This is a genomic window from Vibrio alfacsensis, assembly GCF_019670485.1.
Classification (GTDB): Bacteria; Pseudomonadota; Gammaproteobacteria; order Enterobacterales; family Vibrionaceae; genus Vibrio; species Vibrio alfacsensis.
Genome location: NZ_AP024165.1, coordinates 1,787,819 through 1,903,161, shown reverse-complemented (window position 1 = coordinate 1,903,161; position 115,343 = coordinate 1,787,819). Strand labels below are relative to the sequence as shown.

Genomic DNA, 115,343 nt, shown 5'->3' with positions numbered 1-115,343 from the left:
CATCCCTGACTCAGACTAACAATATGAAATTTCCTGGACAACGCAAATCGAAGCACTACTTTCCTGTTCATGCTCGTGACCCTTTGGTGAGCCAAGCACAAGAAAGCAAGAAGATGACGCGCACTCACATCATCGGTATTGATCAGACCTTGGTAGATATTGAAGCTAAAGTTACAACGGATGTGATTGAAAAGTACGGTTTGAGTAAAGGACACTCGTTGGTTATTGATGATGCGACTGCTGAAGCGCTTTATCAACAATTAAAAGAAGAAAACCTAATTACCAATGAGTATGCAGGCGGAACGATCGGTAATACGTTACACAACTACTCTGTGCTAGCGGATGACCGCTCGACACTTTTAGGTGTAATGAGTCAGGATATCAAAATTGGCAGCTACGGTTATCGTTACCTATGTAACACCTCTAGCCGTATGGATTTGAACTACCTACAGGGAGTAGAGGGTGCAATTGGTCGCTGCTTTGCGCTAATTACTGAAGATGGTGAGCGTACTTTTGCGATCAGCGAAGGTCAAATGAACCAACTTCACCCAGACAATATTCCTGAGAAAATCTTCAAAAGTGCCTCTGCACTTGTTTTGACGGCATACCTTGTTCGTTGTAAAGAAGGCGATCCAATGCCTGAAGCAACCATGCGTGCCATTGACTTCGCGAAAAAATATGATGTTCCAGTAGTATTAACGCTGGGCACCAAATTTGTCATTCAAGATGATCCTACATTCTGGCAAGAATTTATTCGTGACCATGTGTCTGTGGTTGCTATGAACGAAGATGAAGCAGAAGCACTAACAGGTGAGTCAGATCCACTAGCTGCATCTGATAAGACACTCGAGTGGGCAGATTTAGTTCTATGTACCGCGGGTCCTGTTGGTTTATTTATGGCGGGTTATACCGAAGATAGCGCGAAACGTGAAACATCATTACCGCTGCTTCCTGGTTCTGTTGCAGAGTTTAACCGTTACGAATTCAGCCGTCCTGCTAAGAAAGAAGCGTGTGAAAATGCAATTAAAGTTTATTCACATATCTCTCCATACATGGGTGGTCCTGAGAAAATCAAGAACACCAATGGTGCAGGCGATGCAGCACTGTCAGCAGTACTTCACGATATGGCTGCAAATAAATACCACAAAGAAAATGTGCCTAACTCAAGCAAGCACAGCAATGAGTATTTAACTTACTCTTCGTTCTCTCAAGTTTGTAAATACGCAAACCGCGCGAGTTACGAAGTGTTAGTGCAGCATTCTCCACGTTTATCTCGTGGCCTTCCTGAGCGTGAAGATAGCTTGGAAGAAGCGTACTGGGAGCGTTAATACTCTTAGAGTGTTTGACGACGTTTAACAGTAAAAAGTACTAAAGCTGAAAATGGCGCATTTTTTAATGCGCCATTTTTATTGTTTTATAAAACCCATCATGGATTCAGATAAATTGTTATTCAATCTCTTGGTAAGACAACTTCTTATAGAGGCTGAATGAAAATTTACACCAATGCATCTAGTTTCAATCTATATAATGAAACTATCAGTAGCATTAGCTCGTCACAGCGAGAATACTATTATTTGAATGGGTATAAAAAAGGCTTCCATCGAAAGCCTTTTAAATCTTTAATCACATTTAAAGTAAGAATTCATCTAGTGATTTACCAGCATCAAGTTGTTCTTGGATTGCTGATGGAGTGCGGCCTTGACCTGTCCAAGTTTTTTCGTCACCGTTGCTATCTACGTATTTGTATTTAGCTGGGCGTGGAGCACGTTTACCTTTTGCTTTAGTCTTAGTTTCACCAGCTAGTGCGCTGATTAGAGCTTCAACGTCGATGCCATCTTTTGCGATTTGTTCTGCAATTGCAGCCATTTTCGCTTCTTGCTCAGCTTGTGCTGCGCGATCAGCTTCTTCAGATTCTTGACGCTCTTGAACAACGATAGTCAGTTTATCTAGAGCTTCTTCCAATTGTTCTAGAGTCAGCTCACGAGAAAATGCACGAAGGCTACGGATATTTAGAAGTGTTTTAGTCAGCTCAGACATAACGATTCCTATTAATAGGTGAGATTGCCAAGCATTGGGAATCTTTATGATTCACAAATGCCGAACGATAAATAAAAACAGTCTTTATATTTAACGTTATCTTTAGAATATGTGCAAATACTAATTTGAGATTTAGATTGTTTTTTTAGCAATAAATCAATATTAAATTGGAATAGTAGAAAATCTTTACGGTTTATAGGCCTAAATGCACTATATAGATAGGGGCAGTTCTCATTTTGTATATCATGAGTGTAGTGGCTGAATTGTAAAATTAAGCTTAGTAATAAGAAAAAATCACGCTTAGTTACAAGAAATAGCGGCGAATTATCTTTGTACCTTCTACCCATTTAATTCAAGGTTAGAAACTAACGTGTGAAAGATAGTTACTTTGTTTCATAAAAAATAGTGTTGCGATCTCAAATTAGCAGGTCGAATAAGAAATACAACGAGCTTGAACTAAGAGGGCTAATTTTGGCTTCATAGAGTAGGTATTAATGGTGCGTATCAGCAATAGATAAGTAAATGCCAAAAGGTCAGATAAACCTTATGCGTGCTTTGCCATATAACCAATTCCAACAACCATATACTACTAACCATATCACTATATACCGATAGTTATATCACCATGTGTGTGTTTGGTCGGTACTGGTTATATCCGCCTCTTATATTTCATTGGTAAATCATAAGGGCGATTAACTATTCACTAAATTTAGATTGATGTGTTGCATTGTAGGTCTTCATGAGTACAATGGCTGTTACCTGATGCAATGTTGCAGACAAAGTGTTGTTAATTTGTATAATTAATAGTTAATTGTTTGTTGTTGCCGTAGAGGTGCAGTCTCGAAGAGTAGCTATTATTGGGGTGATGCCAATGAATAATAGTGGAAGGCGAAGATTGCCGAAGTAAGTGGTCTATCGAACCCACTTGCTGGGGTTGACTCCGAAAGGAACAACACTGCCATAGTATATTAACATTAAACTATGGAGCGCTACTGTAGGGTTGGGTGGAGTGTTCGCTTCCCTGTCGCTAAGTTCAACATGAGCACGTGCGTATGCCACGTGTCTTGTCTGCAGTAGATCTCTAGCCAAACTTTGGTTTTTGAAGATCATGAATTTATTAGATTTTGCACATTCTCCTGTTTCGTTATTGCCGCCTATTGTCGCATTGACATTGGCGATTTTAACTCGACGCGTATTAGTTTCTCTTGGTGTGGGTATCGTTCTCGGAGCGATCCTACTTAACGATTGGTCTATTGGTAACACGATAGGTTATGTGAGTTCACAAGTTTCTTCTGTCTTTATTGAAGATGGCGGTATTAATACTTGGAACATGAGTATCGTTGCTTTCCTAATCCTCTTAGGTATGACAACGGCACTGCTCACACTCTCTGGCGGCACACGCGCTTTCGCTGAGTGGGCACAAACTCGAGTAAAAAGTAAACGCGGATCTAAACTTCTTGCCGCCTTCTTAGGCGTATTCATTTTTGTCGACGATTACTTTAATAGCCTTGCTGTTGGTGCGATCTCTCGTCCGGTAACAGACCGCTTCTATGTATCTCGCGCTAAACTTGCCTACATTCTAGACTCAACGGCAGCGCCAATGTGTGTGATTATGCCTGCTTCTAGCTGGGGTGCTTACATCATCACGATTATCGGCGGTATTTTAGTGTCTCACGGCGTAACAGAATACTCGGCGCTAGGTGCTTACGTTCGTCTAATTCCAATGAACTTTTATGCTGTATTCGCACTATTAATGGTGTTTGCAGTTGCGTGGTTTGGTTTAGACATCGGTAAAATGCGCGATCACGAAATCGCAGCATCTCAAGGTCGTGGCTTCGACAAAGACAAAGAAAACGACACTCAAGAAGCACACGAGCTAAACGAAGAGTTGGATATCCGTGAAAGCGAGAAAGGTAAGGTTTCAGACTTAGTGCTGCCAATCATCACGCTGATCGTCGCAACTATTACCGCTATGCTTTACACAGGTGGTCAAGCATTAGCAGCGGATGGCAAAGAGTTTGTACTTTTAGGTGCATTTGAGAATACCGACGTGGGTACGTCCCTCGTCTACGGTAGTTTACTTGGGCTTGCTGTTGCATTATTTACCGTCTTTAAACAAGGCATTCCAATGGCAGAGATCGCTCGCACGCTTTGGATTGGTGCAAAGTCGATGTTTGGTGCTATTCTCATTCTTGTATTTGCTTGGACCATCGGTTCTGTTATCGGTGACATGAAGACGGGTTCGTACCTATCGACAATGGCGCAAGGCAACATCAACCCTCATTGGCTGCCTGTTATCCTATTCTTGTTGTCTGGCCTAATGGCGTTCTCAACGGGTACTTCATGGGGTACGTTTGGCATTATGCTTCCAATCGCGGGCGATATGGCGGGGGCAACAGACATTGCATTAATGCTACCTATGCTAAGTTCTGTGCTTGCTGGTGCCGTATTTGGTGATCACTGTTCGCCAATATCGGATACGACCATTCTTTCATCGACAGGTGCGCGTTGTAACCACATTGATCACGTATCGACTCAGTTGCCTTATGCATTATCTGTTGCGTTGGTTTCATGTGTTGGCTTCATTGTTCTAGGCATGACAGCATCTATCGCATTCTCTTTCATTGCTGCATCGATCACTTTTGCTATCGTTTGTGCAGTATTGTCATGGCTTTCTAAGTCTAAAATGACATCGTGTCAGAATGCGTAATTAATTGATTTAAAGATTAAAACAATAGGAGGCTTAGGCCTCCTCAGACTGCTGACAAAGGTCTAGCTTTCAAGCTAGACCTTTGATCTAATAGGGGTATCGAAATATGGATACTCCGACATGCTTCAAGAACCGACTCCGCAACAATACGAACTGGAAATGGTAACGATGGAACAGTTGGTTCCTAAAGACCATTTAGTGCGTAAAATCGATAATGCTATCGACTTTGAATTCATTCGTGATGAAGTCGCTCATCTTTATTGTAAAGATAATGGGCGTCCACCTGTTGACCCTGTTCGTCTCTTCAAAATCATCTTACTTGGCTACATCTTTGGCATAAAAAGTGAGCGTCAGCTCGTTAAAGAAATTGAAGTGAATGTCGCTTACCGTTGGTTCTTACGGATGTCATTAACAGAGAAAGTCATTCACGCATCTACTCTCAGCCAAAACCGCATTCGTCGCTTTAATGGCACGGATGTATTCGAACGTATTTTTATTAATATCGTAGAGCAAGCCATATCGAAAGGTTTGGTCGCGGGTCAAGAGCTCTTTACGGACAGTACTCATCTCAAAGCGAACGCCAACAAGAATAAACACACCAATAAAGTCACGGCGGTTCGCGCGAGTGCCTATCTTGATATGCTGGATGAAGACGTCACGTTAGACCGAGAAATAGCGGGCAAGAAGCCGCTTAAGGCTCGCGGATCAGAGTCAAAAACAAAGAATACTAAAACCAGTACTACTGACCCAGAGAGTGGCTTCATGACTCGTGATAATAAGCCACAAGGCTTCTTCTATCTCGACCATAGAACCGTTGATGGTCAACACGGAATTATCCTCGATACCTATACCACTGCAGGTAACATCAATGACTCACAACCTTACGTTCAACGCTTAGATTACACGCTTGCCACATTCCAATTGAACCCGATAGCTGTTGGACTGGATGCAGGCTACTTTACCGCCCCAGTGGCGGAGTCACTTGAACGTCGAGGTATTCTTGGCGTGTTCGGTTATCGACGCCCATCGAGAACGAAAAATACATTCAAAAAGAAACACTTTACTTACGACGCACAAAGAGACAGCTACCAATGCCCGAATGGTCAGGAGTTGCTTTATAAAACCACATCACGTGATGCCTACCGAGAATACCATTCAGACCCCAAAGAGTGTGCGTTCTGTCCAATGAGGAATGACTGCACTCAAAGCAAAAACATGAAGAAAGTGATTGCTCGGCATATCTATAGCGATGCAGTAGAGAGAGCAAATCAAATGCGGCTCTCTTCCTACGGAAAAAAGACTTATCGACGTCGAAGTGAAACCGTAGAACGGAGCTTCGCAGACGCCAAGCAACATCATGGTCATCGTTATGCTCGCTTTCGAGGTCTAGCCAATGTGCAAATGCAATGTTGGTTGGCAGCAGCAGCTCAAAACATCAAGAAGATAGCGTTGGTGATGAGTTATCTACGAAAAATGGGCTTAAACATGGCAGAAATAAGGCAAATACTTGCTTCTGTATGCCTATGTAATGAATGGAAACTTCTGCGCACGATATAACAAAAAATATCGCGATCGCGACCTACGGTCGCTTCCAAAAAAGAACCCCGCTTAAAAAGCGGGGTTCGTCATCAATCTGAGGAGGCTTAGGCCTCCTTTTTTATTTGTATTGTACAAATTAGAATTTTTTTAAATTAATGGTTGAAAAAAGTAATCAGCTTGGTTAGTGTGGTTACTAACAAAGCAATAGAGAAGAGCCTTGAAATAAGTATGCGTAATTTAGGAATGAACATTCATCACCATCATCACCCAGCCTAGTCTTTCGGGAGATGCACGCATACCCGGGAGATAGGAAACTCCCGGAGGTAAAATCAAAATAAACACAGATTTTAAACCCTCGGGAGACCAACTTCTCTCGAGGGTTTTTTAGTTTTATTGATTTATAAAATATTTCAAATATCGAATTTGCACAGGGATAAAGTAATGCAAACACAACGCTTAAGAATTGCCATTCAGAAAAAAGGTCGCCTTAGTAAAGAGAGCCAAGCTCTACTGAAAAAATGTGGCGTGAAATTCAATATCATGGGTGAGCGATTGGTCGTTCATTCAGAAAATATGCCAATTGATTTACTTTTAGTTCGTGATGATGATATTCCAGGCCTAATTATGGATGGTGTGGTCGACCTAGGCTTTATTGGTGAAAATGAACTTGAAGAAGTTCGTCTGGATCGCAAAGCATTAGGCGAGCCTAGCGAGTTTGTTCAACTTCGTCGTCTTGATTTTGGTGGTTGTCGTTTGTCTATTGCTATCGATAAAGACGAAGAATATAACGGGCCTCAAGATCTTGCTGGTAAACGTATTGCAACGACTTATCCGCAGCTATTAAAAGCATATATGGACAAATCAGGCGTCTCGTTTTCAACGTGTATGCTGACTGGTTCTGTGGAAGTGGCTCCCCGTGCGGGCCTTGCCGATGCGATCGCTGACTTAGTATCTACGGGGGCGACATTAGAAGCGAACGGGCTAAAAGAAGCAGAGGTTATCTTCAAATCAAAAGCGACGTTGATTCAACGAACTGGTGAATTTGATGCGGATAAAGTTGCTCTTATTGAAAAACTTCTGACACGCATGCAAGGCGTGCAGCAAGCAAAAGAGTCGAAGTACATCATGTTGCACGCGCCTGCGGATAAATTGGATCAAATTAAAGCCCTGTTACCTGGTGCAGAAGACCCAACGGTTTTGCCTTTGTCTGCAGATAAGCAAAAAGTTGCGGTTCACTTGGTGAGTACTGAAAACCTATTCTGGGAAACGATGGAACAGCTAAAAGAATTAGGTGCAAGCTCAATTCTAGTACTGCCAATTGAAAAAATGATGGAGTAATAGCGATGAGAACAGTTGTATGGCAATCGCTGAGTGAAACGCAACAAGATTCGATTCTAGAACGCCCTGCGATAACGGAAGGTGCGAGTATTACCGCTGCAGTTTCAGAAGTTATTGCGAAAGTTCGTAAAGAAGGTGACGCGGCATTAGTTGAGTTGACCGAGAAGTTTGACCGCGTGAAGCCGGAATCGATACGTGTATCGGCTCAAGAAATTGATGAAGCTTCAGCGCGTCTTTCTGACAAGATGAAAAACGCATTGGAGCAAGCTTACGCGAATATCTCAAAGTTTCACAAAGCGCAAAAACCACAACCAATAAAAGTAGAAACTCAACCGGGAGTGCTTTGTGAACAAGTGACACGCCCAATTCAAAAAGTGGGTTTGTACATCCCTGGTGGCAGCGCGCCATTACCATCAACGGTTTTGATGCTTGGTGTCCCTGCAAAAATTGCAGGTTGTCGCAAAGTAGTGCTTTGTTCTCCACCTCCTATCGCTGACGAAATCCTTTATGTAGCGAAACTGTGTGGCATCGATGAAGTGTATAACGTCGGTGGAGGTCAAGCTGTTGCGGCGATGGCATACGGTACTGAGACCGTATCGAAAGTCGATAAGATCTTTGGTCCAGGTAATGCGTACGTAACAGAAGCAAAACGTCAGGTAAGTAATGACTTTCGCGGCGCAGCGATTGATATGCCTGCGGGTCCATCAGAAGTCTTAGTGCTCGCAGACGAAACCGCAGATGCAGACTTCATTGCTGCGGACCTTTTAAGCCAAGCCGAGCATGGTCCAGATTCACAAGTGGTATTGGTGACACCATCACCAATTATTGCAGACCAAGTGACAGATGCCGTCCAACGCCAACTTAAAGAGTTATCTCGTGCTGATATTGCTGAAAAAGCATTAGCATCGAGTCTGATCATTATTGCTGAATCGCTTACTCAAGCGGTTTCAATCTCAAATTACTACGGCCCCGAACACTTAATTGTACAAACCAAGAACCCTCGTGAACTGTTGCCCCTATTAGATAATGCAGGTTCCATCTTCCTTGGTGATTGGTCGCCAGAATCCGCCGGGGATTACGCATCAGGCACTAACCACGTTCTTCCTACTTACGGCTACACACGTACTTACTCAAGTTTGGGCTTAGCGGATTTTTCTAAGCGTATGACAGTACAAGAGCTGTCGGCCGACGGCCTAAAGAACCTTGCGCCAACAGTCGTTACTATGGCAGAAGCGGAAGGCTTAGATGCACACAAACGTGCCGTGACGATTCGTACTGAAAAGTTAACCCGTACCGAAAATCAGACAGCTAAGTAAGAGGACAACGAGATGGAAAAGCTAGCGCGCAAACAAATCCAACAACTTACCCCTTACTTGTCGGCTCGCCGAATCGGCGGTACGGGGGATGTATGGCTGAATGCGAATGAATCACCATTCAACAACGAATACAAAACAGACTTTGCTCGTCTTAATCGTTACAGCGAATGTCAGCCGAAAGAATTGATTTCCGCTTATGCTGCGTATGCAGGCGTGAAACCTGAGCAGACGCTCACTTCTCGTGGGGCAGATGAAGGGATTGAGCTATTAATTCGCGCTTTCTGTGAATCGGGCGAAGATGCAATTTTATTTTGCCCACCGACTTACGGTATGTACGCGATCAGTGCGGAAACTTTTGGTGTGGAGCGCAAAACCGTTCCGTTAACATCAGATTGGCAATTGGATCTTACTGGTATTGAAGCCAATTTGGACGACGTTAAATTGGTTTTCGTCTGTTCGCCAAACAACCCCACGGGGAACTTGGTTAAGCGTGAAGATATTGTCTCTCTGCTTGAGATGACAAAAGACCGTGCCATTGTGGTGATGGATGAAGCGTATATTGATTTTTGCCCAGAAGCATCAACGGTGGATTTACTTCCGCAATACCCAAATTTAGCCATTTTGCGTACTCTGTCGAAAGGTTTTGCGTTGGCAGGTTTGCGCTGTGGATTTACGCTTGCGAACGAAGAGTTGATTAATGTACTTCTTAAAGTGATCGCTCCATACCCAGTACCTGTTCCTGTCGCGGAAATTGCCATCCAGGCGCTGTCTGAAGCGGGGTTAGCCCGAGCGAAATATCAAGTGCTCGATTTGAATGCAAACCGTGCTTACCTGCAAGTTGGTCTGTCGATGATTCCGGGTTTGGAGATTTTTGAGGGGTGGGGTAACTACCTGTTAGTGAAATTCCCGGATGGCAATGCTCTTTTCAAAGCCGCTTGGGATACTGGCATTATTTTGCGCAATTCGCCAATTGAGAATTGCGTACGTATTAGCGTAGGTAACCGTGACGAGTGTGAAAAAACACTCGGCTTTATTAGAAATTACTACGCATAGTTCAAGAAAGAATGAATCGCTCTCGCTCAATAGCGGGAGCGCCAAAAAGAATAGCAATAAGGAAGTTCGAGTGAGCAAACAACAAAAAATCCTTTTTATCGACCGTGATGGCACCTTAATTGTTGAGCCGCCAGTTGATTTTCAAGTAGACCGTTTAGATAAGCTAAAACTAGAGCCATTTGTTATCCCAAGCCTGTTGTCGTTGCAGGATGCAGGATACCGCCTAGTGATGGTAACTAACCAAGATGGTTTGGGTACCGACAGCTACCCACAAGCAGACTTTGATGCTCCACACAACATGATGATGGAGATCTTTGAATCTCAAGGTGTAAACTTTGATGACGTGCTGATTTGTCCTCACTTCGATGAAGATAACTGCTCTTGCCGTAAGCCTAAATTAGGCTTGGTAAAAGAGTATCTTCAAGGTGGCAAAGTTGATTTCCAAAACTCTGTTGTGATTGGCGATCGTCAAACCGATCTTCAACTTGCAGAAAACATGGCAATTCGTGGCATTCAATACAACCCAGAAACCATGGATTGGAAACAGATCTTGAAAGATCTAACGGTGAAGGCACGCGTTGCTGAAGTGATTCGTACTACGAAAGAAACAGACATCAAAGTTGCGGTGAACCTTGATGAACAAGGCGGCAATGACATCTCTACAGGTCTTGGCTTCTTCGACCACATGCTGGATCAAATCGCGACGCACGGCGGATTCCAGATGGTGTGCAAAGTAGAAGGTGACCTGCACATTGATGATCACCACACGGTAGAAGATACCGCTCTTGCTTTGGGTCAGGCATTGAAAGAAGCACTGGGTGACAAACGTGGTATTGGTCGCTTTGGTTTCAGCCTGCCAATGGATGAGTGCTTGGCACAATGTGCACTGGACCTATCTGGTCGTCCTTACCTTAAGTTCGACGCGCAGTTTAGCCGTGAGCAAGTGGGTGACCTTTCAACAGAGATGGTGGTTCACTTCTTCCGTTCTCTGACTGACACCCTAGCGTGTACGCTGCACCTTTCTTCTGCGGGTAACAATGATCACCACATCATTGAGAGCCTATTTAAAGCGTTTGGTCGCACTCTGCGCCAAGCAATCAAAGTAGAAGGCACCGAGCTACCGAGTAGTAAAGGCGTACTTTAAGGCTAACGTTAGCAAGGAGAAAAACAGTGACAGAACAGAAAGTTGTCATTATCGATACTGGCTGTGCCAACGTCTCTTCGGTGAAGTTTGCTATTGAACGCCTAGGTTATGACGTAACGATTTCAAAAGATCCACAAGTTGTATTGGCGGCTGACAAGCTATTCCTACCGGGCGTGGGAACCGCCAGTGAAGCGATGAAAAACCTAGAAGAGCGTGACCTAATCAGCTTGGTAAAACAGGTAGCGAAGCCGCTACTAGGTATCTGTTTAGGCATGCAACTATTGGGCAAAGTGTCTCAAGAAAAAGGCCAGAAAGCAGACGAGTTAGTTGAGTGTCTTGGACTTTGTGATGGTGAAGTGAAGTTGCTACAGACTGGCGACTTACCGCTGCCGCATATGGGCTGGAACACGGTGTCTGCAAAAGCAGGTAATCCACTGTTCAAAGGTATTGAAGAAGGAGAGTACTTCTACTTCGTGCACAGCTTTGCAATGCCAGTTGGGGACTACACAATTGCTGAATGTGAATACGGCAACCCGTTCACAGCCGCAGTACAAAGTGGCAACTACTACGGTGTGCAGTTCCACCCTGAGCGTTCTTCAAAAGCGGGCGCGAAGCTTATTCAAAACTTCTTAGAATTATAAAAGGGATTTAGTGTGATTATTCCAGCTCTTGATTTAATTGAAGGACAGGTGGTTCGCCTTTATCAAGGTGATTACGGCCAAGTAACCGAGTACAAAGTCGACCCAGCAGAGCAGTTCAACTTGTACCACCAAGCTGGTGCAAACTGGCTACACTTAGTGGATTTGACTGGCGCGAAAGACACAACAGCGCGTCAGCTTGATTTGATTGCAAAGCTACTAGCAAGCACGCCAGCGAACATCCAAATCGGTGGTGGTGTGCGTACAGAGCAAGACGTGATTGATCTGTTAGAAGCCGGTGCGCAGCGTGTTGTAGTCGGTTCTACAGCAGTAAAACAACCAGAGCTTGTGAAAGGTTGGATGGAAAAATACGGCGCAGAGAAAATCGTTCTCGCGCTGGACATCAACATCGACCAAGACGGCACGCGTAAAGTGGCGATTTCTGGTTGGCAAGAAGATTCAGGCGTGACTATCGAAGCTCTAATCAACGATTACCTGACGGTAGGTCTACAACACGTGCTTTGCACGGACATTTCTCGTGACGGTACGTTAGCAGGTTCAAACGTAGAGCTTTATGTCGACCTATGTAAACAGTACCCACAAGTGCAGTTTCAATCTTCAGGCGGCATTGGCTCATTAGCAGATATCGAAGCGCTAAAAGGTAGCGGTGTGGCTGGCGTTATTGTTGGTCGTGCGCTGTTAGATGGTAAGTTCACTGCAGAGGAGGCATTTGCATGTTGGCAAAGCGAATAATTCCATGTCTTGATGTTCGTGATGGACAAGTGGTAAAGGGCGTTCAGTTCCGTAACCATGAAATCATTGGCGACATCGTTCCTCTGGCACAGCGTTATGCGGAAGAGGGCGCAGACGAGCTTGTGTTCTACGATATTACTGCTTCAAGTGATGGTCGTGTCGTCGATAAAAGTTGGGTCGCTCGCGTTGCTGAAGTGATTGATATTCCTTTCTGTGTGGCTGGTGGTATTAAATCAGCGGAAGATGCAGCACGCATTCTGGAGTTTGGTGCAGACAAAGTGTCTATCAACTCACCTGCATTGGCGAACCCGCAATTGATTACTGACCTAGCTGATAAATTTGGCGTTCAATGTATCGTTGTTGGCATCGATTCATATTACGACAAAGAGACGGGCAAGTATCAGGTTTACCAGTTTACTGGTGATGAAGAACGCACCAAAGCAACTCAATGGGAAACGCGTGATTGGGTACAAGAAGTACAAAAACGCGGCGCGGGTGAAATCGTACTGAACATGATGAACCAAGACGGCGTGCGTAACGGTTACGATATTGAACAACTTAATATGGTGCGTGAAGTGTGTAACGTGCCATTGATTGCATCGGGTGGTGCAGGTGCCATGGAGCACTTCGCAGAAGCCTACCAAAAAGCAAATGTGGATGGCGCGCTTGCCGCATCGGTATTCCACAAGCAAGTCATCAATATTGGTGAACTAAAGCAGTATTTGAAACAACAAGGCATTGAGGTACGACTATGAGTGTGAAAGCCGCCGAAGTAAGTTCGCTAGCTGAGCGAATCAACTGGGAAAAAGTGGATGGTCTGGTACCTGCCATCGTACAAGATTTCCAATCAAGCCAAGTGCTGATGATGGGTTACATGAACCAAGATGCGTTGGCAAAAACGGGCGAAACAGGTCAAGTGACGTTTTTCTCTCGTACCAAGCAACGTCTTTGGACGAAAGGTGAGACCTCTGGCAACGTATTGCAATTGGTGAACATTCAGCTCGATTGCGACAACGATACGCTACTGGTGAAAGTGAATCCCATTGGTCCTACGTGTCACTTGGGTAACACAACTTGCTGGGATGTGGACCCTCAAGAGGAGTCACAAATGGTGTGGCTTCATCAACTTGAGCAGCTATTGGCTGCCCGCAAGAGTGCCGACCCAGATTCCTCTTATACTGCCAGTCTTTATGCCCGTGGCACCAAGCGTATTTCGCAAAAAGTGGGCGAAGAAGGCGTTGAAGTCGCGCTTGCGGCGACGTCGGGCGATAAGGCGGAATTAGTGTGTGAATCAGCAGACTTGATTTACCACTTGCTGGTATTGCTTCAAGACCAAGGCTTATCGATGAATGACGTAGTGAACAAACTGAAAGAGCGTCATAAGTAAGGGAAGTTACAGGTCCTAGGTTATAGGACCTAGATCCTATATGGAGTGCGCGGGGAGCCTTGTGCACTTCATTTATTTTAGAAAGTGTTATGGAATACAGAGCGCTTCGCTTACAGAATACGGAAATGGTTGACATACCCACTAAGTGTACGAAAAATAATCCGTAATCCGTAATCCGTAATCCGTAATCCGTAATCCGTAATCCGTAATCCGTAATCCGTAATCCGTAATCCGTAATCCGTAATCCGTAATCCGTAATCCGTAATCCGTAATCCGTAATCCGTAATCCGTAATCCGTAATCCGTAATCCGTAATCCGAGATTTTAGGCCCTAAACCCTAGGATCCTAGGACCTTTGTTTTACCTAGAACCTTTCTATTACCCACAACACTTCTTAAATTTCTTACCACTTCCGCAGATACACGGATCGTTGCGACCAACCTTTAGGCTGCTCACTGGCTGGCTAAGACGCGGGTCTTGTTCTGGCTCTTCTTCAGGAAATGTGCCGTCAATGTAATACCAAAGCCCGTCTTCTTTCACAAAGCGAGAGCGTTCAGTCATGCAGTAGCGTTTGCCGTCTTCATCAAAATAAGCGCTAAACTCGACAAAGCCTTCCGTTTCGTTAGCGCCAGCTTCTGTTTTTATTACTTCAAGTTTGGACCAACCACTATCGATAGATTGAGCAATGTCTTCACGTTGGTCTTCTGCGTTACAGCTTGGGTGGTACGTGTTCACCACGTAATCCACCAAACCAAGAACGTGAGCACTATAGCGGGAGCGCATCAACTGTTCTGGCGTGGTGACATCTGCATGATTTTTATGTGCAATTTCACAACATTGCGGGTAGGGGCGGTTAGAACCACAAGGGCAAGAAGTAGCCATAAACGAAATCTCGTTAATTTAAGAAATAAAGACAGCCCGCATTATAACGAGTTAGGCAGTTTGAGACAGCAGTTCTTGAGTCCAAGCTGCGGATTGACCAAAGGCCTTTGCTAGTTGTGCCTCTGTCAGTTTCAGTTTACGGCAATAGGTTTCTGTGGTTTCCCAGTCGGCTTTCTCGTAAGCGATGATCATTGAAAGCAAACAACCTAAAACACCTTGTCGCTTAATTAGTGCGAGCTTTATATCTTCTTTGACAGGAATATCATCAATGACATTCACAAGGGGCTGATCAAGCAATGAATCTAACAGAGAAAACATACCCGTTAAGAATGCTTGCCCAGGATCGCTATTGATATTTATTTCACTGTAGAGTAACTCACACATACGTGCGCGTTGTACGGCCAATGAATAGAGTGAGTCCGGTTTATCCTCATGGACTGAGGCGATGGCGACTAAAGAAATGAAGCGTCGAAGTCGCTCTTCTCCAAGATAGATAAGAGCCTGTCTAAAAGAGGTGATTTTAGTTGTCAGTGTATATCCAGAATTGACGAAAGTGAGCAACTTGTATGACAGGGTAACGTCAGTCGAGAATAAACGTTCAATTTCATTAAAATCAATGGGCTTATCTGCGATTTCTTTACACAACTGAACTAGAGTAAGAAAACCTGGGTTAAGTCGTTTTTTTTGAATCATTTCAGGTTTACTAAAGAAATAACCTTGAAATAGGTCAAAGCCCGCATCCATAGCTTTCTCAAATTCCTCATAGGTCTCGACTTTTTCGGCTAAGAAACGAATATCAAAGTGGGACAGTGACTGAATGTAAATCGCGGCTTTTTCAATTGGAACAGAACGGATATCGAATTTGATAATTGAAACGTAAGGGAGGAAGCGTTTCCATGCTTTAGTAGGAATAAAATCGTCAAGGGCGATGGTGTAGCCCGACTCACTAAGATGCTGTATCGCATCGAGGAGTTCGTCAGTTGGCACACAATCTTCCAATACTTCAACCACTAATGAGTCTTTTGGAAAGAGCGTAGGAACCAAATTGACTAAGCTCGTGTACGGGAAGTTTACAAACCCCAATTTGTCACCCAACGTGCTGTAATGCATAGATAAGAAGTGATCGGACAGCAACCGGCTTGTTGCCAGTTCTGGTTCAACTTCTGGAAACGTGTTTTTTGGACCGTCTCTAAAGAGAAGCTCGTAACCAATGGTTCGTTTCTCTTTATCCAATATTGGTTGACGAGCGACGTATGAATACTTCAATGGGGGATACTGGTTCTGTTTAACTTAGTAACATGATAATAACGATTTCTGTCAAAAGATCTATGGGATATACAGTATTCTGTTAATTGTAAAAGTTGCTCTAGTGCAAACTTTTTCCAAAAGGTCGGATTTGTAAATCAAATCCACTAGGATTGACCGTTAAAACGGAGCCTTGAGTGTACCAGTCACCGAGTACGATACGCGTTTTCTGTTCCCCATCGATAACAAAGTTATGGATGTCAGGACGATGCGTATGGCCGTGAATCATTAGGTTGACATTGTTTGTAGATAAAACGTATTCAACTTCTTTTTGGTTTACGTCCATGATATCGAGTGACTTCATTTGCTTGTCATCTCGGATGTCCGACTGAACTTTGGAAACAATTCTTTTCTTAATAAACCAAGGAATGCGATTAAATAACCACTGAAGCCAAGGTTTATGAACCGTTTTACGAAACTCTTGATATTTTACATCGTCAATACACAACGTATCACCATGTAAGATAACGGCATTTTGACCATAAAGTTCGATTTTACATACATCATCGAGCAGTGTGACGCCTGTCTCTTTGCAAAAACGCTTACCAAGTAGAAAATCTCGATTGCCTTGAATGAAAAATACGGAAACACCTGTATCCGTTAAGGCTTTGAATTCAGAGCGGATTTGGTCGGCAAATGGCGTTTTATCATCGTCGCCAACCCAGAATTCGAACAAATCACCGAGTACATAAAGCGCTTCAGCTTTAATAGCTTCTGTTCGCATAAACGTGACGAAACACTCTGTGATATCAGAGCGAGTAGGGGTGAGGTGAAGATCAGATATAAATAATGTTGTCATAGAAATAAGGGGAGGCGAAGCCTCCCCACAAACTTATCTATTGTATAGCAACTCTAACGAATTACTCTTCGATTGTCGTACCAGTGATTACTACGTCTTCTAGCGGTACGTCTTGGTGCATGCCGTAAGAACCAGTGCTAACGCCTTTGATCTTGTTTACGATGTCCATGCCTTCTACTACTTCACCAAATACACAGTAACCCCAACCATCTAGGCTTTCACTGCGGAAGTCTAGGAAAGTGTTGTTGTTTACGTTGATGAAGAACTGAGAGCTTGCTGAGTGCGGTTCCATTGTACGTGCCATAGCAAGTGTACCCACTTTGTTGCTTAGGCCGTTGTTTGCTTCGTTCTTGATTGGTGCACGTGATGTTTTTTCACGTAGACCAGACTCCATACCACCACCTTGGATCATGAAGCCATCAATAACACGGTGGAAAAGAGTGTTGTCGTAGAAACCATCGCGGCAGTACTGAAGGAAGTTTGCGCTTGTCTCTGGCGCTTTCTCTTCGTTTAGTTGAATTTTGATGTCACCAAAATTAGTGTGAAGGGTGATCATGCTATTTTCCTTTACTGTGTTGTATTGAAGTTGGGATTCTAGCCTAAGTTATAACGCATGCAAAACTCAGGATCATGAAAATAAACGTTTTATGCTTGAAGTTTAGCCGATTATCGTTTTATCCGTTAATTGCTATTACGTAATATGGCTGGAGTTGATATACTCGGCTTACTTGTTATTCATTCACAATCATAGATAGAGATCATGTTAAAGATATATAACACACTCACAAGACAGAAAGAGGAATTCAAACCAATTACAGCCGGTAAAGTTGGCATGTATGTCTGTGGAGTTACCATCTACGATCTCTGTCATATCGGTCACGGTCGTACATTTGTTTCTTTCGATGTCGTTTCTCGCTACTTACGTTACCTTGGTTACGATCTAACATTCGTACGTAATATCACGGATATCGATGACAAAATCATCAAACGTGCAGCAGAAAACGGTGAATCATGTGATTCTCTGACTGAACGTTTGATTGGCGAAATGCATGCAGACTTTGATTCACTGAATATGAAACGCCCAGATGTTGAACCTCGTGCGACGCAGTTTATTGCGGAAATCATCGAATTAGTTGAAAAACTAATTGAACGTGGTTTTGCTTACGTTGCAGACAACGGCGACGTTATGTTTGAAGTGGGTAAATTTGATGAGTACGGCAAGCTTTCTAAGCAAGACCTTGATCAGCTTCAAGCGGGTGCACGTGTTGATATCGAAACAGCAAAACGCAGCCCTCTAGATTTCGTACTTTGGAAGATGTCTAAGCCAGGTGAGCCAACGTGGGAATCACCATGGGGTGCTGGTCGTCCAGGTTGGCACATTGAGTGTTCTGCGATGAACTCTTCAATTCTAGGTAACCACTTTGATATTCACGGCGGCGGCTCTGATCTTCAGTTCCCACATCACGAGAATGAAATCGCGCAATCATGCTGTGCACACGACACACAATACGTGAACACATGGATGCACAGCGGCATGGTGATGGTAGACCGTGAGAAAATGTCTAAATCTCTAGGCAACTTCTTTACTATCCGTGATGTTCTTGGTCACTACGATGCTGAGACGGTTCGCTACTTCCTAATGTCTGGTCACTACCGTAGCCAGTTAAACTACAGTGAAGATAACCTAAACCAAGCTCGTGCGTCTCTTGAGCGTTTGTATACGTCTCTACGTGGTCTAGATCTAAACGCAGCACCTGCTGGTGGTGAAGAATACGTAACTCGCTTTGCTGCAGCGATGAACGATGACTTCAACACTCCAGAAGCATACTCTGTGCTTTTTGATATGGCGCGTGAAGTAAACCGTCTGAAAACAGAAAACGTAGAAAAAGCGAGTGAACTAGGCGCACTAATGCGTGAGTTAGCGGACGTGATTGGTATTTTACATCAAGATCCAGAAGCGTTTCTAAAAGGTGATGCAGGTAACGATGATGAAGTTGCTGAGATCGAAGCGCTCATTAAACTGCGTAACGACTCTCGCGCATCAAAAGACTGGGCAAACGCAGACATGGCACGTGATAAGCTGACTGAAATGGGGATCGTCCTTGAAGATGGTCCTGAAGGCACAACGTGGCGTCGTAAGTAATCGAATCTTTTAAAAGGGCTGATGATTCAGCCCTTTTCTTTACAGGCTTGTATAAATTCTAAACTTTAACGAAGGTAGTGCTCTGTGGCTCAGATGTATTTCTATTACTCGGCAATGAACGCGGGTAAATCGACAACTCTTCTTCAATCTTCATTTAACTATCAAGAACGCGGTATGACGCCAGTGATTTTTACTGCTGCGCTAGACGATCGCTACGGTATAGGAAAAGTGAGCTCTCGTATCGGTTTGCAATCAGACGCACAGCTGTTCCGTCAAGATACTAACCTGTATCAAGAAATTGCAGCACTGAATGAAATAGAAAAGCGCCACTGTATTTTGGTTGATGAGTGCCAGTTCTTATCAAAAGAGCAAGTGTATCAGTTGACAGAAGTGGTCGATAAACTCCATATTCCTGTACTTTGCTATGGCCTTCGTACTGATTTTCTAGGCGAACTTTTTGAGGGCAGCAAGTACTTGCTATCTTGGGCAGATAAATTGGTTGAGCTGAAAACTATTTGTCACTGTGGTCGTAAGGCAAACATGGTTATTCGTACTGACGAACACGGTGTGGCAATCCGAGAGGGTGACCAAGTTGCAATCGGTGGCAACGATCGTTATGTATCCGTTTGTCGCCAGCATTACAAAGAAGCACTTGGCAAATAAACGGATTTAGAAACGAAAGAGCCACCGAATTAGGTGGCTTTTTATTGCGTGATAGTTGAGTACTATGCGTGGAATTCTAACAAGCTAGAACGACCAGGTATTTACTACGATTACAGTTATTTACTACGACTACAGTTATTTACTACGATTAAAGCTAATTACGAAGATTGGCATGACACTTGACCAAATCCAAATTTTTCTTGCAGCGCTTGGTAAGAGGATTCAACATGAGCAGGAATTTCTTGTTCGGTTTGAAAACCTTTTTCTGGGTAGATTTTTACACGAGAAAAATCTTCCATCAAAGCTTCTAGCGCCATCATCAGTGGCATTTCTTCATTGATGTACTCAAAGAAAGGGTGGGCTGTGGATGTGACCTGAAGTTGTGAATAAGGGGATTGCCATTGTTTTTCAAACGTTGCAATGGCACGTCGCTCCATAAATGGCTTCTGAACTAAAATCAGAGATTCACAATGAATGTTTTTCTCTTTCAACAATTGTTCGGTAAAACGAACGTTTTCGCCACTGTTGCTCGACCGTGTTTCGACCAAAATTGCTTCATTTGGTACCCCCGCGATCCTTGCTATTTCTGCAAACGTTTCAGCTTCGCTTTTCTCTAATAACCCGTCTGTAAAGCGGCCCTCTCCACCGGAGAATACAATCAATTTCGCCAGATTTTGGTGGTAAAGTTTAGCGGCATACTCGGCAACGCGTAGGTCATTGCTGCACATGACAAATAAGCATTCGGCGGGTTTTAAAACATGCTTGAGTTGCATGTAGTCCCACAACGTTTCGATATGTTGATAAAGCTTCATAGTGCATCCAATGTTGATTTAAACTGAAATTGGTAACCAAGCTCGATGAGCTTGTCTGCGAGAATGCGCTTATCTGGCGTGTCTGTGATTGGCGGTAGGGAAATATCTAAATCATTTTTTGAAATTGCCGCTTGGTAAAATTCGGCTTTGCTGACGGTAGTGGGTGTCGTGGCATTCACCACGTCATTATCGATGTTATTGAGAGCGAAAGCCGTCGCTGCCACTGCGTCGTCTTGATGCAACATATTCGCTGGCGCATTGCTGCTGACTTGTTTAAGGCGCATGGCAAAGCGAGATGGATGGCGGTCAGAGCCGATAAGACCACTGCATCGTACGATGACATAGTTTATGCCAGAATCAATTACGTGTTGTTCTGCTAGAAGCATGATGCGGGCATTCTCAGAAAAATTGGCATCATTCTGTGCTAATTCCAATGTTGCATCTGCTTCTATCATTTCGACCGCCCGATTTGGGTAAACGGTCGTTGAACTTACCATCAAGAGTTTTTGGATGTCAGTTTGTTTTGCCGCTTCAACTAATTGATGCCATTGTTGCGCATATTCCTGACCATTACCTTTACGAAAGCCCGGAGGGAAGGCGCCCACAACACGTTCGATATGGTGTTGTTTGATCAGTTCTGCCAATTGTTGAACGGAATCAGCTGCACCAAGATCAAGTAGCGCAGTGTTGACCGATGCAAGAGGACATTCATCCAATCGCGCTTGTGAGCGGCGTGTAATCGTGACTTGGTGACCTTGCTTAACGAGAGCTTGCGCTAGTGGCATTCCAAGCCAACCTGCGCCTACGATCAATGTATTTGCCATCTGTTTTCCTACCGTAAGTTTCTACGTGTTATTTAAATAGAGTTTGTAATTCTACTCTGACTTGTTGGTGCAAAGGATCGGTATGCCATTTTTGGTGTTGTATCAAATCTATATTGACCTGCCATGCTAGTTTTGTAAATTCGTCGTTAATTTTCACAAGTGTGTTAGGTGCATGCGAGACCAAGTGTTCGGGAAGAAACGTCCACCCAAACCCATTATTCGCTAGTTCTGATAAAATATAGTAGTTGTCAGCGTACCAGATGTCGGGGCTCACGGCCTGATTTAAGCCGCTGACGTACTTGTTTTTTGAACGAATAACAAGCTGACGATGTTGTTTTAGTTCATCAATATGACTGACTTTTTGGTTAGCAAGTGGATGATCTACAGAGACATAGACATCAAACCCAATATGACCCAAATTTGAAAAATCAATGTTCCTTGGTGTTTGTAAGTCGCTGAGAATGATACCTGTCGTCGCGCGTTCTGTGTTGACTAAGTCAATGATGTCTGGGCTTGAGGCTGTGAGGCACTCCACTTGAAGGTCAGGGAATTTAAGTTCTAAATTTTTAAGAACTTGAGGCAAACCTGTTAAGGGGATCCCCTCGTCAACTGCGAGGACAAGTTTAGTCTCTGATGGTGAAAATAGCTGAGCGGCTTTGTTGTTTAACCGATCAAGTTGACTGAGTGTTGCGAGCGCATAGGGAACGAGCTCTTGGCCTTGTGTCGTTAATTTTGGATAGCGGCCAGATCGGTCAAATAGATCAACGCCGCAATCGAGTTCCATATTCATGATGTGCTGGCTAATCACCGATTGTGCTTTTCTCAATTGTCGAGCCGCAGCTGAAAATGAACCCGCCTCGGACGTTGCCACAAACGCTTGTAATTGTTCAATCGTAAACATATCGCTTAAACCGATGGTATCTAACTTTTACTTATCTTAATGATAGATAAAATGGGAGCCATTGAGTAGAGCTATTTAGGTAAAAATCATGACTCGTAACGAACGTATCTTTCACGCAATCTTATTTGAACTGATCGCTTTGGCAATCATCATACCTGTGACATCTCTAATTACAGGGAAAGGTTCGAGTGATTTAGCTGTCGTTGGTATTGGGTTGAGCTTGTACACTGTCGTGTGGAATTACATCTACAACTTGTACTTTGATAGATGGTTTGGGTCTAATCGTGAAGAACGAAGCTTAGGAATGCGAATTGGACATACCATTGGCTTTGAAGGTGGCTTAATCTTCATTACGATTCCAGTGATTGCATGGTTCCTGCAAATCACGTTGTTGCAAGCACTTGCACTGGAGGCTGGGTTCTTAGTCTTTTTCTTGTTCTATGCTACAGGGTTTAACTGGGCATATGACAAACTGCAACCATTTGGGAAAATGAGAAACTTAATGGCTTAATATAAGTGATTGATATTGGCATATTGACCTAGTGGATTTTAAAAAGCCCCCAAAGAAAAATTTCTTTGGGGGCTTTATCATTACGATCACGATGCAGTATTCCGACAGTGATTGTTATGCTGGGATACTATCAAGCAGAAAGAACACGAAGAATCTTGTCGGCATGTTCTGCGATCTCAATGCCTTCATCGGTTAAATATCCGCCATCGGGTTGTGTGCATAGACTTTTTGCATAAAGGCGAGTGACCGCTGCTTGCATCTCTTGTGATGCGTCTGTATGAACCTTAATACCAGTAGCTGCACTGCTTAAATCAAATTGAAGAAGTAGGTTCAGTTCTGCGATATGGTCAGCTGAAAATTTCATAGATAATTCCTTTGCACTTTTTTATCCAAGCTAGTCGGAAAACAGAGGTAGGGCAATACAAAATCGCGAGAAGTGTTAACTACCGCGCTATCACAGTGCTGTTCCGCAGAAACTTTGTTCGATAGTAAACGTTTGAAACGCAATAATAGGGGCGGAGAACCAATGCTAAAAAAAGGCATAATAGGCTTAGCGCACGACTGGGTTGTCAACATGAGGCAGGATGAGTGCGAATTGTCTACTGAACGGTTCAGATCGAAATTTACTAAATAGCACTATTTGGTGATGAGAGGAGGGCGAAATTATAGTTATTTTTTATTGATTGAGTTCTCACCACCAACATTTTTTGTAAACATTAAAATTAGCCCTTGAAAAAGTCAGGAAATGGAGCGATTATCCGCGCCTCCTTAATTGTTTCCAATTGTTACACTTTTATGAACTTCAATCAGTTTGATTCACTCTTACCACCTCAGGCTGCTGAACGTGCGGCTGAAGTTGGTGTTGGCAAGGCGACTAAAGCGCCAATGAAGTCTTTCTTGCTGGCTATCTCAGCAGGTATTCATATTGGTATCGCTTTCATCTTTTATACCACGGTGACAACAGGCGCCGGTGACATCCCTTGGGGTATTACTCGTTTGATTGGTGGCTTGGCATTTAGCTTGGGTCTCATTCTTGTTGTGGTTACTGGCGGTGAGCTGTTTACAAGCTCGGTCTTGACGCTTGTTGCGAGAGCAAGTGGTAAGATTTCATGGAAAGCGTTAGTTAAAAACTGGTTTGTTGTTTACTTTGGTAACCTAGTTGGTGCAGTTCTACTAGTAGGGTGTATGTTGGTGACCAAACAATATATGTTTGATGGCGGCCAGGTGGGCTTAAATGCCATGGCGATTTCACAACATAAATTGCATCACGGTTTCTTCCAAGCGGTCGCACTTGGCATTATGTGTAACGTACTCGTGTGTATTGCGGTCTGGATGACATTTAGCGGCCGCACGTTAACAGACAAAATCGCAGTAATGATTCTTCCTGTTGCGATGTTTGTATCTGCAGGTTTTGAGCACTGTATTGCGAACATGTTCCAAGTGCCTATGGCTATCGGTATTAAATACTTCGCACCGGAATCATTTTGGCAAATGACTGGGGCTAATATTGCAGATTATGCAGACCTGAATATGATTGGCTTTATTGTGAATAACCTAATCCCTGTAACTATTGGCAACATCATCGGTGGCGGTGTGTTTGTTGGTATGTGGTATTGGATGATTTACCTTCGTGACGAAGACAAGCATTTGAAATAATGCGGTAGAGGCAAGCTTAAAGGCTTGCCTTTTTTATATCTAAAAATCAGTGAACGCATTGTTCGTGTGAATCAGGTAGTCACGTCAGACTCATTCACATTGCTCCTCTTCACATACTTTGAATGATACTTGATAGGTTAGAGTAACTCTTCATTCGTCTTTAACGCGCTTGGCTGCCAAAGTGACGTCACTTCTTTAGGCTCTTCCATTAACCAATTTAACGGGTTTTCAACGACAACGTCGTCACATTTCTCTTGCATAGCTAACATATCCATACCAATCACAATTAATTCTTGGAAACACTCTAGGGCAAGGTTGTGTCAAAAGGATGAATAAGATTTGACCATTTTAAGTGTGGTTGAATCTTAAGGTGATGAGATTATGGTGCTTGTTGCTTATCACTTTGGGAGGTTATCCACATTTTCTGTGGATAACCTAGCTCAAAGATCGTGAGTATCTTTTAGGGCAAAAAAAATTACACAAAATTAAGTGCTTACGAGTTCTTTTGTTGGGTGTTTTTTGAACGTTTTTCCGGGGTGAATTTGACGGTAATACGCCCTTCTTTTGTTTGTACACAGCGTAAAGTCAATTCTAAAGTCAACGCAACAGACACACTAAGCATAACAAAAATCGCCAGCATAATGACGAGCTGATATTTGATTGCGATCATTGGACTCGCGCCACCGAGAATTTGCCCTGTCATCATGCCGGGTAAGGTGACTAATCCGGTTGTAGCCATGGATGCAAGGATAGGAGCTAAGGATTTACGCAGTGCTTCTTGAATAAACGGGAATGAGGCGTATTTAGGAGAAGCGCCAAGAGAGATCGCAGCTTCGTATTCGGATTTTCTTTGTTCGAATGCGGTAAACAGGTTTTGTAGTGCGACGATATTACTGCTCAGACTATTACCTAGTAACATGCCAGCCAATGGGATCATGTACTGCGAATTATAAAATGGTTGCGGCTTGACTAGACCAAATGAAATAGCAGCAAGTAGTGGAAATAGGCTGCATGTGAGCCCTGCGATAAGGGGGAGTATGAGCGCATTTTGGGGTAAGTTCGCTTTGTTGATGATAGCGCTCGCACCAACAACAACCATGATGACAAGCCACGCTAAGTTGATCGCCAGACTGTTTAGTTGGAACAGATATTCAAGATAGAGACCGACCAAAAACAGTTGGATTGTCATCCGAATAACACTGATAACAGAGTCTCTGGCAAGTCCAAGTTTATAATGCATGTTGATGAATAATGGTATGCAGAGAATCAAGCTAAATGTCGCCAAATCTAACCAATTAATATCTACAACTTGATTCATGTATTTACTCCCGAAATTGTCAGGATGATTCTAACGAATTGCGTTTGTTTTATGAACGATAGAGTCTAACTTTCCTCCAACCTTAAGTCGGGTAAAGAGCTGACATTTTTGTGTGTTTGTTTAACAATTAATTCACAAGATGCTGTCTTTAGTCGAAAAATAAACAATTTAGTGGCACGAAAAAATCTGACAAGATGTGAAATGTGTTGTTGATTTGTTGTATGATTTACAACTTCGCAAAAGACTTATTTTTATACATCTATTAATATTTTTTAATAAAACTCAGCAATCAAACACAACTTTGGATGAGCTCAAAAAAGTGTGGAATAACAACGTCTGAAGCGGCGGAATTAATTGAACCTTACCGTTAGTATGGTCTAACATTTTCTAATAGAGATTGTAAAAACTTAAGCTTGGTAATACAGGCTATTCAATAACACTAGATACAAAATAGGCAAATGTATGAGTGATGTTAACAAAATTGAGAGTGGTGAAAAACGCTCACTGGAGTGGAAATCTTTCCTCTTCATTGCAGTTGTTCTCTTCCCAATTCTGAGTGTGGCATTCGTAGGTGGCTACGGATTTATTGTTTGGGCACTTCAAGTGTTCTTCTTTGGTCCTCCTGGTGCGCATGGCATGTAAGCCAGTGAGCTCACAACCACACTTTTGAAAAGATTTTAAGAGAGCAAATAATGAAATCATTGATTATTAAACTGTGGCGCACAATGACGCGCCCGGCAGTTCATATCAGCCTTGGTGTGCTGACTATGGGCGGTTTCATCGCTGGCGTTATTTTCTGGGGCGGTTTTAACACTGCGCTAGAAGCAACAAACACAGAAGAATTCTGTATCAGCTGTCACACAATGCGCGACAATGTATACGTCGAATTACAAGATACAGTTCACTGGAAAAACCACTCTGGTGTTCGTGCTACTTGTCCTGACTGTCACGTTCCGCATAACTGGACAGATAAGATCGCTCGTAAAATGCAAGCATCTAAAGAAGTATTTGCACAAGTATTTGGTAACTACGATGAACCAGGTGTTTTCGAAGAGCGCCGTATCGAGCTTGCTAAACACGAATGGGATCGTTTCTCTGCAAACAAATCTCTAGAGTGTAAAAACTGTCACAACTACGACTCTATGGATTTCGAGCAAATGTCTCCAACTGCTCGTATCCAAATGAAACAAGCAGCGGAAAAAGATCAGAGCTGTGTTGACTGTCACAAAGGTATCGCGCACAACCTACCAGCTGGTATGGATAGCATCGGCGGTATTGTTGGCGATCTAGAAGCGCTTGCTTCAAACACCAATTATGATGTTGGTCAAACGCTTGTGAGTGTTCGTCACCTACCAATCTACTTCGACGACAAAGGCCAGAAAGAAGCGGGTCTTCTTAACCCTGCGTCTAGCGTAAAAGTGATTGCAGACAAAGGCGACTACGCAGAAATCGAAATTGACGGCTGGCGTAAAGCGAAAGGCTTTGGTCGTGTAATCCAAGCTGATTTTGGTAAGAACATCGCAGTGGCATCTCTTCTTAAGGAAGCATCAACAGACAGCAATGTTGTGACCGCTGGTGAGAAGAAAGTTGACGAACTAACCGGTCTTCCATGGGAAAAAGTGGCAGCGAAAGTATGGATCAAGAAAGAGTCTATGCTAAACGACATCACGCCTGTATGGGAAAAATCAGCTGAAGCATACAAAACTAACTGTTCAGTATGTCACACGCAACCTGCTGAAGCGCACTTCGATGCGAACACTTGGCCAGGTATGTTTGACGGTATGCTTGCATTCGTTAACCTAGACACAGACAGCGAAGCATTGATTCTGAAGTATCTACAAATGCACTCTTCAGATTTCGCTGAAGGTCACCACTAATAAGCGTCGGATTGGAGTAATTATAAATGGCTATTACACGAAGAAGTTTTCTTAAAGGTGTAGCAACCACAAGTGCAGCGTCAGTTATCGGTCCAAGCTTATTGGCTTCAGCATCTGCAAGCGCAGCTGAGTCTACTGGTACTTGGAAAGTAACAGGTTCACACTGGGGCGCGTTCCGCGCCCACATCTACGCGGGTAAAGTTCAAGAGATCAAACCACTAGAGCTTGATAAGAACCCAACAGAAATGTTGAACGGCATCAAGGGTATTATCTACAGCCCATCACGTGTTCGTTACCCAATGGTTCGTCTAGATTGGCTGAAGAAGCACAAATACAGCGCTGAGACGCGCGGTAACAACCGTTTCATCCGTGTAACTTGGGATGAAGCTCTAGACCTGTTCTACCGCGAGCTAGAACGTGTTCAGAAAGAATACGGTCCATGGGCTCTACACGCAGGTCAAACTGGTTGGAACCAAACTGGTGCGTTCAACAACTGTACAGCACACATGCAACGTGCTGTAGGTATGCACGGTAACTTCATCACTAAAGTAGGTGACTACTCGACGGGTGCTGGTCAAACCATCATGCCTTACGTACTAGGTTCAACAGAAGTTTATGCACAAGGTACGTCTTGGTCAGAAATTCTAGAGAACTCAGACAACATCATTCTTTGGGCAAACGACCCAGTGAAAAACCTACAAGTAGGTTGGAACTGTGAAACGCACGAATCTTTCAACTACCTAGCGCAGTTGAAGGAAAAAGTGGCGAAAGGCGAGATCAATGTTCTTTCTGTAGACCCAGTTAAGAACAAGACTCAACGTTACCTAGAGAACGATCACCTATACATTAACCCGCTAACAGACGTAGCATTCATGCTTGCTGTTGCGCACGTACTGTACAACGAAGACCTATACGACAAGAAGTTCATTGAGACTTACTGTCTAGGTTTCGAAGACTTCATCAAGTACGTTCAAGGTGAAACGAAAGATAAAGTTGTTAAGACTCCTGAGTGGGCTGCACCTATTTGCGGCGTGAAAGCGGACAAGATTCGTGAATTCGCGCGCATGCTAGTGAACGGTCGTACACAGATCCTTATGGGTTGGTGTATCCAACGTCAAGAGCACGGTGAGCAACCATACTGGGCAGCAGCAGTCGTTGCAGCAATGGTTGGTCAAATCGGTCTACCTGGCGGCGGTATCTCTTACGGTCACCACTACTCAAGTATCGGTGTACCTTCAACTGGTTTCGCGGGCCCTGGTGGCTTCCCTCGTAACCTAGATACGGGTATGAAGCCGAAGTGGGACAACAATGACTTTAACGGTTACAGCCGTACTATCCCTGTTGCACGTTGGATCGACTGTCTGCTAGAACCAGGCAAAGAAATCAACTACAACGGTGGTAAAGTTAAGCTTCCAGACTTCAAGATGATGGTGATTTCGGGTAATAACCCATGGCACCACCACCAAGACCGTAACCGTATGAAGAAAGCATTCCAAAAGCTTCAAACGGTTGTGACGATTGAGTTTGCTTGGACAGCAACATGTCGTTTCTCTGACATCGTTCTACCAGCATGTACTCAGTGGGAACGTAACGATATCGACGTGTACGGTTCTTACTCGAACAAAGGTCTAATTGCTATGCATCGCCTAGTGGACCCATTGTTCCAATCTAAGCCTGACTTCCAAATCATGAGTGAATTGACTCAACGCTTTGGTCGTCGCGACGAGTACACTCGTGGCATGAGCGAGATGGAATGGATCCAAAGCCTTTACAACGATTGTAAGAAAGCGAACGAAGGTAAGTTCGAAATGCCAGAATTCGCAGAGTTCTGGGAACAGAGCGTACTAGACTTCGGTGAAGGTAAGCCTTGGGTTCGTCACGCTGACTTCCGTCAAGATCCAGAAATCAACCCACTGGGTACGCCTTCTGGCTTCATCGAGATCACTTCTCGTAAGATCGGTCGTTACGGTTACGAACACTGTCAAGAACACCCAATGTGGTTCGAGAAATCAGAACGTTCACACGGTGGTCCTGGCTCTGACAAACACCCGTACTGGCTACAGTCTTGCCACCCGGACAAGCGTCTGCACTCTCAGATGTGTGAATCTGAAGATTTCCGTGCAACTTACGCGGTTCAAGGTCGTGAGCCTGTTTACATCAACCCGCTAGATGCTAAAGAAAAAGGCATCAAAGATGGTGACTTGGTTCGTGTATTTAACGATCGTGGTCAACTTCTGGCTGGTGCTGTACTTACTGACAGCTACCCACGTGGTGTTGTGCGTATCGAAGAAGGCGCGTGGTATGGTCCTCTAAACGAGAAAGTAGGTGCTATCTGTACTTACGGTGACCCTAACACACTAACTCAAGACATCGGTTCTTCTGAGCTAGCACAGGCGACTTCTGCGAATACATGTATCGTGGATTTCGAGAAATTCACTGGTAAAGTTCCACCAGTGACTTCATTCGGTGGTCCAATCGAAGTTGCTTAATTAGGCATACTAAGCTTTAAATCAAATACCAGCCCTTAGGCTGGTATTTTTTTGACCAAAATTTCAGTGAGCATTCTCTCAATGCTCATTTTATTTGGTTGAGCGGGATGTGGTTTCGTGACGTTGATAACGAATTGGGAGAGAGAAGCAAACGATAATAGGAGAGACAATACAAAAATAATCAAGTGAGTAGGTTCTCAATGGCTCAAATAATTCAACTGGCCAATCACACTGAACTCTCAGTGCGTGATAACGATCTTCAATATGAAGTTGTTGGCAATCAAGTGCATTTTTCGTTTGCAGGGGTACATAACAAAATCTTTACTGATCGTGAAGTCCTCTTTGAAATGCCTTTTTTATATGAGCAAGGGGCAAGCGTAATTGGTGATGGTTTTCAAATGCTTGCTCAGACCTCCGGCACGATTTCTCAACCGGTCGATATTGGCCGCTGTCCGGATAACAACACGTCGTATCGAATCTACCCCGAAAATAGCCCTAAGCGTTACTACAACTACTTGGTGATTGAAGATTCCTCTGGTTACACCTTGTTTGGATTTACTTCCTGTCGTCGTTTTGCTGGCTATTTTGACGTCGTTCAGCATGGGGAGCATTGGCTTCTATCTGCTTCTATTGATGGTGAAGAAACTCAAGTTGCGGATTGGGTGCACAATACACTCGAATCGGTAACGGTCCTGCGCGGTGACTCTTTGTCTGATCTTTATAAGCAATACAGCGAGATGATTGCAGAGCATCATCCTGTGCGTAGTGGTGTTCTTAAAGATGCTCCTATTGGTTGGTGTTCATGGTACGCATACTATGCGGAAGTCACCGAAGATAACATTCTCGAGAATGTTGAATGCATGCAAGATAAGCTATCAGATTTAGAATGGGTACTTCTTGATGACGGTTACCAAGCGTTCATGGGGGATTGGCTTACTCCGTCAGACAAATTCTCTGGTGGCGTGAAAGAGCTGATTCATAACATTCGTGCTAAAGGGAAAAAACCTGCTATTTGGATGGCACCTTTTATTGCACAACCAGAATCTGAAATCTTTAAAAAACACCCAGAGTGGTTCGTACGTCATGAAGATGGCAGTTTATTGAAAGCCGAAGATGTGACTTATGGCGGATGGCGATGTACCCCTTGGTACATTCTTGATACTTCTAACCCTGAAGTACAAGATCATTTAGCCCATGTTGTTACCGTCATGCGCCAAGAGTGGGGCGTCGAGCTATTCAAGCTAGATGCCAACTATTGGGGTACACTAAAAGGCAAGCGCAGCCAATCGGGTATTACCGGTGTTGAAGCCTATCGTATGGGTATGGAAGCGATAGCTAAAGGCGCAGGAGATGCCTGGCTGCTAGGCTGTAATGCACCAATGTGGCCATCGTTGGGTTTGGTCGATGCTATGCGTGTTTCGGATGATGTGGAGCGTCACAGCCATCGTTTTGAACAGATCGCGAAAGAAACGTTCTTCCGCAGTTGGCAGCATCGCAATTTATGGCAGATCGACCCAGACTGCGCGACGTTTACTTCGTTGCCGAACCAAGCGGCATCGCGTGAAGATTATCAGTTTCACCGCAACGTACTGCTAGCATGTGGAGGTTTATTACTTTCTGGTGACCCTCTACCAGAAATCACGTCATTCGCGAGTAAGACAATGTCCAAGTTAATGCTTCGTCAACACAGAAATCAAGAGGCGGCAAAATTTACTGCACTTGGCCTCAACCATGCATTTCTGCCTTTGACGAACAAAAATGATCTTCACTGTTTATTTAATTATGCCAATGATGATGCGACGGAATTTACGCTGACAGCGGATCAACCAACAGATTGGTATGACTATTGGACCGGAGAGAAACTCAATCAAGAGCCATGCCAGTTACTGCTTGTTAGTTTAGATAAAGGACTCAATGCGAAAGCAATTGTGACAGCATAATTTGCGCAGCGGATAATTGAAGAGCCTCCATCGAGGCTCTTTTTGTCTCTAACGCTATTCAATTTAAATATCAGTGTTCAAATAAGAAGAAGAAACCATAGCCAACAATCAGTGCTGGTACTGCTGAATAGATAGTTGCAACGACTGCTGCTTTTGGAGCCATTGCGATGACAGGGAAGAGGGCGTCACCATCATTGGAAATTGCATTGGATAATTGAGCAGACATTGGCACCGCACCTGAAAGGTACAAGCTGGTGACTAAAATTTGCGGCCCACAACCGGGTAGCAGACCGACCGCCAAGCCAATAAGCGGCATCCAAATTCCCCAGCCAGAGAACGCGACCTCCAAATTTAATCCAGATAAGTAAGTTGTTAATTCAAAAGCTAAAAATGCCAAAATAACCCAAGCACTCACAAAGTTAGTGTCTTGCGCTGCTTTTTGAATGGGATGAGAACTGATGATTTTATCGTCTTCTGATACTGTTGATTGGTAATCACCCAAATCTTTAGTCATCGCCCATAAAAACATCGCGACGACGGCAAATATTGCCCCTAGCCATTCTATGCTGTTTTCTTTTAGTCCCAACAGTGGATTCACGTTTACCTGGAACGAACCTAGTACGGCAATGATGCTCGCAGGTATGAGTAGCCATTTCCAGAATGTACCTTGGAGATTGATAGCGCGGCGTTCCACTGGCGTATGAGTTTTTCCATGGCCATTACAGCACCGACCTTGGGGGGCGTTTTCTTTTTGCTTAGGACGCAAAAAATCATCGGTATGAAATGCATTGACAACCCATCCAGATATCGCACCAACGACAATGCCTAATCCAATAACACTCAACCCTGTTGCCGGTTTAGCGGCAAGTAAAAGGAAAGCCGCATCACCCATTGTGGAGGTCAACACCGCGACAATCGCCCCAAAACCGACACGGCCACTGATAAATTGAGTAGAGACAACGATCGCTCCGCCGCAACCGGGTAGTGCGCCAAGGAGCGCAGCAAACAAAACCTGATGATTACGTGAACGGTGATAGAGCGTAGTAAGACGACTTGTCTTCGACATGAAGTTCGCAAGGTAATGATAAATAGCCAGTGTTGCAGCAACATAACAAGAGACCGCCCAGAAAGAATCAGATAGGGTAGCGACGGTGATCTCTCTCGTCGTTTCGTTTACTAAGAGCGCGAGCAGTGCGATAGGCAATAATAACCGTTTATAAGCCAGACGAAACTGAGTGGGCTGCAGCAACTGATGCGCTGAGTTAAGAATCGTGGTCACGTTCATAGATATCTCAAATGGAAATGGGAATAATTCTCATTATATGTAATTGAGAATTATTCGCAATACTCGATAACCACTTTTCTGCGTGTCAATTTATCTCAAATCAGGTAAAGTATCGGCCTTTGTGAGCAAACTCGTTTCCAAGGTGTCATTCAATACGAAATTCACCTCATTCGGAAGCGTATCAAATTGACTTGAATAGGAAGAAACATGATTCTAGTTGTAGGTCATAAGAACCCAGACAGTGACAGCATTTGTAGTGCACTAGTTGCAACTGAACTTCTAAAGGCACGTGGCGTTGAAGCAATGCCAATCCGCCAAGGCGAAATCAACCGTGAAACTCAGCACATCCTTGATGTTGCTGGCGCAGAAGTTCCTGAACTTCGCACTTCAGTAGCGGGTGAAACTGTTTGGCTAGTAGACTACTCAGATCTAGCGCAAGCACCTGACGACATTGCTGAAGCAGAAGTTGCTGGTATTGTTGACCACCACCGTCTAGGTGACGTGATGACAGTAAACCCAATGGAAGCATGGATCTGGCCTGTTGGTTGTACTAACACAGTACTGTTCAACATGTTCAAGATTGAAAGTCACGAGATCAAGCCTCAAATCGCTAAGCTAATGATGTCAGCGATTCTTTCTGACACAGTAGGGTTCGCTTCTCCAACTTGTACTCAAAAAGACAAAGATGCAGTAGCTGAACTAGCAACAATCGCAGATGTACAAGATGTTGACGCATTTACTAAAGATCTTCTAATCGCTAAGACAAACATCGAAGGTCTATCTGCGGCTGAACTTGTTGAAAAAGACCTTAAAGGTTACCCATTCAACGGTCGTGACGTAGTAGTAGGCCAGGTTGAACTTGCGACTCTAGAGCAAGTTGACGGTATGATCGAAGCACTAGAAGCGGATCTAGAAGCGCGTTGTGCGAACGACAACCTAGCATTTGCTGCAGTCATGCTAACAGACATCACAACAGCACAAACTCGTCTTCTTTACAAAGGTGAGTGGGCTGAGAAACTTGTTAAGCATGAGCAAGATGGCATGCTAATGATGGAAAATACACTAAGCCGTAAGAAGCAAGGCTGGCCTTGGCTTCAAACTGAGCTTGCGTAATTTCTGCATTACGAGCATATACTGTAAATGCCCGCCATCAGGTGGGCATTTTTCTATGGGAAACAGGAGACAAACATGTCTGAAACATTAACCCAAGAGCAAATGGACACGATCAACCGCTACAATGAAGAACAGCGTTTGAAATACTGTGTAAAAGAGATCGTAGCGAATAACAAAGTGTGGATTCTAAAAGATGAACACGGCTGCGTGATGCTAAACACCGAAGATGACGACTGTGTTCCAGTATGGCCAAACGAAGAATTCGCACAGCAATGGGCGACGGGTGACTGGGAAGAGTGTGAGCCGGAAGCAATCTCTTTGAACAAATGGCACAGTCGCTGGACGTCAGGCCTAGAGGACGATGAGTTGTCTGTTGTGGTTTTCCCAAACCAGAATGAAGAGGGTGTGGTGCTGTTTCCAGATGAATTTGATTTCGAACTACGTAAACAAGCAAGCCGTCGTTAATTACAGCTCACTATGCTCAATTGAAAAAATAATAGCCTGCTTAGATAGCAGGCTATTTTATTTCAAAAACTCGTCGAATTTGATCAGGCTTATGAAGTTATCATGTAATAGCTTAGAGCTTAGAGCTTAGAGCTTAGAGCTTAGAGCTCAGGACATTAGTGGTTTGGCGCCTTGTAAAAATGACTTTCGACTAATCGCTGCGTAATAGCATGCTGTGGATTGGTCAGCACTTGGTTCGTATCTCCAGACTCTACGACCTCGCCCTCATGCATCACCATAACCTTATCCGTTATGTGCTTTACAATTCCGATATGCTGAGACACGTAAACAAAAGACAAGCCCATCTCTTCTTGGAGTTCTAAGAACAAGTTGATGATCTGCGAGCGCATTGCCATGTCTAGACCGTTTAAAGCCTCATCGGCCACGATGATAGAAGGCTGTAGAATCAACGCACGAGCAAGGCACACACGCTGTTTTTGACCGGCAGCAAGCATCTGTGGATAGAAGTAGGCATGCTCTGGCAATAAACCGACACGAAGCAATGTATCTTTTACACGTTTCATCCGTGCATCGGGTGGCATGTTTGTATTTCGCTTTAGAGGCCCCTCTAAAATACGGCCAATTTGAATACGAGGGTTCAGCGAAGTATTCGGATCTTGAAAGATCATACGAATCAACTTACAACGGGTTGAATAATCTTTGTGTTCTAGTCGCTCTCCATTTACACGAATTTCACCAGAACTTGGTTCAACCACACCAGCTAACATGCGGGCTAAGGTAGACTTACCTGAGCCATTTTGGCCAATAAAACCGATAGTTTGGCCGGGCTCAAGTGTAAAGCTAACCGGTTTTACCGCTTCTTTTACTTTTCGTTTAAACAAGCCTGAACGCGTAACAAACTGCTTCGATAGGTTATCGACTTCTAGTAGCGCACTCATGAATGTTTCTCCGTGTTCAATGGAAAGTGGCAGCTGAATTTATGGTTTTTAATTCGTCTTGTATGTGGTATTTCGACACACTGCCTTTGAGCGTAGGGACAGCGAGGGCCTAATCGACAACCAATAGGTAAGTGTTGCAACGGAGGAATTGATCCTGGAAGCGAATGCAATTTTTGCTTGTGCGGAATCCAGTCATTGAAGTCAGGCATCGCTTGAAGTAGCGCAGCAGTATATGGGTGCTTTGGCGCTGAGACAATTTTCGCTGTATCAGCGGATTCTACTGACTGTCCACAATACATTACCGTGATTCGATTTGCCCATTGGGTAATGGTGGTCAAGTCGTGTCCAATCAACACGATGGTGGTGTTATTGATCTGGTTCATACGACTTAATAAACGCAGTATTTGTGACTGTGTAATCGGGTCAAGATCGTTAGTTGGTTCATCGGCAATCAAGATTTTTGGCTTGGTTGCAATCGCCATCGCGATCATGACTTTTTGACATTCACCATCAGTCAGCTCGTATGGGTAACTCCCCATTAAGCGTTTGTGATCTTTAATCCCGACTTTGTGGAGCAGGGCGATTGCCTGCTTCTTACGCCATTTAAAGCGCTCCCACCATTTCCCTTCAAAAGAGCGTGATGGAATCGACTCGATCAGCTGTCTGCCAACTTCTTCTGATGGATCTAAACAGGTGGAGGGTTCTTGGAATATCATCGCGATATCACGAGCTATCACGCGACGGCGTTCTTTTGGCGTTAGCTGAAGTAAGTCAATGTTACCAAGGCGCATTCGGTCTGCGGTTACTTTCCAGTTGTCCTTACATACGCCCACAATGGCTTTTGCAACTAAGCTTTTGCCCGAGCCTGATTCACCGACTAGACCACGGATCTCACCCTCGTTTAGAGTAATACTCATTCGGTCTACTGCTTTAACCAATCCTGATGGTGTTTCAATTTCAATGGTCAAATGTCGAATATCTAATAACGGCATTATTCGATCCCCGCATTGAGTGCTTGGCGTACACCTTCACCCACTAAGTTTAGAACAACAACAGTGAACATAATGGTAAGGCCCGGCAAAGTCACGGTCCAAGGTGCAATGTATATCAACTCTACGGAGTCACCGAGAATCGCGCCCCATTCTGTACTTGGTGCTTGAGCCCCTAAACCTAAGAAACCAAGGGCAGTAATATCTAAAATCGCTACAGACAGAGCGAGAGTAATCTCAGCCGCCACAACGGTTAGCACATTTGGCAGAATAGAATTCCACAGCAAATAGAAGTCATTCGCCCCATCGAGACGGGCCGCCATGATGTAGTCTTTTTCGACCTCCGTATGCACCGCGATGTAAACAGAACGAATAAAGCGTGGGATAAGCGCAAGACAGATAGCAAGCAAAATGTTGAATTCGCCAAAGCCAAGAAAAGCAACAAAAATGATGGCCAGCAACAAAGACGGAATAGCCATAACGGTGTCGAGTAGGTGGTTCAAGGTACTTGAAAGCAGTCCTCTAGTCATACCTGCAAGGACACCAATAAAACAGCCAATTAGAGCGGAGATTGCTGTAATGATAACCGCGGCACCAAACGTAAGTTGAGAGCCTGAGATTAAACGAGAGAGAATATCTCGCCCAAGATCATCCGTCCCTAAGAAATAGTCAACACTGCCTGCAGGCGCCCATGATGGAGGCACAAGTAGTTCACCTGACTGTGCTTGTGGGTCATAGGGTGTCAAAACCGGCGCCAACAGCGTGACGATAATGATCAGACCAAGGCACCATAGCCCAAACATCGCTAAGCTATTGGCACGAAAACTGCGCCAAAACCGCTCAAACTGCGTTGGAATGCGCTCTTCTTGGTAGATGTTATTTGTTAGCATACCATTCCTTTCTCACCAGAGGGTTAATCATGGCACCAATCAAATCTGAGAAGATATTGGCGGTTAGAACAAGGGTTGCCAATACCATGACACCCGCTTGAATAGATGCATAATCTTGATTTCCAAGAGCATCTAATAGCCAACGACCTATGCCTGGCCAGTTGAAAATTGATTCAGTGATGATCGCAAGCGTAATCATGCTCGAGAGTTGCACCCCTACCTTTGGAATGATTGGAGGAATTGCGTTACGAAGTACATGTTGAGTCACGATTTCTCGATTAGATAAACCTTTGATTCGTGCCGCACGAATGTAGTTTTGGCTCATGACCTCAGCAACCGATGCGCGCATGAGGCCAATGACTTGTGTTGTTGGTGTGAGAGCCAGTACCAAACATGGCAAAATCATGTGTTCGATAACACTTTGTAAGGCATGTGCGCGGTATTCACCTTTAGACAAAAAAGCATCGATGATGGCAAAGCCTGTCACGTGATCGATTTCATAAAGCAAGTCATAGCGGCCAGCAACGGGAAATACATGGTATTGCAGTGAAAACACCATGATCAGCATTAATGCTACCCAGAAGATCGGGGCAGAGTAGCCAGACATTGAAATAAAAGAAATGCTGGTATCTAACCATTTTCCTTGCTTCATGCCTGCAATTGTCCCCAAGGGGATACCAATAAGTAGCGACACTAAAAATGCAAAAAAGCACAACTCGAGCGTAGCAGGAAAGACAACGGCCAGTTCATCGTAAATCGGAATGCCACTTTTGGTTAAGCCAAAATTTAACGTGGATAGCTCAACCAAATAGCTTTGCCAGCCAGACCAAAATTCCACGTTGGCCCAGTGAGACGTAGGATCTAAACGCAGTAGTGAGAAGCCCACTAAAGTGAGAATCATCAAGGTGATGAAAAATAAATTAAAGCGTCGAATAGTGTACCAAAACATCAGTGGATTCTCTCAACGTTATCAAATGGTTGCGCGTTGAACGGGCTAGATTTAAAACCGGTCAGTGACTTATTGTGGACACGAAATTGCACGCCATGGGCTAATGGAATAACAGGAAACTCCTCATTAAGGATGTTTTGAGCTTGGCGATACAAATTTAAGCGATAGCGAGGCTCTTGAGTCTCTAAAGCGAGATCAAGCAAGAAATCAAAATCTTCGTTACACCACATGGATACATTCAAACCAACACGTTCAGATTCACAAGAAAGAAGTGGTCTGAAGAAATTGTCGGGATCGCCTGTATCGCCGATCCAACCCGTCAGTAACAAGTCGATACTGTTGATAGAGTCGAGTTGGGTTCGGTCAAAACGGTCATTCGTTAAAATCTCAAGCTTAACGCCAATATCAGCGAAGCTTGCTTGAATCAATTCGGCGGTTTTACGCGGGCTTGGATCAAAAGCCCGTGGCTCTAGAGGAACCCACATGGTGAGGTTCAATCCTTTTTCAAATCCAGCTTCTCGCAATAAAGCGATCGCGTAGTTTCTGTCATAGCGAATTTTTACGCTGTCTTTTTGGTAAGCCCAAGAGTTCGGAGGTAAAAGAGTATAGGCTTGCGTACCGGTTCCGTAATAAACCGAATCGAGGATATTTTGGCGGTTGATAGCTAAATTCAATGCTTGGCGAACACGCACATCACTTAGCGCAGGATGATCGGTATTGATGGCGATGAATGAGACATTATTTGCAGGTGTAGCATCAATCTCAAGTTGCTCACTCTCTTGAATAATCGGGATTTGGCTAGAAATAGGTGATGCCAGAACGTCACACTCATTTCTTAGCAACTTAGCTAAGGTGCCAGTGCCTCGATGAGAGATATCGAAGACAACCTGTTTCATTTTTGCTTGCGTGTTCCAATAGGCCGGATGACGCTCTAAACGGATCAAATCATTTGGTTGATATTCTTTAAGTTGAAACGGTCCAGAACCAATAGGAAACTGGTCAATTAAAGCCTTTTCGTCATGAGTAATTAACTCATTACCATATTCTTTAGATAAAATAACGGCATGGCTAGTGGCAATATTGGCCAGAAATGCAAAGTTTGGCTGAGAAAGAACGAACTTCACGGTTTGATCGTCAAGTGCAATCACATCCTGCACCAGATTTTGGAAATCCAAACCGGCAAACCATGGATAAAAACCACCACCGATATCGTGATACGGATGGTTTACATCAATGATTCGCTTAAAGCTGAACACAACATCTTGTGCATTGAGTGGACGAGTAGGGGTGAACCAAGGAGTGGTCTGGAACGAAACGCCGTCCTTAATTTTAAAGATATACTCAGTACCAGCATCATTCACAGTCCAGCTTTCAGCAATGCTAGCAACGGGTTGATGAGATTCTGGATCGAGGGTGAGTAGCGTGTCATACAACTGAGGACTCAGCGCTTCTGCTGTAATGCCGCTGTCTACGAGCTGAGGATTAAACGTACTTGGTTTACCATGTCCACAAAACACAAATCGATTTTCACGAACGTCTTGATGGTCTATGTCTTCACCGCAGGCGGTGAGTAAGCCAATACCGAGTAGGCCTAGCGATAGTCTTAAAAAAGCTTTCATCATATGAAATGGTCATTGGATCTTGCTTGTTTCTTTTGAATGTTCAAAGGAGTGACAAGCGAAAATGATCCCGCTAATTTATCACCTTTGTGAACACGCTCCAAACATAAAATCGTTACAATGCAGAGTATTACCTCAATCTAGACGCGCTTGGATGTTAAAAGCACCGATAGTTTGGTTATTTATCTTTATGTGCTGTGCTTAATTTTGGCCAACTAAACCATACTTTCTCACCATCCCTCTTAATTGATGGTAACTTAAACCAAGCAAATCAGCGGCTTGTCTTTGGTTAAATTTTGCCTCTTCTAATGCAGAGGTTAACAGCTTAATGTCCTGTTCTTCTTGCCATTGTTTATAGTCTAATGGAAATTGAATGTGTTCGTGTCGCTCGGTTTCTTTCTGGTTAGGTTCGGTTTGGTTGGATGAATGACCAAGTGAATTATCCCATCCAGCTTCAAATGGATTAAAAACAAGATGGTATATAGGATCGGCGTTCAACCCGTGACGATAAATAGCACGCTCGATCACGTTCTTGAGTTCACGTACGTTTCCTGGCCAATGGTAATCAAGTAATGATTGCTGTGCTTCTTCTGTAAAGCCGACAAAGTACTCTAATTGTAGCTCACGGCACATTTTTATTGCGTAGTGTTGAGCTAAAGAAAGGATGTCTTCTTTTCTCTCGCGTAACGGCGGAAGCATGATGACATCAAATGCCAAACGGTCGAGTAAATCCGCACGAAAGTCACCTTGTTCTGCCAGTTTAGGCAGATCGGCATTGGTCGCACATACTAAACGAACATCTGCCGTTAGGGCGGTATGACCACCGACACGTTCATATTCACCGTATTCGATCACTCGTAGCAGTTTTTCTTGTACTAACAGTGGGGCTGTTGCTAATTCATCTAGAAATAAGGTGCCTCCCTCTGCACGCTCGAAGCGACCTTTATGCTTGCCTTTCGAGCCAGTAAAAGAACCAGATTCATGCCCAAACAATTCTGAATCAATTAAGCCCTCGCTTAATGTCGCACAGTTTAATGAAAGGAGTGGTTTATCCCAACGCTTTGATAAATAGTGTAAACGCTGTGCAATAAGTTCTTTGCCCGTTCCTCGCTCTCCGATAATGAGCACTGGCCGTTCAATTGGCGCAAGTTGTGATACTTTATCTAATACCGCGAGAAAAGCGGGTGATTCACCAATGAGGTTTTGCTTCATAAGATCCTTCTCGTTTCTGTATGTCGACGATTTACAGTATTGAAGTTGGTGAAATTTACCAACAGTTGGTAAAAACCATCATAGCATAATGTTGAGAAACAACAATGAACGCGTTAACTTATTGTTTATTAAGTATAATAAAAGTTGGCACGCAACTTGTTATAGCTATAAGGGAGACACAAGGTAAATCACCTTGTCGAGTTTAAATAGGAAAAAGAGGAGTTCCGTTATGGGTATTTTTTCTCGTTTTGCAGATATCGTTAATTCAAACATCAGCGCATTACTAGACAAGGCAGAGGATCCTGAAAAAATGATCCGTCTTATCATTCAAGAAATGGAAGACACACTAGTCGAGGTTCGAACTAACTCAGCGAAAGCCATTGCTGATAAAAAAGAGCTCGCTCGCAAAGTAGAAGCGCTAGAAGACCAAATCACCGAATGGGGTCAAAAAGCGAGCCTAGCTTTAGTTAAAGAGCGTGAAGATTTAGCTCGTGCTGCGCTTATTGAGAAGCAAAAACTTGAACACGTAATCAAAGGCTTGCACACTGAGCAAACACTTGTTGAAGAAACCATCGAGAAATTGACGGGTGAAATTGGTAAGCTAGAAGCCAAAATTACAGAGACGCGTGCGAAACAGCAAGCACTCGCAATTCGTAACCAAACCGCATCAAATCGCCGTGATGTTCAAAAACAGCTTCATGCCGGACGCACTAACGAAGCAATGGCAAAGTTTGAGCAATACTCTCGTAAGATTGATGAGATGGAAGCAGAAGCTGACATTTACGCGAAAACAGGTAATGCAAAATCGCTAGATCAAGAGTTTGCAGAGCTACAAGCTCAAGATGAAATTGAAAAAGAGTTGGCAAAACTGAAAGAACAGATGTCATCAAAAGATAAATAAGGAAGGAGCCATTTATGTCGACATTTATTATTACTGGACCATTGATTGTCTTTTTAATCTTTGTCGCTCCACTATGGCTCTTCTTACACTATCGCAGCAAACGCAAAGCAGATAGTGCACTGTCGAGCCAAGATCTAGAGCGTCTTCAGGTGCTATCTGAAAAAGCAGAAGCGATGCAGTCTCGAGTTGAAACCTTGGAGCGTATCCTAGATGCAGAATCCCCAACGTGGAGACGAAAATATGAATAAACGAGAACTGTATCGTGATCCGCAAAATGGCAAAATTTCCGGCGTGTGTGCCGGAATCGCAAACTATTTTGGCGCGGAAGTTTGGTTGATTCGTATTGTCGTGATTTCAGCAGCGTTACTAGGCGGGACATTTTTGGTGTTATTGGCCTATGTCGCACTGGCATTTATGCTTGAAAAGCAGCCAATGACATACTCAGAAAATATCAAGTCGCAGCAAGAACATACGTTGAAGAGCAAGCCTTGGCAGAAAGGACAAAGCCCAGATCAATTATTGAGTGTTCTAGAGGGTGATTTCAATAAGCTCGACGCAAGGGTACGAGGAATGGAAGCGTATGTTACGTCGGATGCATATCGAGTTAATCGAGAGTTTAATAAGCTCTAATCCATTATCGAGTCTTTTAAGAAGCGGGCATTTGTCCGCTTTTTTTGTATCGAGGATATTCTTTTTTGTGACAAGAGTATTTCGATTACCAATTGGCTTCTTCGCTTTTCATTTCATTGAAAACAACCAGTTTGTTACACAGCGCGGAAAAGTAGCACAATATTATGGCGTTGTTCTACTTAAAACTGGTTGTACACGTCGCTCAAAAGCTGAGCATCAAATGCGGCTTGGTATATCACAAATTGCTCATTTTAAAGAAAAAATACAGGGGAAAGCGCTAGAAGAATGACAGGAATTCATCTACTTTAAAGGTAATGTAGAATAAATGGATGGATTCACATGAGAAAAGCGCTCATTACAATTGCTGTTATGTCGGTTCTTTCTGGTTGTGGTAAAGAACTGCCACCCGTACCTGAGCCTGAATCTCGGCCCGCTAAACTTTTCACTGTCTCTGTTGGTAATGCTCAGTTTGAACGTAACTTTCCTGCGACAACCGAAGCAGGGGATAGAGCCGTTTTGGCATTTCGAGTCCCTGGGCTACTTCAATCAATCGAGGTCAATGCTGGGCAAGTCGTGAAAAAAGGCGATGTGCTCGCTGTGCTCAATCCTGATGAGTATTCTCTGTTAGAGAAACAAGCTCGAGCGAACTATACCCTTGCTGATGTTCAATACGAACGAGCTAAAAAGCTGCGTAAAGAGCAAGTTGTATCTGAACAAGATTTTGATGCGGCAAAGGCAAATCATAACTCTGCTAAAGCGCAATGGAATCAAGCGAAAGCAAACTTAAGATACACCAAACTGGTTGCCCCATACGATGGCACCATTTCGTACCTCCCAGCAGAAAATCATGAGTATGTGGCGGCCAAAGCTGGCGTTATGAATATTCAGACCAATCAGGTCATGAAAGTGATATTTCAATTGCCCGATCATTTGCTAAGACGTTTTACTCAGGGGGCGGATGCTTTCGCTACGATGACGTTTGATGCCTTTCCAGAACAATCTTTTGAACTTACTTTCCAAGAAATTGACACCGAAGCCGACCCGAAAACGGGCAGTTATAAAGTGACCATGGTGATGGAGCGTCCTGAGAATGTAGGTATCTTGCCAGGTATGTCAGGGAATGCCCACTTGGTATCCTCAAGTGCTGGTGCAACAAAAATTCCAGATTCCGCGTTATTCGAAGAGGATGGAAAAACGTGCGTGTGGCGCGTTAATGACCAAGGCATTGTTGAAAAAGTCTCGGTGATATTGAACGAGAAGCAGCAAGTGGAACAGGGTCTAAATGACGGAGATCAGATCATCGTATCAGGTGTTAATGTCATCGAGCCTGGGATAAAAGTACGTGCATGGGTTAAGGAGCGAGGGCTTTAATATGAAAGGAATCATTGTGTTAGCCACAGTTTTCTCGGCCGTAATACTCACGGGTTGTGGTGACAAAGGAGTTGCTCCAGAGCTAGAAACTCCTCGAGTTCGAGTTGCCTCTCTTGAGGGGAAGCGTGTGGATGACAATCTCTATTTCCCTGCTATTGCGAATGCGGCAGATCGTTCTCACCTGAGTTTTCGCGTTGCTGGCGAGATAAGCCGCGTACTTGTTAGGGAGGGTGATAAGGTCAGTAAAGGCGATGTAATCGCTACTCTTGACCCATCAGATTATCAATTAGATGTAGACAATGCATCGGCTCGATTTTCTGTGGTTGATAGCCAATATCGTCGTTCGGCACCCTTGGTTAAAAAAGGGCTATTGGCTAAGTCACAATTTGATGAAATCGCCGCTCAACGACAAATCGCGCTTGCTGAGTTGGAATTAGCTAAATTACGCCTCTCATTTACCACTTTAAAAGCTCCGGTTGACGGCATTATCTCACGTGTGAACGCGGATCAGTTTGAGAATGTTCAAGTGGGTCAATATATCGTTAATATACATAGTGTGAATCGTGTAGAAGTGTTGATACAACTGCCTGACCGACTCTATGTGAATCAGCCGCCAACAGAAGAACGTTTGACGGCCATTAATGCAGTGGTTCGTGTGCCAAGTGGTGGTGAATACGATGCCAGCATTAAAGAGTTTACGACTGAGCCAGACCCAAATACGGGTACTTTTACGGTGACATTATCACTGCCCATGCCAGAAGAAGAGTACATTCTTGACGGTATGGCCGTTGATGTAACCTCGAAAGATGAAAATGTTGGCTTGGAGTTAAACTCCGGAATCGATGTTCCAATTGAAGCGATTTTCAATGCTGATGGCGATGAGCTTGGCCGAGAGCACAAATTTGTTTGGGTACTGAATGAAGATAACACTGTTACTCGTAAACAGGTTGTGGCCGGTAAAGCATCAAAAACGTCGGTTCAAATTTTAGATGGTTTAGATCTTGACGATAAAGTTGTAATTGCTGGTGTCTCTCGGTTGAGAGATGGCATTACAGTGGAAGTAGTGAAGCAGGAGGCACGTCAATGAGCGAACAAAATAATAGTGCGCCTCAAGATGATGAAAACGTAACGGGTATTGCGGCGTATTTCATCCGAAATCGCGTCATCAGTTGGATGGTTTCGTTAATATTTTTGATAGGCGGTGTCGCGGCATTCTTTGGGTTAGGTCGTTTAGAAGACCCTGCTTTTACAATCAAAGATGCGATGGTAGTAACGTCGTACCCCGGTGCTACGCCTCAACAAGTCGAAGAAGAGGTGACGTACCCAATAGAAAAAGCGATTCAGCAACTGACATATGTTGATGAAGTTAACTCGATTTCTAGCCGTGGTTTATCTCAAATCACGGTTACGATGAAAAACAACTATGGCCCAGATGACCTGCCCCAAATTTGGGATGAATTGCGAAGAAAAGTTAACGATCTCAAAGGTACTCTACCTCCCGGTGTGAACGATCCATCCGTAATCGATGATTTTGGTGATGTTTATGGTATTTTGCTCGCGGTCACAGGTGATGGATACAGCTACAAAGAGCTCTTGGATTATGTTGATTATTTACGACGTGAGTTGGAGCTCGTAGATGGTGTCAGCAAGGTGTCGGTTTCAGGCCAGCAGCAAGAGCAAGTTTTTATAGAAATTTCTATGAAAAAACTCAGCAGCCTAGGTTTGTCTCCAACCACGGTGTTTAACCTTTTATCAACGCAAAATGTGGTGTCAGATGCAGGGGCAATCCGCATTGGTGATGAGTATATTCGTATTCAACCAACGGGTGAGTTTCAAAGTGTTGATGAATTAGGCGATTTGCTGATCACCGAATCCGGCGCACAAGGTCTTATCTTTTTGAAAGACGTTGCGACGATCAAACGAGGGTATGTTGAAGTACCAACAAACATCATCAACTTTAATGGCAGTTTGGCGCTTAACGTTGGCGTGTCATTCTCACAAGGGGTGAACGTTGTTGAAGTTGGAAAAGCCTTTGACCGTCGACTTGCTGAACTTAAGTATCAACAACCTGTTGGCGTTCAAATCTCTGAAATTTATAGCCAACCCAAAGAAGTTGATAAATCAGTCAGTGGTTTTGTAATCAGCTTAGCGCAAGCAGTTGGCATCGTAATCATCGTACTGCTGTTCTTCATGGGGCTTCGTTCTGGCCTATTGATCGGCCTTATTCTTCTGCTGACCGTTTTGGGTACTTTCATTTTCATGAAATATCTGGCCATAGATTTGCAACGCATTTCATTGGGAGCGCTGGTTATTGCGCTTGGTATGCTGGTGGATAACGCCATTGTGGTGGTTGAGGGGATACTCATTGGAACTCAGAAAGGGCGAACAAGGCTTCAAGCTGCGACCGATATCGTGACCCAAACAAAATGGCCACTATTGGGCGCAACGGTCATTGCCGTAACGGCATTTGCCCCGATTGGTCTTTCTGAAGATTCCACCGGTGAATACTGTGGCACGTTATTTACCGTGCTACTTATCTCGCTCATGTTAAGTTGGTTTACTGCGATCTCTCTTACACCATTCTTTGCTGATATTTTCTTTAAAGGGCAAAAAATTAAAGCTGGAGAGGGGGAAGAAAACGACCCATATAACGGGATCGTGTTTGTGATGTACAAGAAATTCTTAGAATTTTGTATGCGTCGTGCATGGTTTACGGTTGTTGTGTTGATTGGTGGTCTTGTCGCTAGTTTGTATGGTTTTACTCACGTGAAACAAGCATTCTTTCCATCATCAACAACACCGATTTTCCAGTTAGATGTCTGGTTGCCGGAAGGCACTGATATCCGTGCAACAAACGATAAGTTAAAAGAGCTGGAAGGCTGGTTGGCTGAACAAGATCACGTTGACCACATTACGACGACCGCAGGTAAAGGTTTACAGCGGTTTATGCTGACGTACGCACCAGAAAAAAGCTACGCAGCTTATGGTGAGATCACAACGCGTGTTGATAATTATGAAGCGCTAGCGCCATTGATGGATCGTTTTAGAGCACACCTTAAAGCGAACTATCCAGAGATTAATTACAAGCTTAAGCAAATTGAATTAGGCCCTGGTGGTGGTGCGAAGATTGAAGCGCGCATTATTGGCTCTGATCCTACGGTGCTTCGTACTATTGCAGCTCAAGTTATGGATATTATGTACGCAGACCCAAACGCGACCAACGTTCGTCATGATTGGCGAGAGCGGACTCAGGTGCTAGAACCTCAATTTAATGAGAGCCAAGCACGTCGTTACGGCATTACGAAATCAGATGTTGATGATTTCTTATCGATGTCTTTCTCTGGCATGAATATTGGCCTTTACCGTGATGGTACTACCTTAATGCCAATTGTCGCTCGTCTGCCTGAGGATGAACGCATTGATATTCGAAATATCGAGGGGATGAAGATTTGGAGTCCGGCTCAAAGTGAGTTTATTCCGCTCCAGCAGGTTACGATGGGATACGACATGCGTTGGGAAGACCCAATCATCGTTCGTAAAAATCGTAAACGCATGCTAACAGTAATGGCAGATCCAGATTTACTAGGGGAAGAAACCGCTGCGACATTGCAAACACGTTTGCAGCCACAAATTGAAGCGATTGAGTTACCACCTGGCTATGCATTGGAATGGGGTGGGGAGTATGAATCTTCTGGCGACGCAAAAGAATCACTCTTCACGACAATGCCAATGGGGTACTTGTTCATGTTCTTGATCACTGTGTTCTTGTTTAACTCGATCAAAGAACCATTGATAGTTTGGCTCACGGTACCGCTCGCATTGATTGGTGTGACAACCGGATTGTTGGTACTCAATACGCCGTTTGGATTTATGGCATTACTTGGTTTCCTCAGTTTGTCCGGTATGGTGCTGAAAAACGGCATCGTGCTACTAGACCAAATAGAGATTGAAATGAAGTCGGGTAAAGAGGCTTATGATGCGGTTGTTGATGCAGCAGTAAGTCGTGTGCGACCAGTTTGTATGGCAGCGATCACCACCATTCTAGGTATGATCCCACTTCTACCTGATATCTTCTTTAAACCAATGGCCGTTACGATTATGTTTGGTTTAGGTTTTGCGACGGTTCTGACACTTGTCGTTGTACCTGTCCTGTATCGTCTATTCCACAAGGTAGCCGTACCTAAATAACGATTGAGTTTAAGAGTGTTTAACGCGCCTCTGGCTCATCACCAGAGGCGCTTTTGTAAGGACTATATATGGAACAAAAAACGTGTGCTTGGGCGATGAATCACCCTCTCGAACGTGAATATCATGATGCTGAATGGGGTGTTCCCGTCTATGACGATACGATTCTTTTTGAATTTATTACGCTTGAAGGGGCGCAGGCAGGATTAAGTTGGATCACGATTCTTAAAAAGCGAGACGGCTATCGTCAAGCGTTCGAAGACTATGACTTGGATAAGTTAGTTCAACGTAATGAGGAGCGAGCGGAATTCATTGTGGAAAACTTTGATGTGGTTAAACATCGAGGGAAAATCAACTCGGTATTTAGCAACGCCAAAGCAGCAAAGCAATTGATAGAAGAATACGGAAGCCTTTCCGCTGCGTTATGGCAATTTGTTGATGATAAGCCAATAGTAAATCACTGGACAGACATGAGCCAGGTGCCCGTATCAACAGAGCAATCAAAAGCGATGAGCAAATTTCTTAAGAAGAAAGGATTTAAGTTTGTTGGCGAGACGATTTGTTATGCGTTTATGCAAGCAGTAGGCATGGTGGATGATCACCTTATTGGGTGCCCCAAAAAAGTAAGCGAATAGTGATGCGCCCTCTTGTTGAGGGCGCGCGGTTACCGCTTGTTTAGTGAAGAAGTAGGAGAAATCAAAGGGAAGCTTCTTTTTCTAGAATCAACGCATTGTATCGTGTAAATCCTGCCTCAAGATCGGCAATTAAGTCCCCAACATCTTCTAAACCAATGTGCAGACGTATTAGTGTTCCATCGAAGTTCGGGTGTGCAACCGTACGTAGGCTGTTAAAGCTTTTTGGTTCGTTAGCGAGAATCAAACTTTCAAACCCACCCCATGAATAACCCATACTAAAGTGCTTCATGCCATCAAGTAGTGCAGTGGTTGCTTTTGGGTATGAAGATTTTAGGACGAAAGAGAACAGGCCGTTGCCTCCTGTAAAATCACGCTTAAAAAATTCATGCCCCGGACAGGTTTCGAGTTCAGGATGACGAACGTGATCAACTTCGGGACGACGAGCAAGCCAATTTGCGACTTTTAAGCTATTTTCAGCATGTTGGCGTAAGCGCACGTCTAAAGTGCGAATACCGCGTAGACCAAGGTAGGCGTCATCTGGTGACACACACTGGCCCATTAGATAACTTTGTTCACGCAACTGATCCCAGTATTTCTCTGAGGCAACCGCCGTACCTAACATCACATCTGAATGTCCAACGATATATTTGGTCGCCGCTTGGATTGAAATATCAACGCCGTGCTCAAAAGGAGAGAAGTTAACGCCCGCGCCCCAAGTGTTGTCTAGCATAACGATGATGTCTCGCTCATGAGCAATGTGTGCGATGGTAGGAACATCCATCACTTCCATGGTGATGGAGCCTGGAGATTCTAAAAAAACAACTTTGGTGTTTGGTTGGATTAGGTCGCGGATGGCTTCGCCAATGAGAGGATCAAAATACGTTGTTTCTATGCCCATCTTTTTCATGATGGTGTCACAAAAGTCGCGAGTTGGTTCGTAACAAGTATCCACCATCAAAATATGATCGCCCGTTTCGACGAAAGAAAGAATGGCATTGGAAATAGCAGCGGTGCCACATGGGTATAGTGCACATCCCGCGCCACCCTCAACCTGTACCATAGCATCCTGAAAAGCAAAATGCGTATTCGTGCCTCGACGTCCATAAAATAACGTTTTGTTCGCACGATGGATCGTTGCTTGATTCTTCTCGGCCACGGTATCAAATACCACGGTAGAAGCGCGTTGTACTGGTGGATTCACGACGCCATTGGTCCATTTTTTGTCACGCCCAGCAGTAATCAACTGCGTCTTTTTTCCCTCTGACATAGATATTCCCTGTGTAATTCACTTAACCATTTTTATTATTTAAAACATGGAGCAGATGTGCTTTGCAAGGGAAAAGTCGGATCCAAGTGACTCATCAGAGCATAACGGAGTGTAAATTGGTTAGAAAAAGAAAACCGACAGTTTAAGGCTGTCGGCTTTTAAATCATCGCAGGGGCGTGAAAGGGTCTAAAGCAATGGATTAAACAGGTAGAAAACACGTTCTAAGAAACGAGAGAAAATACTGCGCTTTTCCCATGTTTCTGGATCGACAGTGTGTGACTGTTTGATATAAGTATCTTGTAGCCACGACATTTGCTTAGTGAATTCTTCATCGTCAACGGCAAGCGTGACTTCAAAGTTTAACCATAGACTTCGCATGTCCATATTTACGGTGCCAACAAGGCAAAACTGGTCATCAATCACCACTGATTTCGTATGCAATAGTCCACCGTAGAACTCGTAGATCTTCACACCGGCGGCCATCAATTCGCTGTAAAATGCTCGAGAAGCCCATTGAACCATCATCGAATCATTTTTGTGAGGTATGATTAGCTCAACGTCAATGCCACGTTGTGCGGTCATCTTGAGTGTTTCAAGCAAATCCGTACTAGGAACAAAGTAGGGCGTTGTTATTCTCACAGAGCGATTGGCTTGGTTAATCGCTAAGGTTAACACTTGATAGATCAGGTACTCCGGCATCCCAGGCCCAGATGGTACCACCTGAATCGGATGTTGAAACTCATGTGCATCAGTACGACACTCAGGGTGTTTAGGTAGCTGACGTTCACCGGTCTCGACTTCCCAATCCCAGCAATGGATTGCACTTAGCACGTTCACCGTAGGCCCTGTCAGGCGTACCATGATGTCAATCCATTGGCCAACACCACTGTTTTGTTTGAAGAAAGCCGGGTCGACGAGGTTCATGGAACCGGTATACGCAATCTCATCGTCGATGACGATAATTTTTCTGTGTTGTCTTAGGTCTAAACGACGCAAAAACATACGCCACATTTTTACTTCTAATGCTTGGACAACATCAATGCCCGCATCTTTCATCATTTTGTACCAAGGACTGCGGAAGAAGCGTGGACTGCCCGCAGAGTCCAAGAGCAATTTAACATCGACACCGCGTTTGGATGCTTGAATCAATGCCGATGCAACAGAGTCTGCTAATCCACCTGGATGCCAAATATAGAAAACCATCCGAATACTGTGTTGCGCATTTTCGATATCTTCAATTATTGAGTGCAGGATCTCATTTGGCGATTGCTGCAGTGACAGCGTGTTACCACTTAATGCTGGCAGCCCAAGGCGGTTATTGCAGAGTTCATCGATTCGGTAGATATGACGTCCCATCGATTCAGGGGTGTGGGCATTGCAATCGTTGAGCTGAGTGAACCATTGTTGAAAAGGTTTGAACATCACCTTTGCTCGCTCTGCGCGCTTGCGACCTAGATTTAGCTCCCCAAACAAGAAATAGCACGCAACACCTAAGACTGGAAGAATATAGATGATCATTAACCAAGCCAGAGAAACACTGACCGCCCGGCGTTTTAAAACGACACGAATAGTGACACCAGCAACTAAAAACCAATATAGGCCGATGCCAGTTAAAGTTAGAAAATGATAGAACTTGTCCATATACGCTCAAGATTGTTGGTCCAATATGGATATTAAGCGTAAATGACGGATCTGGAAACTATTTTCATACAGTGGGAAAACGGAACTTTTGTGTTGCCAATGTGAATCAATAGCGGTAGCTTGTGTTATGGAAAGGTAAATAATCAGAAGATATGTTAACAATTGGATATTAAAGCAGCATTTAGAGTGAAATTCGCTACATTTGTTCGATAAATGTGCTAAATGGGGCTTCCAATTTTAAATTGAAACTGTTTTACTGACCATATGTAGAGCGTCACTTAAACATCTTATAAAGTGTATATTTTAATTTACACGCACATATTTTAGACGCCTACCTGCATGCACACACAACAATATTTTTTGGAGAAAAAGCGTGGCTACAACTAATACAGCAGCACCACGTGATACGTGGGGGTCTAAACTAGGCTTCGTTATGGCAGCAGCGGGTTCCGCTGTCGGTTTGGGCAATATATGGAAGTTTCCTTACACAGCAGGTGAGAGTGGTGGTGGAGCGTTTGTTGCCATCTATCTTATTTTCGTTATTTTTATTGGCTTTAGCGTAATGCTGACAGAGTTTGCTATTGGCCGAAAGACAGGTCTATCAGCAGTAGGCGCATTTAAGTCTACTGATCGACGTTGGACATTTACTGGCGTTATGGGTGTTCTTAGTGGCCTACTGATCATGGGTTTTTACCCAGTCGTTGGTGGTTGGGCACTTGCATACATCTTTAAAGTGGGTGGTGGCCTATTAAGCGCACCAGAAGCAATTGGTGATAGCTTTGGCAGTTTTATTTCTAACCCGCTACAACCACTGATGTGGATGGGTATTTACCTATTTCTTAACATCGTTATCGTGATGAAAGGTATATCCGGTGGTATTGAGAAAGCGGGCAAGATCTTAATGCCTTTACTGTTCCTTATCTTGATCGTTGTATCTGTGAAAGGGCTTATGCTTCCGGGGGCAATGGCAGGTCTAGAATTCTTGTTCATGCCTGATTTCTCTAAAGTGGACAGCAGTGTTGTTTTAGCTGCGCTTGGTCAAGCATTCTTCTCATTGAGTTTGGGTATGGGTTGTATGTTGACTTACGGCTCTTATTTGAAGAAGAAAGAAAACCTTGTTCAAACCACAGGTATGGTTACGGCTATGGACACGGGCGTTGCAATCCTTGCCGGTGTTGCCATGTTCCCAGCAATGTTCGCATTCGGCATGGAGCCTGCAGCTGGCCCTGGTCTCGTGTTTGTTGTTGTGCCTCAGCTGTTTGCTGAAATGGGCGGTGTCATTGGTCTGCTATTTGCTCTGATGTTCTTTGTTGGTTTAACGGTAGCTGCACTGACTTCTTCAGTATCTCTATTGGAAGTGGTGGTTTCTTATCTAATCGATGAAAAAGGTTTGAAGCGTTCAACCGCAGTAATATCAGCAAGCGTTGTAATGGCAACACTGTGTGTATTTGCATCACTATCACTTGGTGGTGTGGGTCCAACACTCTTTGGCACTGGCGCGTTTGATATCTTCGATTTGTTGACGGATAAAATCTTCCTAGCAGTTGGTGGTATGTTGGTATGTATTTTTGCAGGCTGGCGTCTAAACCGTGCAGATCTCGAGAAAGAGATCACCAACGATGGTGAAGTATCTTTCCCTCTGTTTGGCTTATGGTACAACCTAGTTAAGTACATCATTCCTGTCGCTATCGCTGTCGTTGCGGTCATGGGTATTAAATCTGGTTTCGATAGTGGTAAGGGCGAAATCATGGTCCTAGGCATCGTGATTATTGCATTGGCTGGCATCTTCTCTAAGAAGTTATAACCAATTCAAAAAAACGTTTAAAATCATAAGCAGGAGTCTAAATGGCTCCTGCTTTTTTTTGAAATTTATAGACTTAAGAACAATTGTGCTAAATGTAGGTTAATAGTGTGAACTCACTCGCATTGAGCTTTCGGTCACAAAAAAATGTACTAAACGTGTAAGCCTATTAACCGATAACCTTATTGAATATGCGTGTTTAAAGCGTAAAAACAATAAGGAAAGTGATTCATGGCCATGTCGGTTAGAAACAAGCTATACGCCAGTTTTGGTGCCATTTTAACAATCATGTTAGTGATGATAGGGATTATTACATTTGAAGTATTGAACTCGCATGAGGTCGCAGACGAAGTTAGAACAGACGATGTTCCAGAGACCGTTCAGTACCTAATATTGATTGATGAAGCTGGCGACGTGTACCGAGATGCGTTAGGCGCGATTGTCAATGTCCCGGGCGCTCACCAGGATTATAAAGCGAACTTGGAACAGTTTTCGGATGCAATTGAACAAGTAAAAACGTTGGAAACTGTGGGTGGAGAGGATTATCGCAACGTTGAGCGTGTAGAACATTATATGGCGACTTTTACGGAAGGTTTTGAATCACAAATATTGACGAACCTTGGATTGAATAATGTTGAGGACAATATTGTCCGTCTTCGTACTTTATACACTACGAACTTGGCTCCGTTGGAGCTCATTCTTGATAAGGCCTCTACGGAGGGACAAGAAAGCACAAGTACAGCGTTATTGAACTTATCTGATTCATTCAACAGTATTGAATTGACGATCACAGTGCTTGGGACTATTGCCTTTTTATCGACTGCGATTATTGCTTATTTGTTGTCTAATTCAATTACTCACCGTTTAAGTAAATTGGATGAATTTGCCCAGCACGTTGCTGATGGAGACTTAACCGCTGCTCAGATTGAAGATAAATCAGGCGATGAACTGACAAACCTTGCGAACTCATTAAATAAAATGCAAGCGTCTTTGGTGACGCTGATTGGTTCTATTTCTGGCGTATCAAATGAGGTGAAATCAGTAACAGGTGAATTATCATCTGTGAGTAAAGACATTGTCTCTGGAGCGCGAGAGCAATCTGATAAAGCGAATCTAATTGCGACAGCAGCAGAAGAACTCAGCTTGACCATCTCCCAAGTTGCCGAGCAGGGAGCGGCGACCTTTGAAGAAGCTCGAAGGTCTGAGGCCACAGCAGAACAAGGCCGTGGTGTTATCGTTGATATGGTAGAAAGCATCCAGCAAGTTTCACAACAAATGACAGACATGTCAGTCCAAATGAACAATCTTGGCTCACACGGTGAAAAAATTGGCGCGGTGATCAAGGTGATTGAAGACATCGCGGGGCAAACTAACTTATTGGCACTAAATGCTGCCATCGAAGCGGCTCGAGCTGGTGAATTTGGTCGAGGGTTTGCAGTGGTCGCCGATGAGGTCCGTGCCCTTGCAGAACGCACGACAAAAGCAACGCAAGAAGTTGGTGAGATCATTCAAGCGATTCAAGTCGGCACCCAAGAAGCCGTGACTTATACTGAAGATGGCTGCCGTCTGGTAGAAATCGGTGTGAGCCAAAGTTCTGGCGCAGTAGATTCTCTTGAAGAAATTGTCTCGGGAGCGGCGAATGTTCAAAGTATGGTGAACTCAATTGCTACCGCTGCCGAAGAACAGACGGCAGTAACAAGAGAGATTGCGACGGACATTACGTCGATCAGCGATATTTCTGTACGTTCATTAGAGCTTGCAAATGACAGCTCGCAAAGTGTGAATAGTCTAAACCAAAAAGTTCAGCAGCTAGAAGCGTTAGTAGGTAAGTTTAAGCTCGCCTAATTGTTGAGAAAAGGTATACTTCTGGCTCCAAACGTGGAGCCAGTTTTTTATGTTCGACATTCTTCATACCCATCCCGATTTTCTGATCATCAATAAGCATCCCAATGTTTCCGTACACAAAGATGACGGTGACACCATGCTACTACAAGAAGTGGCTAAACAGAGTGGTGATGAGCAGTTATACCTTATTCATCGTCTCGACAAGATGACTTCTGGTATTTTACTTTTGGGGCGCAATGCTCAAGCAGCAAGTGCGTTATCTCAAGCGTTTGCTGATCGCCAAGTTGAAAAGTTCTATATGGCGATAGGTTCAAAAAAACCAAAGAAAAAGCAAGGGTTGGTCATGGGGGATATGGAGCGTTCACGTCGTTCGTCTTGGAAGCTCGTCAATAGCAAACAAAACCCAGCAGTGACGCAATTCTTCTCATTAGCGGCTGAACCCGGTGAGCGACTTTTTTTGTGTAAACCCTATACGGGGAAAACGCACCAAATTCGTGTCGCCCTGAAGTCAGTGGGTTCTGGGATTGTCGGAGATCCAATTTATAATGCTGGCAGTGAATCTGACCGTGGATATTTGCACGCATTTTCACTTTGTTTCCCGTACCAAAACGAGACACATCGATTTGTATGTGATCCGAGAGAGTATTCAGCGCTTGGCAGTAAATGGCACAACGAGCTCGTATCGCAAGGCATCGATTCGTGGTTATCGCCATGGGAACTCAACTGGCCTACTATCAAATAGATAACGGAAAGAAAGTTAGTAATCTGACTCTCTAAGCACCGCTACTAAGAACACCAAATAAGAGAATTCGATGCAAGCATCACAACTACCGCTGTTTTTTCAGCATTTACGATCTGAGCTCGCTCAGGCACCCAACGAAGTTCGTCGATTGTTTCATGGCCGTGGCCGTCACTTTGAGGGCTTAGAGCAAATTACTTGTGATTGGTTGCAAGGGCAGCTGATCATCAATTTGTTCAAAGAAGTGGATGAAACATTTTTATCAGAGCTGAAACAAGGCGCGATCGCGTTATCTGAATCAGAATTGTGGTCTGAAAAGCAGGGGCGTACGATCGTTATTCAGCACCGCTATGCAGATGGCGCGCCATCAGAAGTGCTTGTGGGGGAGTTAGATGCTCGACCTGTCGTAGAAGAGAGTGGTTTAAAATATCAGTTGGATATCGGACGTAACCAAAACTTCGGCTTGTTTTTAGATATGCGCTATGGCCGTGATTGGGTTCGTGAAAATGCCAAGCATAAAAATGTCCTTAACTTGTTTGCGTACACATGTGGATTCTCTGTCGCAGCTATCGCTGGTGGCGCAGACAAGGTGGTTAACGTTGATATGGCAAGAGCTTCTCTCGCAAAAGGGCGCGAAAACCATAAGTTAAATGACCACAATATTAATCAGGTAAGCTTCTTAGGGCACGATATCTTCAAGTCTTGGGGAAAAATCAAAAAAGCGGGTCAGTATGACTTGATTGTGATTGATCCACCGTCTTTCCAAAAAGGCAGCTTTGCTTTGACCAAAGATTACAAAAAGATTCTTCGCCGTCTTGCAGAATTGCTTGCGCCTGGTGGTCAGGTATTGGCATGTGTGAACTCACCATCGGTTACCAGTGAATTCTTAATTGAAAGTATGAAAGAGGAAGCTCCTCAACTGACATTTCGTGAGCGTCTAGATAATCCGCCAGAATTTATGGATGTAGACAGTGAGGCCGCACTAAAAGTGTTGTTGTTTAGCTAGAACGAAAGGCTTCATATCGCGTGGTATCGAGTAAAAGCGCCCATGTTGAACCTATTCAATCATTGGCGCTTTTATCGTTTTATGAGCTTAAGTTAATTTTTAAATTTAGTTAATTATCAACTTTTGCTCATTGTCAGCCAATCTGCACTTCAAGATCAGATTCAATCGTAGATGAACAAGCAAGCACATAACCTTGTTCGATTTCTTCAGGCGTCAGTGTCTCATGGCTGGTAGATGACACACTCCCTTTACTGACTTTACATTTGCATGAGCCACAGATACCACTACGACATGCAACGATAAGCGCTAAGCCGGCACTTTCCAGAGCATCTGCTAATGCTTCACCTTTATTGGCATCAATGGTTTTCGCGAAGTCTGGGACAAAAATCTGCGCGCTTTCGTTAGAAACATTAACCCCTTTAGTGTCCGTTGGCGTGAAGCTTTCTTGATAGAAGTTCGCCATTTCAAAGCCAAGTTCGTTTAAGTAATGGTGAACATCCAACATAAACTGACTCGGTCCACACAGATAAACCGTGCGATCGTGAAAGTCAGGTACTAACTCTTGCAACCACTCTGTGTTAAGACGCCCTTCTGGATATAATGTTTCACCACAATTTTTGAGCAGCAATTTCAAGTTAAAGTCTGGGTAGACTGAATGGTAAGTCTCAAGTAAATCGAAGTAGATTGTCTCTTGTGGAGAGCGTGCAATATGCAGAAATTCGATATCGACACCTTGCTCATTGCTCAGCCATTGTTTTGCCATCGCAAACACAGGGGTAATACCACAACCTGCGCTTATCAAGAGTGCTTTTTGCTTGCCACCGTGCATCTTTGGAGGGTGGTCGATACAGTTAAATTCTCCTGCTGGTGGCAGCACTTGAACCGTATCGCCAATCAGTAATTTGTCGATGATGTAGTTAGAAACTTTGCCGCCGTCGACGCGTTTTATCGTCAATTGAAGACAATCCTCGCCAGACAGTGAGCTCAATGAATAAGCGCGAAACTCCATTTTCCCATCGATTTCGATACCAAGGCTAATGAATTGGCCTGCTTTAAACTCAAATAGCATTGATTCTGATAAATCGGCCAATTTTACGCTTACTGTATCGGTGGTCTCATGATATTTGTCAATGCAGTGTAACGTGACAGGTTGAGTGCCTTGCCATTCAAAAAACATAATAATCTCTTTGGTGTTGGGTATTTCTACATCTTTTAAATACAGTCGCCCTCCAATTGTGGAGGGCGTTAAGCGGGCGTTTGATTATGCCGCTAGGATCGTTTTTAAATCATCTTGAACATTGCTAATGCTGCGCATGTCGAACTTTTCTTGGATGATGGCAATCAGGTTTGGCGTTAGGAAAGCTGGCGCAGTAGGACCGGTATAGATGCCTTTTACACCTAAAGCAAACAGCGTTAGCAGAATCACAATTGCTTTTTGCTCGAACCAAGAAAGAACTAATGTCAGTGGTAGTTCGTTGATGTCACAGTCAAACTCTTTCGCAAGAGCGAGTGCTAACTGGATTGCTGAGTACGCATCGTTACATTGGCCCACATCTAATAGACGAGGAATGCCGTTGATATCGCCAAATGTATTTTTATTGAAGCGGAACTTACCACACGCTAGCGTTAGGATTAAGGTGTCGTCTGGTGCTTCTGCCGTGAAGTCTGTGTAGTAGCTGCGTTCTGACTTGTCACCATCACAACCACCCACGAGGAAGAAGTGTTTAATGTTGCCTCGTTTTACTTGGTCAATAACAGCAGGAGCGGCATTCATTAGTGCATTGCGACCGAAGCCAACGGTGATATTGTGTTCAATCTCATCGTATTGGAACCCCTCTTGTGCAAGAGCGCATTCGATCACCGTACCAAAGTCATCTCCCTCAAGGTGAGCGACACCCGGCCAACCAACGATGCTACGAGTGAACAAACGGTCCGCGTATTGGCCTACATTTGGATTTAACAGGCAGTTTGAGGTCATCACGATGGCTCCAGGGAAGTTCGCGAATTCTTTTTGTTGGTTCTGCCAAGCACTGCCGTAGTTGCCGACTAGGTGAGGGTACTTCTTAAGCTCTGGGTAACCATGTGCTGGTAGCATTTCGCCGTTAGTATAAACGTTGATGCCTTTACCTTCGGCTTGCTGCAGAATTTTCTCAAGATCATGCAGGTCATGACCAGAAACAAGGATACATTTACCTTTTACTGGTTTAACGTTGACGGTTGTCGGCTCTGGATGGCCAAATGTCACGGTTTCACCAAGATCAAGCATCTCCATCACTTTATAGTTCATTAGACCAATACGCATTGAGCAATCAAGCAGTGCACCAAGATCTTCAGGATCGGTACCTAGCCATGCCATGATCTCGTGGTATTCCGCGTATATATCGTTGTTCGTTTGCTCTAGCACACGCGCGTGTTCCATGTAAGCCGCAGCGCCTTTTAGGCCATAGAGACATAACAGGCGTAGACCAATGACATCTTCGTGTACTTGATCTTTGCCACGGTTAACCGCGACTTGAGGGGCGAATGTTAACATCTCTTCAATAGAGGTTGGCAGCTCAAAATTGGCGAGTGCAGGGATATTGCCAAGAGACTTGTTTGAAAGCATCGCTGCTGCAGTGACTTCGGTTTTTAGCAATGATTTGTAAGCTTCTGCACGAGATGTGAGTTCTAGAATGCGCTCAGGATCAAAGTTCACGTTTGTTAACGTAGAAAAGAATGCTCTTGGTGCCCACTGGTTGATTTCATCATTGATGATATTGAATTCAAGTGCGCGTGATGCCCAAAATGAAACCCCTTGCAGAGTGTAGACCAACACATCTTGTAGGTCGGATACTTCTGCCGTTTTACCGCACATGCCTTGTGCGAAAGAACAGCCTTTAACTGCAGGGGTTTGAATTGTCTGTTCACATTGAATACAGAACATATGGGTTCTCCAGTGATTGTAGTAATAGTCATTTTATTAATCACAGAAGAGCAGGATGCGTGCCACTCATTATCTTATTGAAAATTAAAGGTTTTGTTATATTTTGGAAAGCATGCTGATGTAATAAATACAACGCATATGATGTATTTATTACATCAATCAATAGTTGAGAGTCTACTATTTAACCCCGAGCTTTTTGCCCATTCGATATAAATTTCCACGATCCATTTGTAAAAACTCAGCGGCTTTTGCCCAAATACCACCAGATTGGCTTAAAGCATGTTCAATTAAATCACGCTGATAGCGCTCTACCAACTCACGCATTGATTGACTTTTTTTGGGTAGATAGTGTGATGTGTTTTTTACATCGTCAAAAGCGAGCGAAGCATCAAAATGGTTCAACATGATCGTGCTTGCTCCTTGCTGAATAGCATGCAGCGCAGCTCGTGTTAGAGTGTGTTCAAGTTCTCGGATATTTCCTAGCCAAGGTAAGGACTCTAACTGCAGTAATACCTTAGGATGAACATGTAGATTTGGTGCATTAAATTGTTGGCGCACTTTCTCGAGTAAATAGCCCGCTAAAACAGGAATATCGCCCTCACGAGATCGAAGCGAAGGGACGCGAATAGGGAATACATTCAAACGATGGAACAAGTCTGCACGAAATGAACCCGACTCAACTTCGTTTTCTAGCTGACGGTTGGTCGCTGCGATGATACGTACATTGACCATTAAATGCTTGTCACTGCCTACGCGTTGCAGCTCACCTTGCTGGATCACCCGCAATAGTTTTGCTTGCAAAATCAACGGTAATTCACCCACTTCATCAAGGAAAATTGTCCCGCCATCCGCAAGTTCAAATTTACCGGCACGGTGACTGTTCGCCCCAGTAAACGCGCCTTTTACATGGCCAAACAGTTCACTTTCAGCAAGCCCCTCAGGTAGAGCGGCGCAGTTTACATAAATCATGGGTTTATCACAGCGGTGGGATTGAGCATGAACAGAATGCGCCACCAATTCTTTCCCAGTGCCGGTTTCACCCGTAATCAGTACCGCATAGTCCGATTGCGCTACCGTTGCGATGTTATTTCGTAATTGGTTGATTTGCGGACTGAGGCCAATCATTTCGCCGTGCTGTGAACGAGCTTGTTGAATGAGCGTTTGAGTGACATTTTTTTGCTTTTGATTTTGTGCTTTGAGGGCTTTGAGCTGTGCGATGTTTCTCAATGTCGCGGCAGTAAGGGCGGCAAAGGTTTCAATGGCAACAGGGTCGATATTATTAAACGCACCAACAGCGAGTGCATCCATTGTTAATGCACCAACAAGCTGACCATCCACATACAAACTGAACCCCATGCAATCATGAACATCAATACACTGTTCTTCCGTCATGAGCGCGCCGTCAAAAGGATCGGGAAGCGCACAGTCAGAATCGAAGCGGACGGGCTCTCGGGTTTGAACGATGGCTTCCAATCTAGGATGGGCTTTAGGGAAATATCGGCGGCCTAGTACAGATTTAGATAAACCTTGTACAGCAACAGGTGTTAGGAATCCGTCTTCATCAAAAATAAATAAGCAACTTGCATCACAAGGAAATACGTTGGCCACGCCATCGATAATCGCTTGATATTGTTGTTCATGGGAGAGATTAGAGCTCAAGTTTAAAGCGATATTTAGCAATACTTGATCGATCATTGGAGGCATAGCATCGTACTGTTAGTGAAAGCGGTATTCATACTAACAGGATGATGTAATTTTTACATCGACAATTTTATAAAGTGTTGTGTTACGGACGACCAGCAATCTCAAAGGCAAAAAATCATGCCAATTTTCAGATTGCTGGTCTCATGGAATACAACGTATTAAACACCATTCATTTTAGGCTTAACGAGGAACCACCCTTGCTGTATCGCCAATGACGTTGACTTGCACGGCTTGTCCCGGTTGGAAAATCATGTTCGGGTCCGCTTCTTGTACAATGGAGATAATTTTACCGTCCTCTAAGCGAATGGTCAGGTTTACACCGTTACGTTTACCCGCTTTTTCTGCGACCTCGCTACCTGCGTAACCACCAAGTAAGCCACCGCCAATGGCAGCGATGTCTGAGCCTGAACCGCCACCGACTTTTGACCCCAAAATACCCCCAATAGCTGCGCCTGCAATTGTACCAATAGCGTTGGTTTGTGTTGATGCGTCAATGGTGACAGGAGCGACTTTATCAATCGTGCCGTAGTAAACCTGTTGAACGGTGCGGGTTTCTTGTGAGCCATAGGCGTCACCGTATGGGTTCGGTGATGTGCACCCGGCAAGTGTTGCAAGGGAAAGAAATAGGATGAAATGCAGATTGACGTGCTGTGTCATGTCGCCTCCAAGCGCGTTTACTTATTTGAACAGTGTGTTTTCTGAACAGTATAGAAGCGCTTCGGATATTCTGCTGTGATATTAGAAGTGGAACCATAAACATCACAGCCGAAATTTCATTGAGTTAGCGACAATTAGGAGGGCTCAAACGAGATCCCCCTGTTTATTGTTTGTTTAAAGCACCAGTAAATGAGAGACCGATGGTTTTTTATTGTGCATTTAAAGTATGGAAGCCAGAATAAATACGGGTAAACGTTGTAAACCAGCATGCTGCGCCAAAAATATACGCGATGGTATCGAAATATTGCGGGAGCAAGCAGAACAAGATGAAACAGCCTATGGTCTCTGTTCCCTCCGTTAAACCACTCATGTAGTAGAGCGATTTGTTCTTATACACTGGGTTATCAATACCACGTTTTCCGGCCATAATGGCAAAAGCAAGAAAGCTGCTGCCTGTGCCGACAAAAGAGAAAATCAAAAAAGCACCAGCAATGGCATTTTGATCTGGATTTGCCAGGATAAAACCAAAAGGAATCAAAGAGTAAAACAGGAAATCCAAACTGATATCAAGGAAGCCACCAGCATCAGTAATGCCTTGAATCCGAGCAAGGGCTCCATCTAAACCATCACAAATCCGGTTGAGCAGAATGAAAACCATTGCTTGTAAATATTGCTCGCCGACGAGAGCCGGAAACGCCAAACAACCGAGTACAAACCCAAATATTGTCGTTTGATTGGCGGTCACACCACACTTATCGAGTAGCTTTGCACTTTGCGTTAATGGCCAACGGATAACTTTAATGCTGAAACTATCAAGCATGGCATGCCTCCCAAGGCCATGTAAGACAGCGACTGCCCTCTGGAATGTCTTCCTCATCGTGCGTTACCATCAACGCGGGGATGTTCGCTTGTTGAAGTTGCTCGACAACCCAGTTTCGAAATTGCATGCGCAAGTCTTTATCTAACTTACTGTAGGGCTCATCCAACAATGCGACTTTCGGCTTGGCTAATAACATTCGAGTTAATGCAATGCGGGCACGCTGACCACCAGAGATTTGGTCTGGAAATGAATCGGCCAGTTTCGTCAGCGAGATGTGCTTTAATGCGAGCATCGCTTGCGCTTTACGTTCCGCGCCTTTCACAGCATTTGGTAATGCAAAGGCGAGGTTTTCCCATACCGTTAAGTGCGGGAAGAGCAAATCATCTTGAAACAGAATCCCAACCTGACGTTTGTGAGCAGGTAAGGAATCGAGTTTTTGATGGTTTAGTGTAATAGAGCCTGAATAGTCGAACTCGGAAGATAAGTGTCCGGCTATCGCGTCTAATAATGTGGATTTTCCACAGCCACTTGGCCCCATCAGGGTAACAATTTCACCTTTCTCTACCGTCATTGTGAATGAAGAGAAGAGCGTGTCGCCATTGGTTTTACGGATGGCGAGGTTTTCGAGACAAAGACTCATTCGGTAGTAAACCTTTAATAGACAACCGGCGATACTTAACGTGTAAACGGCTAAGTAGAATCGCAAAAGAAAAGAACAGTAACGGCAACAGAGCTTGCCAAATTGCATAAATTGCGGTGACTCGGCGGTCAAAGCCACTGGAAAGGGCAACCGCTTCGGTGGTGATGGTGCTAATACGACCGGCCCCCAATACGAGCGTAGGTAAGTACTGCGCTAAGCTGACACTCACGCCAACCGCCCAAGCAAAAGCGATGGCAGGCAGCAGAATCGGCAACTTCACTTTGAACCAAGCTTGCAATGGGGATTTACCTAAACTTAAAGCAACGCGCGTTAACCCATTATCAAAACTGCGCCAAGGACCATCTAACGACAGATAGACAAATGGGAACGCAAAGAATATATGCGCCCAGCATACCCAGAAAAAATGGGCGTTGCTGTTAAGGTAAAGTGTTGCGACTTGCATGCCAAACAGCACGGATAGTTGTGGGATCAGCATGGGCACGGCAATGATATAGCCCGGGATCTGCCAGCGATAACGTAATCGGTATTCGTGTGCAATCAGCGCAAGGATCAGAGCAATAGATGCGCAGATAATGGCAATTACCATACTTTGCTCCAGCGTGGCAAGAATACTCTGCCATTCGTATTCCCAAAAACGCAAGCTATAGCGGCTTGGGAGCAAATCAGGGAAACGCCATCGTTGAGCAAAACTCCAAATAGCCATCAATGGCATCATCAAAATGGCGAGTAGGGCAATGACTGAAAACAGCGTTTTTCCTGGTAGAGCAAAACCGCTACGGCCCGAATACTGCCAACGTTTAAAGCCTTTTGTGATACTCCATTCAATTGCACGAGCAAGACCAATCAAAATGCTGGCGATTGCAAAGAGCACTACGGCACCAGCGGCGGCTCTAGGCAGTAATGAAAGATCTGGATCGTTGAACCATTGCCAAACGAGCACCGCAAACGTTGGAGGATTTGTTGGGCCGATAATCAGTGCGACATCAACAACGGATAAGCTGTAAGCGATGACAGCGAGCATAGGAAAGCGTAGCTTTGCAAACCATTGTGGGAACACGCACTTCCACCAGGCTTGTGCAGAGGTGTAGCCCATGGAGTGGCTGACTTTCTCTATTTTTTCAACTTTCAAATGCTGAAGAATAGGGATGCTCATCAGAAGTAGAAAAGGCACTTCTTTGAAAGCAAGCATAACGATAAGGCCAAGCGCATGAGGATCTTTAATAAGCAACGCTAAGTCGTTAACGGTTTGCGCGTTTGGATCATATCCAAACAATTGATTGAGTGCACGTATCCCCATGCCTGTCGGAGCAAATAGGAACGCAAAACCAATCGCGAAAGCCACGTGGGGCATCGCAAGAAGTGGAGAAAGGCTGACTTCAATTTTACGCCAGAATTTGCTGCCCCAAGAAGCTTGTAGAATCGCAAACGTGATCAAGCAAGCCAGATAGCTACTAAAAATAGCAGAATAAAAAGTCAGGCTAATTGACGTCCAAACGCCCTCCCAATCAAAGACAGCATTGAAGCCATCTAGAGAGAAGTGGTTCAAACCGATAGGCGGTACGTAACCGAGCGCAGAAACGACTACCCCGAGTAAACCAGGGATAGTCGGTAAAATACATACTGCGATAATAACTAGATACAGCGCTCTTAACATGTGCTCGTATTAATTCCCGTAGCGTTTCAACCATTCTTTTTCTAGCGCTGCCTGCCAACTTGGGTGAGGCTCTGCGATAGATTTAAATTGTTGTGTATTTTTAGCCGTACCAGTTAAGTACTGGCTGTTTAGCACCGAAGGATCACCCCAGATATTGATGTCACCTTTGCGAGATTGCGCTTCAGGGCTTAATAAAAAGTTTATCGCAACTTGTGCGCCAGCACTTGCATTCGCATTCCATGGAATCGCTAAAAAGTGGATATTCGATAGCGCACCAGCATCCATTGCGTATGCTTTAGTGCTTTCAGCAAGGTTACCGCTTGATTGTGCAGAAAACACCGCATTTGGGTTGAATGTCACAGCAAGATCAATTTGTCCATCATCCAGCAATTGCACACTTTCGGCCGTGCCTGCAGGGAATTGTTTACCACCACGCCACGCCACGCTATGGAACTCATCTAAATAGCGCCAAAGTGGTTGCGTCACGTGAGCAAATACCTCTTTAGTCACTGGTTGTTGAAGCTCAGGTGCGTTGTTTGTCACTTCAACCAGTAATGCTTTAATAAAGCTAGTTCCGTGAAACTCCGGTGGACGCGGGTAGGTTAAGCGGTTTGGAAACGCTTTGGCGTAACTGAGCATTTCTGAGAAAGAACGTGGAGGATTATTCAGTGTTTCTTCGTCGTGGATAAACACCAGTTGACCGACACCCCAAGGCGCTTCTAGACCATCTGTTGGTTCTGAAAAGTCCACATCAACTGGTAAGCTTTTATCGACGTACTGCCAGCTTGGTAAATCGTTTACGAAAGGGCCAAACAATAGTTGATTGTCTTTCATTGATTTGAAGTTTTCACCATTGATCCAAACCATGTCGACACTGCCGGCACTGTTTTTTCCTGCGGCTTTTTCTGCAATGAGACGTGTAGTGGTTTCAGAAATATCGGTAACTTTTACATGATTAAGCGTCACATTATAGCGAGATTTTAGCTCTTTTCCTGCCCATTGAATGTAGCGGTTGATTTCTTGGCTTCCACCCCAAGCGTGGAAGTAAACCGTCTGCCCGTCCGCTTGTTGCTCGATTTTTTGCCAGCGTTCTACAACTGGTGAGGTTGCAAAAGAAGAGGCAGCAAAAGTAGCGGCAAAGATGCCAAAAGTGCTAAGTAACTTTTTCATGCGTAATCCGTATTTTTATCTTTGTAATCATTTTGGGGTTTTGTTTCGCTATGCAACGTGAACCGTTTTTTTTCGGCACTTAACATAGTGTATTAATAGTCTAAATGCCCCTTTCCCTCAATGTGGATAGTAATCTATCTGGATCTATTATCAATGTGAATTTGACAATAGATTTAGAGAATTGCTTGCCCTGTGAAGCGCTCCCAATCAATGCTTTATTTTAGCCTTAAACTTAATCAAAATTGGTTTGAAGTTTAATCAGAACCTCTCCCAATGTTCAGTATGGAATCTCGTATCTTGCGTCTAATATGTGGTAGTCAGTTGTGCCTATAAAAGAAAAAGAGTGCGTCTCCCGATAAGCCGCACTCTTAACGATTCAATATGGATAGACCGGATTACTTAGCCAATTCTTCCATGTTGATGCCTTTTTTCTTCGCGATGTATTTTGGAATCAGAGACATACCAAACAGGATAAGACCTGCCGCCGCGAACTTAACAAGCAGCATTGCAGACACACCATTGGTGGCAATGTCACCCGCCATGTAAGCAAAGATGAATGCGCCTGGAGCCATCGTTAGCAGAGAAACCAACGCGTAAGTGCCAAGGTTTAGGCTTGTTAGACCGTAAGCGTAGTTCTGCAGACTGAATGGAAATACAGGAACAAGACGCGTTAGGATCAAGAAGCTGGTGCCGTTTGCTGCAACGCCGTCATCGATCTTTTTGAAGATTGGATTATCACCAAACTTTTTCATGATCGTATTGCGTAGTAGGAAACGAGCAACGATGAACGCAACCACTGCACCAAGTGTTGCAGAGAATAACGCTAGGATGCCACCTTTGATCGGGCCGAATACAATACCTGCCACGATCGTGAATGCGCTGCCTGGCAATAGGAACACACATGCAAACACGAATGCTGCAACAAATACTGCGTAGCCCCAAACACCAAAGCTTGCGATCCAATCTTGTAGGCTCTTAATATCGGTAATGATTTCAAGGATGCCAGTTTGTTTAGCAACGAATATTGCAAGAGCGATGACTGCTGCAATAAGAGCGATTTTTACAAATTTCATTTTTTAATTCTTCACGACAAAAAGGTTACACAGACATACACTTGATTAGACCCGCTTTTGATTTGTAGCGGTTGAACCAAGCTTTCACAGGGCTTGCTAGTACGTTTACTGGCGGCTCATCACCTTGCATGATCACTGGACCAAACATCAGATCCAGAATGTGCCAAGATTTTGTGCCAACGCCCATCATCGATGCACGGCATGCTGAGCAGTAAACCACTACGTAGTCTGTTTCAAATTCTTCAACACGACGTTTGATTACGCGTGTTGCTACATCTGGGTTTGCTGGTACAACCATGCCACCAAAACCACAACAGCGTGTGTTTTCGCGTGTGTGTTCTGGCTCAGAAGTCTTGTAGCCAAGCTCGTTTAAGATCCAACGGATACCGTCTTGCAGCTCTTTCTCGTAGCGAGTTGAGCAAGAGTCATGAATGGTGAATACCACATCACTATTTTTTGCTTTGCCACGTAGTTCTTCTGGTAGACCAATTTCAGGAAGTAATTTCCATAGTGAAACGGGTTTCTGAGAACCGCCAGATTTTTTGATCATGCCGTAGCAGCTTTGACATGCAACGATCACTTCTTGTGCATCTAGCTTGTCGAAGTCTGCCTGAAGCTGACCGTAACGCTCTTTGAACTTCTCAGTCTGACCGATAGCTGCCGTTGGCTTACCACAGCACTTTTGTACCGCGCCCATCTCTGGGAATACTTCTTTTAGGTAGCTTGCGATTGCTGCTACGCCTTCTGGTGAGTAGGATGGCAAGCTGCATCCTGGCATAAATACTTTATTACTCATTTTGTTGATACCGCTCGTTTTGCCATAGTGAAGAGTTTTGAGAAGCCCAGTTTTTGGTGCATGTTGATCGCTTTGTGACCCGGCATTGGTGATTCACCATTGTTTGCCTTAACAAAATCAGCACGAGAGCCTAGGAACATTTCTTTCATTGGGAAGTCTTTTGGACACACAATGGTGCACTGGTCACAGGCATTACATGAGTACGCCATCAGTGGATCCATTGACTTGTTATCAATGAAGTCTGAGAAAATGGTCTTCGGACAGTCACCGAAATCATTCATCATGATGCACTCTGTCATACATAGCTTGCAGCTGCATTGCAGACAGCGAGATGCTTCTTGCTTGATTTGATCTTCTGTGAAGCCTAAATCCACTTGTGCAAAATCTTGCTTACGCTCTTCAGCGTCACGTAATTCACCGTGTAGGCGAGGGGTATCTACTGTACCTTTTGGAAGTGGTACATCTAGACGAGATGGGTAGCTGTATTCTTGCTCGAAATCGCGACCTTCAGCCAGAGAGCGAGACGCTAGGAAACGCTCTACACTCATTGCTGCTTTACGGCCTAGTGCCATCGCTTCAATTACGATGTTACCGCCACAAGCATCACCTGCTACGAATACGTCTTCAAGGCTAGAAGCCAGAGTTTGTTTGTCGACAACATAACGACCACCACGAGTTTGCTCTAGTGCGCCATCGGTAATATCAGCGACGATTTGACCTGTTGCGAATACCACTGTATCCACTGCAATAGTCTTAGTCTCGTCGCTGTATTGAGGTGCAAAGTTGCCTTGCTCGTCAAAGATTGACAACACTTTCTTAATCGTGATGCCAGTCACTTTGCCGTTTTCGTGTTCGATAGCAACTGGACCCCAGCCTGCGTTAAACACGACATTTTCTTCTAGCGATTCTTCGATTTCGATTTGGCTAGCAGGTAGGTTTTCCATGCTCTCTAAAGAACATTGGTACACTTCGCTTGCGCCAATGCGCCAAGAAGAACGTGCGCAGTCCATCGCTACGTCACCACCACCGATAACCATCACACGTTTACCTGCGCGAGGGAATTGGCGAGTTTCAGAGATCTCTTTTAAGTATTCAACCGCAGAGAATACGCCATCGTTATCGTGGCCTGGCAGTGGAATGATTGAACCTACGTGCGCACCATGAGCAAGAATCACGGCATCGTGGTCGTTGCGCAGCGCTTCAAAACTGATGTCTTTACCGATCTCAACGCCAAAACGGGTCTTAATGCCTAGCATGTCTAAGTAGCTGTATTCGAAATCGATCACATCGCGAGGTAGACGATATTCAGGAATACCAACGCGCATCATACCGCCGTATACGTCTAACTTTTCGTAGATCGTTACTTCGTGGCCTTGGCGACGAAGCTCAATTGCTGCTTGAGCACCAGCAGGGCCAGCACCAATGATAGCGATGTGCTTGTTGGTTAGTGGAGCGATGTTAAGATCCCAATGGTTTTGGTTATCTAACTTCTCGGCAACAAAACGTTTGATACCGGCAACGCTGATCGGCTGACCGAACTCTGTGTTACGACGACAAGCCGCTTCACATGGGTGTGCACAAATGCGGCCCAGTGTTTGAGGTAGGAATAGTTTGGTACGGATAAGATCTAACGCACCTTGGAAGTCACCTTCACCCGCCATGCGAACGTATTGTTTTACATCAGTGTGCATTGGACATGCGGTTTGACATGCTGGATCGGCATCACCCATACAACCATCGACGATCATCTGGGCGGTGTCGTATAACTTTTGGCTAAAAATTACATTGTTCATTGACTGCTATTTCCGTTTTGTTAGCTCTTGCCGTTGATAACGTTCACTTCAGGGTTTTTCTGCTCGTAGTGAGCATGGCTGTACTCGATCCATGAGCCGTCGTAGTTGTAGACGCCTTCTGCGCCTAATACTTCAGTAAGAATCATAGTGGTGTGGGCAGAGCGAACACCAGATTGGCAGTAAGCAATGACTTTCTTGCCTTTAATGATGTCACCATAAAGCGCTTGCAGTTCTTCTGCTGACTTTAGTGTGGTGTCTTCGTTTAACGCTTTGGTCCAGTTGATGTGAACACTGCCCGGAATTGTACCAGGGCCGAATGCGCCAGAAACTGCAACTTCACCGTTGAACTCGTCGTTACCGCGAGTATCTAGGATTACCCAATCTGGGTTGTTTTGCGCTGCGATAACCATGTCTAGTGTTGCTAGTGCATTGTTTTCTTGTTTCGCATTTGGCGCATCGTATTGGGTCGCAGCAACACTTGGATTTGCGGAACCTGTTGGGTAACCGGCACCCATCCAAGCGTTTAGACCACCGTCAAGGTAACGAACATCTTGGTGGCCAAGGTTATGAATTTGCCAGTAAAGACGAGCAGCATCGTGATGAGAACCTGCTGCATAAACCACGATTGTGCTGTCTGCAGTAGCCCCGAAGCTACCAAGGATGGTTTCCATTTCTTCAATGCTGTTGCTCATGCCTTCAAAGTCGTAAACGCCTTCCGTTGCAGAGTAATCGTTGCGCCACATAGTGTAAGAACCAGAAATAGGACTATCTGGTTTGATAGGGTTTAGCGCACCGATAACGACAACGTCTTGGTCACTGTCCATCAGTGATTTAAGTTGTTGTGCAGAAATGAAGTGTTCTGGGTGAGCGTATTGTGTGAATTTGTGCTCTTGTGCAGCAGCATCCACAACAACAGCCTCTGCAGAGAACATCGTATTGTAAGTTGAGTAACCAACGGCTGCGACAGCCGCGAGCACACCCAACGCAATAGTCGACTTTTTCATGAGTTGCTTCCATATTTTAATTTAAAGTTTTGCTGACGAGTCACTTAGCTCGGCAGTTAGAATCTGGTTGAAGCTAGGAAGAAGACACATAAACTTAGTAATTTTTCATAAGTGTTCATGGTGCATTAACACTCTTAAACGAGTGAATTTTCATCTAGCCCTTAATTGGTAAGTATTTTGAGTAAATTGACACTTAGGGGGTATTGTGGTTTTCCACAATAATGAAGCCAACTTGATCTAAAGCAACAAACTTATTGGGGGGAGTGATGGTAAAATGTGCTACAAACAATTTTTAATATTATTTCGTAAGTGATTAATAACCATTCTCAAAAAATAAAACTGTTTATTTTTATTATTTCAGCAGTGTTCTCTTATGTGTCATTTGCGAACGAGCCTACAAACCAAAGAAAAGACTATGAAGTCGGCGTGTTGGCGTTGAGAGGGCATGCACACGCAAGGCAAGCCTGGAAGCCGACATTGGATTGGTTGGAAGCAAAGAATCCAGGCTATCAATTTAACTTACATACTTATGATTTTGACCAATTAGAAGATGCGTTTTTGCACGGCTGGTTAGACTTTATTCTTACGAGTCCAGGCCAAGCGACCAAACTCGCTCGTGAGTATCCGATTAACTGGTTAGCAACCCAGAAAACGGCGTACAGTGGTGAATCAAACAAATCGATAGCTTCTGTTGTAGTGGTGCGTCGAGAGTCTCCTTTCAAAACCTTAAAAGATATTCATGAGGCGAGGGTCGCAGCGGTTTCGGAAAAGGCTTTTGGCGGCTTTCTTGCTTTGCGTTATGAGCTCGACAAGTTGGGGTACTTTAATTCCTCATTTTTTGAAAAAATTAAATTTACTGGCCCGCCAACCGATCAGTTGATTTTAGATGTGGTAGAGAGTGACCTGGACGTTGCGATTGTTCCTGCTTGTACATTAGAAAACATGGCAAAAGAGGGGCACATTCAATTGCATAATTTGCGGGTACTTAACGAGCAGCGACCATCGAATTCAGTTTGTGCGGTGAGTACGCCTTTGTACCCAAACTGGACAATGGCAATGACAGAACGAGTACCACCAGAAGTTGGGCAGATGGTAGCTCAAACTTTATTTGCGATGCCGAAAGATCATCCAGCAGCGGTTGCTGCGAACAATGTAGGGTGGATGCTGCCAGCCGCGAGTGTTACTTTCGACAAAGTGTACAAGCATCTTGATATGCACCCACTTCAAGAGTCGTTGAGTCAGAAAGCGAAAGATTGGTTATACAAAAATCAGGCAATAGCGATGGCTTCGCTCGTTACCATTCTATTACTCACTGGCTATCACTTTTGGTTGCAATGGCGCTTTAAGCGAAGTCGTGAAGCGCTGAAAAAGACAATGAACAACTTACGTCGCAAAAGTACGATGTTAGAACACGCTCAACGAATAACGATTGTCGGGGAGCTTGGCAGTAGCATTGCTCATGAAATCAACCAACCTCTGGCCGCGATAAAAAACTACAGCCAAGGCGCTAAAGTGCGTATGGAGAGAGGGGCAACAACGGAAGAAATGTTGCCGATTTTAGAGAAAATCCAGCAGCAGGTGACATCCGCAAGTGACATTATTCAGCGTTTGCGAAGTCTAATTCATCGGAATCCGATTGAGAAAAAATGGGTCGACTTACCAAGTTTAATCGCAGAGTCAATAAAGTTGGTTGATTATGAGTTTCAACGTCATCGTATTCAACTAGGCGTACTTTATTCTGGTGAAGCCCAGCCTCTATTTGCAGATTCAACTGGCGTGCAGCAAGTCATTCTCAACGTGCTGAATAATGCAAAAGACGCCTGTTTGAGCCATGTTCCGGAGCGCAAAAACTTGTTCGTGGACTTACATGTAAGTTTTAGTGACGAGTTGGTAATTATAGATATCGTTGACAATGGCATTGGCTTTAAAGAGTCAGATGTGCCGCTTGACCAAGCATTTTATACGACAAAAGAAAATGGCCTTGGGCTGGGCTTAGCAATTTGCCGTGATGTTATTGATGCCCACAATGGCAGTCTTCGGTTTAGAACCGTTGAGCCTACAGGTTGCCAAGTGACCATTATTTTACCTTATCAGGAGACTTGTCATGAGTCGTAACCTTTGTCCATTATATATTGTTGATGATGAGCAACCCGTATTAGAGTCCATGGCGTTTATGCTAGAGGGGTATGGGTATAACGTGCAAACGTACTCGAGTGGTACGGAATTTTTAAACGGTGCAGATTTGTCACAGTCCGGTTGTGTTTTGCTTGATAGTCGTATGCCTGAATTACGTGGTCAAGACGTACATAAGTGCATGAAAGAACAGTTTAGCCCTATCAGCGTGATCTACTTAACAGGGCACGGTGATATTCCTATGGCGGTAGAAGCCCTGAAAGACGGAGCGGTAGACTTTTTTCAAAAACCGGTAGATGGTAATGCTATCGTAGCTGCTATCGATATCGCTATGCAGAAATCGTTAAACCGCTTTGATAAGTTAAGAGCGAAACTAGTACTACAGAGTTTGACCAAGCGCGAGCAAGAAGTGCTTAACTTGGTTGTTAAAGGCATGAAAAATCAGGAAATGGCGAATCAATTGTGTGTTTCATTACGAACGATTGAAGTACATCGCTCAAACGTCATGAAGAAATTGAGTGCTGATAATGTTGCCGCCTTGATACGTAAAGTCGGGCATCTAATTGATGTATAAACAAAAAAGCAGCCATTTGAGGCTGCTTTTTTTATGTCAGGGTTTAGTTTACCCAGTCACGAAGTTTGAACGTTAGCTCATGATCGGCGTTTTTAAGAACAAGACCTTGGTTAGTTAGCGTCATGTCGCTCCAGTTGGTCAGTGTGTCAGCCATCACGCGTTCGATTTGCATTTGATCATCCATACACATCTTCATGGTCATGCCCATTTTAGCGATGCGTAGTTGGTTGTCTTTCAACTCAGCTTGACCAAAGAAGTTGTTACAGCCAGCGTTACCATTAGCAGTTAGGTTTTCACCTACTTCTAGGCGAGGTGCAGTTTGCCCTTCTTCTAGAGTAATGTTTTTGCCATCGATTTGGATCAGCTCCCAGTTGTGGTGCTGTAAGTCTTGAGCTGTAATTTCTTTCACATTGTCACCATTGCTAGCGCATGCTGTCATAAGAACTGGTAGTGAGATTGCTGCAACTAACGTTTTTAGGCTAAGCTTCATTTTGTAGACTCCGTTTTTAGAAAACGTGGTAAGTATAGGTAATAAAACACTGTTTTTGTCAGCATACGGTTATGGTTTCGTATGTTTTTGACACGACGTATTTTATAACAGAGATCGTGTTATCGGTATTGATATCTGAAAAAACGTTGAAATTTCTAACTCTTAGTCAATGATGAATGGACGACCTATATAAAGTTAATTGCAGAATGGTTTAAGCATGGAGCAACTGGAGTTTTTTAATGTCCCAAGCCCTTGTGTTGGCGTATGCACCTCAGACGAAAAGGGCTATTGCAAGGGATGCATGCGTAAAAGAGAAGAGCGGTTTAATTGGCTGAGTTTTACTCCTGCGCAGCAGTTGCATGTGATTAAATTATGTCGTCAAAGATATCGACGAAAAGTGCTCGCAGGAAAAGTGAAATCGCAAGCACCAGAAGAAACAACGTCTCCTCAACAAGACTTGTTTTGACCGCCTTACATTTCGATATAGCCCGTTGAGTCGCTCCGCTCTATAGTGTCCCGGCTCCATTTGGGATGATTAAGGAGCCGGGAAATACGCGTCGCTATGTGCCTACATATGCACCTAAATTCGCGGACGATTTTATTTCTTCGGCCATTTATTTCATCGACCAAAGATCGCTAACCCAACCTCCCGCTTGTTCGTCGAAGTGGCAGCCTGAAAATCGGTGGTTTTGTTCTACCTCAAGCGTGCTTGTTGGCCGTTCATCCATCAGTTGGTGAATGTATTTGGCCATAGGGTCGGAGGAGGCTTCACGCTCTCTACGTGTTACCACTTCTTTAATCATTTGTAGGCGGTAGCTATTGCTGGCTCGTTTCATTTTTGGCCTCCGGAACTCGATGGCAGCAGTTTGAACACACTGGCGCTCAGATCGCTGCTCATTGACGCACACGTTGAGGTATCGCGTCTTTGTTTGAAGTCTAAAAGACAAATTGTGTGAGAGCAGTGCTTACGACGCCAATTCTACCTTTCTTAGTCATATTCTCGTCCCAGTAAAAAATACTAAAAAGCCGAAAATGAATGTGTCTTTGTGAAAGGCTTTATCAAACATAGAACTCAAGCACATCACCGTCAACAGTACAAATGAACATTTTTTGAACTCTTTATTGCTGTGGTTTGTTTTCAGAGAGTTAGCGAATAGAGGGATATCATTAGCTTGTTTAGCCAATGATTTGCGTACTTAGGCGGCGTTTTAAATTGCAAAGTGAGTGGGGGTTATTTGGTTTAAAGACGTGACCATAAAATAATCGCGATAAAAAACGGAGCCGTTAAAGCTCCGTTGATTCTCAATAGTTTATTGAAACGAGAACGATATGTTCTTAAGGTGCTACGTTAATTTTGCAGCCACCAAGATTACCATCATCAGTATTGGTGTAAACGACTTCACCTTGTGGCTCGTAGTTTGCCACGTTGATGACACTGAGCGCTTCCATGTAGTCTTTTAATACAGCAGCATCAACGTTACCGGTATCGACTGCATCGAGTTTAGGATAGCCATCACCACCGCCAGCATTGTAGCTCGGTACCGTAAATTTGTAGATCGCATTGGTATCGAAAGCTTTACCGTTGATCTGGTGAATATCAACCGTCATCGCCTTACAATCGACCGTCATGTTTAATCCTGCAAACTGAGCGTAAGCACCGGAATCGATTTGCTTATTTGCGACAACATTTAAATACTGAACAACTTCACTGCCTTTCATTTCCTTGAATGTTACTGTGTTGCCAAAAGGTTGTACGGTAAGCACATCACGATAAGCAATCTCACCAGCTTTAATTGATGCACGCACACCACCAGAGTTCATAACAGCAAAGTCTGCAGATTGGTTTTCCATGTGCGCTGTTGCAATCAAACGTCCTAAATTGGTTTGCTTGAATCGAACATTGTCACGTTCACCATCAAGGAAGCCATCTGAGTTCGCAATCACAACGCCCAGTTCCTCTTGACCTTTATCTTGGAAGTACTGAAGACGTGTTTGCAACGCTTCATTTGGTTTAATTTCTTCGCCAATAAACTCAAGTTCGCCCGCGGCATTTTCACGTTTTAGGTTAACTGGAACTAACTCGTAGCCTGCAAGGTGTAGCTTTCCGTTGTAGTATTCAAAATCAGCTTTGCCTACAAATTTTCCCCACTCATAAGCTTGCATGATGTAAGTGCCGTTTTGTTGATCTGGCTTACAATCATCACCAGGTTCAAATTCTGCGTAACCAGAGCCATCTGGTTCCATACATACTGGGTTTTGAGAGTGTCCACCAAAGATAGCTGCAATTTCACCCTCTTCAACTGCCTTAGCCATTGCTACGTCACCCGGTGCGTTTGAACCATGTTGACCGTTCTCGTAGTGCCCCATATGGGTCGTAGCGAAGATAAAGTCCACAGGGTCATCTTTGTAAGTCTCTTTGATCTCTGCGATGACTTTTGGCATTTCTTCGGTTGGCTTGGTAAACGTGAGATCGGCAGTGTATTCTGGGTTTGCGATTCGAGCGGTATCTTCAGTTGTCATACCTACGACAGCGATACGCAGATCGCCCAGTTCAAAAATTTTGTAAGGCTGAAAGTAGCGATCGCCTTGTTTGTCATAGATGTTTGCCGCTAGCATTGGGAAGTTTGCCCAGACTCTTTGTTTTTCTAAGACACTGAGAGGATTATCAAACTCATGGTTACCTACAGCCATTGCATCGTAACCAATATCACTCATACCCAAGAAGTCAGGTTCCGCATCTTGTAGGTCAGACTCTGGCACGCCTGTATTAATGTCACCACCAGATAGCAATAATGAAGAACCTCCATTGGCAGCGACTTCCTGACGCATATTGTCGATGAGCGTTTTGCGCGCGGCCATACCGTATTCACCATCACTGTTATGCCAGAAACGGCCGTGGTTATCGTTGGTGTGAAGTATGGTGAATTTTGTACAAGAGTCTGCAGTTTCGCAAGTTACTTGAGTCGAGTCATTATCTGAACCACATCCTGCAAGTGCAGCACCGACGGAAAGTACCAAAAGGGATTTGTAAAACTTCATAGGGGTTCCTTTCTTTGTGATTATTATGTTGTTTTGCCGTGAAATATACGGAGTTTTCGTGAAAGTTTAGTGATCAAACTCTTATTTAGACATTGGTTTAAGAAAGTAAAAAACCGTGTTGCGGGCAGTATCGATAAATAAACAGATATGGTACTTAAGAAATAAAGTATGGGTTTTGAATTAAAAGTTGTGATCTAACTACTTGAATATTTGGAATGTATTTCTGCTTTTAAGAAATTTGCAGTTGTAGTGTTCAGATGTCGAAGATTATTTGGCCAATTTAATTGATATTCTTTTCTGATGAAATAAATCGTTAAACTTTTTGAGTGTATATATTGTTGAGTCTAGGAAAGTGTATTTAGTGAAATGTATTTCGAATAGGGCAGGTAAATAAGCAGGGTAGGTCAGTAGCAGAGCGCAGGTGTTATCATTGTCGATATTGATTAACACGTTATAAGTAGTAAAACTCAATAAATAGTAAAACCCCGGAGGTGGTAAGTCTCCGGGGTTTTGAATTTTTTTAGATATCTCGATTGGTAAGGTCGATTATCTTAATCATGCAAAAGGTTTGGATTTTATCCGTTTAATTCCTTGGTAGGGAATTAGATACGGATGAAGTCCATGTGCTCAACTTTTGGCTTGTAAGCGTGACGTTGAACGTCTTGTGGCTTAACTTTAACTTCAGCACCATCGATAACTAGAACGATCGCTTCGTAAAACTCAGGCTTGTCCATTTGGTTAACGATTTCATCGTGGTTAAGAACGATAGCTACTGCTGCTTCTTCACCGCCGTATACAACTGCAGGGAATTTGCCAGCGTGACGTAGGCGGCGGCTCGCACCTTTACCTAGTTCAGTACGTACTACTGCTTCGAATTTCATAGTATTTACTCTCAAATTAGTAAAAATTAAATTTCACAAACCACAATGCGACCTTGGGTTCGTGGTAGAGCTTGATACAGTAACTGTTCAAGCGAGCGCGGATACTATCATCCAGTGCTAGATTCGGCAACCAAAATTGCCCCTAAACTAACAAAATTCCTGTCATTTTTGCTTAGACAATCGCTAACAGACGCGAGTTAGGTATTTCTTTGTTCAAATTGAATTTATTTTAACCGTTTCATTGTTTGGACTGACTACGGCTCTTTTGCAGAATCAAAGTGGATCTTAAACCACCCATTTTGCTTTCTGAAAGCTTAAGTTGCCCACGATAGCTATGTGCCATTTCGCTTACAATATTCAAACCTAATCCAGAACCTGGAGTTGTTTCATCTAATCGATAACCACGTTTGATTACTTTGCACAACTGCTCTGCGGGAATACCCGGCCCATCGTCTTCAATGATGATGTGAATGTTGTCTTTGTCTAGCGTGGAGTGAACACGAATGATGCTGTTTGCCCACTTGTAACCATTTTCAAGTAAGTTACCCACCATTTCATCCAGATCGGTTTTCTCTACGGCGACATTTAACTCAGAATCAAGTTCGTTAATCAGTGTGATGTCGCGATATGCATACACTTTGTCGAATGCCATTGAAATCGCATCCACGCGTTCTGAGGGGTTTGATGTTACAGATAGAATATTCATTGAACCCGCCATTCGGGCACGACCTAAGTGATAATCAATATGTTGTTGAATCTGAGTAATTGGCGCGTTCAGTCGATCTTGTTCTTCAGTCGATAAGGTTTGTACTTCATTTTTCAAGACAGAAAGCGGCGTCTTCAAGGCGTGAGATAAGTTTCCCGCATGGTTTCGAGCTCGCTCTAGCAGCTCTTGATAGTGAAAGAGCAGGGCATTGAGGTCAGAAATCAAAGGCGATATCTCTTTCGGATACTCTTCTTCCAAACCTTTTTTGTTACCGGATTTCAGCTCTGCCAATTCACGTTGCAGCTTAGTTAGTGGGCTTAATGACCACGCGATTTGCAGCAAGATAACCGCAAGTACACCAGCAAACAGCAATCCTAAAATGATCCAAAGCTGCCCTGTTAAAGATTGAATGGTGTGCTCAATCGGGTCTTCGTCAATGCCGATAATGGCATTAATTGGGCCATCATAATCAGGTAGATAAAGGGTCTTTTTTAACGTGATGAGTTTTTCATCACGCGCGCCAAAGGCGTTTTTATCCAATCCTTTGTACTCAATTTTCTTATCCCATAGTGAACGCGAACGTTCTAGGCTCGTTTTGGTGGAAGCACTCCAGTAAAGACCACTGTAAGGGCGGCTGAATCTTGGATCAGAAAGTTGCGTAGAGAGAGTGAGTTGACCTTTGCTGTCGACTTCGAGTTGAGCAGCAATCTCATCCATGTAGACATTCAGTTGGGAGCGAGTGTCGTCTACCATGTAATGGTAAACCTGAGTGGGAATTGTCACACCAGCAGCCAGGATCATTGCGGTCAGCCACACGACTGCCGCCAAAACTAAGCGGCTTTTAATACTAAGCCGCTTAAGTAAATGCATCGGGAGCCTATGGTGGTTGAGGGCTCTTTTATTCGGCATTCAATTGGTACCCTAGTCCACGAACCGTTTTAATGATTTTAGGTGCAATTTTCTTACGGATGCGGCCTATAAAGACTTCAATCGTATTTGAGTCACGGTCAAAATCTTGTTTATAGATGTGCTCTACGAGTTCAGTTCGTGAGATGACCTTTTCAGGATTGTGCATGAAGTACGCCACGACTTTGTATTCAAGAGCAGTAAGACTGATTGCTTGACCTTGCCACAATACTTTTGAAGAGCGGGTATCCAAACTTAAATCACCGATTTGCATCACAGGAGAGGCATTGCCGGAAGCTCGACGCAATTGAGCTCGAAGACGAGCGGTGAGTTCGACCATTTCAAAAGGTTTGGTGAGATAATCATCGGCTCCTGCATTTAAACCCTCGACGCGTTGGGAAAGGGTGTCACGAGCACTTAAAATCACAACAGGCGTATTGATGTTTTCGTCTCGAATGCCTTTTAGCACGGTTAGACCGTCTAGCTTTGGCAAACCAAGGTCGAGAACAATGGCATCCCATTCTTCGGAGGTAGCACGATAAAGTGCATCGATACCGTCCTGAGAAAGCTCAGGTACCCAACCGTTGTTTTCTAATGATTCAATAATTTGTTCGCCTAGGCGAGGCTCGTCTTCGACAACAAGTATTTTCATAATCGTTCTTCTAATTGTTTTTTATTAATCTAATTTTCTGGCCGTTGCAGCTATGTACATTTAGTGCTTTGCATGCTTAGTTCTTTACATGCTTAGTCTTTTGCGTACTTAACACTCTTGCATGCTCCGGTTTTTTGCATACCTAGCTTTTTGGGCATGCTTAGAGTTTTGCACGCTTAATGTCGCTTGAGTGCTTTATTAAAGTTGCGACCTTTAATCTCTAACATCTCTAGTGTTGCCGCGTCATATTCCACTTTTATCACGCTGTCATTGAACAGAATTTTGAGTTCATAAATCCACTCATCATCGTCTTCTTCAAGCTCAACCTTAATAATACGTCCATAGAGGTCGTTTTCCACCGCTTTATACATTTCAGAAAATGGGCGAATATAGCCTTTTTGAACCGCGCGATAGACTTCATCTTGGTCTTCGTCGAATTCAATTCTGGTACCGGGCTTTTCTACGTCACGTACGATGGCATGCCCATCTTCGTTATCGTGATGATGATGAGAAGCAAAGCTCGGGGTAGACAATAAAAGCGGTACTAAACCTAACAGCATGATGAGCTTACGAGCGACGAGGAAGCGTGACATAGCAAAGCCTTTTTCTAAGAGTTAACGCAATTATAATGAGAGGTATATGAACAGAAAGTGAACCGCATTTTTAGGTCAGCCAATATTTAGTTCATCATGAAATATTTTGTCGCGCAACTTCCAAAATCGTCCTGACTTTCGAGCGATAACAAACTGCGGCAAGCGGAAACGATGCTGATTGGCAACAACTTTAGTCGGTGATGCTTCTTCAAATGGGCGATGCTTATCCGCTAGATGAGGGCGAACAAATTGATCTTTGAATGCTTGTTTCTGTTTTTTGGTATTTAATGACCAGAATTCATGGACCAGTGCATTTCCCTCACCTTGGTACGTTTCACCAGAATAGGTCACTTTTACTTGCGACTTGCCATCGTTTGATTTAAACACAGACAGTTCCATTTCCGTGCATTCGAAGATTAACGCGTCTTTGAGGTTAAGGGCTTCTTTGAGTTTCTTGTCGGGGTCAACCAATGTTGCGTCACATTCATGGCAAATTCGTGCAGCGATGTCATTGTCTGCGCCGCACTCTCCACAGTATTTAGCTCTGAATCGATAGCCGCAGTGTTCGCGCTCTCCGGTTTCATCATCTTCAAAGTAGCCTTGGCAACGACGACCAAAATGTTCTATCAGAAAGCCATTACTGTCTAACTTACCCCAGAAGTTATTGTTAAATCCGCACGCGGGGCAGGGGATGGTGATGATCTCGCTAGAGGAATCTGGCTTAGGGTCGCCCACTTCTGGCTGATATAAATCGTAGCTATTACCAGCATAGTCTAACACCAAACATTCCGTTTTCCCCTCGGACAAACGTAAGCCACGGCCAACAATTTGTTGATATAGACTGACGGACTCTGTGGGGCGCAAAATTGCTATTAAATCAACGTGTGGCGCATCGAATCCCGTTGTAAGAACGGATACATTAACCAAGTATTTTATCTCGCGATTTTTGAACGATTGAATGATCGCATCGCGCTCCGGTGTAGGTGTATCACCAATAACAATGGCGGTTTCACCCGGTGGGAGCAGCCCAAAAATCTCTTGTGCGTGTCGAACCGTCGCAGCGAAGATCATGACTCCTTTACGTGCTTCTGCGTATTGTATGATCTGTTCGACAATCTGAGGAGTGGCTCGTTTGGCTTTGTCGATGACCATGTCCATTTCGGCTTCTTTATATCTTCCGGCAATGGTGGGTTTGAGTTGAGAAAAGTCGTAGGACAAGATTGGCGCATCCATCATTCTGGCCGGTGTTAAGAAGTTCTCATCCAATAAGTAGCGAATCGGAAGTTCGAAGATGCAATCACGGAAAAATCGAGGTTCTTCTGTGCGAACCTGACCACGAGTGTGGTATTGATATAGCCACCCCATCCCTAAGCGATAAGGTGTCGCAGTTAACCCAAGCACTTTAATGCCCGGATTAAGCTCACTTAAATGCGTAATGACTTTTTGGTAACTGCTGTTTTTGTCTTCTGGAACGCGATGGCATTCGTCGATCACAAGCAGTGAAAATTGGTTTTTAAACGCATCTAAATTGCGTACGACAGATTGGACGGAGGCAAACACCACTTGTTGTTCGGTCTCTTTTCTTCCTAGACCTGCAGAAAATATAGAACCATGTAAACCATAACCCTCGTACTTGGCATGGTTTTGCTCGACGAGTTCTTTTACATGAGCAAGCACTAAAACACGCCCTTTAGCAAGTCGTGCGAGTTCGGCAATAACTAAGCTTTTACCTGCGCCAGTAGGCAGCACGATAACCGCGGGTGTCGTGTGTTTACGAAAATAGTGAATCACCGCTTTTACTGAGTCGGCTTGGTATGGGCGTAGGGTGTACATGAAAATCTGTGAAATTGCTCAACTATTCTTACGAGGATAGCTATAATACCTGACTTTTATACCCAAGTGACTTTTAAGTGCATATACCTAGCGACTTTTCGATGGCGTACATCAAGAGTTGTAAGAGGTCACTTGGGCATAATTCAATGAGGTATTCATGCGTTTAGATAAATATTTGTGCGATGGTTTGGGTGCAACTCGCAAGCAGGCTACAAAAATCATCAAAAGTGGCGAAGTGACGGTTGATGGTGAAGTGCAAAAGAGTGGTGCATTTAAAGTGCCAGAAAATAGTGTTGTAGAATGGGATGGACGCAAAGTGGGTGTTCCAGGCCCACGTTACATCATGTTGTACAAGCCAGCGGATTTTGTGTGTTCGCATGAAGATGGCTTTAACCAAACGGCCTTTGTTTTGCTTGATGAGCCAAAGGTTGAAAACTTGCACTTTGCTGGCCGTTTAGATGTGGACACAACAGGTTTGGTTCTTATTACGGACGATGGTCAATGGTCTCACCGTATTACTTCGCCAAAACACAAGTGTGAGAAAACATACCGAGTTTGGTTGGCAGATGCCATTGAGCCTGATTACGTAGAAAAATTTGCGCAAGGCATCGAATTACGTAATGAACGTGACGCTACGCTACCTGCTCATTTAGAGATTGTTAACGAAGCAGAAAATGAAGTGTTGTTAACGATTGTTGAGGGTAAATATCACCAAGTGAAACGTATGTTTGCTGCACTCGGTAACAAGGTTGATTATCTTCATCGCGAGCGCATTGGTTCGATTGTGTTAGATGAAGCATTAGAACCGGGCGATTATCGCTACTTGACCGAAGAAGAAGTCGAATCTATCTGGAAGTAATCTTACAGAAAGAATACGGGGTATCATTATGCCCCGTAATGATACTGATCTTGCTCAATAAATTTTATTGCATAATGGTCATGCAAGTCCTGGCGTCGAGTTAATCAAGGTCTTCTTGGTATACTTTTGCACCACTGTATTCCCCCTTACTCGTAGGAACACGAGTTTTGGTTTTGCCATATGTTGTCCGTCTCGTTTTCGCAATTTAAACGTGCAGCGTGGCAAACCTTGGTGGAGAGTAAATCATCGGTCTCAATCAGTTCGATATATTGATGTGAGACTCTACAAGAGGTAAACGAATGGCAGAAAAAGCCCAAAGCGCTCCCCAATCACAACTCAGTTTCTTGTTATTTCTCGTACTTGGCGCGATTGGTGCGTTAACGCCCCTTGCCATCGACATGTACTTACCAGCGATGCCAACCATTGCCAAAGATTTAGGTGTGACGGCTGGTGAAGTACAAATTACACTGACTGCATATACGGCAGGATTTGCGCTTGGTCAGCTGATTCATGGCCCTTTAGCAGACAGCTATGGCCGCCGACCAGTACTCATTTTAGGTGTGCTCTTTTTTGGTTTGGCTGCCGTGGTCAGTGCGACTACAAATGGTATTGATGCGTTAACGTATGTGCGTACTGCGCAAGGTTTTGCTGGTGCAGCTGCTGCTGTGATTATTCAAGCAATTGTTCGTGATATGTTCGATCGTGAAGATTTTGCACGAACCATGTCGTTCGTAACATTGGTTATTACGATCGCACCGCTAGTGGCTCCTTTGATTGGTGGTTACCTCGCTATTTGGTTTGGTTGGCGCTCAATTTTTTGGGTATTGGCTGCGTTTGCCGTGATTGTTATTTTGCTTGTGTTGTGGAAAATCCCTGAAACGCTAAAACCAGAAAACCGACAGCCATTAAGATTTGCCACAACGATTCGAAATTATGTTCGTTTGTGTGCTAACCCGCAGGCGTTAGGTCTCATGTTGTCTGGCGCATTTTCGTTTTCAGGTATGTTTGCTTTCCTAACTGCTGGTGCGTTTGTATACATTGATTTGTATGGTGTTCGACCTGACCATTTTGGTTATCTGTTTGGCTTGAACATCGTGGCAATGATCGTGATGACCAGCATTAATGGCCGATTAGTTAAGAAAGTAGGATCGCACGCGATGCTTCGTTTTGGCTTATTCGTGCAATTAACCGCGGGTATCGGTCTATTCTTAGGTTGGTCGCTTGGCCTTGGTTTGTGGGGTATGGTGCCGTTTGTTGTGCTGTTTATTGGCACTTTGTCGACGATCGGCAGTAACTCTATGGCCTTGTTGTTAAGTGGCTATCCGACTATGGCTGGCACGGCATCTTCTTTAGCAGGAACACTGCGCTTTGGTATGGGATCATTGATTGGTGTTCTGGTCGCTTCTTTACCAGATGGCGTTGCTTGGCCAATGATTATTGTTATGTTTGCTTGTTCAGTGCTTTCTGCACTGTTTTATTGGACTTTAGGAAGAAAGGCGTAATGTCTAATTACACCACAGAAATTCAAAACTTGGTTAATGCGGCTCTGAGTGAACTTGAGCAGGAACATCGCTCTGGAAAACTGGCGAATGCACCAATAGCCAATAACTTATACTTGGTTCGCTGGGTAACCAAAGCGCTAAAAGCTCAGCGATTTGATCGCTGTGTTCTAGGCGATCTCACTCGCTGGCAAAAAGCGGGGCGCTCAAAAGGTAACGATGCAGGTTTGCTGTTTATCTTCAAACGTATTTCAGCATACTACGCACACTGCTTCCCTGAGGGGCAAGAAAGCAGAGTGATTAAAGACTCTGAAATTGATGCGTTTCTTGACAAGATTGAGCAAGAAGGTTGGGAAGTATCGACATCTGAACCGCTGATTGGTTTTGGCAAGGTGCAAATTTTCACCGAGGGTCAAAATTCGTTGGCATTGTGTGCGGATCAATGTGACAACTGCTTTGATGGTGAGCGCATGGTGAAACCAATGAGTTGGTTTGTCCGTGGCAACCATGCAGATTTTGTTGAGAAAGCATCTCAGGCAGGCTTTATGGTTCATAAAGTGACGGATTATAAGTCGATGGTGAAATACCACGGTGAGTATTTGATATTCCCTGAGAACCAGGGGAATCAGCTCGCAGAGATTCCATTGTCATTCAAAGCGGAATAATTCGCTTATCATTATATCCAATAAAAATCGGAGCAGCGCTCCGATTTTTTATTCACGAGATTTTTGTCTATTAATAAGCGGCTTATTAAGGCATATACATGTCATTGAGCTTAGTGACAGGTTTGTTCTTTCTACGCTTGATGAAGTAGTTAGAGATGACGCCAAACATCAAAACCACACCACAGAAGCCGTACACTTGCATGATGGTCGGATCGCTTGAGACAAAGCCGAAGTCTGAGAACATCACATAAGCCCCCAATACCATGTAGATGATGACCGCTGACGCTTCAAAGCGGAATGTCCAAGGTGTTACATCGATACTCTCATTCACTGGCATCACGTAATCTGTATCACGTGGCATGAAGTGACCAATCGCAAACATCAGAGCCGTACACACAACGAATAGAATCGCTAATTGATGTAGGAAGTGGATTGGTGTATCGAAGACCAATTGCATCGCAGCGTAAGAACTCACAAATACAACCAGTGCGACTTTTGCGGCAATTGCAGGAACACGTTTAGAGATGTAACCAACGAACACGATAGTAAAGATTGGCACACTAAAGAAGCCTGCGACCATTTGTAGGTATTGGAATAGCCCCTCAGGTGCATACATGATGAACGGCGAAATACATACTGAAACGATCGCGATAACAATCCCGAATATCTGACCTTTACCCACGAGCTCTTCGTCAGATTTGTCTTTGCCAAATAATGGCTTGTAAACGTTCAAAGCAAACAAGGTTGTTGAGCTGTTTAGTACACCGTTAAAGGTACTTAGGATGGCGCCGAACATGACCGCTACGAAGAAACCAACAAGAGGCTTAGGCAATACCTCGTTCACCAAGCGTGTGTACATGGTATCTGGGTTGCCCGCATCTGCGCCAAACATGTGGAACGCAATGATGCCTGGAATGATAAGGAACAGTGGAGAGATAACTTTTATCGCACCCGCGAGAATCACACCTTTCTGACCTTCTTTCAGGTTTTTCGCGCCAAGTGCACGTTGGATAATGGATTGGTCAGTACCCCAGTAGTACAAGTTCACCAACAATAGACCTGTGAACAGGGTAGAGAACGGCAGTGGATCGGTCTCTTTACCCACCGATTGCAATTTTTCAGGAGCAGCAGTCAAAATCACATCTAGACCGTCCATAAAGTTGCCACCGCCCAGAGCCATTAGACCAAATACCGGGATCATCAAACCGCCAGTAATCAAGCCTACGCCGTTGATGGTATCAGCAATTACCACGGCTTTTAGACCGCCGTAGATCGCGTAGAAGAAACCCAGCAAACCAATAGTGGCAGAAATAAGGGCAATCGAGCTGAACTCAGAAATACCCAGTAAAGCTTGCACATCAAAGATTTCGCCCAGTACCACAGCGCCAGCGTAAAGCGTGGTAGGAAGAATGTTGATAACGTATTGGCACAAGAACAACAGGGTAACGAACTTCTTCACCGACATGTCATAGCGGCTTTCTAAAAAGTCAGGAATAGTGGTGATGCCTTGCTTGAGGTAGCGAGGAACAAGCAGCAGCGCAATGATAACCAGTGTAACACCAGAGGCCACTTCCCAGCCCATCACACTCATGTTGTGGGTGTAGGATTGCGCACTCATACCAACAAAGCTGGTGGCACTCAGGTTGGTTAGAATCAAGGAGCTGGCAATCAGCCCGCCTGTTAAGCTTCGTCCACCAAGGAAGAAGCCATCTTGAGAGGTGTTTTTATCGTTTTTAACTTTGCTGTAAGTGAACACCACAACAAAGCCTGTAAACAGCAAGAACGAAAGTAATACTGTAATAGACATTTTGTTTCCTTAACAAGTTAAGCAATTAAGTTTTGCTTGTTAGTTGTAGGGTGTCCCTCTAGCGCGTATAGGAGTGTTTTATCAGGAACAACGCAAAGTTGAAACCCGGTCGCTAGAGGGCACAGATAGAGGTTTAAATTTTCTTAAGATGAACAATTAGCGCCGATTCTGGATCGAGAATCGGAAGCGTCACCCCAATTTCCTTTAAGTTATCGCCACTTAACGTCAGGGTTTTGTCTAGCCATTGCGGACGTTGCTTCATCAACTGGAAGCTGGTTTTTGGCATTTCAACAATCTTGACTTCGTAACGGGCGGTTTCATCCGCACAGCTAACGCGAAGTGGAGATGGCAGCGCATGATTTGGCATTGCCAACTGACACACCGTAATCAGCATCTCTTGTCCGTTCTCAACGCCATAGATGTTCTGGTTTTGATCCGCAGGATCGATGCGGAAAGTACGTCCAGAATGAAGCAAATCGCGATACTGTTTATGCAGTTGAATGTAATGAGCAAACGCTTGTTTTTCTTCCGCGCTTTCTTTTACTGGATCGAGCTCCACACCCATGTGACCACTTAACGCCGTCACGCCACGCATGTTGATCGCATGGCGACGATTGGTTGAGTGACACTCTGCAGGACCAATGTGAGCGCCCATGACTTCAGGTGGGAAGAAGTAGCTCATGCCGCGTTGAATGGCTTGACGTTCCAGCGCATCGTTACAATCAGAAGCCCAGAAACGGTGAGTCCGTTTAAGGATTTCAAAATCAATACGACCACCACCGGATGAGCAAGACTCAATTTCAACCGCAGGGTGAGCGGCTTGAAGTTCGTCTAATAGGCGGTAAAGTGCTTTAGTTTGGCCATGCACAGCAGGTTTACCTTGATGCCCTGGTTGAACCAATTCACGGTTCATATCCCATTTTAGGTAGCCGATGTTGTAGCGAGTCAGCAAGTCATTCAAACGCTCAAACAAGTAGTTGAAGCAATCTTGGTTTTGCAAATCCAACACGTATTGCCAGCGACCTGAAGGTTGATGGTAGCCTTGCAGACTCAATACCCAATTTGGATGTTGGCGATATAGGTTTGAGTCTTGGCTGACCATCTCTGGCTCTACCCAAAGACCAAACTCCATGCCTTTGCTGTTTACGTGCTCGATGACAGGCTCAAGACCATTCGGGTACTTCGTTTCATCCAAATACCAGTCACCAAGCGCTGCGCGTTCGCCATCACGACCAATGAACCAACCATCGTCGATGATGAAGCGCTCAACACCCATTTCAGCCGCTTCGGTTGCCATCTGCATGATGTATTCAGGTTTGTGCTCGAAGTAGATGCCTTCCCACGTGTTTAAGTGAACAGGGCGAGGTTTGTTGTTTGGAAATTGAATAATATTGGCACGAACAAATTCGTGGAATCGCTCTGATATTCCATTCAAACCCGAGTTACTGTATGTCGCGTAAAGCCATGGCGATTGATAGGTTTCACCGCTTTGTAGACGCTTTTCACCAGACAGTAGCAGTTCACCTGCTTGAACAAAGCGGCGACCGTCACTGCGAACGTCGGCACGAAGTTGGTGGTTACCACTCCAACCAAGATGGAAGCCCCAAACCTGCCCCAATTGTTCACTAAAGCCATGAGTGCCCGCGAACAAGCCTGGGAAGTTTTCGTGAGAAGTGCGACCGCGACGGTTTTCTTGCATAAAGCCACCATGCTCAAAGCTCAAACGCTGAGTTTGAAACTCATGACACCAGCGACCGTGGAACGTCATCAGCTCGTTTGCATGGTTAGGAAGTGGCAGGGTAGAGGAGAGCTTACCCAAGCAATACTCACCGGCAGTCGAGTTTGTTACGGTGATGCGTTTTTGTACCACATCACTGTTAAAGTCCAGTTGTAGCTCAATCAATAATTCAAGACCAGCAATGTCATCTTGCAGGGTAAATGTCGCGCTGTTGTCATCGTGTTCAATGGATGTGGTTGTGAACACGGGAGCCCAGTCTTCGCCATTGCGATGCCCCTCGATACCTGGGGCATTAAAGTGACCGCTGCCTAACTCAGGGCAGAGTGATAACGGTACATCGACATCAAGGCGGGCTTGAGAAATTGGACGCTCTGTCGAAAGCAATAAATCAGGATCAATTTGAGCGATTTTTACGCCCCAATGAAGAATTTCTGGTACACGATCGACTTTAATGATCATGCTGTGATTCTTGGATTTTAAGTGAACAATTTTCTGCATCATATTTCTCTGTTTTCGCAAACATATAATTTGAAGTAATGATGCGCTCATCTGGAACTAAATCGATTGTTAAGCCTATATTTTGTGATTTTAAGCAGGTTGTGGAGTTGATTTTTGTGTGCTAGATCTTGTGTTTTCGGAAACATTTTTTGGTGTTTTTACGACATGCTTCACGAGAAAGTTTCATTGAATTTGTTAAAGTAAGAAGAATAGAAATAAAATCGACTAGGAGAGAGCGTTGGCCGTTACTTTTAAAGACGTCGCACGTTTAGCAGGGGTATCTACTCAAACCGTATCTAGAGTAACGAATGGCGCTGATAACGTCGCGGAGGAAACTCGAAAGCGCGTAAATGATGCCATCAAAAAATTGGGTTACGTACCCAATAAAGGTGCACAAATGCTCAGTAGGGCTTCGTCACGTATTATCGGCCTAGTGTCTTTGGATATTTCTTTGCATGGGGTGGCACTCATTGCGAATGGGGTTCGTAATCAAGCTCACGAAATGAATTATGCTACCGCGCTTGCGGTGCTTGGTGACAATTCTATTGAAGAGTTTCGAATGGCGATTCGCGAATTGATTGCACAGCAAGTTGACGCAGTCATCATTAATGCACCTGTCACGAAAGAAATGGCAGAAACCCTCATTGAACAGTTTAGTCAATTGACGTTGATGTTTATTGATGTACCTGAAAAGACGCAAGCCAATCATATTAGTTGTGATCACCAAGTCGGAGCAAGATTAGCCGTACAGCATTTAATTGAGCAAAAACGCGATTCATTTATTTGTATATCTGGGCCCATTGCTTCGACGGCTTCTTCGATTCGTTATAAAGAGTGGCAGAGGCAAATTCATCAAAATGGGCTTCAGGAAGTGGCCTATTACGAGGGAGATTGGCAAGCGAACAGTGGTTACCATGCTGTCAAAGATGCGCTCTTGAAAGGAGTGTCATTTGATGCGGTTTTGGTCGCGAATGATCAAATGGCATTAGGCGTTTTATGTGCTTTGTCAGAAGCGGGCGTTAAAGTACCTAAGACAGTATCTGTTGTCGGATTCGACGGTATTCAAGATAGCCAATTCTTTTCTCCCCCTTTGACGACAATCAAGCAAGACTTCAATGAGCTTGGCCGAAAAGCGGTTAAGTTAGTTCTTAATCAAATGGAAAAAGGTGAAAGTGTCGTTTCTGAAATGTTGCCTGTTCATCTGGTGGTGCGAGAGAGCACAAGCAAAAAAGCGGATACGTTATATGACAAACAAGAAGTGCTTGTCCATCTCGAACATATCCGCCGTTTATTGCCGTAGATTGTCGTTTCATGTTCGAACCGGAAACCTAGTTGATCAGTGCTGTTTGAAGACGAAAACAATTGTGTGAGCAGAGATCTTTAGTTGGGCGTATTTTCCGCTTCTCTCGTTATAGCTTTGACCATGCCTTTAAAGATAAATAAGTGCGCCGGCATCATGGCAAACCAATAGAGTAGCCCTAAAAAGCCTTGTGGATGCCACCATGCAGTGATGTCGAGCTCTCGTTCTTCACCATGATCTTTGATGGTGATTTCTAAACGACCAAGCCCTGGGCCTTTCATACCGAAAAACAGTGAGAGGAATTGATTTTCTTCACAGCGAATGACTTTCCAGGAGTCAATGAAATCTCCCACCTTGAGTTTGGGGCCTTCAGGGGATACTCGAATGGGCTTCCCACCACCAAAGAAGATATCGAGCCATTCTCGGGTGCGCCAAAGAATGTTAGCAAAGTAATAACCTTTTTCAGGGCTCCCGATCTTTTGCGCGACATTCCAAAGTGATTCTGCAGAGGCTTTTGTCTTGATGCTTGCTCCCGCATGTTTTGGATAGTACCCGTAGCCTGGTTGCCAACGTTTGAGTGCTGCTGGTTCAAATCCCCAAACGTTACTGCGGACAAAAGTCCCTTCCATTGCGATGGTGTCTGTAACGGATTGCTTGTAGCTAATGAGCTCTTGTGGGAATCGTTCGTGAATGGCCTTGGTATCAGCAATGTAGTCGTGCTCCAAGCCAGCAAGTAATGCTTTGCCAATATTGGCTGGTACAGAGGTGACAAGCGCTAACCAGTAAGAGGCCATTTTAGGCGTGAGAAGTGGCGTGGACCAAAGTCGGTAAGGTTTCTTAGTGATCTTACAAATGACTTCAAATTGCTCGCGATAACTTAGTGTATCCGGCCCGCCAACTTCATAGATTTCACTTTCTGTTGGTTTGGTTTCTGCCAATTCAAGCAAATAGTGATTGAGGTTGGGTAGGGCGATTGGGTTGGCTTTGGAGTCTACCCATTTAGGTGCAATTAGAATCGGCAGGTTATAGACAAAGTCACGCATGATCTCGAATGCCGCAGAACCGGGACCGATAATTACGCCAGCTCGAAGTTCAGTAACAGGCACACCGGCTTGGCGAATGATTTTTCCCGTTGCTTTGCGTGCTGCCAAGTGTTGAGAGTTGCCGGTTTGAGGCTGAATTGCACTCAAGTAAATAACGTGTTCTACACGACTTTTCTCGAGGGCATTTTTGAAGTTCTCTGCGAGGTTTAATTCGTATTCAACAAAGTCGTGACCTTGCGCCATACCGTGCACGAGGAAGAACACCAAATCAAAATCATTCACGACTTCTAGCGTCGCTTTTGCATCGGCGAGATCTAAATACGTGAGTGTGAGGTTAGGGTGTGGATGAGTTCGCGATTCCAAATAGTCAATATGACGCGCTGCCGCCGTGACAATGTAACCTTTATCGAGTAACTGAGGTAGAAGTTGTGACCCGATATAGCCGGAAGCCCCAAGTACCAACACCTTTTTCATATTAAATCCTTTTATTGCTGGTGGAAAAAACACCGCTGCGTATAATCATGGGACATTTTCTCCTTTCTATCAATAAGTTGTCGTCGGAGTGGTCATGACTTTTTTCTCACAATTGCTGACTCATGCGGATAAGTCATTCCTGCGACGACTGTTTGCGATTGCACTACCGATTACACTCCAAAGCATGATGTTCTCTAGCCGAGGCTTAGTGGACGTATTGATGTTGGGCCAATTGGGGGAAGCGGAGATTGCTGCGGTTGGTGTTGCAGCGAGAGCAACGTTTGTTACCACTATCATGCTTGTTGGCGTGACGACGGGAGGTGCGCTTTTAACGGCCCAGTACTGGGGGGCAGGTAATAAAGTAGGTGTACGACAAAGTACGTCACTGACTTGGATGATTGCGATGGCGTTCGCCGTGATGACAGTCATCTTCTTTATCTTATTCCCTGAAGCAATCATGAAATTGACCACTGATTCAACCGAAGTTATTCACTTAGGGGCTGAATACTTGGTGATTTCGTCCGTCAGTATGTTGGCTGTTGCGTGTGTTGCAAGTATAGCGGTGGGACTTCGCGCTATGCATCAACCGGGATTGAGTACCTTTTTCAGTGGCATCGGTATAGCCTCGAATATATTTCTTAACTGGGTTTTGATTTTTGGTCATTTGGGCTTGCCTGCAATGGGAATTAAAGGTGCGGCTATTGCGACGGTCATTAGTGGCGCAATAGAAGTAGGTTGCCTGTTTGGTTATCTTTGGTTTACTCAGCACACCATCGCTTTTGGCTTTGAGGACATTCGCGCCAGTTTAGTGATAAATAGGATCAAGCGATTCCTTACGCTTTCTCTTCCGACGACGTTTAACTTTTTAGCATGGGCTGGTGGTTTATTTGCCTATCATGCCATCATGGGGCAGGCAGGGGTTCAAGGCCTTGCCGCATTATCGGTAATGACGCCGGTCGAATCTTTAGCGTTGGCGATGATGATCGGGTTGTCCAACGCAGCGGCGGTAATGGTTGGTAATCAGTTGGGGGCAAACAATTATGGCCCGGTATATTACCAAGCGTGGGCTACCGTTATCTTGAATTTATTGATAGCGATAGTGGTCGCTGGATTACTGCTTATCTCGAATCAATTGATATTGGATGCATTTAGTGCACTGACAACAGAAACGCGTCACTTAGCTGAGCAGTTTATGGTGATCTTAGCGGTAGGCGTTGTACTTCGTTCTGTGCCAATGATGGCGATTGTTGGTGTGCTTCGTGCTGGTGGTGATGTTAAGTTTTGTTTGTATCAAGATTTGGTTGCCCAGTGGATAATCAGCATCCCACTTGCCGCGTTTGCTGCCATCTATTTAGGCGTTGAGCCTCAATGGGTTTACTTATTGTTTTTAAGTGAAGAATTGGTCAAATGGGGCGTCTCTTTGTATCGCATATTAAGCCGCAAATGGATGAATAATCTTATCGGGGATTGAGGTCTGCCACGAGAACCGTTTTATTTGTAGGCGGACGCTGTGATCTGTCAGTCAAAGTGCTTTCTACTGTACGTATTTTAGTGTAGATTCTGACACCAATTTCAAATACCAATTGAGTGGCAAAATTAATGTTAAAACTGTCAGACCTATGCAAAGGCTATGTAGACGGGGGAGAATTTCATCCTGTACTACAAGGGGCAGAATTAACGTTACAACAAGGTGAGCAAGTCGCATTAATGGGGGAGAGTGGCTCTGGGAAGAGTACACTACTTAATCTTATAGCAGGACTTGATACCGCAGACTCTGGGGAAATTCAGTACCCGAACTTTGCTATGCATGATGCGCCTGAGAATCAACGAACAAAGTACCGCCGCAATAACATTGGTAATATCTTCCAGCAGTTTAACTTACTGCCTACGCTAAATATCGCTGACAATATTCGTTTCTGTCGCCAATTAAAAGGCTTACCCGAAGACAAAGGTTTGTGGCGCCAAATCCTGTCTGCTCTTGATCTCATGCCATTGCTTGGACGTTACCCTGAAGAAATTTCTGGTGGTCAACAACAGCGTGCAGCTATTGCTCGTGCTTTGTACATGGAACCGAAGATTTTATTAGCGGATGAACCAACCGGCAGTTTGGATGAGCGAAATGCAGAAGCAGTAATGCGCCTTTTGACCAGTTTGGCTCGTCAGTTAGATTGCACCTTGTTGCTTGTTACTCACAGTGAAAAAGTGGCTGAGCACATGGAAGGTCGTATTCGTCTTCAAGGAGGGCAACTGCATGTTATGGCCCGTAGTTAAGGCACTACTCGGTCATTACCGCCGTTATCCTCTGCAAATTCTACTTGTTTGGCTTGGTTTAACCTTAGGCGTGTCACTGCTCGTCGGTGTGACATCGATTAACCAGCATGCCAAACAAAGTTATGAAACGGGTGAAAAACTTTTTTCCAATCCTCTTCCGTATCGCATCCGCACTAAACACTCCGCGAATAAAATTCCGCAAGGGTTTTATATTCAATTGCGTCGCGCAGGCTTTAACCAGTGTGCGCCTTTTGATACCTTGCATCTTGAATCTAAAGATGACTTTGGTTTGACGCTTGTTGGTGTCGATCCTGTTGCGCTTTTGCCTCTACACCAAGGTAAATCACTGAACGATTTGCCGTTACTTTCGTTAATGAAGCCACCTTATCCAATATTAGTGAGCCAAGACTTAGCCTCGTACATGACGTGGCAAGATGGCGACTTTATTGAGCTTAATGATGGCAGTCAGTTAGGGCCATTAAAAGTCGATACCAATCAAATGCTCTCTGGTATTCGCCTGGTTTCTGATATTTCGTTACTTCGTATGCTTAAACGCAGTTCTGGGTTATCAGCCATTGCATGTGGTGAGATGCCAGAAGAGAAAGTTCTCGCGTTAAAAGAAAAACTGCCTAGCGGGATGGTTTTAGTGCGCAGTAGCCGTAGTGAGCTACAAGCACTGACGGATGCATTCCATATGAACTTGACGGCAATGGGTATGCTCTCTTTCCTCGTAGGTCTGTTCATTTTCTATCAAGCAATGTCGCTGTCATTTATCCAGCGCCAACGTTTAGTGGGCATTTTGCGTCAAACTGGGGTAACAGGTATCCAGCTTACGCAAGCATTGTTACTTGAACTGCTTATTTTGGTTCTATTTGCATGGGCTTGTGGAAACTTCTTTGGTTTGATTCTCGCTAATGAGTTGATTCCCGCGGTTTCATCCAGTTTAAGTGATTTGTATGACGCCAATGTTGGCTTGACGATAGGTTGGTCATGGGAATCGAGCTTATACAGTTTGGCCATGTCATCATTGGGCGCATTGCTCTCTTGCTTATGGCCGCTGATCCGCTTACTTAAAGCACAACCTATTCGTTTATCTTCAAGGCTTTCGTTAATGCGCTTTGCTGGCCGAGAGTTTTCTTGGCAGGCTTTAGCCGCTTGTGCACTTTGTGTTGCTGCCATTGCGGTTTATCAAGCGCCTAAAACGCAAGAGTCCGGCTTTACGATCATTGCGCTTATGCTAGTCAGTGTTGCGCTATTTATGCCATTTTTGATGTGGCATATGTTCCAAAGCTTTTCTTATTCTATGCGTTGGGTTCGTGTTCGCTGGTTTTTCTCTGATGCGGCGGCAAGTATGAGCTACCGAGGTGTTGCGACGATGGCGTTTATGCTAGCGCTAGCGGCGAACATTGGTGTCGAAACCATGGTAGGCAGCTTCAGAGACACGACTGATAAATGGCTTAACCAACGTTTGGCGGCGGATATCTATATTTACCCAACCAATAACTCAGCAGCACGAATGAGCTCATGGCTACAAAAACAACCGGAAGTTGATGAGGTTTGGTGGCGCTGGGAAAAAGACTTTCCGACGGAGCGAGGTGCGCTTCAAGTGGTGAGTACGGGGGCATCGGAGGGAGAGCTCGATTCGCTTACCGTTAAACTTGGTGTACCGAACTACTGGTATCACTTGCATCACTCTAAGAGCTTGATGATCAGCGAGTCGATGGCATTGAAGTTGGATCTTCGTCCTGGTGATTACATCGATTTACTCCCACCACTTGGCGGTGGATGGCAGATTGTTGGGGTTTATTACGATTATGGTAATCCTTACAACCAAGTCATGATGTCTCATCGAAATTGGCTGTCAGCGTTTGCAGGTTCAGGTAACGTTGGCCTGGGAGTCGTGTTACAAGAAAACGTGAATGGAGATGGGCTAAAACGACGATTGGAAAATATCTATCGTTTACCTCAAGACCGTTTGTTCGACAATAACAATATTTATAACCAAGCGATGCGGGTGTTTGACCATACGTTTGCTATTGCAGGAACGCTCGGAAATATTACCTTGATTATCGCTGTTTTCGGTCTGTTTTTTGCGACATTGGCGGGTGAACTATCTCGCCAAAGGCATTTCTCTTTACTACGTTGTATGGGCGTATCAGGTAGAGAACTCGTTGCTTTAGGCGGCTTACAGTTATTTGTATTTGGTACCATTTCTGCAATTATTGCGGTACCGCTTGGTTTGGCGTTGGCACATCTTATTGTTGATATCATAATCAAGCAATCATTCGGGTGGTCATTAGAACTTCAAGTCATACCGTGGGAATACGCACAGACGATTGCTTGGGCAATGTTAGCGATCATGTTAGCAGGTGCACTTCCTGTCATCAGAATGATCAAGAGCACGCCAATGAAGTCGCTAAGGGATGCGCTGTAATGAATAACATGAAGCAGAAAAATATCTTTTCTATCTCTGCATTGGTTGTCATTGCTTTCATTATATTGATTGGTGGAGCGTTCTATTTAACCCTTTGGGCTGAAGCGACTGCAACAGAAGAAAGTGAAATCAGCGCGGTATTAAAGCGAGAAGAAAGGACGGTTTTTGATCCTGTTTTGCCGAGTGAACACGTGTCATTACCAGAAGATTTTCGTTTTCATCCTAACTACCAGCATGAGTGGTGGCATTATTTTGCGAAACTTCAAGATCAAGATGGCCATGTATACAACGTACAGTGGAGCTACTTTAGAGTTGCGACTGATGAACGTGATACGCGTGGTTGGCAAAACCCACAGCTTTTTATCTCTCATATCGTTATCAGCCGTGGTAGTCATGTTTGGCGAGAACAACGCGTTGCGCGTGGTGGAATAGGCCAAGCAGGGATGAGCAATCGTCCGTTTCGATTGTGGATAGATAACTGGTATTGGCGCGCGTTAGGCACGACGCCATTTCCTGGCCAGCTTGAAATTTCAACCGACACATTTGGTCTAGAGTTAAATACCACGACCAATGGACCATTCGTGGTTAATGGCGATAAAGGCTTTCAAGTTAAGCATGCATTGTTATCTGTCGCATCTTTTAGCTTTAGTGCTCCGTTCCTAAATGTAAAAGGGACAATGACACTTAATGGTCAGCCCATTTCTGTGACCGGTTCTGCATGGACTCAAAAAGAGTGGGGCAGCGGTTTGATCGGGGAAGATCAACAAGGTTGGGATTGGCTTGTATTTAATTTAGATGACGGTAGAGCGCTGACGGTAAGCCGTTATCGACATAATGGGCAAGTGCCACACCTGTTTGGCACGCTTTCAACCCGTTCTGGCGCGGTGTTTAATTTAACTGAGAAAGATTTCAGCATCACACCGATGCAAGTGACCAGCCTAGCAAATGGGCGACGAATGCCTTTGCAATGGATAGTGAATGTGCCGAAACATGGTATCAACCTAACGACACGGATCAGCAAATCCGATATGTGGCAGCCATTTCTTATTCCTTATTGGGAGGGGCCGATATTGGCATCGGGATCCAATGAGGCGTGGGGATTTATGCAGTTAACGGGATACTGATTTAAGAATTAAAGCCGCCATGTAAGGCGGCTTTTTTGGGCATGGATGACATTAATTTCGTCCAAAAATAACATTTAAATCACGAAAATTAATCACATATTACATTAACTTAATAGTAGTCTATGTGTGCAATTTGTTTGATAAGGGAGACGAAAGGGACTTCAAGTATTTATGATGTTGTTGGAAAAAACGATGTATCGTTAACAAAGTATCGGAAAAAACGAACATTATACTCTGTACAAGCGATTATTCTTAAATTTTCCACAGCTATAAACTCTCATCATTCTTTGTTACTCGTTTATTAAGATAATAAATATAAGGGCGAAACCATGAACGATGTCATTCGTGACTTTTTCAAAATGGAATCAGCAGGTGGTATTCTTCTTGTGATTGCAGCGGCAATCGCAATGACTATTGCAAACTCACCACTTGGCGAAACTTATCAGGCAATGCTGCATACTTATGTGTTTGGTATGTCAGTCTCTCACTGGATCAACGATGGCCTTATGGCTGTGTTCTTCCTATTAATCGGTCTTGAAGTAAAGCGCGAGCTACTTGAAGGCGCATTAAAATCAAAAGAAACAGCTATCTTCCCGGCGATCGCAGCGGTAGGTGGTATGCTTGCTCCGGCGCTAGTGTATGTTGCATTTAATGCCGGTGACCCAGAAGCGGTTTCAGGTTGGGCAATTCCAGCCGCGACAGATATCGCATTTGCGCTTGGTATTATGGCGCTATTAGGTAAACGTGTGCCTATTAGCTTAAAAGTTTTCTTGCTTGCGCTAGCGATCATTGATGACTTGGGTGTTGTTGTAATCATCGCATTGTTCTACACAGGCGATCTATCAACGATGGCTTTAGTGGTTGGTTTCGTCATGACTGGCGTCCTTTTCATGCTAAATGCGAAAAACGTAACTAAGCTGACGCCATATATGATAGTAGGTGCCATCCTTTGGTTTGCGGTATTGAAATCCGGTGTACACGCAACGCTTGCGGGTGTTGTTATCGGCTTCTCTATTCCGTTGAAAGGCAAAAAAGGTGAACACTCTCCACTGAAACATATGGAGCACGCACTGCACCCATACGTTGCGTTTGGGATTCTTCCTCTGTTTGCATTTGCAAACGCGGGTATCTCGCTTCAAGGTGTATCAATGTCTGGTTTGACTTCAATGCTTCCTTTAGGCATTGCTTTGGGACTGCTAGTTGGTAAGCCACTTGGTATCTTCACCTTTAGTTGGGTGGCAGTGAAAATGGGTATTGCGAAGTTGCCTCAAGGCGTTAACTTCATGCATATCTTTGCAGTATCAGTGTTGTGTGGTATTGGTTTCACTATGTCGATCTTCATTTCGTCACTGGCCTTTGCCAATGTGAGCCCAGAGTTTGATACTTATGCTCGTTTAGGTATCTTGATGGGGTCAACGACAGCGGCGATTCTTGGCTATGCTCTGCTGCATTTCTCGCTACCTAAGACAGCAGCTGAAGAAACCGCAGAAGCATAATTACACAGAAATTAATCATAAAACCTCCTTTGACAGGAGGTTTTTTATACCTGAAATTTGTGGGTCGTCATCAAATTTTAACAAATAACCGTACAGCAAACTGCACCAAAATATGCCTCAGAGCATGGGAGTAGTCATCGTTAACGAAAACAAACGGCTGTTAAAAATGGTTACTGAAAGCCAATAGTTACTGAAAATCAATAGTTAGGAGAGCTAACGGGTAGAGAGAATTAACAGTTAGGAAAACGAATAATTAGGAAAACGAATAGTTCAGAAAGGCTCACACTTAGGCAGTAATGGACATCAGGTAACAATTAGCCTGTCACAGAAGGAGCGGCGAAAAAAAGCCCAGACGAAAAAGTGTCTGGGCGGATACAAACATAGGAGTTAATAAGAAAAAAGCAGCAGTGTAACCATTAGATTGAAACAAGTTCGACGGCCAGTGAAACTCTAAATGCCCTAATCGTTACAGTTATTCAGACCGAGCGATTTCCAAACAGTTCCAATTTTTTTTAAAGTTTTTTTGATTAAAGAATATCTGCTTGTAATTCATTAGTTTGAAAGCATCGTTGATTTTCTGGTCGGACCAATTGTTGAAAATGTGATGTTAATCATTTGTTAACTTATGGTTTCGGAGGTATATTTTCAAACAGTTGTTTAATACGAGTGATTGAAATGGCCCCGAGAAGTACAACTAAAGAAAAAATACTCGATGTTGCAGAAGGACTGTTTGCAGAATACGGCTTCAATGACACATCATTAAGAACGATCACCGGTAAAGCGAATGTGAATCTTGCATCAGTTAACTATCATTTTGGTGATAAGAAAACATTGGTTAGAGCGGTGCTAGATAGATACTTAGAAGCTTTAATGCCAAGTATTAAGGCCTCGTTAGTCGAGTTAAATACGCGTGATTCTTACAGTATGGACGAGGTATTTGAATCTCTGCGTTTACCACTTAGAGCACTGAACGACGTAAGACCAAATGGAACAGCGTTGTTTATGTTGCTGATTGGACGAGGTTATACAGACGTGCAAGGACATCTGCGCTGGTTTGTTAGTACACGGTATGAGGAAGTTTTGAACCTGTTTTTGTCGTCGATTAAGAAAGCCAGTCCTGATTTGACAGAAGAGCAGCTTTTTTGGCGATTACATTTCACGCTTGGTACCTGTGTATTTACCATGGCATCAAGTCAAGCGTTAACAGAACTGGCTGAGAGTAAGTTTGATAAGCAAGTGGATGCAAAATCAGTGGTTGATTTACTCATCCCTTACTTGTCAGCCGGAATGTCAACGAAGTAGTCATTGAAAGACGTATAAGAATAACACTATAAGCAACGACAGAATTAATAATAAGACCAGCCGCATGCGGTAAAGTGAACAAAAGGATCTGAACTATGAGCTCTCTACGAAGAAAATGGATTAGTGACCCAGCTTTTAAAGTTTTTAAGAAAGTGCTGCCACCACTATCAAGCACCGAAAAAGAAGCGATGGAAGCCGGTAGCGTTTGGTGGGATGCAGAGCTGTTCTCGGGTAAGCCAAATTTTACTACGCTGCATCATTATCCAAAACCGACGCTGTCTTCTGAAGAACAAGCGTTCATGGACAATGAATTAGAAACCTTACTTGAAATGTTGGATGACCAAAAAATCGTCAAAGACGATCGAGATCTTCCGCCGGAGGTATGGGATTTCTTGCGTAAAGAGCGTTTCTTTTCCTTGATAATTTCTAAATCGTATGGCGGTCGTGAGTTCTCTGCACTTGCGAATTCAACCATTGTTTCTCGTATTGCAACTCGCAGTATCAGTGCTGCTGTTTCTGTCATGGTACCTAATTCACTCGGTCCAGGTGAGCTGCTTTCACATTATGGTACTCAGGAGCAAAAAGACTATTGGCTACCACGACTAGCCGATGGTACGGATATTCCTTGTTTTGCGTTGACTGGCCCAGAAGCGGGATCAGATGCAGGCGGCATTCCTGATCAAGGCGTTGTATGTTATGGCATGCACGAGGGGAAAGAAGTTCTTGGTATCCGTGTTAGCTGGAATAAACGCTATATTACACTCGCACCAGTGGCGACTGTACTTGGTCTTGCCTTTAAGCTTCAAGATCCAGACGGTTTATTGGGTGACAAGAAAGAAGTCGGCATTACGTGTGCACTGATCCCGGCAGATCACGATGGCGTCGAAATCGGAGAGCGTCATGATCCACTAGGTTCGGCTTTTATGAATGGCCCAACACGCGGTAATGATGTTTTCATTCCAATGGATTGGCTAATTGGTGGTTCAGAGTACGCAGGAAAAGGCTGGCGTATGCTTGTGGAGTGTCTCTCTGCGGGTCGAGGTATCTCTCTGCCTGCTCTTGGTACGGCAATTGGCCACCTTACTACGCGCACCACGGGGGCATACGCATATGTTCGTAAACAGTTTGGTATGTCTATCGGTAAGTTTGAAGGCGTCGCGGAGGCGATGGGCCGCATTGGTGGCTTGACTTACCTGTTGGAAGCAACACGAACGTTGACGACCACTTCGTTAGATTTAAAAGAGAAACCAGGGATCGTTACCGCTATTGCGAAATACCATATGACGGAAATAGCGCGTACGATTTTAAATGATTCTTTTGATATTCACGCAGGCCGTGCTATTCAGGACGGTCCGATGAATTATCTTGCGAAGCACTATTTAGGTATTCCTGTAGCGATTACGGTTGAGGGTGCAAATATCCTAACGCGTAACTTAATGATCTTTGGTCAGGGTGCGACGCGTTGTCATCCATATGTACTTAAAGAGATGGAAGCCGCAGCAAACCCAGATGCCAATGAGGGCGCGAAAGCGTTTGATGAACTGCTGTTCAAACATATTGGCCATGCGACAGGCAACACCTTTGGAGCGCTAGGCGCCGCATTGACGGGGTCGCGTTTTGTCAAAGCGCACATGAGTGGGCCAACGCAACAATATTACAAAGACATCACTCGTCTAAGTCGCGCGCTAGCAGTAAGTGCTGATTTCGCTATGCTGACTTTAGGCGGAGACCTAAAGCGTAAGGAAATGATTTCTGCACGTCTAGGTGATGGCCTGAGTTACCTTTATATGGCATCCGCTGCGCTTAAGAAATACGAAGACGAGGGTCGTCAGCAAGGCGATTTAGATTTTGTCCACTATGCTGTTCAGCACTGTTTATACAATGCCGCTAAGTCACTAAACGAAGCCTATTCTAACTTCCCTGTGAAGTATGTTGGTGGTGTACTTAAAGGCTTGCTGTTCCCGCTTGGGAATCACTTTGAAGCGCCGAGCGATGAGCTTTGTGTGAAGCTGGCTGAGGCGATGATGACACCAGGAGCGCAGCGTGACCGCATGACTCACCTTTGTTATATCGGAAAAGAAGAGGATGACAGCGTTGGCTTGATGGAGCGTGCGTTCTTAGCTATGTACGAAGTGAAACCACTTGAACGCAAGCTGATTAAAGCAGCGAAAGATGGCAAAGTTGCACGCAAAGGTTTATTACATGATCGTTTGCAGCAAGCGTTTGAAGCGGGCGTGCTGACTGAGCAAGAAATCGACCAGATCATGGCGGCGGATAAGTTACGTTACCATGCGATTCAAGTTGATCATTTTAGCCACGATTTTTCAGAAGTTCGAACCAACGCTCCGAAGAAATCACACTTGAACTCTGCCGCATAAATATTAGCGCCTGAGATAACGAACAAGAGCACCTCCAATGAGGTGCTTTTTTGTACCTGATTGTCAGTGGTTAGTAGCATGAGTGCTCCAACCACTTGCATTTTCGCTGCATTTTTACAGAAATTAGGTGCGAAGTCCGGCTGAAACTTTTATCCTAGCAACGTTTTTTAAAGGAAGTTGAATATGATCATCAAACCTAGAATTCGTGGATTTATCTGTACTACTACGCACCCAGTGGGTTGTGAAGCTAACGTAAAAGAACAAATTGCTTACACTAAAGCACAAGGCCCAATTAAAAACGCACCAAAACGCGTTCTTGTTGTGGGTGCATCAAGTGGCTACGGCCTATCTTCTCGTATCGCTGCGGCATTTGGTGGCGGTGCTTCGACTATCGGTGTGTTCTTCGAAAAAGAAGGCTCTGAGAAGAAGCCAGGTACAGCTGGTTTTTACAATTCGGTAGCGTTTGAGAAATTGGCTCGTGAAGAGGGGCTGTATGCGAAAAGCCTAAATGGTGACGCTTTCTCAAATGAAGCAAAACAAAAAACCATCGACTTGATCAAAGAAGATCTTGGTCAGGTAGATATGGTGGTTTACTCACTGGCTTCTCCAGTACGCAAAATGCCAGAAACGGGTGAAGTAATCCGTTCATCACTTAAGCCTATCGGTGAGACTTACACCGCGACAGCTGTTGATACCAACAAAGATGTAATCATCGAAGCAAGCGTAGAGCCTGCTACTGAGCAAGAAATCCAAGACACAGTAACCGTAATGGGCGGTGAAGACTGGGAACTATGGATTAATGCACTATCAGAAGCTGGCGTGCTAGCAGATGGCTGTAAAACAGTGGCATACAGCTACATCGGTACTGAGCTAACTTGGCCGATCTACTGGGATGGTGCTTTAGGTAAAGCGAAAATGGACCTAGACCGCGCAGCTGCAGCACTGAACGAGAAACTGTCTGCAACTGGCGGTAGCGCAAACGTAGCGGTACTTAAGTCTGTTGTGACTCAAGCAAGTTCTGCAATTCCTGTAATGCCTCTATACATCGCTATGGTATTTAAGAAAATGCGTGAAGAAGGCGTACACGAAGGTTGTATGGAGCAGATTTTCCGTATGTTTAGCCAACGTCTTTACAAAGAAGACGGCAGCGCTGCAGAAGTAGATGAAGTAAACCGTCTACGTCTGGATGATTGGGAACTGCGTGAAGATATCCAACAACACTGTCGTGACCTATGGCCACAAATCACCTCTGAAAACCTAAAAGAGCTAACTGACTACGTTGAGTACAAAGAAGAGTTCTTGAAGCTATTTGGCTTCGGTGTTGATGGTGTGGATTACGAAGCAGACGTGAACCCAGCAGTAGAAACAGATTTCACTCAAATCTAATCGTTTCTAACCGAATTAAAAAAGGCGCTCATTGAGCGCCTCAGACTGCTGACAAAGGTCTAGCTTTCAAGCTAGACCTTTGATCTAATAGGGGTATCGAAATATGGATACTCCGACATGCTTCAAGAACCGACTCCGCAACAATACGAACTGGAAATGGTAACGATGGAACAGTTGGTTCCTAAAGACCATTTAGTGCGTAAAATCGATAATGCTATCGACTTTGAATTCATTCGTGATGAAGTCGCTCATCTTTATTGTAAAGATAATGGGCGTCCACCTGTTGACCCTGTTCGTCTCTTCAAAATCATCTTACTTGGCTACATCTTTGGCATAAAAAGTGAGCGTCAGCTCGTTAAAGAAATTGAAGTGAATGTCGCTTACCGTTGGTTCTTACGGATGTCATTAACAGAGAAAGTCATTCACGCATCTACTCTCAGCCAAAACCGCATTCGTCGCTTTAATGGCACGGATGTATTCGAACGTATTTTTATTAATATCGTAGAGCAAGCCATATCGAAAGGTTTGGTCGCGGGTCAAGAGCTCTTTACGGACAGTACTCATCTCAAAGCGAACGCCAACAAGAATAAACACACCAATAAAGTCACGGCGGTTCGCGCGAGTGCCTATCTTGATATGCTGGATGAAGACGTCACGTTAGACCGAGAAATAGCGGGCAAGAAGCCGCTTAAGGCTCGCGGATCAGAGTCAAAAACAAAGAATACTAAAACCAGTACTACTGACCCAGAGAGTGGCTTCATGACTCGTGATAATAAGCCACAAGGCTTCTTCTATCTCGACCATAGAACCGTTGATGGTCAACACGGAATTATCCTCGATACCTATACCACTGCAGGTAACATCAATGACTCACAACCTTACGTTCAACGCTTAGATTACACGCTTGCCACATTCCAATTGAACCCGATAGCTGTTGGACTGGATGCAGGCTACTTTACCGCCCCAGTGGCGGAGTCACTTGAACGTCGAGGTATTCTTGGCGTGTTCGGTTATCGACGCCCATCGAGAACGAAAAATACATTCAAAAAGAAACACTTTACTTACGACGCACAAAGAGACAGCTACCAATGCCCGAATGGTCAGGAGTTGCTTTATAAAACCACATCACGTGATGCCTACCGAGAATACCATTCAGACCCCAAAGAGTGTGCGTTCTGTCCAATGAGGAATGACTGCACTCAAAGCAAAAACATGAAGAAAGTGATTGCTCGGCATATCTATAGCGATGCAGTAGAGAGAGCAAATCAAATGCGGCTCTCTTCCTACGGAAAAAAGACTTATCGACGTCGAAGTGAAACCGTAGAACGGAGCTTCGCAGACGCCAAGCAACATCATGGTCATCGTTATGCTCGCTTTCGAGGTCTAGCCAATGTGCAAATGCAATGTTGGTTGGCAGCAGCAGCTCAAAACATCAAGAAGATAGCGTTGGTGATGAGTTATCTACGAAAAATGGGCTTAAACATGGCAGAAATAAGGCAAATACTTGCTTCTGTATGCCTATGTAATGAATGGAAACTTCTGCGCACGATATAACAAAAAATATCACGATCGCGACCTACGGTCGCTTCCAAAAAAGAACCCCGCTTAAAAAGCGGGGTTCGTCATCAATCTGAGGCGCTCATTGAGCGCCTTTTTTGTGTCTTTAAGCTTTGTATCTTAAAACTTTGTGTCGAATCATGAGCGCTACGTAAACCAACCAGCAACGCTCATTCAAAAGTAACTAACTCAGGATGATAAGGATAGTACCTGCGAGTGTCATTAAGATATTGGCAATGGCGTACGTACCAGCATAGCCCAAAGCAGGGATAGTCGATTTCGCATACTCGTTCACTACGTCCATCGCTGGTGCACACGTACGAGCACCGATAATAGCACCAAAGAGTAGCGCACGGTTCATTTTGAGTATGTAAGCGCCAACAAGGTAAGCCAATACAACAGGTACGACACTAACGATAAATGCCAAACCGATAACTTGAGGACCAACTTGAGTTAAGTGCTCGAACATTTTACCGCCCGCACTTAATCCGATGCCCACCATGAAGAACATCAAACCCAAGTCTTTGACCATGTTCAACGCGCCTTGCGGTACATAACCAAAAGTAGGGTGGTTAGCTCGTAAGAAACCAAGTGTAATACCTGATAGCAATAAACCGACCGCGTTACCCAGACTGAATGATACTTGACCAAACGTCATCGTGACGAGCCCAAACATAATGCCCAAAATGAAGAAGCTACAAAATGCCAGTAGGTCTGCCATTTGACTGTGGATCGAGATGAAACCGATTTTCTCAGCAAGACCATGAACGCGGCTCTTTTCGCCACTGACTTGCAACACGTCGCCTTTGGCCAGAACGATGTCTAAATCCATCGGCATTTCAATCTGCGCGCGTACCACGCGGTTCAAGAAACAGCCAAATTCAGATAAGTTCAAGTCTGACAGACGTTTACCAGCTATCGCGTCGCTTTTTACTACGATCTCTTCTTCGACAATGCGAAGGTCAAGTAGGTTGCGGTCAAATACTTCTTTACCATTTCGAAAGCTTGGATCCAAACGCGCATGGCTATCTGGGAAACCAACCAGTGCGATTTCATCCCCTTCCTGCAGGATCGCATCGCCATCAGGGTGGGCAAGAATACCATTACGACGGATGCGTTCGATGTAGCAGCCCGTTTGACGATAAATACCTAGCTCACGCAAGTTTTTACCATCGGTCCAATCAATCAACTCTGGACCCACTCGGTAAGCACGGATTATTGGCAGATACACTTTGCGTTGACTTGAACTGCCGAGACCGCGTTCCTGTGCGATTTGTTGTGCTGAATCCGAGAGGTTTTGTTTTTGTAGTTTAGGCAGCAATTTGGCGAACATGATCATGCTGATCAAACCCACTAGATAGGCCATCGCATAGCCGACGGATAGGTTTTCTAATACCAGTGAAAAGTCCATGTTACGTGGAATCGTGGCTAGGCCGGAATTTAAAGCATCTTGTGCGCCAACTAAAACTGGCGTTGCTGTCAATGCGCCTGCCATCATGCCCGCAGAAAGTCCAAAATCGAGACCAAAATAATGGCTACAAAAGTACGTTAAACTGACTGCCGCGACTAGCACAGTCATACTTAAAATAAAGTAATGTTTTCCGTCTCTGAAGAATATACCAAAAAAGTTGGGCCCTGCTTCGATTCCTACACAGTAGATAAATAGCATAAAGCCAATGGTGAGCGCTTCTGGATTAAATGAGAAACCGAGGTGGCCCATGATGAGCGAGGTGATAAGAACGCCAATAGAATTGCCTAACTGCAGGCTTCCAAAGCGAATCTTACCAATGCCAAGGCCGATGGCTAATACGACGAAGATCAGAAGAATCGGGTTTTGTTCAAGAAGGTGTACGACGTCTATGTTCACTGTGTGGCTCGGTAAAGTGGGTGCCAAAAAGATTAGGAGTTGCGAATTGTAACGAATAATCGCCAAAAGATAAGTGAATTTTTTTTGCTTTTGTCATTACTTGACGTAAGGAAATAATCTCACTCATATTAAAAAAGCCGCATAGTGCGGCTTTTAAACATTCTTTGTTTCTTTTATACAGTCTTAGCTGTATTACTCGTCGAACAGACCTAGGTGTTCTTTTGCGTAGGCTTCGAAGTCATCACAACCACCGATGTGCTCTTGGTCGATGAAGATCTGAGGTACCGTTTCTACTGGCTTACCAACGGTTTTTTCTAGATCCGCTTTAGAAATACCTTCTGCGTGGATATCTACGTAACGGTAGTTGAAATCATCGCGTTTTGCTTTAAGTGTTTCTGCGTGTTCTTTCGCACGAACACAGTAAGGACAAGCTGGGCGACCAAAGATAACTACGAACATAATCTCATTTCTCCTAAAATTTATTCTTGTTGAGAGCGGATTGACTTCATGTCGTGACACGCTTTCATTTGTTGACATAACTATGCCCGATCCTGATCCGGAAATAAAGTAGCAATTACCTGTTGTTTCAATAGGCAAATTCTATCGTATAAATACTAGGCATTTTCGTTACAAAGCGGTGCGGACCCGACTTTGAGTCCAAATCGGAGTTGCCGAAAAATAAGGCAGTGTATGTGAACTAACGCATAAAAACATACATTTTGTAAGGTTAATGATGGCAAGGTGCACTGGGTCAATTTTTTTTCAATGAAAGCAAAGCACTCTAGAGTCAGTTGTTGTTTTGGGGAGGAAGTGTATGTTTCAGTTTATGACTGCGACACGGATTATCTTCGGCGAGGGCGCGCTCCAATCTTCGTTGTCTGTAATCAATCAGTTTGGCTACAGCGTTTTACTTGTTACGGGTAAAGATACGCAAAGAGCCACACCTATTATTAATTATCTTAAAGCGCAGAATATGCGTTATCAGCATGTCGCCATCAGTGGGGAACCCAATATCACGATGGTAGAAGAAACCGCTGTTTTGGGGCGCAAGTTTCAGCCTGATATGGTGATCGCTATTGGGGGAGGAAGCGTGATAGATATGGGCAAAGCACTGGCTGCTATCATCCCAAACCAAGGTGACGTTTATGATTACGTCGAAGTTGTCGGCCGTAATGTTCCATTAAAAACTAAACCTATTCATTTTATCGCCATTCCTACCACCGCAAGTACAGGCTCTGAGGTGACGCGCAATGCGGTTCTAAAATCAGGCCAAGACCAAGTCAAAGTTAGCCTCCGTAGCCCAGAGATGCTTGCTGATGTTGCGATTGTTGATCCCACATTAACCTATGGCACCGATCAATACACCTCTGGTCGAGGCGCAATGGATGCGTTTACTCATTTAATGGAAGCTTATGTTTGTGGTGATCCAAACCCATTGACCGATATGGTTTGTGAGGAGGGGCTCAGACGATTAAGCCGATCCGTCATTGCTGGGTGTAAACAAGACAACCATAAAGCACGCTCCGATCTTGCGTTTGCTGCTTTGCTCGGTGGTATGGCGATTACCAATGCAAAATTAGGGGCGGCTCATGGGTTAGCATCGGCTTTAGGCGGTAAGCTAAATGCGCCTCATAGTGTCATTACCGCACGATTAGCTCCGCATGTAATGCAAGAGAACATTAATGCAGCAAAAAGGGCCGGGCGCAGTGATGTGATAAGTCGTTACAGAAAAATTGCTCAGATCGTTACTGAAAGAGCAAATGCGAATGAAAATGATGGTGTACTTTGGGTCAAAATGGTGTTGGATAAACTAGATTTGCCCCGCCTTGGAAAGTTTGGTGTTTGCCAAACCTCATTTGAACAAGTCGCTGATGATGCGCTCAAGTCTGTCGCAATCAAAGGTAATCCACTTCCTCTTACGCAAGATAGGCTAATTCATATTTTAGGGCTAGTATGCGATGGCAGTGACGAATGTGAAAGTATAGGAAAACGTCATTTAAGTTCCGTCGAAGTGCTAAAACAAGATCATGACCTAACAGGGGTAAATGATTAAAAAAGGGGAGCAATATTTGCTCCCCTTAGAATAATTCAATTACCAACATTTGGCGTTGTTGCCTTGATCAGAATTGATAGGATCAACACTGGTCAGGTCAGTACTGACTAAGTTTGTCATAACGGCTGTCTTTTAGCGCGTCTTTCACTCTTTTTAGATTTTCACGGAAACCAGTTCCGCGACGTAACGTAAAGCCTGTAGCGAGAACGTCGATAACGGTCATTTGAACAACACGACTTGCCATTGGCATGTACACGTCCGTATCTTCCGGGACATCCAGTGTGATAGCGAGTGAACTTGCTTTTTCAAGTGGTGAGTCTTTTGCTGTAATGGCAATGACAGTTGCGCCATTTTCTCGCGCTAGATTTGCAATTTCCACTTGACTCTTAGTGCGCCCTGTGTGAGAAATCAGCACCACGACATCGTTATCACTGCAATTAATACAGCTCATGCGTTGCATTACAATGTCTTCGAAACAAGTGATAGGGATATTAAAACGAATAAACTTGTTTTGAGCATCACGCGCTACAGCAGAAGACGCGCCAAGGCCAAAGAAAGAGATACGTTTCGCTTGAGTCAACAAATCAACAGCGCGATTCACTTGCATTGGATCTAAACTATTTTTTGCTACATCCAAACAAGCCATCGTGGATTCGAAGATTTTATGCGTGTAGGCGTCTGGGCCGTCGCTCTCTTCCACGTTGCGGTTAACGTAAGGTGTTCCATTAGCAAGGCTTTGTGCAAGGTGCAATTTGAAGTCAGGAAAACCTTTCGTATCCAGACGTCGACAAAAACGGTTTACAGTAGGCTCACTTACATCAGCCATCTTAGCTAATGTAGCAATGCTAGAATGAATTGCAGTTTGTGGCGACGCCATAATTACTTCCGCAACTTTGCGCTCTGACTTACTGAAATTCTCCAGATTTTTTTGAATTTTTTCTAATGTATTCATAGTGTTCACGAGGGTATAGAGAACAACTCGCTGGCTCTGTTAACGGACAGAAACATCCTAGCTTCTAGGGTAAGAGGGGCGTTAACGAAAGCAACCAGCGCCATAAAACCAGTATAAACCCGAACCACAATCTGGCTAAAACAAATACGGTTACAAATTGGTGAGAATTTGACAAGCCTCAAACAAAATGTTGTAAAAACTACAGAAATGAATGTCTCTTCGCACATTTGTGCCGCTTGTGGCACGATAATGTGACTGAGTTACATCGAAACGAAAGAAATTTTCAAGTCGATGTAATGTCAATCCAAATTATCTATTCGACATTCTGGCTAGGTAAAATCACTGATGGCTGCGTTACCGTTTTTATAGGCAGAGCCATGAGTAGCTAGAAGCGTTTTTAGTTAAAAGCATTCTTAGTTAAAAGCACTAGCTACTACATCGACATTTTGTTTCAGATGATTTTGCCCGCGAATGTGCTCACAACGGATTTATCCGAATTGACCTCACTCATTCAAAAGATCATGAGTTGTGGATCTTTTGTACGGTTTCTTGAATTTTAGCCATTAAACTTGGTGCTTGCAGTGCAATTTCTCTTTGCTCTTCAAGTACCGAGCTCAGTATCTCATTCGTTGTTAATGGATTTGCCAACACGACACGAAATACGATGGTATTGAGATGTTGCCAGTGAGCTGGGTTAAGTCGAGTACGTGATACAAATGACTTACCCGTTTCACGTTGACGTTTTTGAATAAACTGGGTCAACTGGTTGATCAGTTCATTGAGCTTCTCTTTTTGCGAACCTTGGGCTTTTTCAAGCGCCAAGCGAATGTCGCTCGGTAAGTAGCGGTAGGTTAGCAAACAAAGCTCAGGCTCAGAAACAAGTTCGAAATCGTCTTGCTGATTGATCAGATCAGCAAAGTAACGTGCTTTCGCAATACTCTGATCGATCAATAGCTCATAACCAGGTCGACTGATGATATGCATCGCAGCATAAACCAACATTGCCATACCTGAACGTGATCCCTCTAAGGTATGGCTTCCTAAATCTTTCGACCCTTTACGTAGAATATATTGAGCATGGTGCTCAATTGATTTCATCGCATCAGGGTCTTTGAATAGAACCATTCCTGCGCCCATTGGAATGTAGAGCTGTTTGTGTGCGTCAATGGTAACAGAATCCGCCAGTTCAGCGCCGCGTAGTAGGTGACGATGGTTATTCGACATAAGAGTCGCACCACCCCAAGCGGCATCAACGTGGAAATGGCAATCATGCGCCGCACAAACTTCTGCAATTTGTGGTAGCGGGTCAACAGTTCCGGTTTCTGTCGTACCAGCAACACCCACAACGGCAATCGGCTTGATATTTTGAGCTTCAAGTTCGGCCATTTTCGCTTTTAGATCATCCACGATAATGCGGTTATTCGCGTCGGTCTTCACTGCAACTAGGCCATCTTGACCAAGACCAAGGACATCAGCCGCTTTTTTGAGTGAATAGTGACCACGCTCTGAGACCAATATGGCTAAACCATCATAGCCATAATGCTTCATGGCTTTGAATAAGCCTTCTTTCTCAACACCTTTGAAAGCACCATCTGCTTTCAGTGCTCGGTTTCTAGCTACCCAAAGCGCGGTAATATTCGCGATGGTACCACCTGAACAAAAAGCACCTAGCGAATGCTTAGCACTGTGCATCCACTTGGTATAGAAGTCGTCACTTTGGCCGTAGATAAGCCTGTGCAGCATACCAAGAACTTGACGTTCTAATGGTGTGAATGCCTTTGATGTTTCAATCTTTACCAAGTTTTGGTTCAGCGCGATCATAATTTTCGACAATGGCATTAAGAAATATGGCAAAGCCGATGTCATATGGCCGATAAAACTAGGTGCCGATGTATGAACGGAGTGAGAGACTAATGTATCGAGTAAGTGTTCAGTATGGTCTGATACAAACTCAGGTTGCTCAGGAATCTGAGCAGAAGAAAAGTCTTTTTCGATTTCATGTAAAGGCTTTTCTTCTGCAACGATATGTTCACGAAGAAATTCGTTAAGGTTTTGGGAAAGACTTACGTCAATTTTGGTTAACGTAGAATCGGGACCTTCAGGAATCGTGAAGATCTTTAGCAAGCTTTCAAAGCTAACGTCAGCGGTTTTTTGTTCCTTAACCATGGCAAAGAATCTTTGTAGTTATAGTGGTAATGCGAACGGCACAATCTAAACCAAAACGGGCGCAAAGTCCCGTTTTAATTATTGAAACCCATATTGCCAGAATGAAATACACTATCGTGCGGTTATTGGCATTTTAGTTGCTCAATCTTAGCAATGGATTGGTTGTACGAGTTTAAAGCGGTATCGATCTGTTTTGGATGGCTTAGCAAATCGGCGAATGCTGAGCGCAGTTCGTAGTTTTTCGGGTGGTTAGTCGACTGGCGATCGCTGAACGTTTTCTTTGCAACTTCACCTAGTTTGTCATCACGTGTCGCCAATTGCTTTACATCGTGTTGTTCAAGCTTTAGCCAAGCTTCAACTGGTTGCTCTGTTGCTACTCGGTTGGGTTCATTTTTTAAGAAGTAGTGCACGGCTTCACGGTTTAACTCAAAGTGATGTTTGCGCCCGTCTAGAAACCATTGACCAACTTCTTTCAGGTCTGGGTATTGAGAGACAGTTAAATCAACTAAATCTTGATACCACTGTAGGGAAGCATCAACGTAACCATCATATTTATTTGCGAGGCACTGCTGATCAGCAGCAAAAGTGAAAGTTGAGCTTGTAGCGAGGAGCGCTGCAACGACAAAGCGTTTCATTATTATTCCTTTTAGTTTTATCCGTTTTAACACTAATGCGAACGATACTTTATTTTCAATTGTGAGTGATACCCAAGTCGCGTTTAGATTGAAACCAATAGTTTGAAACCAATGGCTTGAAACCAATCGCTTGAGACATTTGGCTAGAGGCAGTTTGGGTATGATTGTTTTCCATATTGTAATAGATGTTAAAACTTATTCCTGAGATCTAGCTAGCAAGTGATACAAAGAAAAGCATCAATACAGGTACGAGCAGGCTAAG

The 115,343-nt window shown here is 44.2% G+C and carries 99 protein-coding genes, 1 riboswitch and 1 other annotated feature (1 of these 101 cut by a window edge); of the genes, 50 read left to right on the top strand and 49 right to left on the bottom strand.

Annotated features, from left to right (window positions below; translation table 11 throughout):
• Positions 1-23 precede the first annotated feature (23 nt).
• Complete coding sequence (locus VA249_RS08820; RefSeq protein WP_221067722.1) at positions 24-1,328, top strand: inosine/guanosine kinase; 1,305 nt, start codon at positions 24-26, stop codon at positions 1,326-1,328.
• Between the two features lie 301 nt (positions 1,329-1,629).
• On the opposite strand, the gene VA249_RS08815 is transcribed toward VA249_RS08820, so the two are convergent.
• Positions 1,630-2,037, bottom strand: coding sequence for an H-NS family histone-like protein (locus tag VA249_RS08815; protein WP_211916360.1), 408 nt, complete (start codon positions 2,035-2,037; stop codon positions 1,630-1,632).
• Between the two features lie 819 nt (positions 2,038-2,856).
• A riboswitch (Lysine riboswitch) is annotated at positions 2,857-3,037 on the top strand.
• A gap of 108 nt (positions 3,038-3,145) precedes the next feature.
• Here VA249_RS08815 and tet(35) point away from each other — a divergent pair.
• The 10 genes from tet(35) (at position 3,146) to hisIE (ending at position 13,915) form a co-directional block, all read left to right on the top strand.
• Complete coding sequence (tet(35), locus tag VA249_RS08810; protein WP_221067721.1) at positions 3,146-4,747, top strand: tetracycline efflux Na+/H+ antiporter family transporter Tet(35); 1,602 nt, start codon at positions 3,146-3,148, stop codon at positions 4,745-4,747.
• Between the two features lie 120 nt (positions 4,748-4,867).
• Positions 4,868-6,304 (top strand): IS1182 family transposase, encoded by a 1,437-nt coding sequence (locus VA249_RS08805; RefSeq protein WP_221067583.1) that lies wholly within the window; start codon positions 4,868-4,870, stop codon positions 6,302-6,304.
• A gap of 233 nt (positions 6,305-6,537) precedes the next feature.
• Positions 6,538-6,675, top strand: a sequence feature (His leader region).
• Positions 6,676-6,727: 52 nt separating this feature from the next.
• Positions 6,728-7,624: an ATP phosphoribosyltransferase gene (gene hisG, locus VA249_RS08800; protein ID WP_211916362.1), complete on the top strand. Its 897-nt coding sequence runs from the start codon at positions 6,728-6,730 to the stop codon at positions 7,622-7,624.
• 5 nt (positions 7,625-7,629) lie between these two features.
• Positions 7,630-8,940 (top strand): histidinol dehydrogenase, encoded by a 1,311-nt coding sequence (hisD, locus tag VA249_RS08795; protein ID WP_221067720.1) that lies wholly within the window; start codon positions 7,630-7,632, stop codon positions 8,938-8,940.
• Positions 8,941-8,952: 12 nt separating this feature from the next.
• Positions 8,953-9,993: a histidinol-phosphate transaminase gene (gene hisC / locus VA249_RS08790; protein ID WP_221067719.1), complete on the top strand. Its 1,041-nt coding sequence runs from the start codon at positions 8,953-8,955 to the stop codon at positions 9,991-9,993.
• Positions 9,994-10,063: 70 nt separating this feature from the next.
• Positions 10,064-11,137, top strand: coding sequence for a bifunctional histidinol-phosphatase/imidazoleglycerol-phosphate dehydratase HisB (gene hisB, locus VA249_RS08785; protein WP_221067718.1), 1,074 nt, complete (start codon positions 10,064-10,066; stop codon positions 11,135-11,137).
• A 26-nt stretch (positions 11,138-11,163) separates the two neighbouring features.
• Positions 11,164-11,778: an imidazole glycerol phosphate synthase subunit HisH gene (gene hisH / locus VA249_RS08780; RefSeq protein WP_221067717.1), complete on the top strand. Its 615-nt coding sequence runs from the start codon at positions 11,164-11,166 to the stop codon at positions 11,776-11,778.
• A 12-nt stretch (positions 11,779-11,790) separates the two neighbouring features.
• Positions 11,791-12,528, top strand: a complete 738-nt coding sequence (hisA, locus tag VA249_RS08775; RefSeq protein WP_005470302.1) for a 1-(5-phosphoribosyl)-5-[(5-phosphoribosylamino)methylideneamino]imidazole-4-carboxamide isomerase — start codon at positions 11,791-11,793, stop codon at positions 12,526-12,528.
• Entirely contained in the window at positions 12,510-13,283 is a 774-nt protein-coding gene (gene hisF, locus VA249_RS08770) for an imidazole glycerol phosphate synthase subunit HisF (protein WP_004749837.1), read from the top strand. Before hisA ends, hisF begins: the two co-directional genes overlap by 19 nt.
• Positions 13,280-13,915: a bifunctional phosphoribosyl-AMP cyclohydrolase/phosphoribosyl-ATP diphosphatase HisIE gene (gene hisIE, locus VA249_RS08765; protein ID WP_005450749.1), complete on the top strand. Its 636-nt coding sequence runs from the start codon at positions 13,280-13,282 to the stop codon at positions 13,913-13,915. The genes hisF and hisIE overlap by 4 nt, the downstream gene beginning before the upstream one ends.
• Positions 13,916-14,292: 377 nt before the next feature.
• Here the strand turns inward: hisIE and VA249_RS08760 are convergent, their stop codons facing one another.
• From VA249_RS08760 to VA249_RS08745, 4 genes are all read right to left on the bottom strand, one after another.
• Complete coding sequence (locus tag VA249_RS08760; RefSeq protein ID WP_221067716.1) at positions 14,293-14,796, bottom strand: YchJ family protein; 504 nt, start codon at positions 14,794-14,796, stop codon at positions 14,293-14,295.
• A gap of 51 nt (positions 14,797-14,847) precedes the next feature.
• Positions 14,848-16,062 carry an EAL and HDOD domain-containing protein gene (locus tag VA249_RS08755; RefSeq protein ID WP_221067715.1) on the bottom strand — a complete coding sequence of 405 codons (1,215 nt, stop codon included), beginning with the start codon at positions 16,060-16,062 and terminating at the stop codon, positions 14,848-14,850.
• A 100-nt stretch (positions 16,063-16,162) separates the two neighbouring features.
• Positions 16,163-16,900: a UDP-2,3-diacylglucosamine diphosphatase gene (gene lpxH / locus VA249_RS08750; protein ID WP_221067714.1), complete on the bottom strand. Its 738-nt coding sequence runs from the start codon at positions 16,898-16,900 to the stop codon at positions 16,163-16,165.
• Positions 16,901-16,961: 61 nt separating this feature from the next.
• On the bottom strand, positions 16,962-17,456 hold the full coding sequence (locus tag VA249_RS08745; protein ID WP_119463360.1) for a peptidylprolyl isomerase: 495 nt from the start codon (positions 17,454-17,456) through the stop codon (positions 16,962-16,964).
• A gap of 204 nt (positions 17,457-17,660) precedes the next feature.
• Here VA249_RS08745 and cysS point away from each other — a divergent pair, with 204 nt between their 5' ends.
• Together cysS and VA249_RS08735 are read left to right on the top strand one after the other, a co-directional pair.
• On the top strand, positions 17,661-19,043 hold the full coding sequence (gene cysS / locus VA249_RS08740) for a cysteine--tRNA ligase (RefSeq protein WP_221067713.1): 1,383 nt from the start codon (positions 17,661-17,663) through the stop codon (positions 19,041-19,043).
• An 84-nt stretch (positions 19,044-19,127) separates the two neighbouring features.
• The gene (locus VA249_RS08735; RefSeq protein ID WP_211916371.1) at positions 19,128-19,706 is read left to right on the top strand and encodes a thymidine kinase; all 579 of its coding nucleotides are present in this window, start codon (positions 19,128-19,130) and stop codon (positions 19,704-19,706) included.
• A gap of 158 nt (positions 19,707-19,864) precedes the next feature.
• On the opposite strand, the gene VA249_RS08730 is transcribed toward VA249_RS08735, so the two are convergent.
• Genes VA249_RS08730 through VA249_RS08720 form a run of 3 tightly spaced genes read right to left on the bottom strand, consistent with a single transcriptional unit; the run spans position 19,865 to position 22,243 of the window.
• A complete protein-coding gene (locus tag VA249_RS08730; protein WP_221067712.1) occupies positions 19,865-20,518 on the bottom strand; it encodes a YdcF family protein in 654 nt (217 codons plus the stop codon).
• Complete coding sequence (locus VA249_RS08725) at positions 20,515-21,342, bottom strand: NAD(P)H-binding protein (RefSeq protein ID WP_221067711.1); 828 nt, start codon at positions 21,340-21,342, stop codon at positions 20,515-20,517. Before VA249_RS08725 ends, VA249_RS08730 begins: the two co-directional genes overlap by 4 nt.
• Positions 21,343-21,370: 28 nt before the next feature.
• Complete coding sequence (locus tag VA249_RS08720; protein ID WP_221067710.1) at positions 21,371-22,243, bottom strand: LysR family transcriptional regulator; 873 nt, start codon at positions 22,241-22,243, stop codon at positions 21,371-21,373.
• Positions 22,244-22,331: 88 nt separating this feature from the next.
• On the opposite strand from VA249_RS08720, the gene VA249_RS08715 reads away from it, so the two are divergent.
• The gene (locus VA249_RS08715) at positions 22,332-22,754 is read left to right on the top strand and encodes a PACE efflux transporter (protein ID WP_128810645.1); all 423 of its coding nucleotides are present in this window, start codon (positions 22,332-22,334) and stop codon (positions 22,752-22,754) included.
• A gap of 130 nt (positions 22,755-22,884) precedes the next feature.
• Here the strand turns inward: VA249_RS08715 and VA249_RS08710 are convergent, their stop codons facing one another.
• Positions 22,885-23,118, bottom strand: a complete 234-nt coding sequence (locus VA249_RS08710; protein WP_128810646.1) for a TIGR02647 family protein — start codon at positions 23,116-23,118, stop codon at positions 22,885-22,887.
• A gap of 431 nt (positions 23,119-23,549) precedes the next feature.
• Between VA249_RS08710 and focA the strand changes: the two genes are divergently transcribed.
• Positions 23,550-24,410: a formate transporter FocA gene (gene focA / locus VA249_RS08705; RefSeq protein ID WP_128810647.1), complete on the top strand. Its 861-nt coding sequence runs from the start codon at positions 23,550-23,552 to the stop codon at positions 24,408-24,410.
• Between the two features lie 137 nt (positions 24,411-24,547).
• Here the strand turns inward: focA and VA249_RS08700 are convergent, their stop codons facing one another.
• Both VA249_RS08700 and VA249_RS08695 read right to left on the bottom strand, forming a co-directional pair.
• The gene (locus VA249_RS08700; protein WP_164837166.1) at positions 24,548-24,685 is read right to left on the bottom strand and encodes a hypothetical protein; all 138 of its coding nucleotides are present in this window, start codon (positions 24,683-24,685) and stop codon (positions 24,548-24,550) included.
• A 218-nt stretch (positions 24,686-24,903) separates the two neighbouring features.
• Complete coding sequence (locus VA249_RS08695; RefSeq protein WP_221067709.1) at positions 24,904-25,728, bottom strand: ABC transporter permease; 825 nt, start codon at positions 25,726-25,728, stop codon at positions 24,904-24,906.
• A 462-nt stretch (positions 25,729-26,190) separates the two neighbouring features.
• On the opposite strand from VA249_RS08695, the gene torE reads away from it, so the two are divergent.
• The 4 genes from torE (at position 26,191) to VA249_RS08675 (ending at position 32,034) form a co-directional block, all read left to right on the top strand.
• On the top strand, positions 26,191-26,370 hold the full coding sequence (gene torE, locus VA249_RS08690; RefSeq protein WP_005450728.1) for a trimethylamine N-oxide reductase system protein TorE: 180 nt from the start codon (positions 26,191-26,193) through the stop codon (positions 26,368-26,370).
• A 50-nt stretch (positions 26,371-26,420) separates the two neighbouring features.
• Positions 26,421-27,605, top strand: coding sequence for a pentaheme c-type cytochrome TorC (gene torC / locus VA249_RS08685; protein ID WP_221067708.1), 1,185 nt, complete (start codon positions 26,421-26,423; stop codon positions 27,603-27,605).
• Positions 27,606-27,631: 26 nt separating this feature from the next.
• Positions 27,632-30,094, top strand: a complete 2,463-nt coding sequence (torA, locus tag VA249_RS08680) for a trimethylamine-N-oxide reductase TorA (RefSeq protein ID WP_221067707.1) — start codon at positions 27,632-27,634, stop codon at positions 30,092-30,094.
• 200 nt (positions 30,095-30,294) lie between these two features.
• Positions 30,295-32,034, top strand: coding sequence for a glycoside hydrolase family 36 protein (locus VA249_RS08675; RefSeq protein ID WP_221067706.1), 1,740 nt, complete (start codon positions 30,295-30,297; stop codon positions 32,032-32,034).
• Between the two features lie 70 nt (positions 32,035-32,104).
• Here VA249_RS08675 and VA249_RS08670 read toward each other — a convergent pair whose 3' ends face one another.
• A complete protein-coding gene (locus VA249_RS08670) occupies positions 32,105-33,319 on the bottom strand; it encodes a putative manganese transporter (RefSeq protein WP_221067705.1) in 1,215 nt (404 codons plus the stop codon).
• A gap of 207 nt (positions 33,320-33,526) precedes the next feature.
• Between VA249_RS08670 and VA249_RS08665 the strand changes: the two genes are divergently transcribed.
• Positions 33,527-34,432 carry a manganese-dependent inorganic pyrophosphatase gene (locus VA249_RS08665; RefSeq protein WP_221067704.1) on the top strand — a complete coding sequence of 302 codons (906 nt, stop codon included), beginning with the start codon at positions 33,527-33,529 and terminating at the stop codon, positions 34,430-34,432.
• A 75-nt stretch (positions 34,433-34,507) separates the two neighbouring features.
• A complete protein-coding gene (locus VA249_RS08660) occupies positions 34,508-34,897 on the top strand; it encodes a DUF2750 domain-containing protein (protein ID WP_128810652.1) in 390 nt (129 codons plus the stop codon).
• 155 nt (positions 34,898-35,052) lie between these two features.
• Here the strand turns inward: VA249_RS08660 and VA249_RS08655 are convergent, their stop codons facing one another.
• The 6 genes from VA249_RS08655 to pspF all read right to left on the bottom strand — a co-directional run bounded on the left by VA249_RS08655 (position 35,053) and on the right by pspF (position 41,494).
• Positions 35,053-35,835, bottom strand: a complete 783-nt coding sequence (locus VA249_RS08655) for a peptide ABC transporter ATP-binding protein (RefSeq protein ID WP_128810653.1) — start codon at positions 35,833-35,835, stop codon at positions 35,053-35,055.
• The gene (locus tag VA249_RS08650) at positions 35,832-36,827 is read right to left on the bottom strand and encodes a peptide ABC transporter ATP-binding protein (RefSeq protein ID WP_221067703.1); all 996 of its coding nucleotides are present in this window, start codon (positions 36,825-36,827) and stop codon (positions 35,832-35,834) included. Before VA249_RS08650 ends, VA249_RS08655 begins: the two co-directional genes overlap by 4 nt.
• Positions 36,827-37,714 carry an ABC transporter permease subunit gene (locus VA249_RS08645; protein WP_221067702.1) on the bottom strand — a complete coding sequence of 296 codons (888 nt, stop codon included), beginning with the start codon at positions 37,712-37,714 and terminating at the stop codon, positions 36,827-36,829. Before VA249_RS08645 ends, VA249_RS08650 begins: the two co-directional genes overlap by 1 nt.
• On the bottom strand, positions 37,701-38,663 hold the full coding sequence (locus VA249_RS08640) for an ABC transporter permease (protein ID WP_221067701.1): 963 nt from the start codon (positions 38,661-38,663) through the stop codon (positions 37,701-37,703). Before VA249_RS08640 ends, VA249_RS08645 begins: the two co-directional genes overlap by 14 nt.
• Positions 38,663-40,282, bottom strand: coding sequence for an ABC transporter substrate-binding protein (locus VA249_RS08635; protein WP_128812264.1), 1,620 nt, complete (start codon positions 40,280-40,282; stop codon positions 38,663-38,665). The genes VA249_RS08640 and VA249_RS08635 overlap by 1 nt, the downstream gene beginning before the upstream one ends.
• Positions 40,283-40,483: 201 nt before the next feature.
• Positions 40,484-41,494 carry a phage shock protein operon transcriptional activator gene (pspF, locus tag VA249_RS08630; protein WP_221067700.1) on the bottom strand — a complete coding sequence of 337 codons (1,011 nt, stop codon included), beginning with the start codon at positions 41,492-41,494 and terminating at the stop codon, positions 40,484-40,486.
• Between the two features lie 229 nt (positions 41,495-41,723).
• Here pspF and pspA point away from each other — a divergent pair, with 229 nt between their 5' ends.
• From pspA to VA249_RS08590, 8 genes are all read left to right on the top strand, one after another.
• Positions 41,724-42,395 (top strand): phage shock protein PspA, encoded by a 672-nt coding sequence (pspA, locus tag VA249_RS08625; RefSeq protein ID WP_128810658.1) that lies wholly within the window; start codon positions 41,724-41,726, stop codon positions 42,393-42,395.
• Positions 42,396-42,409: 14 nt separating this feature from the next.
• Complete coding sequence (gene pspB / locus VA249_RS08620; RefSeq protein WP_128810659.1) at positions 42,410-42,643, top strand: envelope stress response membrane protein PspB; 234 nt, start codon at positions 42,410-42,412, stop codon at positions 42,641-42,643.
• Complete coding sequence (gene pspC, locus VA249_RS08615; RefSeq protein WP_221067699.1) at positions 42,636-43,025, top strand: envelope stress response membrane protein PspC; 390 nt, start codon at positions 42,636-42,638, stop codon at positions 43,023-43,025. The genes pspB and pspC overlap by 8 nt, the downstream gene beginning before the upstream one ends.
• A gap of 67 nt (positions 43,026-43,092) precedes the next feature.
• A complete protein-coding gene (locus VA249_RS08610) occupies positions 43,093-43,314 on the top strand; it encodes a hypothetical protein (protein WP_221067698.1) in 222 nt (73 codons plus the stop codon).
• 50 nt (positions 43,315-43,364) lie between these two features.
• Positions 43,365-44,396 (top strand): efflux RND transporter periplasmic adaptor subunit, encoded by a 1,032-nt coding sequence (locus tag VA249_RS08605; RefSeq protein WP_128810661.1) that lies wholly within the window; start codon positions 43,365-43,367, stop codon positions 44,394-44,396.
• A gap of 1 nt (position 44,397) precedes the next feature.
• Positions 44,398-45,483 carry an efflux RND transporter periplasmic adaptor subunit gene (locus VA249_RS08600; RefSeq protein ID WP_221067697.1) on the top strand — a complete coding sequence of 362 codons (1,086 nt, stop codon included), beginning with the start codon at positions 44,398-44,400 and terminating at the stop codon, positions 45,481-45,483.
• A complete protein-coding gene (gene vmeI / locus VA249_RS08595) occupies positions 45,480-48,584 on the top strand; it encodes an efflux RND transporter permease subunit VmeI (RefSeq protein WP_221067696.1) in 3,105 nt (1,034 codons plus the stop codon). Before VA249_RS08600 ends, vmeI begins: the two co-directional genes overlap by 4 nt.
• 68 nt (positions 48,585-48,652) lie before the next feature.
• Positions 48,653-49,216 carry a DNA-3-methyladenine glycosylase I gene (locus tag VA249_RS08590; RefSeq protein WP_221067695.1) on the top strand — a complete coding sequence of 188 codons (564 nt, stop codon included), beginning with the start codon at positions 48,653-48,655 and terminating at the stop codon, positions 49,214-49,216.
• A 61-nt stretch (positions 49,217-49,277) separates the two neighbouring features.
• On the opposite strand, the gene VA249_RS08585 is transcribed toward VA249_RS08590, so the two are convergent.
• Together VA249_RS08585 and cls are read right to left on the bottom strand one after the other, a co-directional pair.
• Complete coding sequence (locus VA249_RS08585) at positions 49,278-50,483, bottom strand: cystathionine beta-lyase (RefSeq protein WP_221067694.1); 1,206 nt, start codon at positions 50,481-50,483, stop codon at positions 49,278-49,280.
• 186 nt (positions 50,484-50,669) lie between these two features.
• A complete protein-coding gene (cls, locus tag VA249_RS08580) occupies positions 50,670-52,124 on the bottom strand; it encodes a cardiolipin synthase (protein ID WP_128810665.1) in 1,455 nt (484 codons plus the stop codon).
• A gap of 433 nt (positions 52,125-52,557) precedes the next feature.
• Between cls and VA249_RS08575 the strand changes: the two genes are divergently transcribed.
• The 4 genes from VA249_RS08575 (at position 52,558) to VA249_RS08560 (ending at position 57,515) form a co-directional block, all read left to right on the top strand.
• On the top strand, positions 52,558-53,928 hold the full coding sequence (locus tag VA249_RS08575) for a sodium-dependent transporter (protein WP_242598070.1): 1,371 nt from the start codon (positions 52,558-52,560) through the stop codon (positions 53,926-53,928).
• Between the two features lie 228 nt (positions 53,929-54,156).
• Positions 54,157-55,770, top strand: coding sequence for a methyl-accepting chemotaxis protein (locus VA249_RS08570; protein WP_221067693.1), 1,614 nt, complete (start codon positions 54,157-54,159; stop codon positions 55,768-55,770).
• Between the two features lie 49 nt (positions 55,771-55,819).
• Positions 55,820-56,512, top strand: a complete 693-nt coding sequence (locus tag VA249_RS08565) for a TIGR01621 family pseudouridine synthase (protein ID WP_221067692.1) — start codon at positions 55,820-55,822, stop codon at positions 56,510-56,512.
• Between the two features lie 70 nt (positions 56,513-56,582).
• Entirely contained in the window at positions 56,583-57,515 is a 933-nt protein-coding gene (locus VA249_RS08560) for a class I SAM-dependent methyltransferase (RefSeq protein ID WP_221067691.1), read from the top strand.
• 133 nt (positions 57,516-57,648) lie between these two features.
• Here VA249_RS08560 and VA249_RS08555 read toward each other — a convergent pair whose 3' ends face one another.
• The 12 genes from VA249_RS08555 to VA249_RS08500 form a co-directional block, all read right to left on the bottom strand.
• Complete coding sequence (locus VA249_RS08555) at positions 57,649-58,692, bottom strand: FAD-binding oxidoreductase (protein ID WP_221067690.1); 1,044 nt, start codon at positions 58,690-58,692, stop codon at positions 57,649-57,651.
• An 84-nt stretch (positions 58,693-58,776) separates the two neighbouring features.
• Positions 58,777-60,438 carry a hydroxylamine reductase gene (gene hcp / locus VA249_RS08550; protein ID WP_221067689.1) on the bottom strand — a complete coding sequence of 554 codons (1,662 nt, stop codon included), beginning with the start codon at positions 60,436-60,438 and terminating at the stop codon, positions 58,777-58,779.
• Positions 60,439-60,615: 177 nt separating this feature from the next.
• Complete coding sequence (gene norR, locus VA249_RS08545; RefSeq protein ID WP_221067688.1) at positions 60,616-62,142, bottom strand: nitric oxide reductase transcriptional regulator NorR; 1,527 nt, start codon at positions 62,140-62,142, stop codon at positions 60,616-60,618.
• A 180-nt stretch (positions 62,143-62,322) separates the two neighbouring features.
• The gene (locus VA249_RS08540) at positions 62,323-62,799 is read right to left on the bottom strand and encodes an outer membrane lipoprotein (RefSeq protein ID WP_221067687.1); all 477 of its coding nucleotides are present in this window, start codon (positions 62,797-62,799) and stop codon (positions 62,323-62,325) included.
• A 208-nt stretch (positions 62,800-63,007) separates the two neighbouring features.
• Positions 63,008-63,619: a CDP-alcohol phosphatidyltransferase family protein gene (locus tag VA249_RS08535; protein WP_128810673.1), complete on the bottom strand. Its 612-nt coding sequence runs from the start codon at positions 63,617-63,619 to the stop codon at positions 63,008-63,010.
• Entirely contained in the window at positions 63,612-64,259 is a 648-nt protein-coding gene (locus tag VA249_RS08530; protein ID WP_221067686.1) for an ATP-binding cassette domain-containing protein, read from the bottom strand. The genes VA249_RS08535 and VA249_RS08530 overlap by 8 nt, the downstream gene beginning before the upstream one ends.
• The gene (locus VA249_RS08525; RefSeq protein WP_221067685.1) at positions 64,225-65,934 is read right to left on the bottom strand and encodes an ABC transporter permease; all 1,710 of its coding nucleotides are present in this window, start codon (positions 65,932-65,934) and stop codon (positions 64,225-64,227) included. Before VA249_RS08525 ends, VA249_RS08530 begins: the two co-directional genes overlap by 35 nt.
• A gap of 9 nt (positions 65,935-65,943) precedes the next feature.
• Entirely contained in the window at positions 65,944-67,104 is a 1,161-nt protein-coding gene (locus VA249_RS08520; protein WP_221067684.1) for an ABC transporter substrate-binding protein, read from the bottom strand.
• A 395-nt stretch (positions 67,105-67,499) separates the two neighbouring features.
• Positions 67,500-68,177 (bottom strand): TVP38/TMEM64 family protein, encoded by a 678-nt coding sequence (locus tag VA249_RS08515; protein ID WP_221067683.1) that lies wholly within the window; start codon positions 68,175-68,177, stop codon positions 67,500-67,502.
• A 25-nt stretch (positions 68,178-68,202) separates the two neighbouring features.
• Entirely contained in the window at positions 68,203-68,973 is a 771-nt protein-coding gene (locus VA249_RS08510) for a heterodisulfide reductase-related iron-sulfur binding cluster (RefSeq protein WP_128810678.1), read from the bottom strand.
• Positions 68,970-70,766, bottom strand: coding sequence for an FAD-dependent oxidoreductase (locus tag VA249_RS08505; protein WP_221067682.1), 1,797 nt, complete (start codon positions 70,764-70,766; stop codon positions 68,970-68,972). Before VA249_RS08505 ends, VA249_RS08510 begins: the two co-directional genes overlap by 4 nt.
• Positions 70,767-70,786: 20 nt before the next feature.
• Positions 70,787-71,770 carry a sulfurtransferase gene (locus VA249_RS08500; RefSeq protein WP_221067681.1) on the bottom strand — a complete coding sequence of 328 codons (984 nt, stop codon included), beginning with the start codon at positions 71,768-71,770 and terminating at the stop codon, positions 70,787-70,789.
• A 309-nt stretch (positions 71,771-72,079) separates the two neighbouring features.
• Between VA249_RS08500 and VA249_RS08495 the strand changes: the two genes are divergently transcribed.
• Complete coding sequence (locus VA249_RS08495) at positions 72,080-73,885, top strand: sensor histidine kinase (protein WP_221067680.1); 1,806 nt, start codon at positions 72,080-72,082, stop codon at positions 73,883-73,885.
• Entirely contained in the window at positions 73,875-74,477 is a 603-nt protein-coding gene (locus VA249_RS08490) for a response regulator transcription factor (protein ID WP_221067679.1), read from the top strand. The genes VA249_RS08495 and VA249_RS08490 overlap by 11 nt, the downstream gene beginning before the upstream one ends.
• A 43-nt stretch (positions 74,478-74,520) precedes the next feature.
• Here VA249_RS08490 and VA249_RS08485 read toward each other — a convergent pair whose 3' ends face one another.
• Positions 74,521-74,967, bottom strand: a complete 447-nt coding sequence (locus tag VA249_RS08485) for an META domain-containing protein (RefSeq protein ID WP_128810682.1) — start codon at positions 74,965-74,967, stop codon at positions 74,521-74,523.
• Between the two features lie 217 nt (positions 74,968-75,184).
• Here VA249_RS08485 and VA249_RS08480 point away from each other — a divergent pair, with 217 nt between their 5' ends.
• Positions 75,185-75,433 (top strand): DUF1289 domain-containing protein, encoded by a 249-nt coding sequence (locus VA249_RS08480; protein WP_221067678.1) that lies wholly within the window; start codon positions 75,185-75,187, stop codon positions 75,431-75,433.
• A gap of 148 nt (positions 75,434-75,581) precedes the next feature.
• On the opposite strand, the gene VA249_RS08475 is transcribed toward VA249_RS08480, so the two are convergent.
• The 7 genes from VA249_RS08475 to radD all read right to left on the bottom strand — a co-directional run bounded on the left by VA249_RS08475 (position 75,582) and on the right by radD (position 83,577).
• Positions 75,582-75,803, bottom strand: coding sequence for a hypothetical protein (locus VA249_RS08475; RefSeq protein ID WP_221067677.1), 222 nt, complete (start codon positions 75,801-75,803; stop codon positions 75,582-75,584).
• 499 nt (positions 75,804-76,302) lie between these two features.
• On the bottom strand, positions 76,303-78,006 hold the full coding sequence (ushA, locus tag VA249_RS08470; RefSeq protein WP_221067676.1) for a bifunctional UDP-sugar hydrolase/5'-nucleotidase UshA: 1,704 nt from the start codon (positions 78,004-78,006) through the stop codon (positions 76,303-76,305).
• A gap of 602 nt (positions 78,007-78,608) precedes the next feature.
• Positions 78,609-78,887: a 50S ribosomal protein L25 gene (gene rplY / locus VA249_RS08465; RefSeq protein ID WP_128810685.1), complete on the bottom strand. Its 279-nt coding sequence runs from the start codon at positions 78,885-78,887 to the stop codon at positions 78,609-78,611.
• 238 nt (positions 78,888-79,125) lie between these two features.
• The gene (locus VA249_RS08460; RefSeq protein WP_221067675.1) at positions 79,126-80,502 is read right to left on the bottom strand and encodes an ATP-binding protein; all 1,377 of its coding nucleotides are present in this window, start codon (positions 80,500-80,502) and stop codon (positions 79,126-79,128) included.
• A complete protein-coding gene (locus VA249_RS08455) occupies positions 80,492-81,151 on the bottom strand; it encodes a response regulator transcription factor (RefSeq protein ID WP_128810687.1) in 660 nt (219 codons plus the stop codon). The genes VA249_RS08460 and VA249_RS08455 overlap by 11 nt, the downstream gene beginning before the upstream one ends.
• 176 nt (positions 81,152-81,327) lie before the next feature.
• Positions 81,328-81,744, bottom strand: coding sequence for a PepSY domain-containing protein (locus VA249_RS08450; RefSeq protein ID WP_221067674.1), 417 nt, complete (start codon positions 81,742-81,744; stop codon positions 81,328-81,330).
• 75 nt (positions 81,745-81,819) lie between these two features.
• Entirely contained in the window at positions 81,820-83,577 is a 1,758-nt protein-coding gene (gene radD, locus VA249_RS08445) for a DNA repair helicase RadD (protein ID WP_221067673.1), read from the bottom strand.
• A 157-nt stretch (positions 83,578-83,734) separates the two neighbouring features.
• On the opposite strand from radD, the gene rsuA reads away from it, so the two are divergent.
• The 3 genes from rsuA to VA249_RS08430 all read left to right on the top strand — a co-directional run bounded on the left by rsuA (position 83,735) and on the right by VA249_RS08430 (position 86,600).
• Entirely contained in the window at positions 83,735-84,436 is a 702-nt protein-coding gene (rsuA, locus tag VA249_RS08440) for a 16S rRNA pseudouridine(516) synthase RsuA (protein WP_221067672.1), read from the top strand.
• A gap of 299 nt (positions 84,437-84,735) precedes the next feature.
• Positions 84,736-85,938, top strand: a complete 1,203-nt coding sequence (locus tag VA249_RS08435; RefSeq protein WP_128810690.1) for a Bcr/CflA family multidrug efflux MFS transporter — start codon at positions 84,736-84,738, stop codon at positions 85,936-85,938.
• Positions 85,938-86,600, top strand: coding sequence for a DUF2913 family protein (locus tag VA249_RS08430; protein ID WP_221067671.1), 663 nt, complete (start codon positions 85,938-85,940; stop codon positions 86,598-86,600). Before VA249_RS08435 ends, VA249_RS08430 begins: the two co-directional genes overlap by 1 nt.
• A gap of 85 nt (positions 86,601-86,685) precedes the next feature.
• On the opposite strand, the gene VA249_RS08425 is transcribed toward VA249_RS08430, so the two are convergent.
• Together VA249_RS08425 and VA249_RS08420 are read right to left on the bottom strand one after the other, a co-directional pair.
• Entirely contained in the window at positions 86,686-88,407 is a 1,722-nt protein-coding gene (locus VA249_RS08425; protein ID WP_221067670.1) for a solute:sodium symporter family transporter, read from the bottom strand.
• A 133-nt stretch (positions 88,408-88,540) separates the two neighbouring features.
• A complete protein-coding gene (locus VA249_RS08420; RefSeq protein WP_221069904.1) occupies positions 88,541-90,643 on the bottom strand; it encodes an alpha-galactosidase in 2,103 nt (700 codons plus the stop codon).
• A gap of 238 nt (positions 90,644-90,881) precedes the next feature.
• Between VA249_RS08420 and VA249_RS08415 the strand changes: the two genes are divergently transcribed.
• Positions 90,882-91,943: a LacI family DNA-binding transcriptional regulator gene (locus VA249_RS08415; protein WP_221067669.1), complete on the top strand. Its 1,062-nt coding sequence runs from the start codon at positions 90,882-90,884 to the stop codon at positions 91,941-91,943.
• Between the two features lie 80 nt (positions 91,944-92,023).
• Here VA249_RS08415 and VA249_RS08410 read toward each other — a convergent pair whose 3' ends face one another.
• Positions 92,024-93,460 (bottom strand): DUF2867 domain-containing protein, encoded by a 1,437-nt coding sequence (locus VA249_RS08410; RefSeq protein WP_221067668.1) that lies wholly within the window; start codon positions 93,458-93,460, stop codon positions 92,024-92,026.
• A 94-nt stretch (positions 93,461-93,554) separates the two neighbouring features.
• Here VA249_RS08410 and VA249_RS08405 point away from each other — a divergent pair, with 94 nt between their 5' ends.
• From VA249_RS08405 to VA249_RS08365, 9 genes are all read left to right on the top strand, one after another.
• The gene (locus tag VA249_RS08405; RefSeq protein WP_221067667.1) at positions 93,555-94,931 is read left to right on the top strand and encodes an MATE family efflux transporter; all 1,377 of its coding nucleotides are present in this window, start codon (positions 93,555-93,557) and stop codon (positions 94,929-94,931) included.
• A gap of 128 nt (positions 94,932-95,059) precedes the next feature.
• The gene (locus tag VA249_RS08400; RefSeq protein ID WP_128810695.1) at positions 95,060-95,731 is read left to right on the top strand and encodes an ABC transporter ATP-binding protein; all 672 of its coding nucleotides are present in this window, start codon (positions 95,060-95,062) and stop codon (positions 95,729-95,731) included.
• On the top strand, positions 95,712-98,165 hold the full coding sequence (locus VA249_RS08395) for an ABC transporter permease (RefSeq protein WP_221067666.1): 2,454 nt from the start codon (positions 95,712-95,714) through the stop codon (positions 98,163-98,165). Before VA249_RS08400 ends, VA249_RS08395 begins: the two co-directional genes overlap by 20 nt.
• Entirely contained in the window at positions 98,165-99,289 is a 1,125-nt protein-coding gene (locus VA249_RS08390; protein ID WP_221067665.1) for a lipocalin-like domain-containing protein, read from the top strand. Before VA249_RS08395 ends, VA249_RS08390 begins: the two co-directional genes overlap by 1 nt.
• A 329-nt stretch (positions 99,290-99,618) precedes the next feature.
• Positions 99,619-100,785 (top strand): Na+/H+ antiporter NhaA, encoded by a 1,167-nt coding sequence (gene nhaA, locus VA249_RS08385; RefSeq protein ID WP_221067664.1) that lies wholly within the window; start codon positions 99,619-99,621, stop codon positions 100,783-100,785.
• Positions 100,786-101,460: 675 nt separating this feature from the next.
• Positions 101,461-102,087: a TetR family transcriptional repressor PsrA gene (psrA, locus tag VA249_RS08380; RefSeq protein WP_221067663.1), complete on the top strand. Its 627-nt coding sequence runs from the start codon at positions 101,461-101,463 to the stop codon at positions 102,085-102,087.
• A gap of 95 nt (positions 102,088-102,182) precedes the next feature.
• On the top strand, positions 102,183-104,465 hold the full coding sequence (locus VA249_RS08375) for an acyl-CoA dehydrogenase (protein ID WP_221067662.1): 2,283 nt from the start codon (positions 102,183-102,185) through the stop codon (positions 104,463-104,465).
• Positions 104,466-104,648: 183 nt separating this feature from the next.
• Positions 104,649-105,851, top strand: coding sequence for an enoyl-ACP reductase FabV (gene fabV, locus VA249_RS08370; protein WP_128810700.1), 1,203 nt, complete (start codon positions 104,649-104,651; stop codon positions 105,849-105,851).
• A gap of 117 nt (positions 105,852-105,968) precedes the next feature.
• Positions 105,969-107,405 (top strand): IS1182 family transposase, encoded by a 1,437-nt coding sequence (locus VA249_RS08365; protein ID WP_221067583.1) that lies wholly within the window; start codon positions 105,969-105,971, stop codon positions 107,403-107,405.
• A 187-nt stretch (positions 107,406-107,592) separates the two neighbouring features.
• Here VA249_RS08365 and VA249_RS08360 read toward each other — a convergent pair whose 3' ends face one another.
• Together VA249_RS08360 and VA249_RS08355 are read right to left on the bottom strand one after the other, a co-directional pair.
• A complete protein-coding gene (locus tag VA249_RS08360) occupies positions 107,593-109,275 on the bottom strand; it encodes an aspartate:alanine antiporter (RefSeq protein ID WP_221067661.1) in 1,683 nt (560 codons plus the stop codon).
• Positions 109,276-109,467: 192 nt separating this feature from the next.
• Positions 109,468-109,734: a GrxA family glutaredoxin gene (locus VA249_RS08355; protein ID WP_128810701.1), complete on the bottom strand. Its 267-nt coding sequence runs from the start codon at positions 109,732-109,734 to the stop codon at positions 109,468-109,470.
• 355 nt (positions 109,735-110,089) lie between these two features.
• Between VA249_RS08355 and VA249_RS08350 the strand changes: the two genes are divergently transcribed.
• A complete protein-coding gene (locus VA249_RS08350; RefSeq protein WP_221067660.1) occupies positions 110,090-111,328 on the top strand; it encodes an iron-containing alcohol dehydrogenase in 1,239 nt (412 codons plus the stop codon).
• A 97-nt stretch (positions 111,329-111,425) separates the two neighbouring features.
• Here VA249_RS08350 and VA249_RS08345 read toward each other — a convergent pair whose 3' ends face one another.
• The 4 genes from VA249_RS08345 to VA249_RS08330 all read right to left on the bottom strand — a co-directional run.
• The gene (locus VA249_RS08345) at positions 111,426-112,280 is read right to left on the bottom strand and encodes a MurR/RpiR family transcriptional regulator (protein WP_211916435.1); all 855 of its coding nucleotides are present in this window, start codon (positions 112,278-112,280) and stop codon (positions 111,426-111,428) included.
• A 519-nt stretch (positions 112,281-112,799) separates the two neighbouring features.
• A complete protein-coding gene (panP, locus tag VA249_RS08340) occupies positions 112,800-114,446 on the bottom strand; it encodes a pyridoxal-dependent aspartate 1-decarboxylase PanP (RefSeq protein ID WP_221067659.1) in 1,647 nt (548 codons plus the stop codon).
• Between the two features lie 122 nt (positions 114,447-114,568).
• Positions 114,569-115,081 carry a hypothetical protein gene (locus VA249_RS08335; protein WP_128810705.1) on the bottom strand — a complete coding sequence of 171 codons (513 nt, stop codon included), beginning with the start codon at positions 115,079-115,081 and terminating at the stop codon, positions 114,569-114,571.
• 208 nt (positions 115,082-115,289) lie between these two features.
• Positions 115,290-115,343, bottom strand: partial view of a LysO family transporter gene (locus VA249_RS08330; RefSeq protein WP_128810706.1) — the 3' portion only. The gene runs 852 nt beyond the window's last position; the window shows 54 of its 906 coding nt (coding positions 853-906); its start codon lies beyond the right edge, outside the window — the gene reads right to left on this strand; its stop codon occupies positions 115,290-115,292.

Bases quoted from the DNA above. Each gene is read 5' to 3' on its own strand.
- VA249_RS08820 (WP_221067722.1), top strand. From the start codon at position 24: ATGAAATTTCCTGGACAACGCAAATCGAAGCACTACTTTCCTGTTCAT.
- VA249_RS08815 (WP_211916360.1), bottom strand. From the start codon at position 2,037: ATGTCTGAGCTGACTAAAACACTTCTAAATATCCGTAGCCTTCGTGCA.
- VA249_RS08805 (WP_221067583.1), top strand. From the start codon at position 4,868: ATGCTTCAAGAACCGACTCCGCAACAATACGAACTGGAAATGGTAACG.
- hisG (WP_211916362.1), top strand. From the start codon at position 6,728: ATGCAAACACAACGCTTAAGAATTGCCATTCAGAAAAAAGGTCGCCTT.
- hisD (WP_221067720.1), top strand. From the start codon at position 7,630: ATGAGAACAGTTGTATGGCAATCGCTGAGTGAAACGCAACAAGATTCG.
- hisC (WP_221067719.1), top strand. From the start codon at position 8,953: ATGGAAAAGCTAGCGCGCAAACAAATCCAACAACTTACCCCTTACTTG.
- hisF (WP_004749837.1), top strand. From the start codon at position 12,510: ATGTTGGCAAAGCGAATAATTCCATGTCTTGATGTTCGTGATGGACAA.
- hisIE (WP_005450749.1), top strand. From the start codon at position 13,280: ATGAGTGTGAAAGCCGCCGAAGTAAGTTCGCTAGCTGAGCGAATCAAC.
- VA249_RS08760 (WP_221067716.1), bottom strand. From the start codon at position 14,796: ATGGCTACTTCTTGCCCTTGTGGTTCTAACCGCCCCTACCCGCAATGT.
- lpxH (WP_221067714.1), bottom strand. From the start codon at position 16,900: ATGACAACATTATTTATATCTGATCTTCACCTCACCCCTACTCGCTCT.
- VA249_RS08745 (WP_119463360.1), bottom strand. From the start codon at position 17,456: ATGATCACCCTTCACACTAATTTTGGTGACATCAAAATTCAACTAAAC.
- cysS (WP_221067713.1), top strand. From the start codon at position 17,661: ATGTTAAAGATATATAACACACTCACAAGACAGAAAGAGGAATTCAAA.
- VA249_RS08730 (WP_221067712.1), bottom strand. From the start codon at position 20,518: ATGAAGCTTTATCAACATATCGAAACGTTGTGGGACTACATGCAACTC.
- VA249_RS08725 (WP_221067711.1), bottom strand. From the start codon at position 21,342: ATGGCAAATACATTGATCGTAGGCGCAGGTTGGCTTGGAATGCCACTA.
- VA249_RS08720 (WP_221067710.1), bottom strand. From the start codon at position 22,243: ATGTTTACGATTGAACAATTACAAGCGTTTGTGGCAACGTCCGAGGCG.
- VA249_RS08715 (WP_128810645.1), top strand. From the start codon at position 22,332: ATGACTCGTAACGAACGTATCTTTCACGCAATCTTATTTGAACTGATC.
- VA249_RS08710 (WP_128810646.1), bottom strand. From the start codon at position 23,118: ATGAAATTTTCAGCTGACCATATCGCAGAACTGAACCTACTTCTTCAA.
- focA (WP_128810647.1), top strand. From the start codon at position 23,550: ATGAACTTCAATCAGTTTGATTCACTCTTACCACCTCAGGCTGCTGAA.
- VA249_RS08700 (WP_164837166.1), bottom strand. From the start codon at position 24,685: ATGGATATGTTAGCTATGCAAGAGAAATGTGACGACGTTGTCGTTGAA.
- VA249_RS08695 (WP_221067709.1), bottom strand. From the start codon at position 25,728: ATGAATCAAGTTGTAGATATTAATTGGTTAGATTTGGCGACATTTAGC.
- torE (WP_005450728.1), top strand. From the start codon at position 26,191: ATGAGTGATGTTAACAAAATTGAGAGTGGTGAAAAACGCTCACTGGAG.
- torC (WP_221067708.1), top strand. From the start codon at position 26,421: ATGAAATCATTGATTATTAAACTGTGGCGCACAATGACGCGCCCGGCA.
- torA (WP_221067707.1), top strand. From the start codon at position 27,632: ATGGCTATTACACGAAGAAGTTTTCTTAAAGGTGTAGCAACCACAAGT.
- VA249_RS08675 (WP_221067706.1), top strand. From the start codon at position 30,295: ATGGCTCAAATAATTCAACTGGCCAATCACACTGAACTCTCAGTGCGT.
- VA249_RS08670 (WP_221067705.1), bottom strand. From the start codon at position 33,319: ATGAACGTGACCACGATTCTTAACTCAGCGCATCAGTTGCTGCAGCCC.
- VA249_RS08665 (WP_221067704.1), top strand. From the start codon at position 33,527: ATGATTCTAGTTGTAGGTCATAAGAACCCAGACAGTGACAGCATTTGT.
- VA249_RS08660 (WP_128810652.1), top strand. From the start codon at position 34,508: ATGTCTGAAACATTAACCCAAGAGCAAATGGACACGATCAACCGCTAC.
- VA249_RS08655 (WP_128810653.1), bottom strand. From the start codon at position 35,835: ATGAGTGCGCTACTAGAAGTCGATAACCTATCGAAGCAGTTTGTTACG.
- VA249_RS08650 (WP_221067703.1), bottom strand. From the start codon at position 36,827: ATGCCGTTATTAGATATTCGACATTTGACCATTGAAATTGAAACACCA.
- VA249_RS08645 (WP_221067702.1), bottom strand. From the start codon at position 37,714: ATGCTAACAAATAACATCTACCAAGAAGAGCGCATTCCAACGCAGTTT.
- VA249_RS08640 (WP_221067701.1), bottom strand. From the start codon at position 38,663: ATGTTTTGGTACACTATTCGACGCTTTAATTTATTTTTCATCACCTTG.
- VA249_RS08635 (WP_128812264.1), bottom strand. From the start codon at position 40,282: ATGAAAGCTTTTTTAAGACTATCGCTAGGCCTACTCGGTATTGGCTTA.
- pspF (WP_221067700.1), bottom strand. From the start codon at position 41,494: ATGAAGCAAAACCTCATTGGTGAATCACCCGCTTTTCTCGCGGTATTA.
- pspA (WP_128810658.1), top strand. From the start codon at position 41,724: ATGGGTATTTTTTCTCGTTTTGCAGATATCGTTAATTCAAACATCAGC.
- pspB (WP_128810659.1), top strand. From the start codon at position 42,410: ATGTCGACATTTATTATTACTGGACCATTGATTGTCTTTTTAATCTTT.
- pspC (WP_221067699.1), top strand. From the start codon at position 42,636: ATGAATAAACGAGAACTGTATCGTGATCCGCAAAATGGCAAAATTTCC.
- VA249_RS08605 (WP_128810661.1), top strand. From the start codon at position 43,365: ATGAGAAAAGCGCTCATTACAATTGCTGTTATGTCGGTTCTTTCTGGT.
- VA249_RS08600 (WP_221067697.1), top strand. From the start codon at position 44,398: ATGAAAGGAATCATTGTGTTAGCCACAGTTTTCTCGGCCGTAATACTC.
- vmeI (WP_221067696.1), top strand. From the start codon at position 45,480: ATGAGCGAACAAAATAATAGTGCGCCTCAAGATGATGAAAACGTAACG.
- VA249_RS08590 (WP_221067695.1), top strand. From the start codon at position 48,653: ATGGAACAAAAAACGTGTGCTTGGGCGATGAATCACCCTCTCGAACGT.
- VA249_RS08585 (WP_221067694.1), bottom strand. From the start codon at position 50,483: ATGTCAGAGGGAAAAAAGACGCAGTTGATTACTGCTGGGCGTGACAAA.
- cls (WP_128810665.1), bottom strand. From the start codon at position 52,124: ATGGACAAGTTCTATCATTTTCTAACTTTAACTGGCATCGGCCTATAT.
- VA249_RS08575 (WP_242598070.1), top strand. From the start codon at position 52,558: ATGGCAGCAGCGGGTTCCGCTGTCGGTTTGGGCAATATATGGAAGTTT.
- VA249_RS08570 (WP_221067693.1), top strand. From the start codon at position 54,157: ATGGCCATGTCGGTTAGAAACAAGCTATACGCCAGTTTTGGTGCCATT.
- VA249_RS08565 (WP_221067692.1), top strand. From the start codon at position 55,820: ATGTTCGACATTCTTCATACCCATCCCGATTTTCTGATCATCAATAAG.
- VA249_RS08560 (WP_221067691.1), top strand. From the start codon at position 56,583: ATGCAAGCATCACAACTACCGCTGTTTTTTCAGCATTTACGATCTGAG.
- VA249_RS08555 (WP_221067690.1), bottom strand. From the start codon at position 58,692: ATGTTTTTTGAATGGCAAGGCACTCAACCTGTCACGTTACACTGCATT.
- hcp (WP_221067689.1), bottom strand. From the start codon at position 60,438: ATGTTCTGTATTCAATGTGAACAGACAATTCAAACCCCTGCAGTTAAA.
- norR (WP_221067688.1), bottom strand. From the start codon at position 62,142: ATGCCTCCAATGATCGATCAAGTATTGCTAAATATCGCTTTAAACTTG.
- VA249_RS08540 (WP_221067687.1), bottom strand. From the start codon at position 62,799: ATGACACAGCACGTCAATCTGCATTTCATCCTATTTCTTTCCCTTGCA.
- VA249_RS08535 (WP_128810673.1), bottom strand. From the start codon at position 63,619: ATGCTTGATAGTTTCAGCATTAAAGTTATCCGTTGGCCATTAACGCAA.
- VA249_RS08530 (WP_221067686.1), bottom strand. From the start codon at position 64,259: ATGAGTCTTTGTCTCGAAAACCTCGCCATCCGTAAAACCAATGGCGAC.
- VA249_RS08525 (WP_221067685.1), bottom strand. From the start codon at position 65,934: ATGTTAAGAGCGCTGTATCTAGTTATTATCGCAGTATGTATTTTACCG.
- VA249_RS08520 (WP_221067684.1), bottom strand. From the start codon at position 67,104: ATGAAAAAGTTACTTAGCACTTTTGGCATCTTTGCCGCTACTTTTGCT.
- VA249_RS08515 (WP_221067683.1), bottom strand. From the start codon at position 68,177: ATGAAATTTGTAAAAATCGCTCTTATTGCAGCAGTCATCGCTCTTGCA.
- VA249_RS08510 (WP_128810678.1), bottom strand. From the start codon at position 68,973: ATGAGTAATAAAGTATTTATGCCAGGATGCAGCTTGCCATCCTACTCA.
- VA249_RS08505 (WP_221067682.1), bottom strand. From the start codon at position 70,766: ATGAACAATGTAATTTTTAGCCAAAAGTTATACGACACCGCCCAGATG.
- VA249_RS08500 (WP_221067681.1), bottom strand. From the start codon at position 71,770: ATGAAAAAGTCGACTATTGCGTTGGGTGTGCTCGCGGCTGTCGCAGCC.
- VA249_RS08490 (WP_221067679.1), top strand. From the start codon at position 73,875: ATGAGTCGTAACCTTTGTCCATTATATATTGTTGATGATGAGCAACCC.
- VA249_RS08485 (WP_128810682.1), bottom strand. From the start codon at position 74,967: ATGAAGCTTAGCCTAAAAACGTTAGTTGCAGCAATCTCACTACCAGTT.
- VA249_RS08480 (WP_221067678.1), top strand. From the start codon at position 75,185: ATGGAGCAACTGGAGTTTTTTAATGTCCCAAGCCCTTGTGTTGGCGTA.
- VA249_RS08475 (WP_221067677.1), bottom strand. From the start codon at position 75,803: ATGAAACGAGCCAGCAATAGCTACCGCCTACAAATGATTAAAGAAGTG.
- ushA (WP_221067676.1), bottom strand. From the start codon at position 78,006: ATGAAGTTTTACAAATCCCTTTTGGTACTTTCCGTCGGTGCTGCACTT.
- rplY (WP_128810685.1), bottom strand. From the start codon at position 78,887: ATGAAATTCGAAGCAGTAGTACGTACTGAACTAGGTAAAGGTGCGAGC.
- VA249_RS08460 (WP_221067675.1), bottom strand. From the start codon at position 80,502: ATGCCGAATAAAAGAGCCCTCAACCACCATAGGCTCCCGATGCATTTA.
- VA249_RS08455 (WP_128810687.1), bottom strand. From the start codon at position 81,151: ATGAAAATACTTGTTGTCGAAGACGAGCCTCGCCTAGGCGAACAAATT.
- VA249_RS08450 (WP_221067674.1), bottom strand. From the start codon at position 81,744: ATGTCACGCTTCCTCGTCGCTCGTAAGCTCATCATGCTGTTAGGTTTA.
- radD (WP_221067673.1), bottom strand. From the start codon at position 83,577: ATGTACACCCTACGCCCATACCAAGCCGACTCAGTAAAAGCGGTGATT.
- rsuA (WP_221067672.1), top strand. From the start codon at position 83,735: ATGCGTTTAGATAAATATTTGTGCGATGGTTTGGGTGCAACTCGCAAG.
- VA249_RS08435 (WP_128810690.1), top strand. From the start codon at position 84,736: ATGGCAGAAAAAGCCCAAAGCGCTCCCCAATCACAACTCAGTTTCTTG.
- VA249_RS08430 (WP_221067671.1), top strand. From the start codon at position 85,938: ATGTCTAATTACACCACAGAAATTCAAAACTTGGTTAATGCGGCTCTG.
- VA249_RS08425 (WP_221067670.1), bottom strand. From the start codon at position 88,407: ATGTCTATTACAGTATTACTTTCGTTCTTGCTGTTTACAGGCTTTGTT.
- VA249_RS08420 (WP_221069904.1), bottom strand. From the start codon at position 90,643: ATGCAGAAAATTGTTCACTTAAAATCCAAGAATCACAGCATGATCATT.
- VA249_RS08410 (WP_221067668.1), bottom strand. From the start codon at position 93,460: ATGAAAAAGGTGTTGGTACTTGGGGCTTCCGGCTATATCGGGTCACAA.
- VA249_RS08405 (WP_221067667.1), top strand. From the start codon at position 93,555: ATGACTTTTTTCTCACAATTGCTGACTCATGCGGATAAGTCATTCCTG.
- VA249_RS08400 (WP_128810695.1), top strand. From the start codon at position 95,060: ATGTTAAAACTGTCAGACCTATGCAAAGGCTATGTAGACGGGGGAGAA.
- VA249_RS08395 (WP_221067666.1), top strand. From the start codon at position 95,712: ATGTTATGGCCCGTAGTTAAGGCACTACTCGGTCATTACCGCCGTTAT.
- VA249_RS08390 (WP_221067665.1), top strand. From the start codon at position 98,165: ATGAATAACATGAAGCAGAAAAATATCTTTTCTATCTCTGCATTGGTT.
- nhaA (WP_221067664.1), top strand. From the start codon at position 99,619: ATGAACGATGTCATTCGTGACTTTTTCAAAATGGAATCAGCAGGTGGT.
- psrA (WP_221067663.1), top strand. From the start codon at position 101,461: ATGGCCCCGAGAAGTACAACTAAAGAAAAAATACTCGATGTTGCAGAA.
- VA249_RS08375 (WP_221067662.1), top strand. From the start codon at position 102,183: ATGAGCTCTCTACGAAGAAAATGGATTAGTGACCCAGCTTTTAAAGTT.
- fabV (WP_128810700.1), top strand. From the start codon at position 104,649: ATGATCATCAAACCTAGAATTCGTGGATTTATCTGTACTACTACGCAC.
- VA249_RS08365 (WP_221067583.1), top strand. From the start codon at position 105,969: ATGCTTCAAGAACCGACTCCGCAACAATACGAACTGGAAATGGTAACG.
- VA249_RS08355 (WP_128810701.1), bottom strand. From the start codon at position 109,734: ATGTTCGTAGTTATCTTTGGTCGCCCAGCTTGTCCTTACTGTGTTCGT.
- VA249_RS08350 (WP_221067660.1), top strand. From the start codon at position 110,090: ATGTTTCAGTTTATGACTGCGACACGGATTATCTTCGGCGAGGGCGCG.
- VA249_RS08345 (WP_211916435.1), bottom strand. From the start codon at position 112,280: ATGAATACATTAGAAAAAATTCAAAAAAATCTGGAGAATTTCAGTAAG.
- panP (WP_221067659.1), bottom strand. From the start codon at position 114,446: ATGGTTAAGGAACAAAAAACCGCTGACGTTAGCTTTGAAAGCTTGCTA.
- VA249_RS08335 (WP_128810705.1), bottom strand. From the start codon at position 115,081: ATGAAACGCTTTGTCGTTGCAGCGCTCCTCGCTACAAGCTCAACTTTC.